General features: G+C 53.8%; 121 protein-coding genes, 1 rRNA gene, 1 other RNA gene, 3 pseudogenes and 1 other annotated feature (2 of these 127 only partly in view). Of the genes and pseudogenes, 12 read left to right on the top strand and 114 right to left on the bottom strand.

Going from position 1 to position 113,440, the window contains the following annotated elements; genetic code table 11:
• From pabA to JD108_RS00905, 32 genes are all read right to left on the bottom strand, one after another.
• Positions 1-323 carry the 5' portion of an aminodeoxychorismate/anthranilate synthase component II gene (pabA, locus tag JD108_RS01060; protein ID WP_198828203.1) on the bottom strand. Its footprint begins 262 nt before the window's first position, so the window shows 323 of its 585 coding nt (coding positions 1-323); it begins with the start codon at positions 321-323; its stop codon lies beyond the left edge, outside the window.
• Positions 320-1,834 (bottom strand): anthranilate synthase component I family protein, encoded by a 1,515-nt coding sequence (locus JD108_RS01055; protein WP_198829939.1) that lies wholly within the window; start codon positions 1,832-1,834, stop codon positions 320-322. Before JD108_RS01055 ends, pabA begins: the two co-directional genes overlap by 4 nt.
• A gap of 211 nt (positions 1,835-2,045) precedes the next feature.
• Positions 2,046-2,978, bottom strand: coding sequence for a cysteine synthase A (cysK, locus tag JD108_RS01050; protein ID WP_198828202.1), 933 nt, complete (start codon positions 2,976-2,978; stop codon positions 2,046-2,048).
• Between the two features lie 77 nt (positions 2,979-3,055).
• Positions 3,056-3,955 carry a peptidyl-prolyl cis-trans isomerase gene (locus tag JD108_RS01045; protein WP_198828201.1) on the bottom strand — a complete coding sequence of 300 codons (900 nt, stop codon included), beginning with the start codon at positions 3,953-3,955 and terminating at the stop codon, positions 3,056-3,058.
• An 18-nt stretch (positions 3,956-3,973) separates the two neighbouring features.
• Positions 3,974-4,846, bottom strand: coding sequence for an Hsp33 family molecular chaperone HslO (gene hslO, locus JD108_RS01040; RefSeq protein ID WP_198828200.1), 873 nt, complete (start codon positions 4,844-4,846; stop codon positions 3,974-3,976).
• A gap of 471 nt (positions 4,847-5,317) precedes the next feature.
• Entirely contained in the window at positions 5,318-6,262 is a 945-nt protein-coding gene (locus JD108_RS01035; protein WP_198828199.1) for a sigma-70 family RNA polymerase sigma factor, read from the bottom strand.
• A 741-nt stretch (positions 6,263-7,003) separates the two neighbouring features.
• Positions 7,004-7,240, bottom strand: coding sequence for a hypothetical protein (locus tag JD108_RS01030; RefSeq protein WP_198828198.1), 237 nt, complete (start codon positions 7,238-7,240; stop codon positions 7,004-7,006).
• A 4-nt stretch (positions 7,241-7,244) separates the two neighbouring features.
• On the bottom strand, positions 7,245-7,733 hold the full coding sequence (locus JD108_RS01025; RefSeq protein ID WP_198828197.1) for a hypothetical protein: 489 nt from the start codon (positions 7,731-7,733) through the stop codon (positions 7,245-7,247).
• Positions 7,734-8,060: 327 nt separating this feature from the next.
• A complete protein-coding gene (locus JD108_RS01020) occupies positions 8,061-8,624 on the bottom strand; it encodes a hypothetical protein (protein ID WP_198829938.1) in 564 nt (187 codons plus the stop codon).
• Between the two features lie 45 nt (positions 8,625-8,669).
• Positions 8,670-9,065, bottom strand: a complete 396-nt coding sequence (locus tag JD108_RS01015; RefSeq protein ID WP_228728258.1) for a hypothetical protein — start codon at positions 9,063-9,065, stop codon at positions 8,670-8,672.
• A gap of 17 nt (positions 9,066-9,082) precedes the next feature.
• Complete coding sequence (locus tag JD108_RS01010) at positions 9,083-9,235, bottom strand: dimerization/docking domain-containing protein (protein WP_198828195.1); 153 nt, start codon at positions 9,233-9,235, stop codon at positions 9,083-9,085.
• Positions 9,236-9,237: 2 nt separating this feature from the next.
• Entirely contained in the window at positions 9,238-9,645 is a 408-nt protein-coding gene (locus tag JD108_RS01005; RefSeq protein WP_198828194.1) for a hypothetical protein, read from the bottom strand.
• 240 nt (positions 9,646-9,885) lie between these two features.
• Positions 9,886-10,086 carry a hypothetical protein gene (locus JD108_RS01000; protein WP_198828193.1) on the bottom strand — a complete coding sequence of 67 codons (201 nt, stop codon included), beginning with the start codon at positions 10,084-10,086 and terminating at the stop codon, positions 9,886-9,888.
• Between the two features lie 61 nt (positions 10,087-10,147).
• Entirely contained in the window at positions 10,148-10,294 is a 147-nt protein-coding gene (locus tag JD108_RS00995) for a hypothetical protein (RefSeq protein WP_198828192.1), read from the bottom strand.
• A gap of 14 nt (positions 10,295-10,308) precedes the next feature.
• The gene (locus JD108_RS00990; RefSeq protein ID WP_198828191.1) at positions 10,309-11,151 is read right to left on the bottom strand and encodes a hypothetical protein; all 843 of its coding nucleotides are present in this window, start codon (positions 11,149-11,151) and stop codon (positions 10,309-10,311) included.
• Entirely contained in the window at positions 11,152-12,051 is a 900-nt protein-coding gene (locus JD108_RS00985) for a type II secretion system F family protein (RefSeq protein ID WP_198828190.1), read from the bottom strand.
• Positions 12,048-13,397 (bottom strand): ATPase, T2SS/T4P/T4SS family, encoded by a 1,350-nt coding sequence (locus JD108_RS00980; RefSeq protein WP_198828189.1) that lies wholly within the window; start codon positions 13,395-13,397, stop codon positions 12,048-12,050. Before JD108_RS00980 ends, JD108_RS00985 begins: the two co-directional genes overlap by 4 nt.
• Entirely contained in the window at positions 13,394-14,515 is a 1,122-nt protein-coding gene (locus JD108_RS00975) for a CpaE/TadZ family protein (RefSeq protein WP_198828188.1), read from the bottom strand. The genes JD108_RS00980 and JD108_RS00975 overlap by 4 nt, the downstream gene beginning before the upstream one ends.
• The gene (locus tag JD108_RS00970) at positions 14,512-15,303 is read right to left on the bottom strand and encodes a CpaB family protein (RefSeq protein WP_198828187.1); all 792 of its coding nucleotides are present in this window, start codon (positions 15,301-15,303) and stop codon (positions 14,512-14,514) included. The genes JD108_RS00975 and JD108_RS00970 overlap by 4 nt, the downstream gene beginning before the upstream one ends.
• 105 nt (positions 15,304-15,408) lie before the next feature.
• Positions 15,409-16,281 (bottom strand): CpaE/TadZ family protein, encoded by an 873-nt coding sequence (locus JD108_RS00965; RefSeq protein WP_198828186.1) that lies wholly within the window; start codon positions 16,279-16,281, stop codon positions 15,409-15,411.
• Between the two features lie 3 nt (positions 16,282-16,284).
• Positions 16,285-17,043, bottom strand: a complete 759-nt coding sequence (locus JD108_RS00960; protein ID WP_198828185.1) for a hypothetical protein — start codon at positions 17,041-17,043, stop codon at positions 16,285-16,287.
• 137 nt (positions 17,044-17,180) lie between these two features.
• Positions 17,181-17,459 (bottom strand): hypothetical protein, encoded by a 279-nt coding sequence (locus JD108_RS00955; protein WP_198828184.1) that lies wholly within the window; start codon positions 17,457-17,459, stop codon positions 17,181-17,183.
• Positions 17,460-17,568: 109 nt separating this feature from the next.
• Complete coding sequence (locus JD108_RS00950; RefSeq protein WP_198828183.1) at positions 17,569-18,186, bottom strand: DUF4046 domain-containing protein; 618 nt, start codon at positions 18,184-18,186, stop codon at positions 17,569-17,571.
• Between the two features lie 96 nt (positions 18,187-18,282).
• Positions 18,283-18,774 carry a hypothetical protein gene (locus tag JD108_RS00945; protein ID WP_198828182.1) on the bottom strand — a complete coding sequence of 164 codons (492 nt, stop codon included), beginning with the start codon at positions 18,772-18,774 and terminating at the stop codon, positions 18,283-18,285.
• Between the two features lie 29 nt (positions 18,775-18,803).
• The gene (locus tag JD108_RS00940) at positions 18,804-19,226 is read right to left on the bottom strand and encodes a TadE/TadG family type IV pilus assembly protein (RefSeq protein WP_198828181.1); all 423 of its coding nucleotides are present in this window, start codon (positions 19,224-19,226) and stop codon (positions 18,804-18,806) included.
• A gap of 6 nt (positions 19,227-19,232) precedes the next feature.
• Entirely contained in the window at positions 19,233-19,715 is a 483-nt protein-coding gene (locus JD108_RS00935) for an A24 family peptidase (RefSeq protein WP_198828180.1), read from the bottom strand.
• Positions 19,712-19,888 carry a Flp family type IVb pilin gene (locus tag JD108_RS00930; RefSeq protein WP_198828179.1) on the bottom strand — a complete coding sequence of 59 codons (177 nt, stop codon included), beginning with the start codon at positions 19,886-19,888 and terminating at the stop codon, positions 19,712-19,714. Before JD108_RS00930 ends, JD108_RS00935 begins: the two co-directional genes overlap by 4 nt.
• A 66-nt stretch (positions 19,889-19,954) precedes the next feature.
• The gene (locus JD108_RS00925; RefSeq protein ID WP_198828178.1) at positions 19,955-20,875 is read right to left on the bottom strand and encodes a type II secretion system F family protein; all 921 of its coding nucleotides are present in this window, start codon (positions 20,873-20,875) and stop codon (positions 19,955-19,957) included.
• Positions 20,876-20,880: 5 nt separating this feature from the next.
• Positions 20,881-21,777 carry a type II secretion system F family protein gene (locus tag JD108_RS00920; protein WP_198828177.1) on the bottom strand — a complete coding sequence of 299 codons (897 nt, stop codon included), beginning with the start codon at positions 21,775-21,777 and terminating at the stop codon, positions 20,881-20,883.
• 14 nt (positions 21,778-21,791) lie between these two features.
• A complete protein-coding gene (locus tag JD108_RS00915) occupies positions 21,792-23,279 on the bottom strand; it encodes a TadA family conjugal transfer-associated ATPase (protein ID WP_198828176.1) in 1,488 nt (495 codons plus the stop codon).
• A gap of 21 nt (positions 23,280-23,300) precedes the next feature.
• Entirely contained in the window at positions 23,301-24,899 is a 1,599-nt protein-coding gene (locus JD108_RS00910) for a CpaE/TadZ family protein (protein WP_228728256.1), read from the bottom strand.
• A complete protein-coding gene (locus tag JD108_RS00905) occupies positions 24,900-25,628 on the bottom strand; it encodes an RcpC/CpaB family pilus assembly protein (protein WP_198828175.1) in 729 nt (242 codons plus the stop codon). It abuts the gene before it with no gap.
• Between the two features lie 371 nt (positions 25,629-25,999).
• On the opposite strand from JD108_RS00905, the gene JD108_RS00900 reads away from it, so the two are divergent.
• A complete protein-coding gene (locus JD108_RS00900; protein WP_198828174.1) occupies positions 26,000-26,839 on the top strand; it encodes a hypothetical protein in 840 nt (279 codons plus the stop codon).
• A gap of 74 nt (positions 26,840-26,913) precedes the next feature.
• A complete protein-coding gene (locus tag JD108_RS00895; RefSeq protein ID WP_198828173.1) occupies positions 26,914-27,492 on the top strand; it encodes a hypothetical protein in 579 nt (192 codons plus the stop codon).
• Here the strand turns inward: JD108_RS00895 and JD108_RS00890 are convergent.
• The 12 genes and pseudogenes from JD108_RS00890 to JD108_RS00835 all read right to left on the bottom strand — a co-directional run.
• Positions 27,493-27,981 (bottom strand): annotated as a pseudogene (locus JD108_RS00890) (alcohol dehydrogenase); the annotation flags it as partial.
• 557 nt (positions 27,982-28,538) lie between these two features.
• Positions 28,539-29,036 carry a hypothetical protein gene (locus tag JD108_RS00885; RefSeq protein ID WP_198828172.1) on the bottom strand — a complete coding sequence of 166 codons (498 nt, stop codon included), beginning with the start codon at positions 29,034-29,036 and terminating at the stop codon, positions 28,539-28,541.
• Between the two features lie 54 nt (positions 29,037-29,090).
• Positions 29,091-29,936, bottom strand: a complete 846-nt coding sequence (locus JD108_RS00880) for a hypothetical protein (protein WP_198828171.1) — start codon at positions 29,934-29,936, stop codon at positions 29,091-29,093.
• 4 nt (positions 29,937-29,940) lie between these two features.
• Positions 29,941-30,531: a hypothetical protein gene (locus tag JD108_RS00875; RefSeq protein ID WP_198828170.1), complete on the bottom strand. Its 591-nt coding sequence runs from the start codon at positions 30,529-30,531 to the stop codon at positions 29,941-29,943.
• A 315-nt stretch (positions 30,532-30,846) separates the two neighbouring features.
• Entirely contained in the window at positions 30,847-31,125 is a 279-nt protein-coding gene (locus tag JD108_RS00870) for a hypothetical protein (protein WP_198828169.1), read from the bottom strand.
• 44 nt (positions 31,126-31,169) lie between these two features.
• Entirely contained in the window at positions 31,170-31,934 is a 765-nt protein-coding gene (locus JD108_RS00865) for a type III pantothenate kinase (RefSeq protein WP_198828168.1), read from the bottom strand.
• Between the two features lie 11 nt (positions 31,935-31,945).
• Entirely contained in the window at positions 31,946-32,791 is an 846-nt protein-coding gene (gene nadC / locus JD108_RS00860; RefSeq protein WP_198828167.1) for a carboxylating nicotinate-nucleotide diphosphorylase, read from the bottom strand.
• Entirely contained in the window at positions 32,781-34,403 is a 1,623-nt protein-coding gene (gene nadB / locus JD108_RS00855; RefSeq protein ID WP_198828166.1) for an L-aspartate oxidase, read from the bottom strand. Before nadB ends, nadC begins: the two co-directional genes overlap by 11 nt.
• A gap of 175 nt (positions 34,404-34,578) precedes the next feature.
• A complete protein-coding gene (locus JD108_RS00850; RefSeq protein ID WP_198828165.1) occupies positions 34,579-35,013 on the bottom strand; it encodes a Fur family transcriptional regulator in 435 nt (144 codons plus the stop codon).
• Between the two features lie 47 nt (positions 35,014-35,060).
• Complete coding sequence (locus JD108_RS00845) at positions 35,061-35,900, bottom strand: metal ABC transporter permease (protein WP_198828164.1); 840 nt, start codon at positions 35,898-35,900, stop codon at positions 35,061-35,063.
• 29 nt (positions 35,901-35,929) lie between these two features.
• Positions 35,930-36,700, bottom strand: coding sequence for a metal ABC transporter ATP-binding protein (locus tag JD108_RS00840; protein WP_198828163.1), 771 nt, complete (start codon positions 36,698-36,700; stop codon positions 35,930-35,932).
• Between the two features lie 281 nt (positions 36,701-36,981).
• On the bottom strand, positions 36,982-38,064 hold the full coding sequence (locus JD108_RS00835) for a metal ABC transporter solute-binding protein, Zn/Mn family (protein ID WP_198828162.1): 1,083 nt from the start codon (positions 38,062-38,064) through the stop codon (positions 36,982-36,984).
• A 175-nt stretch (positions 38,065-38,239) separates the two neighbouring features.
• On the opposite strand from JD108_RS00835, the gene JD108_RS00830 reads away from it, so the two are divergent.
• Entirely contained in the window at positions 38,240-38,731 is a 492-nt protein-coding gene (locus tag JD108_RS00830) for a PCYCGC motif-containing (lipo)protein (protein WP_198828161.1), read from the top strand.
• Positions 38,732-38,780: 49 nt separating this feature from the next.
• On the opposite strand, the gene JD108_RS00825 is transcribed toward JD108_RS00830, so the two are convergent.
• The 33 genes and pseudogenes from JD108_RS00825 to glmU all read right to left on the bottom strand — a co-directional run bounded on the left by JD108_RS00825 (position 38,781) and on the right by glmU (position 76,366).
• Positions 38,781-40,718, bottom strand: coding sequence for an acyltransferase family protein (locus JD108_RS00825; RefSeq protein WP_198828160.1), 1,938 nt, complete (start codon positions 40,716-40,718; stop codon positions 38,781-38,783).
• A gap of 475 nt (positions 40,719-41,193) precedes the next feature.
• Complete coding sequence (gene nadA / locus JD108_RS00820; protein ID WP_198828159.1) at positions 41,194-42,138, bottom strand: quinolinate synthase NadA; 945 nt, start codon at positions 42,136-42,138, stop codon at positions 41,194-41,196.
• 96 nt (positions 42,139-42,234) lie between these two features.
• Positions 42,235-43,098 carry an HAD family hydrolase gene (locus JD108_RS00815; protein WP_228728255.1) on the bottom strand — a complete coding sequence of 288 codons (864 nt, stop codon included), beginning with the start codon at positions 43,096-43,098 and terminating at the stop codon, positions 42,235-42,237.
• Positions 43,099-43,270: 172 nt separating this feature from the next.
• A complete protein-coding gene (gene ftsH / locus JD108_RS00810; RefSeq protein ID WP_198828158.1) occupies positions 43,271-45,304 on the bottom strand; it encodes an ATP-dependent zinc metalloprotease FtsH in 2,034 nt (677 codons plus the stop codon).
• Between the two features lie 69 nt (positions 45,305-45,373).
• Positions 45,374-45,913 (bottom strand): hypoxanthine phosphoribosyltransferase, encoded by a 540-nt coding sequence (gene hpt / locus JD108_RS00805; RefSeq protein ID WP_198828157.1) that lies wholly within the window; start codon positions 45,911-45,913, stop codon positions 45,374-45,376.
• Positions 45,910-47,337 carry a tRNA lysidine(34) synthetase TilS gene (tilS, locus tag JD108_RS00800; RefSeq protein WP_198828156.1) on the bottom strand — a complete coding sequence of 476 codons (1,428 nt, stop codon included), beginning with the start codon at positions 47,335-47,337 and terminating at the stop codon, positions 45,910-45,912. Before tilS ends, hpt begins: the two co-directional genes overlap by 4 nt.
• Positions 47,315-47,764, bottom strand: coding sequence for a threonine/serine exporter family protein (locus JD108_RS00795; protein WP_198828155.1), 450 nt, complete (start codon positions 47,762-47,764; stop codon positions 47,315-47,317). Before JD108_RS00795 ends, tilS begins: the two co-directional genes overlap by 23 nt.
• A gap of 7 nt (positions 47,765-47,771) precedes the next feature.
• Positions 47,772-48,521, bottom strand: a complete 750-nt coding sequence (locus tag JD108_RS00790) for a threonine/serine exporter family protein (RefSeq protein WP_198828154.1) — start codon at positions 48,519-48,521, stop codon at positions 47,772-47,774.
• Positions 48,522-48,536: 15 nt separating this feature from the next.
• Positions 48,537-49,469 (bottom strand): serine/threonine protein kinase, encoded by a 933-nt coding sequence (locus tag JD108_RS00785; protein ID WP_198828153.1) that lies wholly within the window; start codon positions 49,467-49,469, stop codon positions 48,537-48,539.
• Positions 49,459-50,214 carry a VWA domain-containing protein gene (locus JD108_RS00780; RefSeq protein WP_198828152.1) on the bottom strand — a complete coding sequence of 252 codons (756 nt, stop codon included), beginning with the start codon at positions 50,212-50,214 and terminating at the stop codon, positions 49,459-49,461. The genes JD108_RS00785 and JD108_RS00780 overlap by 11 nt, the downstream gene beginning before the upstream one ends.
• 151 nt (positions 50,215-50,365) lie before the next feature.
• Positions 50,366-51,325 (bottom strand): annotated as a pseudogene (gene ptsP / locus JD108_RS00775) (phosphoenolpyruvate--protein phosphotransferase); the annotation flags it as partial.
• A gap of 65 nt (positions 51,326-51,390) precedes the next feature.
• Positions 51,391-51,498, bottom strand: a pseudogene (locus JD108_RS22520) (HPr family phosphocarrier protein); the annotation flags it as partial.
• Positions 51,499-51,520: 22 nt separating this feature from the next.
• Positions 51,521-53,446, bottom strand: a complete 1,926-nt coding sequence (locus tag JD108_RS00765) for a PTS fructose transporter subunit IIABC (protein ID WP_198828151.1) — start codon at positions 53,444-53,446, stop codon at positions 51,521-51,523.
• Between the two features lie 12 nt (positions 53,447-53,458).
• Positions 53,459-54,376 (bottom strand): 1-phosphofructokinase, encoded by a 918-nt coding sequence (pfkB, locus tag JD108_RS00760; protein ID WP_198828150.1) that lies wholly within the window; start codon positions 54,374-54,376, stop codon positions 53,459-53,461.
• Positions 54,373-55,128 (bottom strand): DeoR/GlpR family DNA-binding transcription regulator, encoded by a 756-nt coding sequence (locus JD108_RS00755; RefSeq protein ID WP_198828149.1) that lies wholly within the window; start codon positions 55,126-55,128, stop codon positions 54,373-54,375. The genes pfkB and JD108_RS00755 overlap by 4 nt, the downstream gene beginning before the upstream one ends.
• 221 nt (positions 55,129-55,349) lie before the next feature.
• On the bottom strand, positions 55,350-57,821 hold the full coding sequence (gene spoIIE / locus JD108_RS00750; RefSeq protein ID WP_198828148.1) for a stage II sporulation protein E: 2,472 nt from the start codon (positions 57,819-57,821) through the stop codon (positions 55,350-55,352).
• Positions 57,822-58,177: 356 nt separating this feature from the next.
• The gene (locus tag JD108_RS00745; RefSeq protein WP_198828147.1) at positions 58,178-58,546 is read right to left on the bottom strand and encodes a S1 RNA-binding domain-containing protein; all 369 of its coding nucleotides are present in this window, start codon (positions 58,544-58,546) and stop codon (positions 58,178-58,180) included.
• A gap of 42 nt (positions 58,547-58,588) precedes the next feature.
• Entirely contained in the window at positions 58,589-58,903 is a 315-nt protein-coding gene (locus JD108_RS00740; protein ID WP_228728254.1) for an FtsB family cell division protein, read from the bottom strand.
• Positions 58,904-58,924: 21 nt separating this feature from the next.
• Positions 58,925-59,497: a spore cortex biosynthesis protein YabQ gene (yabQ, locus tag JD108_RS00735; RefSeq protein WP_198828146.1), complete on the bottom strand. Its 573-nt coding sequence runs from the start codon at positions 59,495-59,497 to the stop codon at positions 58,925-58,927.
• A complete protein-coding gene (gene yabP, locus JD108_RS00730; RefSeq protein WP_198828145.1) occupies positions 59,494-59,778 on the bottom strand; it encodes a sporulation protein YabP in 285 nt (94 codons plus the stop codon). Before yabP ends, yabQ begins: the two co-directional genes overlap by 4 nt.
• A gap of 209 nt (positions 59,779-59,987) precedes the next feature.
• Entirely contained in the window at positions 59,988-62,030 is a 2,043-nt protein-coding gene (locus JD108_RS00725) for a copper amine oxidase N-terminal domain-containing protein (RefSeq protein ID WP_198828144.1), read from the bottom strand.
• Positions 62,031-62,249: 219 nt separating this feature from the next.
• The gene (locus JD108_RS00720; RefSeq protein WP_198828143.1) at positions 62,250-62,924 is read right to left on the bottom strand and encodes a tetratricopeptide repeat protein; all 675 of its coding nucleotides are present in this window, start codon (positions 62,922-62,924) and stop codon (positions 62,250-62,252) included.
• A 150-nt stretch (positions 62,925-63,074) separates the two neighbouring features.
• Entirely contained in the window at positions 63,075-63,371 is a 297-nt protein-coding gene (locus tag JD108_RS00715) for an RNA-binding S4 domain-containing protein (RefSeq protein WP_198828142.1), read from the bottom strand.
• 14 nt (positions 63,372-63,385) lie between these two features.
• Positions 63,386-64,858, bottom strand: coding sequence for a bifunctional methyltransferase/pyrophosphohydrolase YabN (gene yabN / locus JD108_RS00710; protein ID WP_198828141.1), 1,473 nt, complete (start codon positions 64,856-64,858; stop codon positions 63,386-63,388).
• Between the two features lie 57 nt (positions 64,859-64,915).
• Positions 64,916-66,550 (bottom strand): putative polysaccharide biosynthesis protein, encoded by a 1,635-nt coding sequence (locus JD108_RS00705; RefSeq protein ID WP_198828140.1) that lies wholly within the window; start codon positions 66,548-66,550, stop codon positions 64,916-64,918.
• Between the two features lie 158 nt (positions 66,551-66,708).
• Complete coding sequence (gene spoVT / locus JD108_RS00700) at positions 66,709-67,251, bottom strand: stage V sporulation protein T (RefSeq protein ID WP_198828139.1); 543 nt, start codon at positions 67,249-67,251, stop codon at positions 66,709-66,711.
• A gap of 230 nt (positions 67,252-67,481) precedes the next feature.
• Positions 67,482-68,555: a peptidylprolyl isomerase gene (locus tag JD108_RS00695; protein WP_198829934.1), complete on the bottom strand. Its 1,074-nt coding sequence runs from the start codon at positions 68,553-68,555 to the stop codon at positions 67,482-67,484.
• 38 nt (positions 68,556-68,593) lie between these two features.
• Positions 68,594-72,142 carry a transcription-repair coupling factor gene (gene mfd / locus JD108_RS00690; protein WP_198828138.1) on the bottom strand — a complete coding sequence of 1,183 codons (3,549 nt, stop codon included), beginning with the start codon at positions 72,140-72,142 and terminating at the stop codon, positions 68,594-68,596.
• 171 nt (positions 72,143-72,313) lie between these two features.
• Positions 72,314-72,544 (bottom strand): anti-sigma-F factor Fin, encoded by a 231-nt coding sequence (locus JD108_RS00685; protein WP_198828137.1) that lies wholly within the window; start codon positions 72,542-72,544, stop codon positions 72,314-72,316.
• A gap of 59 nt (positions 72,545-72,603) precedes the next feature.
• The gene (gene pth / locus JD108_RS00680; RefSeq protein WP_198828136.1) at positions 72,604-73,176 is read right to left on the bottom strand and encodes an aminoacyl-tRNA hydrolase; all 573 of its coding nucleotides are present in this window, start codon (positions 73,174-73,176) and stop codon (positions 72,604-72,606) included.
• Between the two features lie 127 nt (positions 73,177-73,303).
• Complete coding sequence (locus tag JD108_RS00675; RefSeq protein ID WP_198828135.1) at positions 73,304-73,924, bottom strand: 50S ribosomal protein L25; 621 nt, start codon at positions 73,922-73,924, stop codon at positions 73,304-73,306.
• Positions 73,925-74,010: 86 nt separating this feature from the next.
• Positions 74,011-74,961, bottom strand: coding sequence for a ribose-phosphate diphosphokinase (locus JD108_RS00670; protein WP_198828134.1), 951 nt, complete (start codon positions 74,959-74,961; stop codon positions 74,011-74,013).
• A gap of 22 nt (positions 74,962-74,983) precedes the next feature.
• Complete coding sequence (gene glmU / locus JD108_RS00665; RefSeq protein ID WP_198828133.1) at positions 74,984-76,366, bottom strand: bifunctional UDP-N-acetylglucosamine diphosphorylase/glucosamine-1-phosphate N-acetyltransferase GlmU; 1,383 nt, start codon at positions 76,364-76,366, stop codon at positions 74,984-74,986.
• A 198-nt stretch (positions 76,367-76,564) separates the two neighbouring features.
• Here glmU and JD108_RS00660 point away from each other — a divergent pair, with 198 nt between their 5' ends.
• Entirely contained in the window at positions 76,565-77,587 is a 1,023-nt protein-coding gene (locus JD108_RS00660) for a CobW family GTP-binding protein (RefSeq protein ID WP_198828132.1), read from the top strand.
• Positions 77,588-77,633: 46 nt separating this feature from the next.
• Here JD108_RS00660 and spoVG read toward each other — a convergent pair whose 3' ends face one another.
• The 4 genes from spoVG to ispE form a co-directional block, all read right to left on the bottom strand.
• Positions 77,634-77,921: a septation regulator SpoVG gene (spoVG, locus tag JD108_RS00655; RefSeq protein WP_003390224.1), complete on the bottom strand. Its 288-nt coding sequence runs from the start codon at positions 77,919-77,921 to the stop codon at positions 77,634-77,636.
• A gap of 190 nt (positions 77,922-78,111) precedes the next feature.
• Positions 78,112-78,495 (bottom strand): RidA family protein, encoded by a 384-nt coding sequence (locus tag JD108_RS00650; RefSeq protein ID WP_198828131.1) that lies wholly within the window; start codon positions 78,493-78,495, stop codon positions 78,112-78,114.
• A gap of 15 nt (positions 78,496-78,510) precedes the next feature.
• Positions 78,511-79,332, bottom strand: a complete 822-nt coding sequence (gene purR, locus JD108_RS00645) for a pur operon repressor (RefSeq protein WP_198828130.1) — start codon at positions 79,330-79,332, stop codon at positions 78,511-78,513.
• 23 nt (positions 79,333-79,355) lie between these two features.
• A complete protein-coding gene (gene ispE / locus JD108_RS00640; RefSeq protein ID WP_198828129.1) occupies positions 79,356-80,267 on the bottom strand; it encodes a 4-(cytidine 5'-diphospho)-2-C-methyl-D-erythritol kinase in 912 nt (303 codons plus the stop codon).
• A gap of 297 nt (positions 80,268-80,564) precedes the next feature.
• Between ispE and JD108_RS00635 the strand changes: the two genes are divergently transcribed.
• Positions 80,565-80,759 carry a hypothetical protein gene (locus JD108_RS00635; RefSeq protein WP_198828128.1) on the top strand — a complete coding sequence of 65 codons (195 nt, stop codon included), beginning with the start codon at positions 80,565-80,567 and terminating at the stop codon, positions 80,757-80,759.
• A gap of 316 nt (positions 80,760-81,075) precedes the next feature.
• On the opposite strand, the gene JD108_RS00630 is transcribed toward JD108_RS00635, so the two are convergent.
• From JD108_RS00630 to metG, 8 genes are all read right to left on the bottom strand, one after another.
• Positions 81,076-81,267, bottom strand: coding sequence for a small, acid-soluble spore protein, alpha/beta type (locus JD108_RS00630; protein ID WP_198828127.1), 192 nt, complete (start codon positions 81,265-81,267; stop codon positions 81,076-81,078).
• 77 nt (positions 81,268-81,344) lie between these two features.
• Complete coding sequence (gene veg / locus JD108_RS00625; protein WP_003390218.1) at positions 81,345-81,617, bottom strand: biofilm formation stimulator Veg; 273 nt, start codon at positions 81,615-81,617, stop codon at positions 81,345-81,347.
• 212 nt (positions 81,618-81,829) lie between these two features.
• The gene (rsmA, locus tag JD108_RS00620; protein ID WP_198828126.1) at positions 81,830-82,723 is read right to left on the bottom strand and encodes a 16S rRNA (adenine(1518)-N(6)/adenine(1519)-N(6))-dimethyltransferase RsmA; all 894 of its coding nucleotides are present in this window, start codon (positions 82,721-82,723) and stop codon (positions 81,830-81,832) included.
• Entirely contained in the window at positions 82,720-83,295 is a 576-nt protein-coding gene (rnmV, locus tag JD108_RS00615; protein WP_198828125.1) for a ribonuclease M5, read from the bottom strand. Before rnmV ends, rsmA begins: the two co-directional genes overlap by 4 nt.
• Positions 83,296-83,503: 208 nt before the next feature.
• Complete coding sequence (locus tag JD108_RS00610; protein ID WP_198828124.1) at positions 83,504-84,595, bottom strand: resuscitation-promoting factor; 1,092 nt, start codon at positions 84,593-84,595, stop codon at positions 83,504-83,506.
• A 348-nt stretch (positions 84,596-84,943) separates the two neighbouring features.
• Complete coding sequence (locus tag JD108_RS00605; protein ID WP_198828123.1) at positions 84,944-85,609, bottom strand: hypothetical protein; 666 nt, start codon at positions 85,607-85,609, stop codon at positions 84,944-84,946.
• Positions 85,610-85,774: 165 nt separating this feature from the next.
• Positions 85,775-86,539, bottom strand: a complete 765-nt coding sequence (locus tag JD108_RS00600; RefSeq protein WP_198828122.1) for a TatD family hydrolase — start codon at positions 86,537-86,539, stop codon at positions 85,775-85,777.
• 19 nt (positions 86,540-86,558) lie between these two features.
• On the bottom strand, positions 86,559-88,607 hold the full coding sequence (gene metG, locus JD108_RS00595; protein WP_198828121.1) for a methionine--tRNA ligase: 2,049 nt from the start codon (positions 88,605-88,607) through the stop codon (positions 86,559-86,561).
• A gap of 40 nt (positions 88,608-88,647) precedes the next feature.
• Positions 88,648-88,897: a binding site (T-box leader), on the bottom strand.
• Positions 88,898-89,323: 426 nt separating this feature from the next.
• Between metG and JD108_RS00590 the strand changes: the two genes are divergently transcribed.
• Complete coding sequence (locus JD108_RS00590) at positions 89,324-89,575, top strand: AbrB/MazE/SpoVT family DNA-binding domain-containing protein (RefSeq protein WP_049742869.1); 252 nt, start codon at positions 89,324-89,326, stop codon at positions 89,573-89,575.
• A gap of 100 nt (positions 89,576-89,675) precedes the next feature.
• On the opposite strand, the gene rsmI is transcribed toward JD108_RS00590, so the two are convergent.
• The 11 genes from rsmI to JD108_RS00535 form a co-directional block, all read right to left on the bottom strand.
• Positions 89,676-90,560: a 16S rRNA (cytidine(1402)-2'-O)-methyltransferase gene (gene rsmI / locus JD108_RS00585; protein ID WP_198828120.1), complete on the bottom strand. Its 885-nt coding sequence runs from the start codon at positions 90,558-90,560 to the stop codon at positions 89,676-89,678.
• Entirely contained in the window at positions 90,532-90,840 is a 309-nt protein-coding gene (locus JD108_RS00580) for a GIY-YIG nuclease family protein (RefSeq protein ID WP_198828119.1), read from the bottom strand. Before JD108_RS00580 ends, rsmI begins: the two co-directional genes overlap by 29 nt.
• Positions 90,815-91,582 carry a tRNA1(Val) (adenine(37)-N6)-methyltransferase gene (locus JD108_RS00575; protein WP_198828118.1) on the bottom strand — a complete coding sequence of 256 codons (768 nt, stop codon included), beginning with the start codon at positions 91,580-91,582 and terminating at the stop codon, positions 90,815-90,817. The genes JD108_RS00580 and JD108_RS00575 overlap by 26 nt, the downstream gene beginning before the upstream one ends.
• Positions 91,583-91,706: 124 nt before the next feature.
• A complete protein-coding gene (gene yabA, locus JD108_RS00570; protein ID WP_198828117.1) occupies positions 91,707-92,075 on the bottom strand; it encodes a DNA replication initiation control protein YabA in 369 nt (122 codons plus the stop codon).
• Positions 92,076-92,119: 44 nt separating this feature from the next.
• Positions 92,120-92,932, bottom strand: a complete 813-nt coding sequence (locus JD108_RS00565; RefSeq protein WP_198828116.1) for a PSP1 domain-containing protein — start codon at positions 92,930-92,932, stop codon at positions 92,120-92,122.
• A 2-nt stretch (positions 92,933-92,934) separates the two neighbouring features.
• Positions 92,935-93,915 carry a DNA polymerase III subunit delta' gene (gene holB, locus JD108_RS00560; RefSeq protein WP_198828115.1) on the bottom strand — a complete coding sequence of 327 codons (981 nt, stop codon included), beginning with the start codon at positions 93,913-93,915 and terminating at the stop codon, positions 92,935-92,937.
• A 29-nt stretch (positions 93,916-93,944) separates the two neighbouring features.
• Positions 93,945-94,274 (bottom strand): cyclic-di-AMP receptor, encoded by a 330-nt coding sequence (locus tag JD108_RS00555; RefSeq protein WP_198828114.1) that lies wholly within the window; start codon positions 94,272-94,274, stop codon positions 93,945-93,947.
• A gap of 128 nt (positions 94,275-94,402) precedes the next feature.
• The gene (gene tmk, locus JD108_RS00550) at positions 94,403-95,044 is read right to left on the bottom strand and encodes a dTMP kinase (RefSeq protein ID WP_198828113.1); all 642 of its coding nucleotides are present in this window, start codon (positions 95,042-95,044) and stop codon (positions 94,403-94,405) included.
• A 23-nt stretch (positions 95,045-95,067) separates the two neighbouring features.
• The gene (locus JD108_RS00545) at positions 95,068-96,552 is read right to left on the bottom strand and encodes an aminotransferase class I/II-fold pyridoxal phosphate-dependent enzyme (RefSeq protein ID WP_407649388.1); all 1,485 of its coding nucleotides are present in this window, start codon (positions 96,550-96,552) and stop codon (positions 95,068-95,070) included.
• Between the two features lie 114 nt (positions 96,553-96,666).
• On the bottom strand, positions 96,667-96,849 hold the full coding sequence (locus tag JD108_RS00540) for a sigma factor G inhibitor Gin (RefSeq protein ID WP_198828111.1): 183 nt from the start codon (positions 96,847-96,849) through the stop codon (positions 96,667-96,669).
• 51 nt (positions 96,850-96,900) lie between these two features.
• Positions 96,901-97,938 carry a hypothetical protein gene (locus JD108_RS00535; protein ID WP_198828110.1) on the bottom strand — a complete coding sequence of 346 codons (1,038 nt, stop codon included), beginning with the start codon at positions 97,936-97,938 and terminating at the stop codon, positions 96,901-96,903.
• Between the two features lie 269 nt (positions 97,939-98,207).
• Here JD108_RS00535 and JD108_RS00530 point away from each other — a divergent pair, with 269 nt between their 5' ends.
• Positions 98,208-98,726: a hypothetical protein gene (locus JD108_RS00530; RefSeq protein ID WP_198828109.1), complete on the top strand. Its 519-nt coding sequence runs from the start codon at positions 98,208-98,210 to the stop codon at positions 98,724-98,726.
• Positions 98,727-98,732: 6 nt separating this feature from the next.
• On the opposite strand, the gene JD108_RS00525 is transcribed toward JD108_RS00530, so the two are convergent.
• From JD108_RS00525 to JD108_RS00485, 9 genes are all read right to left on the bottom strand, one after another.
• Positions 98,733-98,999: a pro-sigmaK processing inhibitor BofA family protein gene (locus JD108_RS00525; RefSeq protein WP_198828108.1), complete on the bottom strand. Its 267-nt coding sequence runs from the start codon at positions 98,997-98,999 to the stop codon at positions 98,733-98,735.
• Between the two features lie 12 nt (positions 99,000-99,011).
• A complete protein-coding gene (locus tag JD108_RS00520; protein ID WP_198828107.1) occupies positions 99,012-99,239 on the bottom strand; it encodes a DUF2508 family protein in 228 nt (75 codons plus the stop codon).
• A gap of 13 nt (positions 99,240-99,252) precedes the next feature.
• Entirely contained in the window at positions 99,253-100,227 is a 975-nt protein-coding gene (locus tag JD108_RS00515; RefSeq protein WP_198828106.1) for a CPBP family intramembrane glutamic endopeptidase, read from the bottom strand.
• Between the two features lie 166 nt (positions 100,228-100,393).
• Positions 100,394-100,990 carry a recombination mediator RecR gene (gene recR / locus JD108_RS00510; protein WP_198828105.1) on the bottom strand — a complete coding sequence of 199 codons (597 nt, stop codon included), beginning with the start codon at positions 100,988-100,990 and terminating at the stop codon, positions 100,394-100,396.
• Between the two features lie 34 nt (positions 100,991-101,024).
• Positions 101,025-101,336 (bottom strand): YbaB/EbfC family nucleoid-associated protein, encoded by a 312-nt coding sequence (locus JD108_RS00505; RefSeq protein WP_198828104.1) that lies wholly within the window; start codon positions 101,334-101,336, stop codon positions 101,025-101,027.
• Positions 101,337-101,378: 42 nt separating this feature from the next.
• On the bottom strand, positions 101,379-103,091 hold the full coding sequence (gene dnaX, locus JD108_RS00500) for a DNA polymerase III subunit gamma/tau (protein WP_198828103.1): 1,713 nt from the start codon (positions 103,089-103,091) through the stop codon (positions 101,379-101,381).
• A 166-nt stretch (positions 103,092-103,257) separates the two neighbouring features.
• Positions 103,258-104,682, bottom strand: coding sequence for a PAS domain-containing sensor histidine kinase (locus JD108_RS00495; protein WP_198828102.1), 1,425 nt, complete (start codon positions 104,680-104,682; stop codon positions 103,258-103,260).
• 241 nt (positions 104,683-104,923) lie between these two features.
• Positions 104,924-105,188: signal recognition particle sRNA large type (ffs, locus tag JD108_RS00490), an RNA gene on the bottom strand.
• A gap of 70 nt (positions 105,189-105,258) precedes the next feature.
• Positions 105,259-106,605, bottom strand: coding sequence for an HD-GYP domain-containing protein (locus JD108_RS00485; RefSeq protein ID WP_228728253.1), 1,347 nt, complete (start codon positions 106,603-106,605; stop codon positions 105,259-105,261).
• Between the two features lie 233 nt (positions 106,606-106,838).
• On the opposite strand from JD108_RS00485, the gene JD108_RS00480 reads away from it, so the two are divergent.
• A complete protein-coding gene (locus JD108_RS00480; RefSeq protein ID WP_198828100.1) occupies positions 106,839-107,735 on the top strand; it encodes an EamA family transporter in 897 nt (298 codons plus the stop codon).
• Between the two features lie 34 nt (positions 107,736-107,769).
• Here JD108_RS00480 and JD108_RS00475 read toward each other — a convergent pair whose 3' ends face one another.
• The 3 genes from JD108_RS00475 to JD108_RS00465 all read right to left on the bottom strand — a co-directional run bounded on the left by JD108_RS00475 (position 107,770) and on the right by JD108_RS00465 (position 111,157).
• On the bottom strand, positions 107,770-108,642 hold the full coding sequence (locus JD108_RS00475; RefSeq protein ID WP_198828099.1) for a DMT family transporter: 873 nt from the start codon (positions 108,640-108,642) through the stop codon (positions 107,770-107,772).
• 140 nt (positions 108,643-108,782) lie between these two features.
• Positions 108,783-110,003, bottom strand: a complete 1,221-nt coding sequence (gene hmpA, locus JD108_RS00470) for an NO-inducible flavohemoprotein (protein ID WP_198828098.1) — start codon at positions 110,001-110,003, stop codon at positions 108,783-108,785.
• Between the two features lie 134 nt (positions 110,004-110,137).
• Positions 110,138-111,157: a cation diffusion facilitator family transporter gene (locus JD108_RS00465; RefSeq protein ID WP_198828097.1), complete on the bottom strand. Its 1,020-nt coding sequence runs from the start codon at positions 111,155-111,157 to the stop codon at positions 110,138-110,140.
• A gap of 149 nt (positions 111,158-111,306) precedes the next feature.
• On the opposite strand from JD108_RS00465, the gene JD108_RS00460 reads away from it, so the two are divergent.
• From JD108_RS00460 to JD108_RS00445, 4 genes are all read left to right on the top strand, one after another.
• Positions 111,307-111,615, top strand: a complete 309-nt coding sequence (locus JD108_RS00460) for a DUF4870 domain-containing protein (RefSeq protein WP_198828096.1) — start codon at positions 111,307-111,309, stop codon at positions 111,613-111,615.
• Between the two features lie 111 nt (positions 111,616-111,726).
• Positions 111,727-112,053 (top strand): ArsR/SmtB family transcription factor, encoded by a 327-nt coding sequence (locus JD108_RS00455; RefSeq protein WP_198828095.1) that lies wholly within the window; start codon positions 111,727-111,729, stop codon positions 112,051-112,053.
• Positions 112,054-112,123: 70 nt separating this feature from the next.
• Positions 112,124-112,528: an ArsI/CadI family heavy metal resistance metalloenzyme gene (locus tag JD108_RS00450; RefSeq protein WP_198828094.1), complete on the top strand. Its 405-nt coding sequence runs from the start codon at positions 112,124-112,126 to the stop codon at positions 112,526-112,528.
• Between the two features lie 26 nt (positions 112,529-112,554).
• Positions 112,555-112,755, top strand: a complete 201-nt coding sequence (locus tag JD108_RS00445; RefSeq protein WP_198828093.1) for a hypothetical protein — start codon at positions 112,555-112,557, stop codon at positions 112,753-112,755.
• Between the two features lie 118 nt (positions 112,756-112,873).
• Here JD108_RS00445 and JD108_RS00440 read toward each other — a convergent pair whose 3' ends face one another.
• Positions 112,874-113,221, bottom strand: a complete 348-nt coding sequence (locus JD108_RS00440) for a hypothetical protein (protein ID WP_198828092.1) — start codon at positions 113,219-113,221, stop codon at positions 112,874-112,876.
• Positions 113,222-113,392: 171 nt separating this feature from the next.
• Positions 113,393-113,440, bottom strand: a 23S ribosomal RNA gene (locus JD108_RS00435); it runs 3,051 nt beyond the window's last position.

Raw genomic sequence — 113,440 nt, 5'->3', positions numbered from 1 at the left:
AATACCTCAGAGGTTTTGCCGTGCATCAGGCGCTCGGCGCGGATGACTTTCCCGCCAAACACCTGACCGATCGATTGATGGCCCAGACATACGCCGAGAATCGGAATTTTTCCGGCAAAGCGGCGAATCGCGTCCATGCTGATGCCCGCTTCGTTTGGCGTGCAAGGGCCCGGCGAGACCATCAAATAGTCAGGCGCCAGCCGTTCGATCTCCTCCAGGGTAATCTTGTCATTGCGGTACACCTGCAGCTCTTGGCCCAGCTCTCCAACGTACTGCACCAGGTTGTAAGTAAAGGAATCATAGTTGTCAATCATCAAAATCATACGCTCTTCTCCTCTCGACTCTTCTTTCTGTTCTCGCTCAACTCCAACGCTTTCCACAACGCTTCCGCTTTTTTCAGCGACTCGAGATACTCCGCCTGCGGCTGGGAATCGATGACGATCCCTGCACCTGCCTGTACATGGGCTGTGCCGTCCTTGACGACCATGGTCCGGATGGCGATGTTGACCTCCACATCTCCATGAAAGCCGAACCAGCCGATCGAGCCCGTGTATACGCCGCGTTTGACCGGCTCCAGCTCCTCGATGATTTCCATCGTGCGGACTTTGGGCGCTCCCGTGATCGTCCCGCCGGGAAAAGCGGCGGCTACCGCGTCGAAGGCATCCTTGTCCTCGGCCAGCTCCCCTTCCACATGGGAGACGATGTGCATGACATGGGAGTATTTTTCCACGACCATGAATTCGCTGACACGGACGCTCCCATAGCGGCATACTCGCCCGAGATCGTTGCGCTCCAGGTCCACCAGCATCACATGCTCGGCGCGCTCTTTTTCGTTCTCGATCAATTCGCGGACCAGCGCCTCGTCCTCGGCGTCATTCTTGCCGCGCGGCCGGGTACCCGCGATGGGACGGGTAGAGACTTTGCCGTCCTTTACCTTGATCAGCAGCTCCGGTGAGGCACTGACCAGCTGAAACTCGGGAAATTGGAGATACCCCATGTAGGGAGAGGGATTCAGCTTGCGAAGAACCCCGTATACCTCCGGACCCGACGTCTTCATCGGCTTGCTTTGCCGGACGGAGAGATTCACCTGGAACACGTCACCCTGGGAGATATAGGTCTGCACCCGGCGCACGGCTTCCTCAAACTGCTCCTGGGCAAAAGAGACCTCAGCCGGCGTAGCGGATTCCAAAGGGCGCTTGCGAAGCGCATCCCAGTCCGTGTCATCCGCGGCTGTCTCCAGCAGGCGGCTCAGCTCCTCCGCCTGTCTGCTCAGCCGATCGGCGGCATCGCGGTACGAATCTTCTGTCAATCCGCGGGAAGGCAGATGCGTCACGCAGAAGCATTCTCTTTTCGCATGATCAAAAACGAGAAGGTCTTGCATTATCATAACATAGAGATCGGGCAGCCGTAAGTCGTCATAGGCGATCTGCGGCAGACTGGGCTCAAAAAAACGGTTCATCTCATAGCTGAGGTAGCCCACCGCTCCGCCGTAAAAATCGGGGAAGTCCGGCAAGGCCGGTGTCCGGTACTGCGCCAGAAATCGGCGTAGCGCGTCCAGCGGATGCTGTCCATCAAGCATCTGGACATGTCCGTCTGGGAACGCTGCCTCTGTCTGGCCATCCTGACTGGTAATGACCGCCATCGGCTGATAGGCGAGGTAGGAATAGCGGCCGGCACGTCCGCTTTCCAACAGAACAGCTCCCTCCAGGGTAGGCTGCAAACGCTGCAAGAGCTCCCAGGGATCAAGGTGATCGGGCCAGGGCACCCGCACGGAGAGAGGGACGTACGGATAGGCTTCCGCATAGGTGGTCAATTCGGGATAGGTCGGCAGAATCAAAGGGTTCACACTCCGGTATTCACGTCAAATATAGTTGCTCTCTTAGCATATCACATCTGGCCGCTTCACCACATTCACAGAAAAATTTCCCGAGGCATCTGCCAGGCTGCCTGTAAGAAAAAAGACGCCAGCAACAGCCGGCGTCCGGTAACCTTGGGCCCTGTGTCACCCGATCGCGGGGGACAAGTCCTTTTTCTTCAACATGCACCTATTCTTCAAACTGATACAGCGGCGTAGAGAGGTAGCGTTCGCCATTGCTCGGAATGACGACAACCACTTTTTTCCCGGCGCCCAGCTTTTTCGCCACCTGGAGGGCAGCGAAGATCGCTGCGCCGGAAGAAATGCCGCCGAGGATTCCCTCCTGGCGAGCTACGGTGCGAGCCGTTTCGAAGGCATCGTCGTTTTCTACTTTGATAATTTCATCATAGATGTCCGTATCGAGAATATCCGGGACAAATCCGGCACCAATGCCCTGAATTTTGTGAGGGCCCGGTTTGCCGCCGGAGAGAACGGGCGAAGCCGCAGGCTCAACCGCAATAATCTGTACGCCGGGGAAATTCTCGCGCAGCACTTGACCCGCACCCGTTATGGTTCCGCCCGTACCCACGCCGGAGATAAAGGCATCGATGCCGCCGATCTCTTTGCCCTGCTCCAACAGCTCCTGACCAGTCGTCTCCCGGTGGATCTTCGGATTGGCCGGGTTTTTAAATTGCTGCGGCATGAAATAGGAGGGATTTTCCTGTACCAGCTCCTCCGCCTTGCGAATGGCGCCGCCCATGCCTTCCGTTCCAGGGGTCAGCACCAGCTCTGCTCCGTAGGCGCGCAGCAGATTGCGACGCTCCAGGCTCATCGTCTCCGGCATCACCAGAATCGCGCGGTATCCTTTTGCCGCCGCCACCATGGCCAGACCGATTCCCGTATTTCCGCTCGTAGGTTCAATGATCGTATCGCCCGGCTTCAGCTTTCCTTCCGCTTCAGCAGCCTCAATCATCGCCAAAGCAATCCGGTCCTTGACGCTGCTGCCCGGATTGAAAAACTCCAGTTTGAGATAAATGTCGGCCATATCCGCGCTGACCACGCGATTCAGCTTGACCAGAGGCGTATAACCGATCAATTCCGTAATCGAACCCGCAACACGCATGTTCCGTTCCCCCTCATAATAACCGAGTAAAATGGTAGGTTTTATTGGTCTAATTATACCAGTGAATGCCCACCTGGTCAATTAGACAATTGCCCAATCTGTACCCCGACTGATTCTTTCAGCCTGTCGAGAAAAGTGTCCAGCGACTCGACCTGGGCCAGTGCCATTTCCCGGCGTATGCTCTCTTTTGTCTGCTCAAAGGGGATTTGCTGCGCTTCCTGCCGGTCCGCGATCCGGTAGATGACGTATTTGCCATGGACCTCGACCGGCTCGCTGTGCTTATCTACGCCGAGCGAGGCGATCACCTCTTTGGCGGCGGGGGGCAGGCTCTCGTCCGCGAGAGAGACCCAGCCGGCATCGCCACCACCCGGCGCCGTCAGCGAATCAATCGAGCGCTCCTTGGCCAGTGTGCTAAAATTAGCCCCGCTGTTCAATTCCTTCATCACCTGCCGGGCTTCCGCATGGGAGGCCACGACAATCTGCCAGAGGCGCACTTTCACGGGATGGTTGTAGCGATCGGCGAATCGGTGATAGTACGCAAGCAGCTCCTCCTCGGGGATGACGATCTCCCGGATCGCCAGCTCCTGCAGCAGCAATTGGTAGGTGATCTCCTCTTCCAGCGCCTCCGGAGTCGTGCCGCCCTGTTGTTTCAGGGCTGCTCGAAAATCACTGTCCGTCTCGCTCCCGTAGGTCTCCCGAATCTGCTCCAGCTCGGTGCGAATCCGGGCGGGCTCGATCTGAATCCCCAGGCGCTTTGCTTCCTGAAAGACTACCTCCCGATTGATCATGTCGGATAGCACCTGCTGACCGTATTTTTCCTTGAGCTTGGCCACCCAGTCTGCTTCACTGATCGTCCGCTCTCCTACGACGGCGGTCGCTTGAAGCTTGTCCGCCGATTGGGTCCAAGCCCAGGTCACTGCCAGCAGCAGCAGAACCAATGCTCCAATGACAGCCCACAGCGTCTTCGTATTGCTCACGCCATCCCCTCCCCTCGCTTAGAGTTCGCTGCGGATTTCCTCCAGCTCCGGCTTTTCAAAAAGATAACGCTCATTGCAGAAATGGCAGTGGACTTCCGCTTCGCCCAGTTCTTCGATCATGCTGTCCATCTCTTCTTTGCCCAGGCTGATCAGCGCTTTTCGCACCTTGTCATGGGAACAAGAGCAGGTAAAGTGAATCTCGGTGCGGCTGAGGATTTTCGGCTCTTCCATGACTCTCTCCAGCACCTCTTCCGGTGTCAGTCCTTCGCCGATCAACCGGGACAGCTGAGGCAGCGAGGCCAGGTACTTTTCAATTTTCTCCACCACGTCATCCGGTGCACCCGGGAGCAGCTGCAGAATAAAGCCGCCTGCCGCAACCACGGAGCGATCCTCCGGGTTGACCAGCACACCGACGCCGACCGCGGACGGCGTCTGTTCCGAGGTTACGAAGTAGTAGGTAAAATCTTCGCCGATCTCCCCGGAGACGATCGGGGAACTGCCCTGATACGGCTCTTTCAGGCCCAGGTCTTTAACGACGTAGAGATAGCCGTCTGTACCGACAGCACGGGCCACGTCCAGCTTGCCTTTTTCGTTCAGCTCAAAATGAACATGCGGGTTGGTCACGTAGGCGATTCCTTCGCCGTGGGCATTAGCCTCGGCGACGATCTGTCCGATCGGACCGCCTCCCTTTACCTTGACAGACAGGCGCTCCTCGCCTTTCAGCATCGCTCCCATCATCAACGTCGCCGTCAGGGTGCGGCCTGCCGCCGCTGTCGCCGTATTCCACATGTCGTGACGGCGGCGCATCTCCTCCACCGCTGTCGTCGTCCGTGCCGCAAATGCACGGACATAACCGTTGTATCCGGTAGCTCTTATCAAATAATCGCTCATGAGGCGATCCTCCTTCTCTTCGATGAACTGAAAAAGTATGTAACACTCATTCTACCACAAGAAAGGCCCCCAACCTCAAGCCGGGGGCTGTAGGCTCGTTTCCGAAAGTGCAGCTGCTGCCTATCGTACCCGCTCTGTTCCCGCGCGGCAGCAGACGAGATGAGCACAAAGGCAGCAGCCAAGGGTTCTTGGCACGCAAAAAAACCCCTTCGGCGGGAAGGGGCGGTTTCGTATGTCATAAGCCTCGTATCAAACGCGGATCGCTTGGAAAAAGACATCGTCAATATGCTTGTTTTTGTACGGCTGTGGCTTGTTTTTGTACGGCTACGGCTTGTTTTTGAACCGTTCATGGCCTGTCGGTTCGTCAACGCATGAACAGCTTGTCGCGTATAACAACAGTGGCTGGTTATGCGCAACATCGGCTTCGCACCCGCACGTCAATGGCATCGCTCCAGCACGGTTCATACAGACTTATGTCAAATAGTCCTTCAGTACCCGAGACACACTCTGCGTGCGCAGCCGGTCTATCGTAGTCGCCTCAATCTGGCGAATCCGCTCGCGGGTCAAGCCAAACATCTTCCCGACTTCCTCCAGCGTGTACACCTGATCGTCATACAGCCCGTACCGCATCGCAATAATCTCCTGGGCGCGCGGACTGAGCCTATCCAGCGCCGCTTGCATCTGTGCACGCAGATCGACTTTTTCAATCCAGTCGTCCAGGGAGGTCTCCCCGTCATCGACGATCTCGGCGTAGCTCAGATACTCGTCGTCATGCTCCGCGAGCCCTGCATCCTCATCCGGGTGCGCATCAATCGACTCCATTTTCAGCATCAAGGCAAACTCGATGGCTTCCACCTTTTCCAGCGGCAGATCGAGCAAAGCGGCGATCTCCTGCCGATCGGGCGTCCGCCTCAGCAGATGAGCCAGCTGCAGCACCTGTTTTTGATACTGCCGGATTTGTTCATGCATATGAACGGGGATGCGAATCAGGGTCCCCTTGTCGTTGATCGCTCTCGTGATCGCCTGGGAGATCCACCAGTGCGAATAATGGTACAGTCTCACGCCACGGTCCACATCAAACTTGTCAATGGCCGTAAACAGACCGATCGTACCTTCTTGGATCAGATCCAAAAAGGGCATTCCCTTCCGTAGATGGCGCAAAGCGGTACTCACAACATACCGAAGATAGGCCCGCACCAGTTTTTCCCGGGCATCCAGATCCCCATCACGCTGATAGCGGATCAGGCATTCCATCTCTTCCTCTTTGTCCAACATGGGTGTTGCAGCGACGCCTTCCAGGAACAGCAGCGCGGACGTATCGGTGCGCAATGAGCGCGGCACGACGATGCTGAGCTGTTCTTCAACTTCCCGCCAGCGGCGGGGCGTTGACCGGAAACTAGAAGTACTCACAGTCATATGCAACCCTCACTTCTCTGAATGAAAATTCCACGATGAGGTTCAGCCAGTTGTGTCCTTCCGATGTTACATAATGCGTATTTCGACAAAGTAAGGTTAATTCCTCCTAGTTTACAGAATATTAACGAAAATACAGGCCGTGAATTGTTGGAAATGATGGAAATATCTCCGATTGTTTGCGGCAATAAAAATCCCTCATCCGTAGAAGATGAGGGAGAATTTTGTCGATTTTCGATTAGTTATTAGGTATTCGAATAAAATCGATAGGTAATGGAACGTTCCCGATACCAATAGTGGTATATAATGTGCTGCTAGTTGATCCTGCCTTATAGTCAGTTGCAATGACCGCCCCAGCATATCCGACTTGATCGCTAATCTTGACGTAATCCCATGAAAGGGGCTTAGCGTATTGGCTCCCCCATCTTGGTGGATAATAGCTACTGGGCGACCTTTCGTAAAGATACTGCCCGTTCATTTTTTCCCCTTCCGATTTTGCTACGAATTGGCCTTTTTCAATAGTTAATCGATTACTGTCCAATAACTCCCAACGGGCTTCATACCTTGTTGCTTTGCCATATTCCAGGGCGGCACCGTAACTAACTTTGTCAAACCATCCCCAAATTGTTTGTCTGAAATTGAGACCAGGATTTTCATTTCGGTCACGCTTATCATAATCGGTAGGATCTGTAGTCGCGTATATGACATAGCTGGAGGTAATTTCATTCCCGGATTTTACTTCTTTTAACTTTTGTACTGTCTCTTTCCGTTATCGTTAATGACTTCTGACTTAATATGAACTTTCAATCCAGAGTCTTTTTTCCCCGTCAACGCATCTTTTATTAATTCCTGTTCCGACTTCATCTCTGTTTCATACAAAATTATTTCTTCGGGTATTGTCTTTTCTTTTGCAAATATTGATGTTGATGCTGCCATTACTAATAAGGAACACGACAAAAGAAATGATATGAGTTTCTTCAAGATCTCATCTCCCAATGGTAATAGTACCCAAAATAATCTCTTCTACATGCTGGCCATTATCATCTTCCCAAGATATTTTAAATTTTAAGTCGCTAAAGATTGATGCCAACTCTTCCTCTGTCATACTCTTATGAAATATGGGCGTAACAAAATTAGGGATACTTTCGAAAATCTTAACAGTTTCGTGATTTTGTAATTTTATAAGGTCATGTCTCAGATTCCCTGCAGGGTTACCTCCCCGAATTTGAACCTCATAATGGGCAGATTTTAATTTTACCTGAGATTTTAACCTTATTTTCCCAACATACACAGCCTCAACATTTGGGTCATTATCTACAGGTTTGATTTCCAGACTTGCTTCCCAGTGATCACTGCTTCCCTGTAATGTGTGTACCCAATTTTGACTCTCACTACATCCCATTAGGAAGACAAGCGCGATTAATAGGAAGTGAATTGTTCCTTTTTTAATTTCAGAATACTTCCCTTTAACCATTCTGTTCAGTCCACCCTCACGGTACTCTGTAACTTCGCTGATGAAGAGACTAGAAAATACACCCTTAAACAGCGTTGATTACCCCACCAACCAATATATGGATATGGTCAATTATAGTATACAATTTTTGGAATTGCAATTATTTAACCATTATTTGTATAAACACGAAATCTCATCTTAGGCTCTCGGACCCCCTTAAAACAGGCAAAGCCCTAAGTCTCAAGCAGGACTTAGGGCAATTCTGATCACATACTATACGAAAATTAGCAGGATTATAGAAAAAATCCCTTTCCATCTTTGGGTTCTCACATACACCTGACATTTGCACTACCATTTCAACTCCTCCACGCTGACAACAGGAAAAGAGTGAGCCGGCAACATCGGCAAAAAGGGACGCTCGTTTACGTAGGCCACCACCACATGCGAAGGGCCTACCATCGCTTTGGGGGCCATGCGGAGCTGCTCCCCTTTTTCGGTGGTCACCGTAATTTCCAGGAGTCCGCCGCCGGGTCTGGCCGCGCCTGTGGTTACCTGTTCGAGCATCAGATTGGTTCCCGTGAAGCGAAGGAGCAAATGATGATCCTTGCGCCAAGATAAAAAATCGACATAATGGCGGGCAAAAGACAAGGAATCGGTGGTGACACTGTGACTGCCTGGGAGGTAGTCGTTCCCCTGACGCGTGTAGCCGCCATTCGCCAGCATGCGCTCGTCAAAACGGTCGAGCGCTTCCGCTTCTACCAGCTCGATCACACCCTCCGTCTTCAGCACGGGGTGGATGGCAAACGTAGCATGATGATTGGACTGCTCCAGCAGCATTTTTACTTCCGTTTTCTTTTGCATGGCCAAATCGGCGTCGACCACAAAGACACCGATCAGCAGAAAAAACAACAGCGACGAAATCGATAAGACGTTGATTCCCGTAGAAATCCCCTCCGACTACAAATCATAGTCCATACGGTTGACCGTACCATGACGCACAACCCGCATCTTCTTTTCAGCAGGGAGCCAGGAGACGAACATGGGAAACGGCAGCTCCGCTTGCAAGGAAAATTCATCTTCGTGACTCCACAAGACAGGGTCGGCAGCCCGGGTTCGCCGGACCGTGATTTGCAGATCAGCTTCGGAGAGGGAAAAGGATTTCTCCGCCAGCTCCCGATTGAGAAAAGACCTGACCTGCTCCTGTACCTCCTCATCCCCGCGCCCGCCGTGATTGCTTACATACTTGGCAGCGGCGGCACTGACCTCCAGCAGTTCATTGTGTGTCTGGATCACCGTATGGACCTGCAAGATCCCCATTGGAACCAACAACAGCACCATGACTTGAAGTAACACTGCGATGATCTGTCCCATTACCCGGTACCAAACCTCGTGACCTGTTCAAGCAGCTTGCCGAAAAACTGCATGCAGACCGCCATCAGATTGTCAGGACCCGTCAAAAGCAAGTTTACCGTTAGAGGCAGCACGACCACCATCAGTCCCAGGACTGCAAGAATTTTACTCATCTCTACCACCCCGGGTCAAAATATTCGGAAGGACGACTTCCCGTAAATCGAAACGAAGTCTCTCCCTTTGCAAACAAATGCATCCACTGGGAAAGGCGGGAGGGACGCACTTCCAAAGACAGGGTGACCATTTCATTGCGCTCCTTGCGTGCGCGCAAACCCTCTGCCCGCGGATTGCTTCCCGCAAATACATCCGAAGCGACATCCCATCCCAAATCCTGCATCTTCCCAAGGTAATAATCCGCCAGGAGCGGCTCCAGATAGCCAATATCCTGCATATCATCAAAGACATCCGCGTATATGCTCCTGGCGATCGCTCTCTCCATCGCGTACATCTCGAAAGCGGCGATCGCGGAAAAGAGAAGCAGCATAACCGACAAGCAGATGAGAAACACCTTTGCTTTCAACATGTTCATCCAGCAGCGATTGGGGCCATGGCCAAAGCGCCGCCCCGCTTCCCAGGAAGTATCCCGGAGCGGCAAGGCTAGGCGGCAAGCTGGCGGCAAGCTAATGAAAGATGGCCGTCGCTGCTTTATACACCCTTTCCTGTTGAGTTTCTTTCAATTGCTCTTGCGGGCTGCTCCCCCACAAAAATGCACACAGGCTCCCGACCATAATGAGGATGACGAGGAATACGTGATGATGAACCATTATCGGCTGGAATAAGACGTGCCGTTCTGCATCTTGAACTGCACGTTCTCTCCCCTCGTATCGTAGTTCAGCGATGTCACGGAGTTGTGAATGTTTTCCGCGGATTGAATGGCGGATGGACTCAATTCGTTGCCGTAAGAGCTCACACCAATTCCCAGGACCATTACGCAGGCAAGAAAGATAAAAAACATTTTCGACATGACGACACACTCCTTATCGATTTTTATTGGTTGATTTCACTATCACTTTGCTTGGTGCACCTCAGGGCAGTGCTTGATCAATCCAGCTGACAGCCCGGTCACGAAGTCCGCCGTCCTTGACGATGGAATCGTTCACGGACGATATGCTCGAAACGATAATTCCCAGTGTAAAAACGATGCACATCAAAATCGAGAATAGCTTGGTCATCGCCAATCCCTTCCTCAAGTAAGGTATTTATCCAAAATTTCGGTCAGCAGCTTGTACCACGGATACATTGCTACCAACAACCCCATGTAAAAAGCGGGGTATACAATGATGCTGTAGCCGATGCCGAGCGATTTGATTTTTTTCCGGTGCCGAAACATACGCCGATGGTCAACTGCCCACTCCAATCGCTGCATGGTGAGCGCCACCTGGCCGCCGCTCAGGCTTTCAACCGTCCGCATGCTGGAAACCAGCATTATGGCGTCATCGACACCCAGTTTGCGTTTGAAATTTTCCAATGACTTGTCTGGATCCTCATTCCACTCGGAAAGGCTGGGCACGTATTCTTTGAGCAGCCGCGTCGGCCGCGCCGCTTTTACCATCGCCGCGTAAACCGGCACCTGATTTTCCAGAAGATTCACATAGCGGTTGATAAAACGGGCGATGTCAGTGCTGAGCACTTCTTCCCGGTAATTGGCCCACATTTTCAGCCCGATATACGGCAAGAAAAAACTGAGCGTGGACGCGATCAACAGTGTTAGCAGCGGAAATGAATCGGAGCGATTGAACATCGACGCAAACAGCATCAAGAGGCAGACCGCTGTGCCGCAGACGCATTGGGCGAACACCCACTCCGGCTTGCCCCATCCAAACGGTCTGCCTGCCCGCTCCAACAATCTCTCCCAGGCGGGATCTTCCGAGGCGTTCACCGTCTTCGTCCAGAACTCTTTCCAAGGCAGGGTGACGAATAGCTTGGGTCGGCGCCCCAAACCCGCCCAGTGCTTCCCGAGTGCAAAGCAGCCGATGAAGACAAAGAGCGCTCCCAAAGTCAATGTGGCATACAAGTAAACCACTGGCACCTAGCGATACCTCCTCCCCCAGATAAATGCCAACAGGATGGAAATCGACCACACCATAACAGCCAGGGACAAAATAGCCTGTCCGTCATTGGTGAAAAAGTAGAGTCGGTAGGAGTCTTTTAACAAGGTCTGGTTGTACGGAATCAAGCAGATACAAATGATGATCACGACGATTAAACTGATCCAAATCGAGTGAATTTCGCTGTTGCGCTCTTCTTTTTCATCCTGCTGAACAAACATTTCACTGGTCAGACGGTTCAGTGCCGTCTGAATATCTTCGGTTTCCCCTTCCAGACCGCTCGTCACATAGGTGGCAAAATCAAACGCCCAATGGTGATTCAAGCGCTCGGCAAACTCCTGCAAGGCGATAGCTGAATTTCCTCCGTCGGCCAGCTTATTCGTCAGCAGCAGCAGCTCGGGGAGCAAATCTTTCGGGCACTCCTCCACCATTTCCCGAAAGGCCAAAACGATGTTTTTCCTGCTGGAGTAGTAACGGGAGAAGAGATCGACGAACAGGCAAAAAGACATGATCTTTCGATTGATCAGCACCGTATACCGGGCGTATAAGAGCAAAGTAGGCAATAGCAGCAGCAGCACGAAGAGAGACAGGGAGACGATGACATTCCCCAGGAGCAACCCTGACACGAAGCCGGCCGCACCGCCCGTCATCGAAAGGATGAGGAAGTATGCAGGCTCCCCTCCCGCGATCTGGCACCAGCGCTCGTATTGTTTGTACAGATAGCGGTTAGGTCTATGCTGAAGCATCCGCTCCCGCCACTTTGCGACCGCGCCGGTAAAAAACACTTTTGGCGAGGACCAGGTACGATGAGCGTACAAACCGAGCATGAAAAAACCGACCAGGAGACAGACAAACATGGGAATAAACAGAAACAGCTTCATAGTAGCCTGCCCGCATCTGTCAGCCGCAGATCCTTCAGAATCGCGAGGTCTGCTCTGCCGACGTGACACATGTATTCCACCAGATGACCGTCCAGCTTTTTTCCCGTCCACTCGTATTCGCCTGTCACCCTGTTCCGGGAGACGAGAGGGACCGATTCGACGCGGCTCATCACATCATTCCACTCGGTCACGTGGATGGCGTCAATGAAGCGATGGCCGTTGTTGCGGTAGGTGAGAGAATTGATAAAATTGACCGCGCGACTGATTCTCTCCTGAGTCAATTCAATGCTTCTCCCGCCGTATTGGTAGACCAGATCGGTTAAATCGTTCAGCGCCTTGTGCGGAAAGCGCTCATGCATGGCGGCCAAGGTAGCATCCGTTCCTCGCACTCCCGCGTTGATAAAGTGATAGGCCTCGATCGGTTCGCGGATCTCGCCGATCAGAATGGTATTGGCCGTCGAACGGTACATGTCCTTAAAGGAGTTGCCCAGTTCGATCCCGATTTCTTCTACGTTCTGCAATTCGATGACCTCCCCGTCCCAGACATCCCCAAACCGCATTTCGTGCTCGCTTTCAAAGATGGTAATGTACTCGGTCTGTGGATCCTTCAGCTTGAGCATGCATAACATCAGGGTGGTCTTCCCCGCAGCCATCGGACCGATCACCAGTGCATTTCCGCGGCCGTGGACCTGCTGCTCAATCAACAGCTGCACCTTTTCATCGAATGTCGGCATCTCCTGCTCCCGCAATGTATCCAATGAAAAGGAAGGAGTTGCAAAACGGCGCACAATGATGACCGGAACACGGGAGTAGGGATAGGTAAACATGGTGAGTCTCGCCTTTAACGATTCTAGGTAACTGCTCAGCCGCGGTTTTTTTTCATTGAAAGATAGACCGGCCGTGTTCGTCAGCTTTTGCTGGAGTGTCTCTACCTCTTGCCAGGAAGGGATATAGTCTAAAAACTTCTTTACCCCTTGCTCGATATACGCTACCTGCCTCCCTGCGGACAGCCTCACCTCCTCCACCCAGGGCGACAGATGGAGCACGGCGTCCAGGATGCCCCATCCATATGTGGAAAAAGCTAGCCCCTCATAGGCGTTTACATGGGGAAGGATCTCTTCTTTTACAGGACGTCGCAAAACCTCCTCAAAATAATGCTGCAGCCGAAGGATGATATGGCTGTGGCTCCTGCGGTCTCCCTGTTCGGCCAACGTCAAGATTTGCTGCATCTCCATCTTTTCTTCCCGCGTGGAGCCAAAGTGATTCAAATAGTCCCGGGCCGCCTGCTGAACATCCTGAATGGTACGGATATCGGCGGCGGTCCATTTCCTGAGCGTCTTGTTCATTGGTAGACGACCGCTCCTTTGACCGCTTTTTCGGCGTGCAAGATAGCTTGCAGCCCCATCACGTAAGGTTTGGGAGGAAGAAACTCCTCGACGAGAACACTGGATGTCCGATGGGACTGGCTTAGCCGCTCACCTGGTATATGCGGAACCACTCCGTACACGGAGATGCCCTCTCCAATGCGATGGGCCTGTCCTTTCTCCATGTGGCTCAGCATGACCTGGCATTCGATCCCGCGCACCTCCCAGTTCTTTATCCAGTCTTTTGCCGCCTCCATGCTGAACGGGTCCGAACGGACAAAAAGCAGATTGCGGTCCGCTGTATGCATGAATCTCTGCAGGGCCTCCGTCTCCGGGAAGCCGTATCCCCAATCCACGTAGATGTAGTCAAATTGTTCGCGCAGCGCAGCCATCAGATTGGAAACCTCTGTGCTTTTCCAATTGCTTGTCGCATTTGCATAGAAAAGATTCGAGACGTGGTTGTGCTGCTTGCAGACCTTTCGCCAGTCTCTCCGTTTGGCTGTTCGAATGTCCAATAAATCAGGCCGAAAGAGGCTGACTTGGTGCTGGCCCAGTTTGAAAAAACGAGTCAGATCCGGTTTGTGGACGTTCATATCCAGGACGAGAACCGCTTTTTCCGGGTGTTCTTTTGCCAGCAGGATCGGGTAGTTGATGCAAAACGTGGTGATGCCGGCTCCCCCATGGCTGATCAAGGCGTAGATCAACCCGCGTTTTTCCGCATTTTCCACGGGAATCTCTTCTTCCTGACAGTCAAAAATATGCCCGATGTCCCTTTGGATTTCCTTTTGCGAGAGGTGGGCCGACAGTACATACACGCCGGCAAGACCCGCCCCTTCTACGACTTCCTTAATCAAATGCTCGTTTTGATAGAGGGGAACAATGACAATGGGGGCCTCGGGCGGCAAAGACTGTTTCACTTTTGGCAGCCACTCCCAGGCGGGCATCTCAAACATTTCAGAAAAAACGACGGCCGCTTCTGGTTGATAGCGCTCAGCCAGCCGAAAGAAATCGCCGGCGGACTCAGAGACGAGCACTTGGCATTTGCTTGGCAAATACGTGTGAACCAAGGATTTGACGGGATAGCAAACGATCGTCTTCATCTCGTAGTCACCACCTCCGGACTTGATAGTTGACCAATTTGGACGACACCGTACAGGAAGGCTTCGCTGATTGCGGTAAACTGCTGGTCGCTGAGATTTAATCCGATAAAAGACGCCAGGGCTGTAGGCTGAGAGCGGTAGTCCTGATAGCGTTTTTCTCCGTTCAGCAGCGGTCTTTCCCGGGAACCGTTGAAGATGGCATCCATGTGATCGGGAGCGGGAAGGGGATTGGGCTTAATCGAATAAATTTCGCTCCCATTGCTGTCCCTGACGGTCGCTAATTGGGTTGTAAACAACAGGTCTGCCGTCCCATTGCTCTTATGAAAATGACTGGGCTTTGGCAAATGCTCCAGTTCGGCGGGTGATTTATACGTCACCCACACCTTGACGTAATCGCCCTTTCTCAATTCAGTGACAGGGTTGAAAAAGGTAAGCGGAAATTCATAGCGAGCCTTCCCTTTTTCCGGGAGAAGCTGGTCATCCGTCAGTTTTCGCTGGAGCAGCTGCTCGCCGGAATAGAGTATCTGTGTACTCCTTTTGCCAATTACCATTTCGAGATCGCTGATGGAGTCGGGCAAAATTTCGTCGACTTCTTCCTGTACCAGAACCACATCTGCCCGAGTGATCGGTTCGTAAGGCAATATCTCCTTGCCAGGCGCGACCTTCACCACCGGGGCGTACAGCCGCTCTAAAGCGAGCGCCTCAATGTAGCGGGTAGCGAAGTAAAAGCATGAGCCTGCCAAAAGAAAAGAAATGATGCTAATGATGAATAAGGTCTGTTTTTTCATAGCGCTCTTCCTTCTTCGTGATTGGAAAAACTGGGCTTATCGCCTCGTCCCATAGCGAAAGCCATCGTTTTTCTTATCCTTCCATCCTTGATCGCTTTCGCGAGCCTACACTTTTTGAAAGGATAAAAGCGAGGCAAGTCCGCTCTCTTCCTCCGGATACTGCTCCAAAAAGAGCTTGGCTTTCGAGTGGGCCGAAAACGTCTTTTCCCCGTCAAAAAGCGGGACGACCTGGTCCACATGAACGGGGTTCTCTTCATCCCAAAGAGAAAGAGTCCCTTCCACTTTTTTCATGATTGCGGAGCGGTTCCATTTTTCGCTCCATTTATTCGCAATGATTTTTATTCTAAAGTGATGATGTCGCCACCAGCCCGGCGGTTCTTCGGTGACGATCGTCCGGGTGAGTCTCGCTAAATCGGTATCGATCACGACCCATATTTCATCGACCAAACCCAGCAGCCTGTCTACCTGCTTGACTCGCCAGCTTGAAGAGAGATCCACCAAGACAATCGAACTCTCTTTGCTCAATCGAAACAGCCAGTCCGCATGATCGTTTTCTGTAATGGCTTGATTCATAGTCATGGGAGCTTCTACATGGATGCGAAGACAATTGTTTTGCACGAGGAGAATGGAGGTAGGTGCAGTCGAATGTGGTGTAGAATCCGTTACTCTCCGTTCGACGTCGAGAGCAAAGTAGGTATATGATATCGTTCCGGGCAGCTCGCCAAGGCTGACGGATATGCCCTTTCCTGCGAGGGCAAAGGCGATGTTGCCGGCTAAAAAGCTGGCCCCCGCCTGCGGATACAGACTGAGGATCGCGATGCTGCGCTGAGTCTGCCTCGGAGCATCTGCGGTCTCATCTGCGGTTGTCAGCTTTTCTTTTAACGCTTGGAGCAGTCTCTCCTCGTCCTGCGTACGTGAGATCTCTCTTTTCTCCAGTTCGCGGAACTGGCTTACAAACCGATTCACCTGCTGGAACATTTTCTAACCTGCCTGCGAGTCTTTTTCATTTTGCTTAGCCCACAGGTATTTCTTGAACTTTTCCAGCATTTCGGCGATGGTCAGCGTCTTGCGATGATAGTAGTAAATTTTGCGCAGCCTTTCCCGCTCCTGATGGGTCAGATGGGGCTTCACCTGTCTCACCATCTCCTGCAGCTGGGCCAGTTCAGCATTGTTGGGACGTCCTCTCCTCGGCGGCCTCGCAAAAAGCTGCTGCTGCTGTTTGCAAAACGCGTGAGGCTCTTCCAACAGCCACATGTCCACCAGCGTGCCGATATCGGCCACTGAGCGGATCCCCAGTTTCATCAGGTACTTATAGTAAGCCGGGAAGTTCTGCTCTCCTGTCTGCCCTCTTTGCCAGCGCCGAAAAAAGCCAGCCGGGGCGGTAAGCATCTTGGTCACATCGCGGACGAGCTGATCGCGGCTGCCGGATTGATACCGTCCGACCGTATCCTTTACGAGGGCAAACAGGACATCGTGATAGCCGGCCTGTCCCTCTCCACCGCCATTTGCCTGTCTGTACCAGTTCTCCACGGCTCTGTCAAAGTCACTGCGGCAATTGGCCAGCTGGATTTCATCCAAATGCTTGTAGAAGTAATCGAGCCCATAAGCAGATACGACTTCATCCTGATACGGACCGAAAACATACGCAATAAAAGTCTCTTTCAGCTCCAGTACAGAAATCAAACGACTTGTCTGTTCATAGCAGCGGTTCACCAGCTCTATTGCGCTCTTTGCCAACATTTGAGATTACCTCCAATATTTTACATATTTATACATCAGTAGACATTTTGCTACATCTTACACCCTTCGTCAAACCATTTTTTCCGGCAATAGGGGCGCCCGCCCTGTACGCATCCGTACGAGGCGGGCATGGGAGTCTACTCTACGAAAAAGAAGAGTTCCTCCCCGGTCGCGAGCAGAAGGGCGATCCTTCCCCCGCGCTCCATGACGGTTGGAGCATTCTCCATTACCACGATCCCGTCATTGAGGATGATTCTCTCTCCAAACTGAGTAACGGACTCAATTCGGAAAGTTCCCTGGGGCATTCGGTCCACTGACAAATGCCTGCCAGGCTTGTGCTTTTGGTAACGCACGAGGCGTCCCAAAAGAATTTCCACTCCTGTGGAGCGGTCTTGGTGAGCTTCAACTGTTGCCATTTGCAACTCCTCCTTTTCTCACCAATCTTTTACGGCCGTTTCATATGCTTATAAGCGAATGAAACTAACTCTACCGTAAAAAAAGACAGCGCACCGACGCAAATAAATTTCATCTATCCTCCCACAGGCTTGGGACCGCCAGCTCCGGATACATATCGGTGATCATGTCAAAGGGAGAAAAGTACAGGGTGTCTACGAGAATCTTCAGCTTGTATTTTCGCAGCAGAGCGTATGCCCGCTCGGTCTTGCCAAAAATCTTGGGCAAGTCCCGCAAATCGTCCACCTTCATCAATTCCCGGCACATGTACTGAAAGCAGACCTTGGCGCGCTCCTCCCCTTTGACGCTTTGAAAATACAAGGGGGGAAAATGGCGGCGAATACCCTGCAGCACCTCCTGGTACACCCACAAAATTTTTTGCTCCTCTGTCGGCTTCGGCAGGTACGGATACGCATAATCGACCAAATAGTAAACATCCTGTGGTTTTGCTTCGATCGGCGGCTCCACGTACTCCCGGATGAGATGGAGCTTCAGCTCCTTCACATCCTGCATGCTCAACAGCTCTCTGGCCTGTTCCGGCGTCCACATTTTTACTTGTTCGATTGCGTAGCGAATCACCAGCTGCACCTTTTGTTTGCGGTACTGCATATCCTCAAACTCGTACGGCGAAAAGCGCTTTTGCGTTCCTCCCAATATACGCTTGTACCGCTCGACGATTTTTGACGGCACGACTCACTCACTCCCACACCATTGGAATTTGAATTTGAACCCAAATTACCATAGGTGAATAGGACAAAAATAACAGGAATGACAGAATCAACCAAACTAAAAGTCATACACCCCTGACTGCGATACTCGGCTGAATCTTCCTTTGGCCTCCCCCCAGAAATGCGGCAGCTTTTGTTTCGCCTCAATTTCCACGTGATAGATGCCCTGGCCGTACAGCTGTTTCCTCTCTCCCCGCTGGTGGATGACCAAAACGGATTCCGCCTGCTTCTCAATGGCCGGACTATTGAAGCGCCACAAAAGCTCCGCCTCCTCCCGGGCCCCGCGGACAATATCCGCCTCATAGCGCAAGGCATCCTGTTTGGTTGCAAATAAACGCGTTTGTTTTTCACCGTTATGGTCCCAATACTCCCACGCCCCGGCGGCTCGGGCTCCCTTTGAGATGATGTCCGCCGTCTGCTGCACCCGCATGTTGGCGAGATTGACCTGGCCCAGCACCAACAAAATCGACAGCAATCCGCCCATGCAGATGAGAAAAAAGAGCGCGGTCATGGTCATCGTCCCGCGCTCCTCCGTCAGCTTTTTCCCCATCCGCTTATCGCTCCTCCTGCCTCTGTGCTTCAATAGCCTGACTCCTTTCTGGCGTTTTCGATCATGAGATGGTAACTTTCTTTCAGTTCATACGGAGCTCCTGAGGCCAGCCGTTTGAATTGCATCGTGGCTTCGGCCTCGAAATGATTCCCTTTTTTCCATCCCCCGTGCACATACAGGCGGATGCCGCTCTGCGTCATGCCGATCCCCTGCTGCAGTTCGGCTTCGCCCATGCGGATCGCGTGGTATTCGGCCAGGCCGTAATTGGGCTGAACGGCGGCGATTCGTCCGGCCTCATAGGCTGCGGCGAGCACCTTCTGCCGGTTGTACAGAATCGAGAACTGATCAAATGAAAAGATGAACAGCAGCCAGAGAAGCGGAAGAACCAGAATGAGCTCCAGGATCTGGCTGCCTCGCTCATCGCGGATGCAGACGAGCCATTTTCTCCGCATAGGTTCCTACCTCCAGAAAAACAACTGAACCAGGTACGCTCCCAAAAGAGGGACGGCATAGGGAAAGGAGAGCGCTGAATGTGCGGTTTGGGGGAGCCAAAATTGGCGATGCGCGATCCACCCCATAAACATGATCTTCAGATTCTGGCCGAGCCTTCTCCAAATTCGCGGCAAACAGAACATGACCAGGAGGCAGACTCCGATCGAGCAGAGAAAAAACAGATAGACGTCACCCCAACTGCTCCACGCTCCTACTGCCATGAGCAGCTTTTGATCCCCCATGCCCATTCCTCGAAGGGCAACCGGAAGAACCGTGAGCAAAAATCCCCCCGCCATCCCGGTCAAAGCTGCCCACCCCGTGCCCGCCAATGATTGGTAGATCAGCCCGGCGGCCATGACCGGAAAGGTGATGAGATTGGGGATGCGGCGGTACCGCCAGTCAAAAAAGGCCGCCAGTCCCAAGAACACAGGCAAGACCAGATCCGTCATTTGCTGATCATCGTCTCAATCTCTTTCAGTCTTTCATTCTCTGTCTCACCCAGGTTCTTCAGCGTAGGAACCAAGAGGATCAGGACGACCGCGATGATAATCACCATCTCCACAATCGTCACTCCGTCTTCTTCCTTTACAAAGCGAGCCAGGTAATTCGATGCCCATGTCATAGCCAAACACTCCTTTCAGTGGGTTATCTCTACCTTGTCAAAAGACAGAGGGCTCCGCAAAAAAACTTAGAGCCTGTCTTCGATCCCGATAAAGATCGGACCCATCACCAGAAACAGCAGGGGCACCCCCATCAGCACGACGATAAAAGGGAGCAGGCGAATGTTGAGCCGGTTCATGTGATCCGATGCCTCATCCTCCTGCTGACGCACTTGCTCCTCCACCTGCAGCGCCAGCATCTGCGAGATGCTCACCCCTTTGCTCATCGCTTCGTTGATTTCCATGGCGATGGCGGAAAGGGAGTCCACGCCCCATCGAAAAGCCATCTCTTCCAATGCCTTCCGCCAAGTGCCAAAGCGCTTTTCCTCCGTTTCCAGCCTGGCCAGCTCGCGCCCCAGCCTTCCGTCAAAACGGCGTGCCGTCTGCTTCACCGCTGCCTGTATAGGCATGCCCGCCTCCACCAGCGATTGCACGATACTGAAAAAGATCGGCACCTGCTCACGCATTTCCGCCTTAGCCTGCTTATCCAGCCACTCCAGCAGCAGGGTGGGTAGGAGAAAGAAAAAGACAGCTCCGATCAAAGGGAGCGAAAGCTTGGCACTCCATGCTTCTCCCGACGAAAGGCGAAGGGATGCCTGGATGATGACCGCAAGCAGAATGATCCCGCCGAGTGCCTTGGCAGCGGCCACCTCCGCCAGTGTATAGCGCAATCGCAGACGGTCGAGCACATCCGCCGTTTGCATCCGGTTGATTCCCGTCATCCGGCAGATGCGCTCCAGTGCATGCTCGTGTTTTTCCAGGTAACGTACCAGCTTCCAACGAGATGGAACCTGGCCAAATGAACGGTCCCAATGAGATTTGCGCTCTTGCTCAATCCGCCCCAGCAGAGTGGGAGGGGGATCGACAGTTACACGTCCCCGGCAAGCCGGAAGGCCCCAGAGCAAAACAGCGAGACCCGCCAGCATCGCCAGTGCGCCAAGTACGAGCAAGGTATTCACCCTCCTTTGTGGATCCCTTTTCGGGCAAGATGGCGGATCACTTCTCCGCCGATCAGGATAGAGCCCAGTGAGGCGAGAACAGCCAGCCGCCCGGACAGCGTCGCGATCAACGGTTCGAAATGATGGGGATTGTTTGCGTAGAGGGCCACGATGAAGACGAACGGCATCAGGCTGAGGAGGTTTACCTGCGCTGTGATCTGCGCCATGGCAGCTCGCTGTCTTCGCAGAGACTGCTTTCTCCTCAAAATGGTGGAGGCCGCTTGGTCCAGCGTCTTCGCCATATCCCCGCCCATCTCCCGCTGGATATGAACAATCGTCGCCAGATACCGCACGTCAGCCGATCCGGTCCGCTCATAAAACATGTGCATCACCCGCTCCAGCGGTACCTGTGCGCGCAACAGCTCCACTACCCTCGCGTATTCCGCTGTCACGGCTTCGTCCAGGTAAGGGCTTGCCGCCACCTGTTCAAATGCGTGCAGATAGGAGGGCGAGGTTCTCAGCGAGCTGGCCATTAAGCGGAGCGCTTTGACATTGTCCGCTTCGAATCGGTCTTTTCGCCTCGTTCCCAGCACGCTGACGGTCCGTTCTACGAAGAGAATGCCCGCCAGAAACGCCGGCAGGGCCAAGAGCCAGGACTGGAGCAGCTGCAGGGTGATCCCGAAAGAAACCAGTCCCAGGATAAAACTAAGGCCGATGTACGTATTGAGGCCGACGCCAGACCCGGTCTGCTGCAGCCTGTACTGCAGCTTTTCCCATGCGCTTTTCCGATCCCGCTGGAGCTGTTGGACGATCTCATGTGTCCCTTCCGGCCTCCGCTGAAAAACCGATTGCGGCAGCGCAGCCATGACAAAGCCGATCGCCAGGCCGCCCGCGATAAACATGCTCGCATCCACGAAAACGGCCCCCTCTACATCGGAATCGGGGTGGTAAAAAAGACGCGCTCCCACTCTTCCTGCCGGAGCCCTTTTTCTGCCCAGCGGCGCACCAGTTTTTCCGGACGGTAGCCGGTCCATTTAAACTGTCCCACCACCCGTCCATTCTTGACCCCCGTCGGTTCATAGACGTAGATGTCTTGCAGGTAGACACGGTCCGGATTGATTTGCCGCACGTTGCAGGCTTGCCGGATGCGCTCCTCATGGGATTGCCCGGTCCCGACGACCTCTGTGATGGCCACCACTTTGCGGCTGCCGTCCTCCTCGAACCGCTTCACCTGGACGATCAGATCCAGCGCCGACCCGATCATCAGGTTTCGCTCCGTGGTGCTGTAGGATTCCTCGGCTTTGGCGAACAGGATCGGCAGGGTGGAATCGATCAGGGCGCGCGGCGAGTTCGCGTGAGCGGTGCTCCAGCTGCCGGGATGATCAGTGTTCATCGCCCAGAGCATATCCACGATTTCTCCGCCTCGGGTCTCCCCGACGATGATGACATCCGGCCGCTTGCGCAAAGAGAGGCGCACGCAGTCTTTGATGGAAAAACCCCCTTTTCCCTCGTAGTTGGCCGGTTTGGCCAAAAAACGGCGGACAAAGGGATGCTGCAGCTTCATCTCCAGCACATCTTCGATCGTGATGATGCTGAGATGATGCGGCACATATTGAGAAATCAGGTTGAGCAGGTGGGTCTTCCCGGAGCCGGTACCCCCGCTGACAATGCCGGATGCCCGCGAGTACTCGATCGCCCACTTCAAGAAGGTAAGCATCGGTTCGCAGATCGATCCGTAAGCGAGGTAATCCTCCTCGGAAAGCAAATCGCGATGCTTGCGGATGGTCAGCATATGACCGTCGGGAGAGATCGAGCGATGCGTCGCCGCGACCCGGGAGCCGTCGGGCAACTGGGTGTTCAGCTCCGCTCTGGTTTCGTTAAACTCCCGTCCCATCGTCGCGGCGATTTGCTCCAGCAGGCGAAGCATCTCGTCTTCGTCCCGAAACATCGGGCTCTTTGGCACTTCCAGCCGTCCCGTGCTTTTTCGCTCGACGACCAGATGATCGTAGCGATGAAACATGATCTCGGTAATATCCGGGTCCTCCAGCAAAGGGTCGAGCGGTCCCCAGCCAGTCAGTGAGCGAATCAACCGCTCCACCTCCGCCTCCATCTGCACGGAGGAGAGAGGCGTGCTGGTTTCCAGAATCAGACGAATATCCCGCGACAGCTCTTGCAGGTAGGCGGGGTGCTCTTTTTCTTCCCATAAACGTCTGCCGTGCTTTTCCACGATCTGCGTGCGCACAGCCGCCTCTGCTTCAGGGGTGAGCCGCCGCTCTACTGGCGCGTGCTGCTTCATCAGCATGAGATCCTGCAGCGTCTGCGATTCCCGCGCCGCTTTTTTCGCTTCGGTCTGCAGGTCGATCCGCTCCCGGGCAGGTGTATGCATCCCCAGCAGTGTTTTTTTATGGAAACTCATGTTTATTTTCTTTCCTCCCCTCTAACTCTTCAGCCATTTCCACAGAGAAGTCCGTTCTTTTCCTTTTCTTTTGGGCGATCCTTCCGCTTCTTCGTCCACCGGAATCAGCGCCTTCCCCAGCGCTTCGATCGCATCCTTGGCGGCCAGCTTTCCGGGATGGAGCATGACCGGATTCCCTGTGTTGATCGATTTCTTTACCTCCTGGTCATCGGGAATCGCAAAGATTTTTTTGCTCGGATGGAGTTGAAAATAGGCACGGATCTCGTCCAGGGTAAACATCTCTTTGCGCTGCAGGCGGTTCATGCAGAGCTGAATCCGCTCCTCGGGGTAATCCGCTTCCCGCAAAAGCTTGAGGATTCGCTGAATGTTTTCAATGGAATCCACCACGGGATTGCCGACCATGATTACCTGTTCCGCAAAAAATAAGGCCTGGATGGTGGCATCAGTCGTATCCGGAGCGGTGTCGATCAGGATGAGGTCGTAGCGGCTGCGCTTGAGCGCATCGAGGATCAGATACAGGTGGTAGTCTTTGATTTCGAAGCTGTTGCGGATATCCCGGGGAGATGTCAGCACATGGAGTCCGCTTGCCTCATGGATCACGACATGTCGGTCTACCTCCTCCGGGGACAACTGCACGGCCTCGATGTAGGACTGCCATTCTTCCTGGCTCAACTGCTCGGGCTCTCTGCCGTGAGAGAGGAGCCAGTCCCGCAGCCTCCGATCGATATCTTGTACCCAGGTATAGATATTGGGGCTGCGCGGCAGGTTCAAGGCGGTGGCAAAGGTGCCCAGGTCCAGGTTAAAATCGACGGCCAGCACTTTTCTCGGGCTTACGCCGTCCTTTCTCTGTGCGAAATAAATAGCCAATTCGCGGGATAAAAAGGTTTTCCCCACACCGCCCTTTGGTCCGTATACGGTCATGAGCCGCTTTTTTGACGGAGAGAAGCCAAGCCCGGCCGAATACGGCGGCTCCGGCTTGGCTTCGGCAACCGCCGAGGTATGGGAGCTCTGCATCCCCTGCGGGCCGGCATGTGAGAGTCCGCCGCTGCTCCCATGGGCAGACAGTGCTTCACCGGTTGCGGTTGCCCCCATTGGGATCCCCATGCTGCCGTTGCCATGTCCGCCCATGCCGGTTCCGAAACTGCCGGCACCAGGTCCGCCCGCACCGATGATACCGGTTCCCGAGCTGTCTCCCATCATGCCTGCCCCTCCCGCTTGCCCCCTGCCCGCAGACAAGGGAGAGGAGAGCGATTGTACAGGCATGGAAGAAAGCTGCATCGCCAGCACCTCCAACTGCTCCGCCTGAACCGGTTTGCCCACTACCCACATGCCCAGATTCCGCCAAAACGGTTCCCACATCAGCTCTGCCGGCGTGCTGGCTGCAATAAACGACAGATGCGGATGTGCCAAACGGAGCTGCTGGCAGAGTACGCCTCTTTCGACCTCCTGTACGCTGCCGAGCAACACCAGGTCCGGCTTTCGCTCACCCAGTAAACGCCATGTCTCTTCAATCGTCGCGGCTTGTCCGCACACCTCCAGCCACTGGCTGTTGCTCAACTGTGCATAGAGGGATGGGCCGACAGCGAGATCACCGTCGACAATCAGCAATCTTTTTTTCACTTAACGCTCCTCCTCCGTCTCTCCCCAGCGTTTTTTCGTTTTGATCAGTGCCGCCGCGAAGCTGTGGTCACCCACTCCTGCCTCCTCCTCCCCCTCCATCACGGATGCTTTCCCCAGACGAATTTTTCCGTAGTGGAGAGCATGGGTAAGCAGGACAGCCTCTTTCAGCTGCAGCGAAAGGGTGACGGCCTGCAGCCTGGGGAGATCTCCTTCCCTTTCTCTTTGCACGCCAATCACCGGCATATTGCGCAAAAGCAGCCCGGTATGGGCGCCGCTGTCGTCCTCGAACGATGCGTATACGTGCACGCGCTCGCCTACGGCTACATGGGGATGAACCCCCGTCACGTTATCGACCGGGATGCTGATGCCTGTCATCGACTCACCCAGCTCCCGGCCCTCCGGCACCATCCCCTCCTGCTCGATATCACCCGGCAAGAGCGGCCTGCCTCCCTCCACCCGGCGGGATAGGGGCCGATCCAAAAAGCGCGGAGCCTCCTCCCATGGAATCAAGCCGAGCGCCTCCGCAGACTGTCCGCGCGCGAGCCCGCCCACCTGAATCTCGCCCCGCTCCAGATCGGTTGCCGCCAGCCTTTCTCCGCTGTCTTTGGCCACATGTCCCCTGAGCTTGATATAGGCAAAGCTTTGCGGCTGCAGAAAATGGTAAGCCCCCGCCGCCACGCAAGCAGCTAGCAACAGAACGGCCACCAATCGCAGTGGATGAATGGACATCACGCTGCCTCCTTTCCCCGTTTTTGACAGCTTACCTAGGAGGGGCGGGACAAAAAAAGCTGTCTGCTCACCCTCAGGCTTTATGGGAAGGTGAAAATAAAAAAGCCCTACTCCGTCCAAAGAAGGAGATGGGGCTTCATAAGTTGTCTTGGAAAGCATCTTAATTCTTGGTGGTAATTGGTCCAATTGTACCTCCCCATAAAATGGAACAACTGTAAAATAAGAGGGTAATCTCTCTTTGAAGAAAGAAGCATGGTAGCACGATGTTAAATGTCGTAACTTGTAAAAAAGAAATAATTTACAATAAATGTAAAGCAAATTATCATTTCGGGGTGTAGATAAAAATTTCCAAATGAAGGTGAGTGAGGAAGTTGAAAAAGGCCATTGCATTGTTGTTTTCTTTATCAACTTTAACTGTTCCCGGATTTGCTTATGCTACAGAGGCTACTGCACATCTCGAACAAAAGATTGAAACGAAGGAGTTCTCTCAGCAACAAATCGCGGAAATCGATCAGCTGGCCGATCGGGTTTGGGTTGAGACTGGCGGAGACATCGATAAAGTAAAGCAATTTTATGAGTCAAAAGGTGTAAAACATATAAAAAGAGAAACCAAAATGATGACGTCTAATAGCCTCGACTCGAGCATTGGTGTTCAAGGCGGTGTAACAAACCCCGCCTATACGATCACTATGGATTTTTATCGAACAAGTGCCTATTATGTGAAGGTCATCGCAAACGTAAGTATTTCAAGCGACTATACATGGGAAAGTACCCCTGGGAGTTTAGATAAGCTTGTTGTGGCTTGGGATAAGGACATACAATTTCGGTCCTCTGACACTTATAATTTTTTGACTTACCGGGGAAATAATAAGTCCAACTTTGCGGCCAACGAAATAATGACACTAGCGAAAGCTCAACCTGATGCTATCGCCTATTCCGTAAAGGATGGATTAATTAATCTTGGTACGCTAAACGGAAGTGATTTCGTTACAAAAGCGTATTGCAACATTACGCTCGGAGATCCCAAAAACGCTATTGGTACAGGACCTTGGACCACTTATTATGCAGACTATCTTCACACTTACGGAAGTACCTCCACTGCCCTTGGGTGGTCTATTGGATTCCCAAGTGGAATAACAGTTACGAATTCCTCAACGACAACAGAAAACTACAAAGAATATGGCAGTTATTTAAATCAATACGGACCGTAAAAACTGACATTCAGGTGTTCAATCTTCAATGATTGACACCTTTCTTACGTTCATCCAACAAGCGAGGTGTTCCCATGTTCAAAAAAACCGCAATCTTACTGCTGCTGTCTGTTATGGCGGCCTTTGCCATAAGCTCCTGCACTCCTTCCGACGATGCTGAGAATACACAGCGCGGAGCCTCCCACCTAGCCGAGGTCAACCGTTTGCTCCAGCAAGAACTGGAGAATCGCCTGGAGTCCCTTCAGTTTTTATCAGTCGACCTCCAATCTCTCGGCACGGGACCGGCAGACGAGAAGCAAATCCGCTTTTTACAGGGGAGGCTTTCGACCTCCAGACAACAATTGAACACATTGATCGACAACAGTTTCTTTTCTTTTGTCTCAGCCGATGGAAACTCTCATCGGTCTGTATCGTTGCAGCCTTATTTGTCGGAGCTATCCAGCGCGCTGGAGGTGATCGCCTCCCACGAGGAACCGATCACCTCTCGTCACATCCAAAAAATAAAGCAGGTATCCGATCAGGTGAAAGTGATCCAGAATGAACTGAGAACCATCGCCCAAGACCCGGATTTCTCCATTGACAATCATTACGACATTTCGGCGATGATCCAAAGCATCAATCGCATCAAAGAGACGGTAAAGGACTTCCGCTAACTAAGAGCGGTACGCATCCTCCAAAATCCGCCGATAATCATCCGCCGCAATGGTCCGCACATTGCTCGGCGTCGAGCCGTTTTTCATCGACAGCTCCACGATTCGCGGAAAATCCTCCTCGCGTACGCCGGGCAAATCCTTCAGCTTGGGGATGCCCAGGCTGCTCGTGAAGTTCTCGATGCCCTCAATCAGCTTCTCCACAGCCAGCTCGTCCGCGTCCGCATCCTGGGCAAACCCCATGTAGCGGGCCAATCTCGCGTGCATCTCCTTGTTTTCCGCGGCATTAAACCGCAGCACATGCGGCAAAAAGACCGCATTGGCTACGCCGTGGGGCGTGTCGTACAATCCGCCGAGCGCTTCAGCCAGACAATGGACCGCCGCTACATCAGCCGAGCCAAAACAGAGACCGGCGAGCAGGCTTCCCTCCAGCATCGCGTGACGGGCCGCCTCGTTCTGACCATCCGCATAGGCAACGGGCAGTTGCCCAACTGGGAGTGTATTTGGTTGAGGGGACGTTGGCAAGATGTTTTTTTAATTTATGCAGCCCCATAGGGGTTGCATAAATTAACTGCCATAACCTACATTTTTAGTCTGCCATAAACACCAGAGAATCCGCTGCTCGATGAATGACTTGACGATCTTTCTTGCCTGCGAATAGGAGCAATCAGCAATTCTGGATAGGTCTTTGACGGTGAGCGGAATACCTTTCTGCCCCCGCTCATTGTCTCCCTCAAGAAAGGTTCGTCCTTTCGCTGGCATAAGGTGTGATCTTCAACAAAAAACCAGCCTCGGCGAGTGACAGCTTCCTGAGCCGTCGCTTTGCCTTCTGGCTGGCTTTGATTTTAACGAATTTTGCGCTGCGGCCTGCTGGACGGAGAACCTTGACGATTTCGTCCGGACGTCAAAGCATTTTTTCCTCATAGAGTACCTCGCCCGTCTCTGAGTTATTAATTGACGCATTACATCTGTCACCATCACCTGAAGAGTTTCTATATATAGAGAGAAAGTAAGACAAAGAAATTGTAGTTAAGTTATATCTATTCTTATTACCTTAATAATGTACTTAATTCCTTAACACTATTCCGTAAAGAAGCTATATCTTTTTGCTCAAAGTTTTTGTAATTTAGTTTTGTAACTATTAGGTTGGCGACTTCAATATCATTTTCCAGGGCTTTCTCAAGATTACTATTACTCATGTTTAATGCCTCACTTAGAATATAATCTTTTAGATGTATTTCCATTTGACTAACTCTTGAATCTATTTGATCTAGGCTGATATTATGATCAGCAAAGATTAATGAAAGGTGCATTAGTCCACTTTTAGCATCTCTAACCTTGTAATATGTATATATTAGTTTATCTAGTTTATCTTTTTTTGAGGTAATTAGTAAGGCTTCACGCAAATCCTGATGGTATTCTGTTAATTGACGATATTGTGAAACAGAAAATTTTAATGTTGGATTATTGTCTTTTTTAGGTACTAAATATCCCCCCAAAAAAGCTACCAATATTAGAAAAACGAATAAAAAATATTGCTTTTTCATATTTTCCCCTCTCCAACAGTATCCAGGGCAGTAGAACTGCCCTGGAAGATTCATTTAATACCCGTAACTATAATGATTGAGTGTATTTAAATGATTAAAGGAATATGTTAATCCACTACTCTGAAGCTTCATAACATATTTTATCCTTGTTATAGCTTCAACTCGATGTTTAGAACCTCTGGACCAAGCATCATCCTGGTATTTGAATTCGGAGAAAAACCCCCTTGATCTATCTTTATATGCATTGGAGGATGATATAGTGCTTGGAAGGTCAGTGTTTCCATTTGTATTGTTTTTCCAAGAACTATAACTTGTAAACCATTGTGTAACGTATGCGGATGATCCGTAATCTCCTGAACTATTTGGAGAACTTGTACTAAGTGACTCTACTTCTGTCACAATTGAAAACACTGTATCTAACAGGAATGAAGCCCTTTCAAGTCCTATTAATTCCATTAATCCCGTTAGAGAGCCAAGGCTTACTTCGCTTAGTTGGTTTCTTGGACTAATCCTATAAATATGAGCGTAAGCATCACCTTCAGGAATTACAAATTGATTTCTGATATATTCTGGATATACTGTTCCTGGAACAGCACCATACTCTCTTTGTACTCCTAACGTATCTGTAAAGGACCTTACATATTCTACTCCTGTAGGTTGCTGATTCCAGTGAGGTGTAATTGCGTACGCAACAAGAACTGATGCACGCTCTCCTTTTGATGTAGTACCAACCGAAAATAATCTTCTAGTGCTATCATATGCGAAGCCTTCATAAGAATCTATATACATTGCATCTACATAACCATCGTTATTTAAATCGTTATCAAATGCCTTTGAATAATTTGGAAAACTACTGAAGAGAAGTCCAGCAACTAAGCTGAAAAGCGCAATTTTTTTCATGTTTTCACTCCTCAAATTTTTTCTCTTGCCAATCAATATATTCATCAAAAACTTCACCAAAGGCTAATGCAGCCGGGTCATCAGCCAATGCGTCATCTATCCCTATCGTAACCAAAGTTTTGTCTTCCTCGGGAATTGTTGTTACCGTAAATACAGCTGGAACTTCTCCTTCTTCTGTTTTTACGGTCCCTTCGAGAGATCCGTTATAGAAGTAACTTCCACTTCGAGTTTCTTCCACATAAATCAAGTCTTTGAACTCGTATTTATATTCATTTCCATCAATAAACAGGCTACCCTTTCCAGTTGCCTCATACTCTGTTGGTATGCCTTGACCTTTTATTTTGTGCTTTTTGATCTTCATTTTCAAATCGAACCGGTTAGAGCTTTCGTCAATACTAGAAAGTGACCTATTGTTTTTCTTAGGAACCATTTTAAAATGTTTTTTTATCCCCTTTTCAAATTGTTTGTCTGCAGGTGATGAGAAATACTCTACCTTAACATCCACATTTCTTTCTGCGGACGGTTTTGCACCAACCATTACCACAGATGACACTACTAGTAACATTAACGCAGATAGTGTAATCAACTTCCTCATAATAACCCTCCCATTTTTTGTTGAATATGAGTATATTATACAGTTAATATAATTTCAAACAAATTACTTTTTTAAAAAAATGTATCTTCTTCATTTTTTTAAACCTTACTATTAACACCGAGCGGGGAGGGAGGTTACTTCTCCGAGGGCTGCGCCTCCATTTTCCGCCGCCATTCTTTGTTATTTTTTCTCGTGATATGCCTATACTTAAACCAGTTCTCCGTCTGCATTAGCTATCATGATTGAAACAAGATTCATTCCCATTCGTTTTCACCTCAACAAAAAAGACACCGCGATGGGTGCCTTTCAAATGATTTATTTGTAATGCGATGTCGTGAGTATAACACCTGTCCCTTTTGACTCTTTAATCTTTCCTTTGATCTCAATCTTTATTTCTTGGGCAGTCTCAATGTCAACTTCAAACGTGTTGATTTCATTCGCTTTGATTGGCTTGTTGAGCAATTCTTTTTTATCATTCAATACTTGAATAGTTGCATGATCTGTCCCCGTTACCCCTAACTGCAGCACAAGTTTTTGGTATTTACCGGCTGGCTGTAGGGTTATATGATTACCGCCTACAGTTATCGTTTCCATGTAAAAGACTTCCTTATGGTCAACCGGGACTGATCAAAGCTTTTTCACTGATTCCGCTCATAAATCAACCGCAGCCCTTTGAGCGTCAGCTCCCGGTCTACGACATCGACACACTCCGCCTCGTGGCCAAATAGGGGAGCCAGTCCGCCCGTAGCCACGACGGTGGGATCCGTCCCGTATTCCGCCCTGATGCGGCGGACGATACCTTCCACCTGGCCGACGAAGCCGTAGAAGATGCCTGACTGCATGGCGGTGACGGTGTTGCGGCCCACCACGGAGGGCGGTTTTGCGATCTCGATCCGGGGGAGCTTGTCCGCCCGCTTGAACAGGGCTTCCGTCGCGATCCCGATCCCCGGGGCGATGGCTCCGCCCCAATACTGTCCCCGTTCGTCCACGTAGCAAAAGGTCGTCGCCGTGCCGAAATCGACGACGATCAGGGGCGTTCCGTACTCATGGATGGCCGCGACCGCATTGACGATCCGGTCGGTGCCTACCTCGCGCGGGTACTCGCATTTGATATTCAGCCCCGTCTTGATGCCGGGGCCGACTACCAGCGGCTTTTGCTTGATGTATTTTTCACACATCCGCTCAATCGTCAGGTTGATCGGCGGCACCACAGAGGAAATGCTGATGCCGTCCACATCGGACAGGGACAGGCCGACGCTGTCGAACAGATTGCGGACGAGCATGCCGTACTCGTCCTCTGTCTTGTTGCGGTCGGTCGCCACGCGGAAGTGGTGGCGCAGCTTGTCCCCCTCGTACAGCCCCATGACGATATTGGAATTGCCGATATCCATCGCAAGCAGCATACAGGCCACTCCTATCGCTTCCGGGTATTGAGGTCGAGGCTGATGTCCAGCGCTTTGACCGAGTGCGTCAGAGCCCCGACGGAGATGACATCGACGCCGGTCCGGGCGATTCCGCCGATCGTCTCCAGGGTCACGCCGCCGGAGGCTTCCACGACGGCCCGTCCGCCGATCAGGGCGACCGCTTCGGTCATCTCCGGAATCGCCATATTGTCCAGCATGATAATGTCCGCGCCGGCGTCCAGCGCCTCCTGCACCTGTGCCAGCGACTCGGCCTCCACCTCGATCTTCATCGTGTGGGGGATGGCCGCGCGGGCTGCGGCGACGGCTTCCGCTATCCCGCCCGCCCCCTTGATGTGGTTATCCTTGATCATCACGGCGTCGTAAAGCGCATACCGGTGGTTATGACCGCCGCCGACCCGCACCGCGTATTTTTCCAGCATGCGCAGGCCCGGCGTGGTTTTGCGCGTATCGACCACCCGCGCTTTGGTGCCCGCTACCGCGTCCGCGTACTCACGGGTTCTCGTCGCGATCCCGGAGAGGCGCTGCAGGAGATTGAGCGCCAGCCGCTCGCCGCTGAGAATCGAGCGGACCGACCCGCTCACCTCGGCGATTTGCTCTCCTTTTTCCACCCGGGCTCCTTCCTGTACACGAGCCATAAAGGACAGGGACGGGTCTACCGCCGCAAATACCTCCGCCGCCACCGGCAGCCCGGCGATAATTCCCGCTTCCTTGGCGTACAGAATGCCGACGCCCTCTTCCGTCTCGGGGATCGTGCTCATCGTCGTCACATCTCCGAAGCCGATGTCCTCCTGCAGCCAGTCTTCTATTTTTCGTTGCAGCTCACGCTTATTCCACATCGTACTGGTCACACTCCTCATGTACACCCTGATCGATCGTCTGGATGATATGCTTGCGCCAAATCAAATCGTCTTTATTGGGGAAATCGTTGCGGTAGTGGCCGCCGCGGCTCTCTTCCCGCAGCAGCGCTGCCCGTGTGGTCAAGACCGCCGCATTCAGCAGGTTGAGGAATTCAAACGCCTCCATCTCCTCATGCTCATAGGCGTAAAAGCGCTGCATGCGCTCCAGCTCCTCCAAGGCCTTGCGAAGCCCCTTTTCCTGCCGCTTTACCCCGACGTGGCGCAGCATCAGCTTTTGCAGCTTGACCCGCTGCTCCCGGGTATTGACGAAGCGGTGCACCCGGTTCTCCGCGCGAGCCTCCACCGGACGCACCTCGGGGGCCGGGGGCAGCTCGCGGATCCGCTTGACGATGCGGTGCCCGAAGACGACTGCCTCGGACAGCGAATTGCTGGCCAGCCTGTTTGCCCCGTGCACGCCGGTGCAGGATACTTCGCCGCAGGCAAACAGCCGCTTGGTCGAGGTCTCCCCGTTCAGATCGGTCTGGACCCCGCCCATGATGTAATGGCAGGCGGGAGCCACCGGAATCCAGTCCGTCACCATATCGAGGCCGTATTTCAGACAAAACTGATAAATCGTCGGAAAGCGGTGCTTGATCAGCTCCTCCGACTCATGCGTAATGTCGAGGTAGACGTATGCGGCATTGGTCCGCTCCATTTCGGAGACGATCGCCCGGGCGACGATGTCTCGCGGGGCCAGTTCTTTTTGCGGGTGGTATTTTTCCATGAAACGCTCGCCGCTCGTATTGCGCAGAATCGCCCCTTCGCCGCGGACTGCCTCTGAGATGAGAAAGCGCGGCGCTCCCGGATAGTACAGCGCCGTCGGATGAAACTGGATAAACTCGACGTCTTTGATCCTCGCCCCGGCCCGGTAGGCCAGCGCGATCCCGTCCGCCGTCGCGATCTCCGGATTGGTCGTGTAGCGGTACAGCTGGCCCGCTCCCCCTGTGGCCAGCACCGTTGCCTTGGCCTCCAGGAAAAAGCGCTCGCCGTCCGGCTTCATGACGATCACCCCGACACATTCGCCATCCTGGGTGAGCAGATCGATGGCAAAGTGATTTTCCAGCACCGTGATGTTCTTTTGTTCGCGCACCCGCGCAGACAAAGCCCGGACGATCTCCGCTCCGGTCGCATCGCCGTGGGCATGCAAAATACGGCGCTTGCTGTGAGCGCCTTCCTTGGTCAATTCATACCGCCCCTGGGCGTCCTTGTCGAATTCGGTGCCGTAGGCGATCAGCTCTTTCAACCGCTCCGGCCCTTCGTGCACCAGCACCTCCACGGCTTCATAAGAGCAGAGGCCTGCCCCCGCAATGAGCGTATCCTGACGGTGCAAGGCTGGCGAGTCCGACTTGGCCGTGACAGCGGCGATCCCCCCTTGTGCCCAGCGCGTATTGCTGTCATCCAACCCTCTTTTGCTGATCAGGACGACGTCTGTGTGTTCACTGGCTTGCAGGGCCGTGTACAATCCGGCGATGCCGGCCCCTATGACAGCTACTTCCGTTTTCCACCGGGGTAATGTTTGCAGATCAAAGTCAGTGATATAGCGGGGGATCATACCCATTGTCCCTTCTCTCTACCGATATCTATGTTTCACCCATTATATCAAATCCCCGCAGGGAGAAAAACGAGTACCATCCGCCAGCCGCAAATCGATAGAAAAACCCTTCCTGCCGCGGTGAAGAATGTGCAGAAAGGGCGCTCTATACGGAAAAGGATGAATGGCCGCCAAACTAAGAATGGGCAGACGCTGCTTGTGAACAGTCGGAGCAGGTGCCGTACACCTCGAATTTATGTCCCGTCACTTCAAAATCGGGCGGCAATGCGGACATGATGTTCATCGGACAGCCCGGCAGCGACGAGGTCTTGCCGCATTCCGTGCAGATGACGTGGTGATGGTGATGTCCGTCTACCGAACAGGCGAGCCTGTATTTTCCTTCCCCGTCCAGCTCGGTCTCCTCCAAAATGCCGAGCTCCACAAAGGTGGAGATGTTGCGATACACGGTGTCAAAGCTGAGATTGGGGTAGTCGTCCTTGATTCGCTCCATGATATCCTTGGCTGACAGGTATCGCTTCTCCGCCGCACAGATGCGGATCAGCTTTTCCCGTTTGCCTGTGTATTTGTATCCCTTTTCCTTCAATATCTGCAACGCTTCTTCTACCTTCATCGTTCATGCTCCTTCCCGCTATCATCGTAACATGGCTCTATGCGTGACTAGCGCAACAAGGTCTTGATCTTTTTGATTCCGAGTACAGTCAACAGGATCGTCACCGCTACCAGCACAATCGTGCCGCCGGAGGCCCAGTCCAGCAGATAGGCAAAATAGAGCCCGCTCAGGACAGAGATTTCGGCAAAGAGGATCGCGTAAAGAATCGTCTGGCGAAAGCTTTTGGCGATTTGCAGGCTGGCCGCTACCGGCAGTGTAATCAATGCCGAGATCAGCAGCACGCCCACGATCCGCATGGAGGCCGCGATCGTCAGCGCCACCAGGACCATAAACCAGAGATTGATCGAGCGGCGGGCGACTCCGGAGACGCGGGCGAACTCCTCATCAAAGGAAACGGCAAACAGCTCCTTGTAGATCAAAAACACGGTGCCGAGCACCACGGCCGCCACACCCAGGAGAGCATACAGGTCCTGGATGCTTACCGTCACGATTTTCCCGAACAGGTAGGCGTACAGGTCAGTGTTAAAGCCCTTGGCAATGCTGATCAGGACGGTAAACAAGCCCAGCCCTGTAGAGAGGATGATCGGTATCGCCAGATCCTGATACGATTTGTACACCTTTCGGAGGCGCTCGATAAACAGCGACCCCACTACCGAAAACAACATGCCGAAAAAAAGCGGATTCACGGCTTGAAACAGCGCCACCTTTTTGGACAGCAGCATCCCCGCCGCTACGCCCGAAAGCGTCACATGGGATAAGCCATCTGCCATCATCGACAGGCGGCGGACGATCAGAAAGGTACCGAGAATCGGACAGATCAGGCCGATGATTACCCCGGAGAACAGGGTATAGCGTAAAAAGTCATACTGCCACCAGTCAGCCAGCATGGGTATATTCCTTCTTTCCGTTCCATAGATCAATGATGGTGAGCCAGCATTTTGATGGAATCACCGTACATGTCCTGCAGGATTTTTTCATGGTTATGCGTAAAGTCATGAGCGGTGCCGTGGAAATGGAGCTTCCGCTGCAAGCAAGCTACTTTGTTGACCCACTGGGTCATGACGCCGACATCGTGGCTGACGATCATCATCGTCATGCCGCTGTCTTCTTTCAGCGAACGGAGCAGCTCATAAAACTGCTCAATCGACTCCTGATCGACCCCAACCGTCGGCTCATCGAGAATGAGCAGCTCCGGCTCGGCGACCAGAGCGCGGGCGATAAAGACGCGCTGCAGCTGGCCTCCCGACAGATTGCCGATCCGCTCATCCAGCTTTTCCGTAAGGCCGACGCGTTCCACCACATCCTCCACCTGCCGATGGTGCTTGGCTTGCAGGCGGCGGAACAAGCCGACTTTGCCGACCAGACCGGATGAGACGACCTCGCGCACGGTAGCGGGGAATCCGCCTGTGCCATGTGCCGCCTGCTGCGCGACGTAGCCGATTTTGCTCCAGTCCCGGAATTTGGACAAGGGCTGTCCAAACAGCTCCACTGTGCCTTTGGTAGCCGGAACGAGTCCCAGAAGCAGCTTCATCAGCGTCGATTTGCCCGATCCGTTTGGACCGACAATGCCGACGAAATCGCCGCGTTCGAGGGAAAAATTGATGTCCTCCAGCACGGTTTTGGTTTCATATTGAAAAGATACCGACGTAAGTTTGACGACAGTATCCGTCTGATGTGTCCGTTGCATGACGCCATCCTTCTTCCTTTAAATCGGATTTGTTCTGATTTAACAAATTCCATCGTACTACGATTCGTTAAAAATCTCAAGGAGTCAATATACCCGCATGGCAGGTTTGAACAAATGAGACGGAAATAGGCTCCGCTTACAGTGAGATTTTCCAATGGGCGGGCATCTTATAAGCCTGACTCTCGATCGAAAGCATGTACAAGAGGTCAAAATTTTTTCGTCATAAAAACCAAGCTGTCCCTGTGATGAAAATAACCAAGGGACAGCTTCGTTGCGTTTTCTTATTTCAGCACCGTGCGCAGCATCTCCAGATTCTCTTTCATAATCGAAAGATAATCTTTGCCCGCCTTTGCTTCTTCTTCTGTCAACCCCTCCAGCGGATTGAGCGTGCCCGTTTGCAATCCGGCTTCCTTGGCGATCACTTCCGCTACCTTTGGCGAGGCCAATGTCTCAAACAAGACGTGGGAAATCTGATGTTCCTTTACATACTCGACCAGTCTTTTCATATCTGCCGGCGACGGCTCATTGGCCGGGTTGATGCCGGAAATCGCCACCTGCTCCAATCCATAGCGGTGGGCCAGATAAGCAAAGGCACTGTGGGCCACCAGGAATTCCTTTTTGGACGATTGGCTCACCATATCGTGGAAATCTTTGTCCAACTGGTCCAGATCGGCTGCGAGCTGCTGGTAGTTTTTTTCGAAGATCTCGGCATGAGCCTTGTCTTTTTCAGCCAAGGCCGATTTGATTTTTTCCGCCTGGGCTTTCAACATAGTGGGATCGAGCCAGACGTGAGGGTCGGTATCGCCATGATGATGCTCCTCTCCATGTGCCTCCGCGCCCTCTTTATGCTCGTCATGTCCTGCCGCCTCTGTCCCTTCTTTATGCTCGTCGTGGCTCGCATCCGCGGCGCCTTCCTGATGGTCGGCATGAGCTTCCTTCGCCTCGCCTTCATGGCCGTGCTCGTGATCATGATGATCCGCAGCCTCCAACAGGGTGAGGCCTTCCGTGGTGTCCACGACCATCGTTTTGTTTTTGTCGAGGTTCTCGACCGCTTTCTCCAGCCACGCTTCAAAACCGCTGCCGTTATAGACAAAGATGTCAGCACCGGACAGAGCGACCATATCTTTTGCCGTCGGCTCAAAATCATGAGACTCTACGCCTGGCGGCACGATATTGATAACCTCGGCGTGTTCCCCGGCGATCCGCTTGGCAGCGTACTCCAGCGGATAGAGAGAGGTATACACTTTTATCGGAGCCGTCCCGTCGGTTTCTTGCGGGGCCGTCTGGGAGGTCTGCCCCGCTCCGCATCCAGCCAAGGCTGCAGCTGTCGCCAATCCGATCATGGCCAGCATCATTCTCTTCATTTCTCTTCCACTCCTCTTCCAATTCATAATGATTCCGATTTAATTTCTAACCGTTTTTCATTATAAGGGGAGTTGCCCAATAAGTAAATAGGATTAATTCCGATTTGGTCGTTTTTCTTCACAAAATCGGCTGCGTCATTGTGATATGATTACTCCTAAGGAGGTTTTGTCCAGGATGAAAAGGAAACCATTTCTCATGATCGGCCTGCTCGCCGCCCTTCTGGTCACGGGCTGCTCCTCTGCGGACAAGGCAGACGGCGGCCATGGCGGGCACCAGCAACACGCACCAAATGGGGATTTGCAGGAATTGACCGCTTCGGTGGATCTACTGCCCCGTTTTCTAGACAACCAGGACCCGCAAATTGTAGCCTCGTATAAAATTGCCGCGGCCAATCGCGAGCTCCTCAAAGTCATCCCTTGCTATTGCGGCTGCGGAGAAAGCGCCGGCCATCAGCACAACGGCAATTGCTTCATTAAAGAAGAGAAAGAGGACGGCTCCATCGTCTGGGACGATCACGGCACACGCTGCGGCGTCTGCATGGAAATCGCCGTCATCTCTGCCAAGCTGAAGCATGACGGCAAAACCGACCTGGAGATCCGCAATTTTATCGATGAAACGTATAAAGAAGGCTATGCGGAGCCGACACCGACTCCGATGCCCTCGTAATGGCAAAAAGCCCCCTTCCGGCTGTCCGTTGGAAGGGGGCTTATTCTCTTTAGTGGTCTTGCATTCGCGACAGGATGCCGCTCGTTAACAGATCCGCATAGGCCTTGGCTCCTTCGACGGTCAAGTGGACACCGTCTTTTGCGAAGTAGTGATCCTTGCCGGTGCTGGCGCCGTACCAATCGATCAGCGATATCGCCTTCGAACTGTCTGCCCTCTGCTTGAGTCCCGCATTTACTTCCCTTTCCCATGGCCTGGGGACGCGGGTATTCACCAGGATGATCTGCCGTTTCTCTCCCAGTGCCTCCAGGATCGCATCCATCTGTTTTACCGTGAAGGGGCCGTTGGAGCCCAACTCCAGCACGACCGTTTGGCCCAGCTTTCCTTCCGCTTTCAAGCGCTTTATGATTTCCAAAGCGTGTGACCACTGTCTGCCGATCTTTCCGTCGATCGTAATTCCCGGCAGCATTTCTTTCAGGGACGGCTCTGCCCCGAGCATCACCGAATCCCCGATCACGGTGATTCCCTTTCCGCTCCCGCGCACGGCCGTTCCGGCTGTGGCGGATGTTGAGCCGGTTGTTTGATGAGATGCGCCGGCGGGACCAGATGCGCCGGGCGTTCCGGCCGGTCCCGCAGGGTCGGTCGCTCCGTTTGCTCCCGGCGGCATTTCACCCGCACGGCTTGCTCCCTGATGCTGCTCCTGACGCGATGCTTGCTCTGTAGCCGGATGATTTCCTGACGGGTGATCCGGTCCATCGTCATCCGTATACGTACTGGCTGTGGCGATGGGGTAGAGCTGGCTCATGCCGGCAAAGACCAGGCCGATTACTGCCGCTGCGGCCGTAGTGAGCCAAGCGGCACGGCTTCTTCTCCCCTGGCCCGGTCTCACCCGCTCCCACAGCCGCTTCCATGTGCCGCGGCGAATCGGCTCCTCCACGAACCTCCAGGAGAGATCTGCGAGGATGACGCTTGCCGCCAGCTGCATCAGCGAGAGAGACAGATTCACCCCGCTCGTATTCACCGCTGGACTGGTGAGCACGATCACCGGATAATGCCAGAGGTAGATGCCGTAAGAGCGCAGGCCGATCCAGCGAAAGGGAGCGGCCCCCATGAATTTGCCCAGCCGAGTGGCGGGGTGGGCCAGCACAGCCACGACGATCGCCGTCACCAGCGATAGGATTACGAACCCGCCTTGATAGAGAAAAGGATCGTATTCATTGATCTTCCAAAACATCCCTAACAGAATGGCCATTCCTACAGCTCCAACCAGATCGAGACTCCACCGTCCCCGGGGGGATACGCGGTCTGACAGTTTGGCACTCGGCCATACCATCGCCAGTGCGGCCCCGATCAACAGCCCGAATGCCCGCGTATCCGTGCCGTAGTAGACGCGGCTCGGGTCCACACCCGGCTCGTATAGCAGCACCATCAGGCATGCGGATAGCAGCGCTGCTCCCGTGGTTACGGCAAACAGCATACCCCGCTTTCGGAAAAGGCGTATCCCGGCCATTAGCAGCAGCGGCCAGAGCAGATAAAACTGCTCCTCCACAGCCAGCGACCAGAAGTGGCCCAAGGGAGAAGGCGGTCCAAAACTCTCAAAATAAGAGACCTCGTGAAAGATTAGCCACCAATTACTCACGTACAACAAGCTGGCAAGCAGCTCCTCCCTGATCGCGATCAGCCGGGAGGGCTCCCTGATCAAAAGCCAAGCGATCACGGCTGCGAGCAGGACAAACATCGCCGGAAGCAACCGCCGCGCCCGCCTGAGCCAAAAATCAGCGAGATCGATCCGCCCGTTTCGTTTCCACTCCATGACAAGCAGATCGGTAATCAGATAACCGGACAATACAAAGAATACGCCGACACCCAGAAGTCCTCCCGGTATCCACTCAAATTGGAGATGATAGGCCACCACGGCCAAGACCGCCAATGCCCTAAGCCCATCCAGACCCGCCATATAGCGGCCCTTTCCCATGATCGGCTTAGGCATGCCCGCCACCTCCCCGAGCTGTTTGCACACATGCTGCTAATGCCTCTCGCTGCAGGTTATTCATTTTCTGTCTGCCTTCCCCTCAGGTTCACGTATTATGTATGTTCTCATTATAAAAAGCGCGGGAGCAAATGTGTTTACAAAATGTAAAAAAGCACGCATACACTTTTTCCCAAATTCGTGCGTTTCCTTACCTACGATGACGCCTTTTGGCGGAGATACGTTTCCTCCATTTGCACCCAAATTATTCTTTGCAAGAATCTGTGCGGAAAACAGGGGGAACCCATCCAAAAGTCACGAAATTTCACGCTTCAGCTACGGCGGTACCCCGTTTGTCTCCCAGATGGCCCTGCTCGCTCTCGTCCTCCGTGTATACCGGCGAAAAGACATGAGCCGGACGACCAGCACCTAAAAAAACCTGCCCCGATCCCGTATGGGAGAGAGAGGCAGGTTTTTCTCGATAGCCATTCGCTTGTTACGCAGGAGCGACCGCGAGCATCCGCTCCAGGGACGCGCGGGCCTTGTCAGCCACATCTTCGGGCACGTAAATCTCCGGCTTCATGTTTTCCAGCGCTTCCACGCATTTTTTCAGGTTGTTTACCTTCATATTCGGGCAGACCAGGTACTTGGAGGCAAAAATGAACGTTTTGTCCGGGCTGTCCTTTTCCAGCATGTAGCGCGTGCCGTCTTCCGTACCGATGATGAACTCCTTGTGAGAGGATTCACGGCAGTATTTCAGAATCCCTGTCGTGGAACCGACGAAATCGGCGAGCGCCACTACTTCCGGACGGCATTCGGGGTGAACGACGACCTCGGCATGGGGATACTGCGCTTTCAGGCTCATGATATCCTGCACGGACAGCTGGTCATGGGTGTTGCAATACCCTTCCCAGATGATCATTTTCTTGTCGGTAAACTGGGAGACATAATGCCCCAGGTTTTTGTCCGGCACCCAGATGATCTCGTCGCTGTCGATCGATTCAATCACGCGCTTCGCATTGGAAGACGTACAGCAGATATAGGTTTCCGCTTTCACATCCGCCGAAGTATTGATATAGGCGACGACCTTCGCATTTGGGTGCTGCGCTTTCAGCTTGCGGAGTCCCTCTACGTTGACCATGTCAGCCATGGGACAACCGGCTCGTTCATCCGGGATGATCACTTTCTTTTGGGGATTGAGAATTTTTGCACTTTCCCCCATAAAGTGAACGCCGCAGAACAGAATTACATCCGCATCTGTCTCTTTTGCCTTCTGAGCCAAACCAAAGGAATCTCCAATATAGTCAGCCACTTCCTGAATTTCTGGTCTCTGATAAAAGTGAGCCAGGATGATGGCATTGCGTTCTTTCTTCAACTGCATAAGCCGTTCGCGTAATTCAGCGTTCCGCTGGGCCTTTTTTTCTAACGCCAAGGCTTCCATCTGATATATCCCCCTACCTAGATGTCATAATTTAGGGCCATTGTAAGCCCATCCCACTTGCTTGTCAATGTATAGTCGCTGGAGAAGCTGCTTCTTTTACCCACCTGCGAGGATATGCTGTCGGATAAACTGCGCCACACCGTCCTCGTCGTGATGAGGCGCGATAAACCGGGCCAGCTCTTTGACCGCCGGAGCCGCATTGTCCATCACGACCGGAAAGCCTGCCTGCGACAGGGCTTCCCTATCATTCTCCGCGTCGCCGAACATCATCACCTGCTCCGGTGACAGCCCCCATTTTTTACAGAAATACGCAAGTCCTTCCCATTTGGAGACACCCTTCGGGATGACTTCGATGTTATGCCGGCCGGATGACGTGATTTCCGCTTCCCCGCTCCACTGCTCCAGCTTTTGCCGAACAGATAACAGCTCATCCGGGATGGGATGCCAGAAGAACAGCTTGACGACCCGCGTCTCGCCGGTCTTGATCCGCTCCATCAATTCTGCGAAGGGCGTAACGCGTGCCCACTCGTAAAAGGCGAATCGTCTCAGGGAAAGTCCTTCGATCGACGTATCGTCTTGGATTAACAGCTCAATGCGTTCCCTGTCTTCCTGAACCATCCAGCGATTGCTCTCTGTATCGTGGAGCTCATAATACAGAGGGATTTGCCTTAGTGTATGCAAAGCTTGCTGAATCATGTCCGCCGGCAAACTGGTTTCCTGAACCGTAGCCCCGTTTGCATCATGCACGGTTGCGCCGTTGCTGCATACATAGCCGTCAAAAGGAAAACCGTCGATTGGCAGGCAAGCAGACTTGTAGGTCCTTCCCGTCGAAATCACCAGCTTGCAGCCGCTCTCGCGAAGCAATCGACAAGCCTCCTTTGTGGCCTCCGTCATCTGTGACTGCTCATTCAGCAAGGTGCCATCCATATCAAACGCAGCCAGGCGCAGTTGGGAAAACAAGGCTATCTCCTCCTTCGCTTAAAAGAAAAGCGCAGGCTTTTATCCTCCTGCACCTTATTGCCAATTTGTTAGCGGGGCTTCCCCCTTCAATGTACCCCATTCGCCTGGGTTATTCAATATCGTAATGGCAAATCAGATACACTTGCAAAAAAGAGCACCCGAAGGCGCTCTTTTATTGTTTCTTCTCGTCGTTATTCGGATCAGCGTCAGTCGATTCCGTGTTCGCAGGCTCGGTCGTTTCATTAGCGTCAACCTTGCTCGCTTGCGTGCTTTCTGCTTCCTCACCTGCAGGAGCAGCCGCTTCACTCATCGTCGCTTCTTCCTTTTTTGACTGGATATTTACCACGACATCCTTGGTCGCCGGCTGAGGATCCAGCTTGCCATTTTCGATCAGCTGCTTGATCTGATCCGCATCAAGCGTCTCTACCTCAAGCAGGGTCTGCGCGATCAGCTCCAGTTGATCACGGTGCTTGATCAGCAATTCCTTACACCTGTCGTAGCACTCCGTGATGATGCTCTGCATTTCCTGGTCGATCTCATAGGCAATCTGTTCGGAGTAGTTGCGCTCGTGTCCGATATCGCGGCCGAGGAACACCTGGCCTTGATTGCGGCCAAACTGCATCGGCCCCAGACGGCTCATGCCGTACTCCGTGATCATGCTGCGGGCGATGGCTGTCGCGCGCTGGAAGTCGTTATGCGCACCGGTACTGATATCTCCCAGCACCAGCTCTTCCGCTACGCGTCCGCCAAGCAGGCCGGTAATCTTGTCGAGCAAATCGGTTTTGGTTGCAAAGAAACGGTCTTCCTTCGGCAGCATCACGGTGTATCCGCCCGCTTGACCGCGCGGGATGATGGTTACCTTATGTACCATTTCTGCATTTCTGAGGTGGTATCCGATGATCACATGACCAGCCTCATGGTAGGCGACCAGACGTCTTTCATCCTCGCTCACCACGCGAGACTTCTTGGCGGGACCGGCGATGACGCGGTCGATCGCTTCGTCCACCTCTGTCATGTTGATCTGTTTCTTGTTTTTACGGGCAGTGAGGAGCGCCGCTTCGTTCAGCAGGTTCTCCAGATCCGCTCCGGTGAAGCCCGAGGTACCGCGTGCGATGACATCCAGCTTCACGTCTTCGCCCAGCGGCTTGTTGCGGGCATGGACCTTCAGTACAGCTTCACGTCCCTTGATGTCAGGGCGGTCTACTGTGATTTGACGGTCAAAACGTCCTGGACGCAAGAGCGCCGGGTCCAAAATGTCTGGGCGGTTCGTCGCCGCGACGATAATAATTCCTTCATTGCCGCCGAAGCCATCCATTTCGACAAGCAATTGGTTCAGTGTTTGCTCGCGTTCGTCATGGCCGCCGCCGAGACCAGCTCCGCGCTGGCGACCTACTGCGTCAATCTCGTCGATAAAGATAATGCAAGGAGCGTTTTTCTTGGCGTTTTCAAACAAGTCACGCACGCGGGACGCACCCACCCCGACGAACATCTCCACGAAATCAGAACCGGAAATGCTGAAGAACGGTACCCCCGCTTCACCGGCAACCGCACGCGCCAGCAAGGTTTTACCGGTACCAGGAGGACCCACCAGCAGGACACCCTTCGGAATCCGAGCGCCCACTGCGGAGAATTTGCGCGGGTCTTTCAGGAATTCGACGACTTCCTCCAGCTCCGCCTTCTCTTCGTCCGCTCCTGCTACATCGTCGAAGGTAACGCGTTTTTTCTCTTCGTTATACAGCTTCGCACGGCTCTTCCCGAAGTTCATGACTCGGCTGCCGCCGCCCTGGGCTTGATTTAACAAAAAGAAAAACAGGATAAAGATGATGATGAACGGAATGATCGAGGTCAGGAATGTAAGCCAGATGCTGTTCCCCTCTTGCGGGGCAACCTCCACTCGCTTCATTTTTTGCGCGTCGATCTTCTCGTTGACCAGCTTGATAATATCCGATTCGTACAGCGGTACATTTGTTACAAACTTGGTTTCCTGTCCCGGACCTGCCGTTGCCAAAACGCCGTCCACCCGATAGGTGCCGCCCTCAGGGCGCAGCGTCAGCTCAGATACATTGTCGGTCAGCAGGTGTACCCGGAATTCCTGATATGTAAGTTTCCCAACCTTATCAGTACCGGAGAGGATAAAATTCACGATCCCGACCGTGACAAGAAAGATTAGTAGGTAGAACCCAGTATTTCGAAAAAAGCGATTCATTCCTTACCTCCTCTCACGAACAGACACTTTTCACATTTTACCATAAGAAACTGCCACTTCACAACAAACCTAGCTGGAGTATACTTCCGGCTTCAGCACGCCGATAAACGGCAAATTGCGATATTTCTCGGCGTAGTCAAGACCGTAGCCCACCACAAATTCGTCCGGAATGGTAAACCCGCTGTAGTCCGGCGAAATGTTTACCTTTCGGCGCTCGGGCTTGTTCAGAAGCGTCACGACTTTTACTGTCGCAGCCCTGCGATGGCGCAACAGCTCCATCAGCCGGCTCAGCGTCAGTCCGCTGTCCATGATATCCTCCACGACGAGAACATGCCGGCCTTCCACGGAGGCGTCGAGATCCTTCAGGATTTTGACCATTCCTGAAGACTCCATCCCGCTCCCGTAGCTGGATACAGCCATGAAGTCCATCTCGCAGGGAATGTCCATGTGACGAAGCAGATCGGCCATAAAGATAACCGCTCCCTTCAGCACGCAGATCACGAGCGGATTTTTATCCCGATATTCATCGCTCAGGAGCGCTCCCAGCTCCTTGACCTTTCCTGCAATCTGTTCTTCGGTGAGCAAAATCTCCTTGATGTCTTGATTCACTTTAAAACCTCCCGCCACTCTTCTCCAAACTCCACTTCCACATACAAAACCCGCTTCGTGCCCTGATCCACTGGCGCCACGGCAGATCGGCGGATGCCCGGAACCCAGATGACCTGCTCTCCTGCGGTCAGGATCGGCAATCTGTCCCTCCACCTCTGCGGAACCTTGGCGTCTATCAGCAGGTCCTTCAGCTTTTTGCTCCCTGCTGTTCCCCATAAGGGCATGCGGTCACCCGGCTTGCGACTGCGAATACATAAAGGCCCGGGAAGTCGATCGGCATCAAATACCGCTGTGTCATCGGGAAGCTTCTCCCAATCGATGGGGCCGTCTCGATAATACGTATGTACTGATGCTCCGCTTTCCGGAACAAGCGTGATTCCCGGAACCGCGAGCCTGTAGCAGAAACACTGACGATGTCGCGTCTGGCCATCCAGCCGAAAGCGGACCTGCCCGTATTCTCGGGCGGCGGATACACCGCCGGGAAGATTCATTTCGGCGGACGGACGACTTCCCTCTATCATGTGCAAAACGGCCTCCACATGAAGCGAAGACCATTCGATTTGCCTTGAGAGATAATTTAATATTAGAGTAATCATTCTCCTTTGTAAAGCAACGTCACAACTTTGAAACTTGTTCCTGTCGATGGTTATATCGCCTTTTTTTTGCCTGATCACAGACTCTTCCAGCTGTTCCCTGCTCAGTTTTTGCAGGTACGCTTCATCCTCCCGAACGGACGCGGACAGGGAAAGGATATGCTCGCCGTATCGTTCGTTGATCTGGCGAAGCAGCGGCATCACTTCGAGCCTGATCAGGTTGCGGGCGTATTTTCGCGAAAGGTTGCTGCTGTCCTCGCGGGGCGCCAGTCCATGCTCCCGGCAATAGCGTTCCAGCTCGGCCCGGCTGACCGGCAGCAGCGGCCGCACCAGCTCGATCTCGCCTTCCACCAGCCAGCGGCGGTCAGGCATGCCTGCCAGTCCGGACAAGCGCGTCCCCCGGATCAGCCGAAACAAAATCGTCTCGATCTGGTCATCGGCGTGGTGCGCTACCGCGATCCGCGAAGCTCCGACCTCGCGCGCCACCTGCTCGAAGATCGCATACCGGACGGCCCGGCTGGCCTCCTGCGGTCCCATCCCGGTCTGTTTCATCACCTCAGGAATGTCGCGCTCGTATAGATGAAAGGCGACGCCGAGCGAGGCACACAGCTCTTTTGCATAGCGAGCGTCCTCCCGCGCTTCCTCCCCGCGAAAGCCGTGGTTGAGATGTACGGCATGCAGGGTCCATCCGTATTGATAGTGTGAATTGAGAGCCCACAAGATATGCAAAAGAGCCGTGGAGTCGTTTCCCCCGGAAAGCCCGACGACGATGGAAGCGCCAGGCTCCAACAGTCGATGCTGTTCGATATTAGTGCGCACGCTTTCGAGCATGGCGAGCTCCCCTCCAGATGGTCAATACCGAAATGCCCAGAATCAGCCCCGAAGCGATCGCTCCGGCGACCATCGCGGTCTGCATCGCGAGCGTAATTCCATTCATATATTCTCCATTGACGAAGGCGAGCATCGCTTTGTAGGCCAGAGACCCCGGAACCAGCGGGATAATGCCGGCGACACTGAAATTGGTGGAGGGCACGCGCAGCCAGATGGACAAGATCTGGCTCAGGACAGAGACGGACGTGGCCGCTGCAAACGTGGACAAGATCACCTCCGCCCCGAAGTGAGGCAGAATAAAGTAAATCAGCCATCCGGTCACCCCCGCGAAGCCGCAAGCCAAAAGCGTTCGGACCGGCACGTTAAACAGCAATCCCCAGGCCATCGAGGACAAAAGACTAAGTCCTAATCCTTTTAACAAGAGCATCTGCTTTTCACCTCATGAACCACAGGGTAATCGCTGTCGCGACGGCAACCGAGAGAGCTGTCAAAAGAGCTTCGGCTCCGCGGGAGACGCCGGCGACCAAATCTCCGGCAATCAGGTCGCGGAGCGAATTGGTGATCGCAATCCCCGGAAACAGCGGGAGCATCGCACCGATGATCAGAATGCTGAAGTGCAGCTGCGGGAAGAGCGTCACGCACAGCAGCGCAAACAATCCCCCGAGCAAGGCGGACATGAATTCCGTAAAAAACTTCATCCGTAGGAACAATTCGAAAAATTGCAGACTGAGGTTGACGGTGAGACCCGCCAACACCGAAGGGATCAGATCCAGCCAGGACCCCCCGGCGAGCATGGAAAAAGAGCCACTGGCAATGCCAGCCGCTATATGCTGCAGCCATTTGGGATAGACCGGTTTTCCCTGATCGATCTGTTGAAACAAGCGATAGGCTTCGACAAGCGTAATGCTGCCGGAAACAAACCGGCGCGAAACGTCATTGGCCAGTGTGACCTTGTTCAGGTTAATCGTCCGGCTCGGCGTACGGACCATCCGTGTATGATCCTGTCCATTCGAACGAAAAGACAAAATAATGCTGGTCGGGGTCGCCGAGCTGTTCACCGAGTCCATACCGGCTGCCCTGGCGATCAACGACATCGTCTCTTCGGTTCGATACGTCTCCCCGCCGTTTTTCAACATAATTTCACCTGCGAGCAGGCACGTATCCATAACCAGATCTGCGGACACAGACTGTCACACCCTTCACATCATCCATGCATAATACAAGGTTCCGGCCAAAAGCAGCATGGATGCGACAAACAACCCGCCAATCCATATGCCTGAGGCTCCGGAGCCTGCCGCCTTTTTTGACCGTGAGCCAATCGCACGCTTTTGTACGATGGCCATCATCTCTTCCTTCATCTCGTCCGCCGAAGCATATTTGCCGTGAAAAGCCTTGACCAGCGGAATCCGATACGGATAAAGGCTGTCGTTGTTCCGTATTATATCACAGAGCAGGCCGGTATGACGTCTGTCCAATTGACAACTCTTCCAAACTTCCGGGCTGACAGCGAGGCGGACGGTCATCACCGCCAGGGAGAACAGGTCGTAGTCCACTCCTGCCCGCCGGTCGCCCGCGTGCCAGGCTGCCCGATCATACTCCTCGGTAAATTGCCGGACGGCATTGCCGATTTTGGTGACACCTCCAAAATCAATCAGTCTGGCTTGATTATCGGAGCGCGTCACCATCACATTCTCCGGTTTGAGATCGCCAAATACCCAGCCGTGCCGATGCAAGACCGAGAGCCGGGACAACAGCTGGATGACCAGAACAGGCACCCAATCGGAGCCTGCCTGCCGCACATACTGGTCCAGCTGCTCGCCGTCTACATACTCCATCGCGTAAAAGGTACAGCTGCGGCCATTGATTATCAGGTCATCCACGTCGCAGAGGAGCGGAGCCACGGCTGCCCGCGGGTCACGCTCCTGTTGCAGCTGCTTCAGCACGTTTACCTCCATGAGAATATCCATGCCTTCCGCACCGATCTTGACAGCGCGTTTGACCCCGTTCTGAGAGGCCAGGTAGACGGCCCCGTTTGCACCTCGTCCCAGCTCCCGCAGGACGTGATACGTCTGTTTGTTCCATCTGCCCTGAAATTGGCGGGGCAGGCTGGGAATCGCCCGATTAGAAGACATGGTCTCTCAGATCGCCCCTGTCTTCTTTCTCGTCATACCCGTAGCGATCTTGCAGGTTCGCAGGGAGCCGGACATGGTCAAACAGGGCAATCGCCTCTACGATGGCCGGGCCTGTAGGGGTAATCCCGCTCATCTGGAGATCAGAGCTGAGCTGATGAGCCTGCTCCACTTCTTCTGTCCACGGGATGCGGACATCCAGATGTGTTTGTTTCCCAGGAAATGAACAAACAGCCATTCGGCTTTTTCCCCGCCGCGAGCGAAGGCTGATGCTGAAATCATGAATGGCTTGCTGGACGGCTGAGAGCTTTGGTTTCATACTGCCGGAGGAGTCGACGAGCATGACGACGTCCAGCCGGCTGTTTTCGCCCAGCTCATCTACCATGCCCGCCACCTGGACCCGCTTTTCCGGCGCCAAGCCCTCCATGGCAGAATCGCCCAAAATCTCTTTCAATTCCTTGCTCACCACTTGATGGATAGTTCGCGTCATCGCTTGCCGCGTCAGCATTTGCACGGTTTGCGCCAGCTGCTGGGGATAGACGATGTCAAACAAGCCGCCCCCCGCTTCCGCCATCTCGCGAATTTCCTTCGTACCCTGCTCTCCCATGTCACCCTTCTCGATCACGCCGATGACATTTACCGTAATCCCCTGTTCACGGGCCAATGTGGCGGCCGCGACAGGACTCAATCCAGAGTTGGAGCAGCCGTCCGTCACTACCAGTATTTGTCGCAAGGTTGCTTCTTTCACGATTCATCTCCCCATTCTGCCTTCCTGTATTTGCTAACCAGTATCGACAGGCTGGGGAAGAAACATACCAAAAGGATTGCGGCAGGGACTTCCGGTCCACAGCGCAATCCCCTTTCGGTCTATGGCAAAATCCCTTTTTCTCGCTGCCCGCTTACAGCTTCTGAAGGACTTGTTCCTTTATATAGGCCCTGATTTCCTGACCGCTTTCGAGCGTCAGCGCATGCTGGGCTACTGCCTTCATCTCCGTGGTATCCAGCCTCTTCATTAGATGGCGCGTGCGGAGGATGGAGGCGGCGCTCATGCTGAACTCATCCAGGCCGAGGCCGAGCAGGATCGGAACGGCCAGCTCCTCGCCCGCCATTTCGCCGCACATCCCCACCCATTTGCCCGCCTGATGGGCAGCTTCGATCACCTGTCTGATCATCCGCAGCACGGCCGGGTGAAAGGGATCGTACAGATAGGAGACCTGCTCATTCATCCGGTCGGCAGCCATCATATACTGAATCAGATCGTTCGTCCCGATGCTGAAAAAGTCAACTTCCCGGGCCAGCTGATCCGCAATCATTGCCGCCGCCGGCACCTCGATCATGATGCCGACTTGCAATTCTTCATTATAAGGCAGATGTTTGCTGCGCAGTTCCGCTTTTGCTTCCTCAAGCAACTGGTTTGCTCTGCGCAACTCGCCAAGCGTGGCAATCATCGGATACATGATCTTGATGTTTCCATACGTGCTGGCCCGCAGCAATGCCCGCAGCTGTGTCTTGAACAGCTCGGGCCGGTCCAGGCAGAGACGAATCGCACGATAGCCGAGAAACGGGTTCAGCTCTTTGGGCAACGAGAGGTAGGCGAGCTCTTTGTCCCCGCCGATGTCCAGTGTTCGTATGACGACCGGTCTTTCTTCCATCGCCTCGGCGGCCGCCTTATAGGCTTCAAACTGCTCCTCTTCTGAGGGAAACTGGTCCCGTCCCATATAGAGAAATTCCGTTCGGAACAGGCCAATCGCCTCGGCCCCGCTGGCTGCGGCCTGGCCCGCTTCCTGCGGGTTGCCGATATTGGCTGCCAGCTCCACACGCTTTCCGTCTCTGGTGACAGTGGCCTCCTTGGCCAAGCGGCCCAGGCCGCACCCAGCGTCATCAGACCCATGATGCTCTTCCCGTTTACCTTTTTGCTCCCTTTGATGACGTGGATGTTGCAAGGATAGGATGTCGCCTTTTGAACGAACAGGGAAGCTGGACGCGCATGCAGTCCGCTTGGATTTTTGATGATGAAAGCTTTTGTTAGCATGATGTTTTCCACTCCTCGAAGTTTAGTTGACCGCTTCCTTTTTTAACAGGTTGACCATCAGTGCCGTGACGACCGTTCCTGTCAGGATCGCCACGATGTACATCCCCGCGTTGCCGATCACGGGGAGTACGAAGACCCCACCATGCGGCGCCGGCAGCGTACAGCCGAAGAACATCGACAAGCCGCCGGCTACAGCCGATCCCAGCATGGTGGAAGGAATGACGCGGGTCGGGTCTGCGGCGGCAAACGGAATCGCTCCTTCGGTAATAAAGGATGCTCCCAGCAGATAAGCCGTTTTCCCGGCCTGTTTCTCCTCCTGGGTGAACTTTTTCTTGAACAGCGTCGTGGCCAGCGCCAGTCCGAGCGGCGGGGTCATCCCGGCCGCCATGATCGCCGCATGCGGTCCGAGGTTGCCTTCCGCGATCATCGCGATCCCAAAGGTAAATGCCGCTTTGTTAAACGGCCCGCCCATATCAAAGGCCATCATGGCGCCCAATACCGCGCCGAGAATAATCGCATTGCCCTGGTTCATATTTTTCAGCCAGCCCGTGAGCGCCGTGTTGACAGCCGCCAGCGGTTCGGAGATGACGAATACCATGACGAGGCCTGTCAACAAGATCCCGAAGAGCGGATAGAGCAGAACCGGTTTCAGGCTGTCCAGGGAGGGGGGCAATTTGGACAAGGCCTTTTTTAGCCCCAGTACCAGATAACCGGCCAAAAATCCGGCGATCAGCCCGCCCAAAAATCCGGAGCCGCTCGAAGCCGCCAGCATCCCGCCCACCATTCCCGGGGCAAAACCGGGACGATCCGCGATGCTCATGGCAATAAAGCCGGCCAGCACCGGGATCATCAGCGCAAAGGCACTCCCGCTGCCGATGTCCATCAACGCTTTAGCGAGCGGGTGAAAACTCGGGTCATTTGGTTCAAATGCCTTGATGCCAAACATAAAGCTGAGCGCGATGATAATCCCGCCGCCGACGACGAACGGCAGCATATTGGAGACGCCGTTCATCAGATGCTTGTAAAAAGCAAACGGATGGGACCCGTCGCCCTCGGCAGATTCCCCCGCCTTTTGCGTCTGTCCGCCTTTGCCCTGGTACCTTTTTCCTTCCTGCTTCACCGCCCGGTTCAGCAGCGCCTCCGGCTGGCGGATCCCTTCGGCTACCGGGACCTCGATCACCACTTTGCCGACAAAGCGCTCCATTTCCACCTGTTTGTCGGCTGCCACGATCACCGCGCTGGCGGCCTCGATTTCCTCCGGCGTCAGCCGGTTTTTCACGCCGCTGGAGCCGTTGGTCTCCACTTTGAGGGTGATGCCCATTTCTTCCGCTTTTTTCTTGAGCGCGTCTGCAGCCATATAGGTGTGGGCAATGCCCGTCGGACAGGCTGTCACGGCGACGACCGTCGCGCCGGTTGGCGTTTCGGTTGGCGCTCCTTCATTTTCTTGGTTCCCGGCTTCTCCCTCTTCGGCCTGACGGATCTCCAGCTCTTTGGCAGTTATGATCCGAAGCAGCTCGGCCGCCGACTCCACTGTCATCAGCTGCCGGCGGAAAGATTCGTCCATCAGCATCTCGGAGAGCAGGGCCAGCGTCTCGAGATGAGCCTGATTCGCATGGTCCGTGGCGGCAATCATGAAAAACAGATGGGCCTTCTGGTTGTCCAGCGAGTCGAAGTCGATGCCCTCTCGGGAAAAGCCAAATGCGATGCTGGGCGTTTTCACTGCGGCCGATTTGGCATGCGGGATCGCGATCCCTTCGCCGATGCCGGTGGAACCCAGTGCCTCGCGGGCGAGAATCGCCTTTTTCAGCTCCTCCTTGCTGTGCAGGCGTCCCGTTTGATCCAGTTTGTCGATCAGTTCGTCCAGAGCGGCTTCCTTCGTCTGAGCCGCAAGGGAAAGAATGATCGTCTCCTCTCGCAGCAAATCGCCAATGCGGATGCGAGTTGACATATGCGTTCCCCCTTATCCTTCCACCTTTGTGATCGTAATCCTCGGAATAAGCTCGCCAATTTTCTCTCGTGTGCAAAAACCTTCCGACAGCGCGGTCGCACTGCCGGTCGCGATGGCGAAGCGAAAGGCCTCCTCGATCTCCTGTCCCTGCAGGAGCGCGTACAAGAATCCGGCCACCACGGAATCGCCTGCGCCGATCGAGTTAACCGGAGCCTGTCTCGGGATGTCGGCTGTATATACGCCGTGATCGCTGACGAGCACCGCGCCCTGCCCCGCCATGGAGACAATGACATGACGCGCGCCGGCCTCCCATGCTTTTTTTCCGTAGATGATCGCCTCCTGCGGCGTGGAGATGGCAACTCCGTACAGTTCCCCCAGCTCGTGGTGATTGGGCTTGATGAGAAAGGGGCGCTCCGGCAAGCTGTCAGCCAGTGCCTTTCCGCTCGCGTCCAGAAAAACCCGCACGCCCCTGGGACCGAGCCGCTTCAGGATGGACTGGTAGAAATGCTCTGGCACGCCAGGAGGCAAACTGCCGGCCAGCACCAGCACGTCATCGGCTGTCAGTTGATCCAGCTGACGGGAGAGCGCAGCCAGCGCTTCCGGCGGAATATGCGGCGGCACGCCGCTGATGTCGGTTTCACTCTGGGCTTTGATCTTGAGATTGATCCGGGACTCCTGTTCCAGCTGAATAAACTGATGAACGATCCCTTCCTGCTCCAGCTCTTGCCGGATAAACGCGCCCGTAAATCCGCCGGCAAACCCCAGCGCCCTGCTCTCCATGCCGAGGATGCCCAGCACCTTCGATACATTGATGCCCTTGCCTCCGGCCACTTTCCGTTCCTTTTTTGCCTGTTGAATCTCTCCTTCTCTCCAGGCGTCCAGCCAGATATGGTAGTCGATCGATGGATTCAACGTTACTGTGTAGATCATGCTTTCACCACTTTTAGTTGTGTCCGTATGGCGTAATAGCTGTTCTGTTCCGCATCCAAGCCGTCATCGGTAATCACGGTCACCTGGTCCAGCTCCCCCACCTTGGCAAAGGTAACCCGGGAGAACTTGGTCGAATCGCACAAGACATAGCGTGCGTCCGAATATTGAAGCGCCAGCTGCTTGACGTATGCCTCGTCCGGGTCCGGCGTCGTCAGTCCGTGCTCGCCGTCGACGCCGTTCATGCCGAGAAAGCATTTGTCGAAGCGGTACTGGCTAATCGTTTTTAAGGCATCGGGTCCAACCAACGACAATGTAGCCGCTTTCAATTCGCCCCCGAGCAGGATCGTCTTGATCTTTCTTTTGCTCAGCTCCAGGGCGATGTCGACGCCGTTGGTCACCACGACGATCTGGTCATGCGGGATAAAGGGCAGCATTTGGCTGGTCGTCGTGCCGGCATCGATAAAAATGGAATCATGCTCCTCGATTAGACTGGCCGCATACCGGGCAATTGCAATTTTTTGCTGGGCGTATTTTACGGATTTCTCCTGAATCGAAGGCTCTTCAATTTTGTTTTGCGGCCAAGCGGCTCCCCCGTGGACACGCTTTACCAACCGCTTTTCCTCCAGCTCGATCAAGTCTCGTCTGACCGTGGATTCCGATGCGCCGGTCTGCTCCACCAGTTCCTGGATGCGCGCGACTCCTTTTTCCTTAAGCATGCTCAAAATCAGTTGATGTCGTTCGGGCGTAAGCATGATGATCTCCTTTCACACTCAAGAGAGAAGAAAAAGAATAGGTCTTGATTGCTTCTGATTATAAACGATAAAACAGTCACAAACAATCAAAAATGGTCAAAATCAATCAGGTAATATTTAAAAATCCTTCATTTCCATTCAAGGCATATCTTTTTCGCTGCGGCCAAACTTCCAAACAAAAAGCAGCCTTTACGCATAAAGGCTGCCTCTCTCACCATATTTCAACTGACGATTCTCGGCCGCTCCAGCTTGGGCATTCCGTGCACCTGGATCGCCGACCATTGCGGAATAAATCTGTCGATTCTCGCTACCAGCACCGTCATATCGTCGACAATCTGCCCGGAATGCTGCCGGATGACCCGCTCCAACAAAAGATCAGCCACTTCCTGCGGATCGTCGGTCTCCAGCTCGGACAAAATCCGCTTCATCCACGCCTGACGGTTCTCGATATGCCGCGGTGCCTCGTAGATCCCATCGGACATCATGATCAACAGATCGCCCGGTTTGAGCGTGCGGGAGATCACGTCTACTTCGATCTCCTCCAGAATGCCGACGGGAAGGTTATTTGCCGTAATGGTAATGACATCTGTCCCCCGCTTGACGAAGCTGGGTGTCGATCCGATTTTTACGAACCGGGTATGGGCCGTCTGCAGGTCCACCAGCGCCAAATCTACGGTGGCAAACATCTCATCCGTCGACCGCAGGGCCAGCACCGAATTGACCGTCTTGATCGACAGCTTTTCGTCGAGACCGGAGCGCAGCAGCTGCTGCAGCATGTCGAGTGCCGACTGGCTCTCCAGATAGGCCCTCTCGCCATTTCCCATCCCGTCGCTGATCGCCAGCGCCATCTTGCCATTTCCCAGATCCATCGTGCGGAAGCTGTCACCGGAGAGCAGCTTTCCGTCCTTGGCCGCTCCGGCGACGCCGATCTCGATCTCAAAGGTCTTTGCCGAAGCCAGGCACATCGTGCAGGTCCCATCCTTTTGCGCCTCACAGTGACGCTCTTTGACCACGATATTTTCCCCCAAAATCTCCGTCAACATCGGCGCCACGATCTTGGCGCATTCATCCCGGCCATAGCAGCTGGGCTGGCTGATCTCGATATCGACCTTGCCCTCCTCCAGATTGTGGATCTCCACGCGCCGGACGGACAGGCCAAGACCCTCCAAGGCCTGCGACACTTGCTTTTCCTGCAGGCTCAGCTCCATCCCTTCCCGCTGGATCTCACGGGCGAAATCGCTCATCACCCGGGAGACGCCGGAGAGCTGATCGGCCACCAACCTGCGGCTTTCCTTCACTTGCTTTCGCAGGATATCAAAGGATTGCTGGCGATCATACTCCTGCTCCATGATCGTCATGACTTTTTCTGCCTTGATGCACTTTCGCTCCCAGTCGCGGGGCGGCGTCACCCCGCTTAGCGAGCCGGACTCCTGCACTTTCTCCGCCAGCCAGATCATCCCCTGATAGATGGCCTCTGTATCTCGCTCCCAGCACTGCTCCCTTTTCCAGCAGCGCTGGCAGGTAAATTCGGTCACCCGACTCAAAAAGGCATCGGTCTGCTGCTCCGGTTCATCCGCGTCGGCCGTCTGCGCAAAGCTGCGCGACAATTGGACGAACAGCTCGGAGAACTGCTGAATCTTTCCGGCTGTCACATCCCGCACCCGGCGCATGTACGCCTGATGGGATTGCAGATTTTCCGGCGTGCCGGGAATGAACCGGGAGACATTCTTCCACACGCTCGCAGGCGTCAGCAAAAACAGGACGATCGCCAGTCCGGTCTCGATCAGCGACAGATACAGGGTCTCTTCCGCCCCGCCGTAAATCGCGAGAATCGCCGTGCCGATGAGCAATCCCGCGGATACGCCCACTTTGCCGCCTTCCTTCAGCAATCCGGCCAGAAGACCGGAAAATGCCAGCAGATTGATCTGCATCAGCGCACTGACATTGGCCAGACTGAGGATCAAACCCGTGACGACCCCCACGGCCGCGCCAATCGTCCCTCCGCCGGTAAAGGCAAACAAGAGAAGCAGGTAGCGGGAGAGGACATTCTCCATCGACAATCCCTCGATCGACCAGTCGACAGTGCCGGTCATCAGGGAGGCCAGCAAGATGACAAGAGAGACGATCTCTTCATTTTTCAGCGGCTCATACGGCTTTGCCAGATGAATGATGGAGAGCGACTGGATGAAAATCAGCGTCAGGACGAAGCTGAGAATGGCCTCCACCGCCACCATGACGAGCGAATAGGTCGAGACTTGATTCGTGATGGTATCAAACAACAAATGGCTGGCAAAGACGGTGAACAACACCAGCAGCGGCGTACGCGAGAAATCCTTGCGCCGCAGACGCTCGCTCCACTTGCAGACAGCGAGTGCCAGCACCACGCTCATCACAGCCTGCAAGCCCATCGGAACCGTATGCGTAAAGGCACCGAGGATGAGGGCAAGTCCGCAAGCCACTACGGTATCCTTGCGCAGGTAGTACATCACCATGAAATACGGAACGATAAAAGGAGTCAGCTCCTCGAGGATCAAGGCTCGTCCCAGTAAAAACCCCATCAAAAACGGCAGCAGCTTCCATTTCTCCGCTGTCTCTGCGATGCGCTCTCCCCAGCTTCCCGTCGAGGCGTCCCACTGCTCGGAGACGCGGCGTGCCCAGACGTGGCCGGTATCGGTTATGTTCTTACTGATCATGACGTTACACCACCCCGTTACGTATCAATGTGGTTACCATTATACGAAGGGGGGGATGTAAATTTTGTCAAAAAACCAAAGTGTATTCCTAGAATCGTGCGACAAAATCATTGCCGTGTTTGGACAAAAAACGGCCCTTCCGCCCATTTGCCCGACGGAAGCGGCGCATTTTCCTTCCAAAGACAAAAAAAAACCGACGTCTTGGCGGTCTACGTCGGCTGACAGGTGATTCGCGCTTAGCGAAACGGGCTTGTCATATACATTCGTCATAATCTTAAAATGCCCTTCCTGTTTTTCTCGTCAAATTGCGCATTTCCATAAGAAAGAAAAATCAAAATACTCTAACTTTTCCGCTCTCAGCGGCTTCTTCCCCTCTTGTCCCTCTTCTTGCGCAGGGATGTCTGCCGGTCTTCACTCTCTTTGATAAACCGATTCAGCTTCTCTTCAAATCCTTCGGTCCGCTCCCGTTGATGAGGGCGAGACGGCCGCTCCCTTTCCTGGGCCTTTTTGATCGAGAGGCCGATCTTGCCGTCACGGATATTGAGCACGATGACGGTCACCTTGTCCCCGAGCTTCAAATGCTCGTGAATATCTTTCACATAAGTCGCTGCAATCTCACTGATGTGGACAAGCCCCGTTTCTCCTCCGGGCAACTCCACGAAAGCACCGAATTTCGTGATGCCTGTCACTTTCCCTTCCAGTTTGCTCCCGACTTCAACTCCCATGGACGTGAAAGGCCTCCCTCTGGTGAAGATATCCCCGATCTCTTATTTCTCCGGGATCACGTATATGCTTTCGCCCGGCTTTGTATAAAAGAATTGCTTCCTTGCCAGTTCGGCCACGTATTCCTGATCGTAGAGACGGCTCGCTTTATAGGTAAGCTCCGCCTGTTCCTTCTGGACGATAGCCATCTCCTGCTTCAGCGCATTGAGTTCTGCCTTCTTTTCCGCCAGAACCCCGCTTTGCAAATATAGGGTATAGCCAGTCCAGACAAACACGCAAAGAACAAAGAAGAGAACAAGGCGAATTCTTCGCTTTTGTCCTTTTCGATTATTCATTTGAGAGGGGGGGACGGTTTTCAATGTTTGCCACCTCGATAAGAGTTACTTCTGCTTCTTTCCTGAGAATAACCACTTCTTCCAAGAACCCCAGATTCCTGCCCAACTCTTGTATATTCTTTTCCCCAAATGCTGACCCCATCTGGCAAAAGGAGACGAGATCCACCGAAGCATCTTCCAGAAAAAACCGAGAATCGTCATGACGATTCCCGCCAAAAACGTAACCAGCATGACAATCAGCTGATACAAAAACAAGACGGGACGGATAATCAGGATGTTGATCAACCGTACTATGGTTCGATATAACCATCGCAAAAATTTTATCACGGCATGAAGGAATTGGACATACTTCTTACTACCTATGACAAAATACACCCACGCGCCGAACAGCATGCCCAGAAAAATGGGGAAACGGACAATTCCGTCGTTCACCTGGATGAGGATCCAGAATACCAGCCCCATACTGCCCACCCAGAACAAGATGTCCAGGATGAAGGCGAGCCAGGAGGGGATCCTTCCTCTTCTCGTCAATACGTGATACGTGTCAAATCCCATCCCCAGCAAAGCGCCGCATGCTGTCATGGCCATGACGGTCTGGAATTGAACGGAGATGCTCACTTGAATAACTTCCCGAAGAATCCTCTCGACCGGTCAGCGGCCTGCCCTTGCTCCAGGTAGGCCATGTCATGTACCAATCCCTCAATCGCCACTTCGCCCGTCTCCAAGCTCAGGTTTTTCATATGCAGATTCTGCCCCCGGATGGTTAAAAAACCGCCTTCTGTTTCCAGCAAAAATTCCTCGCTATCAAAGCTCTCGACGTTTTTTACTCCGGAAATCGCCAAGCTCCGCCGATTGATCATCACGACTTCGTGGCGCGGACGTTTCACATGGTCGTTCATCTCTTTGTCCTCCTCACGTACCCGTTCTTGTACCATAAATATGGAGGGGGATGTCCTTTTAGAACAATTTGTCCGGTTCGAAAAAGGTCGGGGCTCCCTTCCATTCAGGGAAAGAGAAAGGGAGCATCTCCCGGTTTTCACCGAGAAATGCTCCCTTGTCCTGGTTCGTGTATGTCCGTCTTTGCATCAGCTGACTTGTGGATGGATTCTTATTTGAATACCGCGTAGCTGCCGTTGTTGTAGGAGATCTTGTAGCCCAACTGCTCAAGCACAAAGCGGAGAGGCACAACCGGCACGTTGTTTCTCGCTTGGACGGCGGTCGGCAATGTGACATTCTTGCCGTTCAGCGTCGCGATATTGGAGCCGACGCGGAATTGGATCGTTTTGCCGTTGCCGACGATTCGCGCCGTCGTATTGGTGAATGTCGTCGAAACTCCCAGCCCGTCGCGGAAGAAAGAGGCGGGCATGAGCGTGTGTCCATTGACGGCAAACGGAGCCGCCGGCAAGGCAACGCGCTGTCCTCCCTTCATAAAGGAACCGACGCTGGCCTGGAAGGTGACCGCATTCGGCGGAACGACGTTGACCGGACGGGCAAACAACAGCCCCGGTTCTTCGGAAGAGTAGACTGCGATGCTGTAAACCCCTCCCGCCGCAGGTGTCGTGACGCCTGCCGACTCCAGCAGGTTAATGTTTACAGCCGTCTTCGCCGGGATGTCCTGGGACGGCATGATTATCAGGTTTTGTCCCCGTACCCCGACAAAGGCCGAGGCGGCCCCGTTGACAGTGACGGCCTGTGGAGCAATGTAGGCTGGCACGCGGAATCCAACCGGCATGACGATCTCGATGAAATCGCGGTTGCGGACCAGCGGCACGCCCAGCGACTTGATGCCGACCTGCATCCCTGTCACAGCCTGTGGAACGGTCTTGCTCAGCGCAAGCGTAGCCGTGCTGTTATCGACGGGCACGGGCGTTACCGGAGGAGTGGGCGTCAGCGGCGCTCCGGTGATCTCATAGGTGTTGGAGCGGTATTTTCGGCCCTCCACATCCACGGTGATCTGATAGCTGCCCGGCGCATTTGGATTCCTCAGGAAAGCATCGTACCCGAACTCGATGTTCAGCTTGTTGCTGTTGCCAAATCCGCTCGGCGTACGGAATGACACCTTGCTGCCATTCGCTCCCAGGTTGGCGACATGGTGCCCGTTTACCTTCACATCGAGATTGGACAGGACCGGCGGAACCATTTCGCTGCGCGGGAATTCGATCGTCACTAGCGCGTTGGCGTAGACTCTCTCTGTGAGGCTGACGTCAAAGCTGTAGCTGCTGCGCGCCCCGACTCCCTTGTCAGAGAGCCTCACGTCAAATTCTTTTGTCTTTGCCGATTTGACCTCAAAGGTCTTGGTTTCATAATCGCGGTTCTCATAGGAAACGGCGTAGGTATACTTGGTTCCCGGTGGCGGGTTTTTGATCCCTGCCGAGGAATCGAACTCCAACTTGATGTACTTGTCCCCGTCTACGCCTCTCGGTATTTCGATCCGGACGCGGGTGTTGCCGGTAATCGAGACCGCGGAGGCACGCGTGCCGTTAATCTTTACGTCTGAGGCGCTGATTTTACTGGGCAGCATGTCCCGGTGCGGGAAATCGACGTAAATGTATTTTCCTTGTCTCAGCTTATCCGATCCGCCCAAATCGAATCTTCCGATGGTAACCGAGGTCTCGGAGCCCTCCTCATAATCGCTCTGGCTGATCGTGATGTTTTTGGAGCTGCTGCCGCCGGACGAGCTGCGTCCGCCGATTTCGATCTCTTCCGTCCTGTTTCGTTCATTGGAGGTTTCGACCCCGATCGAGTAATCGCCGGACTTGGAGGGGTTGACGACGCGGTCGATGGTCACTATGAGCTCCGTATCCGCTTTGATGCGCTCATCCACCGTAATCTCCACATAGCGCGTGCTGATTTTCACATCATCAATCGAGAGGCGCTTGCTCTTGCCGTCCCTCAAATCCACGTCGGATGACTTTACTTTTTTCAGCGAATACTGGGAAGGAAAGCTGATGGTGATCGTATCCCCTCTGCGCAAATCCTCTTCAATTTCAAACTCGATTGTATATTCGGTTTCTTCATCCACATCGGTATCGTCCGCAGATACATCATAAATCGACAAGGCATACGCCTGCATCGGGCTCATGGCTAACGGTGCTGTCAGAACTGTGGCCGCCATCAGCGCAGCCAGTCCTTTTTTTGCGCTTTTGTGCATTACAAAGGCCTCCTTTTCCATGCAACTCCCTTCATCATAGGAAATGCATGGGGGAAAATCGTTACAAATAGGTAACGATTTCGTGCCCGAAAGACCGCTCCTCCTGCTCGCGTCAAATCCCCCGCTCACCATCGTTTTTTTCGAAAAAAAAAAAGACTGCCGGCCCAGGGCAGTCAGGTATGACAAATCGATGCAGGGACAGTTCGGCTTAACGCGTCTCTACCCTTTGCTTTTCGGCCACGACAGCAAGGCCCAGCGCCTCTCCGTCCGCCGCTTGTATTTGGGCAGCGCCCGGTATACGTCCAGCGCTTCCCGATAAGCCTCGCGGGCTTTTTCTGTCTGCCCCATCTGCATGTAGAGTTCGCCCAGCTTGTAGTACACCTCTGCCGAAGAGGTCTGCATCCCCGCCAGCTCCTGCAGATAGGCCAGTGCTTTTTCCGTCTGATTCTGCTTGGCATAGGCCTCGCCCAGCCGGAGATAAGGCTCGCCGTATTTTACCCGCGGGTTGATCTTCAGCGCTTTTTGCAGCAGCTCTTCCCCTTCTTCCAAGCGGCCGGTCTTCAAGAGGCTGATCCCGCGGTCGCTGATGACCTCCGCTGAGTCTTCCATGACCGGCGCCACTTCATCGAGGTAGGACAGAGCACCCGGATAGTCCCCTTTTTCCATCAGCAAGCGGGCCAGCTCTACCTTGGCACCAGTATCATGCTTGTTTACGCTCAGCTCGCGGCGCAATGCGGCGATTCGGCGATTGCGCCGAAACGGTTTGGTCACATCGGGCAGCAGGCGGACGAAGCGAAGATCCAGCACGTACAGAATAATCAGGAGGATCAGCAGCGCTACAAACGGGTTGCCCACGATCCACCACAACAGTGAAAACAACATGATTTTTCCCACAATCTCATCCCTTTGTCCGACAAATCCTTCTTTCCTCATCTAACTATACGGAGTGAGGAGAATCTTTGTCAAATACTGGCACCTAAAAAAGAAGGGCATCTGTTTTGCCAGACACCCCTCTTTTCCGGGAAATGGCAGCCCCCTTGCAGGCTACACTCCCTTGAGATATTCGTTTTCCTCTTTTTCATCGCGCGGCACCGGCACTTCGCCGATCACCGAGTAGAGCGAAGCCGCCTCTTCCTTGCGCGGATTTTCCTTGATGTCCTCCACTTTGACCGTAACGATCTTCTGGCCGAAGCGGATGGCGAGCGTATCGCCGATTTTCACGCTGCTGGACGCCTTTGCCGGACGATCGTTGATGTGCACCCGGCTCTGATCGCATACTTCTTTTGCCAATGTCCGCCGCTTGATCAGACGCGATACTTTGAGATACTTGTCCAGTCTCATCCTCTATCCTCTCCTCATCCGTGCCGCTTTGCCTCTTCCCACCATTGATCCATCTCTTCCAGATTGGTCTCATCGAAGCTGCGGCCTGCTTCCTGCAGCTTCTGCTCGATATAGGCAAAGCGTTTGGTAAATTTTCGATTTGTCAGGGCCAGGGCTTCCTCCGGATCGATCTTCAGGAAGCGGGCCAGATTGACGACCGCAAAGAGCAAATCCCCCAGTTCGCCGGCCCGTTCATCTTCTGCCGCCTCTCGCAGCTCCTGGTACTCCTCGTCGATCTTTTTGTAGACATCCTCGATGTTCTCCCAGTCAAAACCGACGTGAGCCGCTTTTTTCTGCAGCTTGTAGGCGTACATGAGAGCGGGCAAATCGCGGGGGATTCCCGCCAGCTTGGACTGCCGCTCGGGGTCGATCCCCTTGGCTGCCTTTTCCTGGGCCTTGATCTCCTGCCAGTTGGCCAGGGCTTCGCCTGCATCCTCCGCGCTTTTCTCGCCGAAGACATGCGGGTGACGGCGGATCAGCTTTTCACTTAGGCCCGCCACGACATCGTCGACGGTGAAATAGCCGTCTTCTGCCGCCATCTGCGAGTGGAGCATGATCTGCATGAGCAGGTCGCCCAGCTCCTCGCACATCGCATCCGGGTCCTCGTCGTCAATCGTCTCCAGGACCTCGTAGGTTTCTTCGATCAGATTTTTGCGGATGCTCTGGTGGGTTTGCTCCCGATCCCACGGGCACCCCTCCGGACTGCGCAATATGGCCACAATCTCTTTCAGATAGGAGAACTGCCGGTACCGGACGCGCTCTTCCTGGGCTGGCGGCACATAGACCAGCGTCAGGTTGCCGAAGTGATCCTGATGATCCAGTTCGTACAGAGGCGCCGTCGTAATCCGCTCCTGCCCGGTGACACCCACGGCAGTCGCCACGGTCACGGGATGTTCGTCCGGCAAGACCTCCATCAGCGTCAGCTTTACCTCGGAGGCGACCCGGGCATCATACACCTGGGCAATGATGGTATGCATCCCCGGATGCACCTGATCCGCTTTGAATGCCGTGCCGTCGAGGAGCGCAAATCCTTCGATGGGGTCGATCCGCAAACGGGCAAACAGCGGGTCTATGAAGCTTTGCCCGCCCCCGATCTCGATCTCGACTCCTCGCTTGGGTCCCTCCTGCAGCAGCAGCTGGACCGTCCGCTCGGCTACCAGCGGATGGCCCGGCACCGCGTAGACAATCGCCCGCTCCTGCAGGGCTTTGGCCAGCAGCGTATCTGTGATTTCGGCATAGACGTCGTCAAAGCTGTCGTGCCGCTCGTAGATCTCGTCAAAAGCCGTGTAGGAAATCTCCTGGGCCAATTGGGACACAACCGGATGTTCACGTGTACGCAAATACAAGTGACCCGTACCTGTCAGTGTGCGGTACAGTCCGTACGGCAACTGGTCCAGATCCCCCGCCCCCAGACCCAGGACGGTTATTTTGCCTTTTGTATCAGTCAAGCGCCATGCCTCCTTATTTCATTGCTTTTCGGGTCGCGGCATTCCTTTTCCCCTCACTTATGTACGGAGCAATTTCATCCGATGAAGGAAAGAGGCGATCCGCTCCCCCTTTGGCAGAAAGCGAATATCCGCTGCCGTCAAACCGCCCGTTTTCAGCAGGGCGACCAGATAGACAGCACCTCCGGCTCCTACCGATACCAGGCCAACCACCGTATGAAGCAGCCGCGTCGATGCGAGCGTACCTTGGAGCAGCAACAGCATGCCCCCTTCCACAATCAGTACGACGACGCCCATGATGCTGACGGATAAAAACGGCTTCCAGGCAATCTGCTTCAGTCCCAGACGGGCACCGGTGTATTTCTGCACGGCCAGTACGTTCAGCCCCATCGCGATCAGATAAGACAGCACTGTCGCGACTGCAGCACCGGAGATTCCCCAGACGGGCACCAGCGCCAGATTGAGGATCAGCTTAAACAAAACGCCGATAAACAGATTGCGGGCCGGTCTCATCACGCGTCCCAGCCCCTGCAAAATGCCCGCGCTGGCAATGCTCAGTGTGGCAAACAGAATCGTGAAGGATTGGATAGCCAGTGCCTGGGTTCCTTTATCATCCCCATAGAGCATGACATTGACCGGCTCGGCGAGGAGCGCGAGGCCGAAGGAAGCAGGCAGCCCGAGCAAAAAGGTAAGCCGGATCGCCACTTCTGTCCTGCCTTCAATCACACGCTGCTGCCGCTGCGCGACCGCCTCGCTGATCGCCGGGACGAGCGCGAGCGACAGCGAAGTCGCAAAGAACGTACCGAATTGGATCAGAGGCTGACTGCGGTCAAATGCCCCTTTGAACAATTTGGCCGCTTCCTCATCCATCCCGCTCCACTGCAGCATGTTGACGACGGTCATCGAGTCGACCAAGGGAATCAGGGGAAGCACCAATGCGCCCATACAGATGGGCAGCGCGTAAAACAGCAAGCTGCGCAGCACTTGGCGATTGGACCAGGTGGACGATGTGGCCGCCTCCCCCTCTTCACCCTGCAGCTGCTGCGACTGCTTGGTTTTTTTCCAATACCAGAGGAGCACCAGAATCGCGGTCACCGCTCCCGGAAAGGCGGCAAATACCGCGCCGGTCCCCGCCAAATAGGCGTCCTGATAGGCACTCATCGCCCACCAGGCGGCAATCAGGATAAAGACCACCCGAATGAGCTGCTCCATGACCTGCGAGACACCGGTCGGCATCATGTTTTGATGGCCTTGAAAATAGCCGCGCAGGATGGCCACCATCGGCACGAGCAAAAGCGACCAGGCTACAGCCCGCAGCGGCATGGCCAACTGCTCGTCGCCCATGGACCGGGCAATCACGGTGGCCCCACCGTAGAGGAACAGAAAGAAAAAGAGCCCGAGCACCGCGAGGGTCATGCTCGCTACGCGAAACGCCTTGCGTGCTCCGGCCGCATCACCCACCGCAATCCGCTCGGAGATGATTTTGGAAATCGCGATAGGAAAGCCCGCTGTGGCCAAAATCAGCAGGGTTGAATAAAGCGGGTAAACCTGCATATATACGTACAGGCCGATGTCACCAGCGATATTTTGGTACGGGATTCGGTAGACCGCACCGAGGAGCTTGGAGACAAGACCGGCCGCCCCCAGAATGGCGGCGCCTTTCACAAATTGTACGGATGCCTTTTCCCTAGCCATGTGTGTGAAATATCTCCTCTCCAACCACAAACTGCGTACATTATACCACAACCGAAAGGGCACCCAAAAACAAGCGATGCTCATCTCCGTAGGCATCCCCCCACTTTTTTTAAAAGAAAAAAAACAGCCCCTCCAATCGAGGCTGTTTCGCTCAAATCCTATTGCTCCATCTGTTTGGCGAGGAAGCCTGCTGCTGTCTCTGCCATCTTTGTTTCCAAGTCGCCCATTTTTGTCGATTCATTTTTGGTCACAAGAATCACGGAGCCGATCGGATCGCCGCCAGCGACGATCGGGGCGACGACAAACGAGCCGTACGTTTCGTTTAGATCGCGACAGATCTCATAGGTTCCCGTATTTTTCTCCAGTCGCGTCTTTCTCTCCTCCAGGCTTTTCTCCACGATGCTGCCGATCGATTTTTCCATGTACTCCTTCTTGGATGCTCCCGATACGGCGATGATGGTGTCGCGATCCGAGATCAGAACGATATGATTCAGGCTCTCGTAGAGAGAGTCGGCATATTCCTTGGCGAAATCACCCAGCTCCCCAATTGGAGAATACTTTTTCAGGATGACTTCCCCATCGCGGTCTACAAAAATCTCCAGTGGGTCGCCTTCACGAATGCGCAGCGTACGACGGATTTCCTTTGGAATCACGACCCGGCCGAGGTCGTCAATGCGACGAACAATACCTGTTGCTTTCATGTCATGTTGCCTCGCTTTCCTGAGAAGTGGGTTGTGAATGGGTTGGTGGTTACCTGTATTTTTTCCTCAGATTCTCATTTTCACTACGGATTGTCGGCAGCAACATTTTCCAACTGTTTCTGTTACTCTCCCCCGGGCGGTAGCGAGTGACTATAGTATTCACTCCCGCTTCAAATATATGCGAGAAAACGAAAAAACAGGGAACGGCTGTCCCTGTTTTTCCTCCGTCATTATGAAGCTGGTTTGGTTTCCGGAATGTTGTATTTCGTGATGAGCTTGTCCAGCTCTACCTTATTAAAATGATCGTATTTCTGCTCCAGCGCCTGATTTTCCAGCTGCGCTTTCATTTCTTCAAACGTTTTTTCTTTGCGGCTTTCCACGCGCATGATGTGATAGCCGTACTCCGTCTTGACAGGCTCGCTGATTTCATTCAGCGCGAGCTTCATAGCTGCATCCTGGAATTCGGGCACCCACTGGCTGACGTCCGCATCCGCGTACAGACCGCCGGATTCCTTGCTCCCCGGATCATCCGTGTTTTCTGTCGCCAGTTTCGCAAAGTCTTCCCCTTTTTTCAGGCGGGCTACGAGGTCGTTGGCTACTTTCAGCGCTTCCTCAGGCTTGTTGTTGTGCTTTTCAAACGAAACCAGAATGTGGCGAACGGAGGCGACGGTAATCGATGCTTTATCCAAGCCCTCGTATGTCTTTTTCAGCTCCGCGTCGTTAATGTCCTTTTTCAGGACCGCCATCGACTTGTTGATCAACACCATCTGCTCGATGATCGTTTGTTGATCCAACTCCTGGTTTTTCAACAGTTGCTCAAATTTGGACGGGTCCTTGCCAAGCAAGCCCATGTACTGTCCCTTGATGTTTTCAAAGGTTTTCTCGGCCAGCTCCTGAGATTCCTTCTGGGTCGCCTCATCTGCTGCGCGGGCGGCCAGGATCTTGGTAGCGGTGTACTCCCGTGCAAAGATTTTCAGCGACTCCTGGTCAATGCTTTCGATCATCGCTCCTTGCATGGGGTTCAAGAAATTGATGACGCGCAGGAATGTCTCGAACTCTTGCGCCGTCAAACTGCCGTCCTGGTATTCCACCAGAACCGTTTTGGGATCGACCGTATACGGCAGATTCAGTTTTTTAAATTGGTCCAACACATCATCAGGCTGCGTGGCCTGTTCGCCGTTTTGCGCGGGCTGGGTCTGGTCAGCAGGCTTAGCCGCGGAGTCCTTACCCGCCGCTCCGCCGCAACCGGTCAAAAGGGACACGGCCAGCACTGCTGAAGACAACAAAGCAACAGATCGTTTCATCATTTGTGGATCTCCCTTCTCGGAAACCCGTGGCTTTCTCAAGACACGGGCCTCTCCGTACTGGTGTCTTTGCGCACCATGTGAAATTGGCGAAGCAGCTTTTCCACCAGCTGCACGCCCTCGTCTTCCCGTAACCCCTTTACTTTAACAGTTATCACGATCTGTTGTCCACCTGACAAGCCGACCCGCCTGCTCCAATTGCTGGCAAGCGCAAACAGCGCGCCCCCGTCGATATTGTTGTTTTGGCTGGGATGCAAGAAGAGTTTGATCTCGTCCGGATTCTTCTGGCTGATCTCGGTGATCTTATGCTCCAGCGCATAGACCCGCAGACGCGAAATCGTCAGCAGATTCTCCACCGGCTTGGTCAAAGGCCCGAAGCGGTCAAGCAGCTCCTCCGCGAGATCGTCCACATCCTCCAGCGTCGAGACCGCGACGAACTTTTTGTACATCTCGATCTTTTGCCGGCTGTCCGTAATGTAGGTAGACGGGAGGTACGCATCCAGCTGCAGGTTGATTTCCACAGGAGGTGCCGCTTCCTGCTTCACTTCGCCCTTCAGCTCGTCGATCGCGTCCTTCAGCATCTGGCTGTACAAATCAAAACCGACCGAGTTGATGAAGCCGTGCTGCTCCGCCCCCAGCAGATTGCCCGCCCCGCGAATGGACAAATCGCGCATGGCAATTTTGAAACCGGAGCCCAATTCTGTAAATTCCTTGATGGCCTGCAGACGCTTTTCCGCTACCTCTGTCAGCACTTTATCCCGCTGATAGGTAAAGTACGCGTAAGCAATCCGGTTGGAACGCCCGACGCGCCCCCGCAGCTGATAGAGCTGGGACAGCCCCATCTTGTCCGCATTGTGAATGATCAGCGTGTTGACGTTGGGGATGTCCACCCCTGTCTCGATGATGGTCGTGCTGACCAGGACATCGTAGTTGCCTTCCAAAAAGTCCAGGATGACGCTCTCCAGTTCGCTCTCGTTCATTTGGCCGTGCGCCACCGCGATGCGCGCGTCCGGCACCAGCATGGAGATCTGTTCCGCCATCTGCTCGATTCCCTGCACCTGGTTGTACAGGAAAAAGACCTGGCCGCCTCGGGCCATTTCCCGCTCGATCGCCTCGCGCACCAAGGCCGGGCTGTACTCCATCACATAGGTCTGCACCGGGAAGCGGTTTTCCGGCGGCGTTTCGATGACCGACAAATCGCGGACGCCGATCATCGACATATGCAGGGTACGCGGGATCGGCGTCGCCGTCAAGGTGAGCACGTCCACATTGGTTTTCAATTGCTTTAGCTTTTCCTTGTGGCTGACCCCGAATCGCTGCTCCTCGTCGACGATCAACAGGCCGAGATCGCGGAATTGAATATCCTTGGAGAGCAGACGGTGCGTTCCGATTACGACATCGACAATCCCGTCCTTCAGCCCCTTCATCGTGGCATTCTGCTCCTTGCGGGAACGGAAGCGGCTGAGTACCTCTACTCGGATCGGATAATCGGCGAAGCGCTCCCGGAAAGTTTCGTAGTGCTGCTGGGCAAGGATCGTCGTCGGAACCAGCACCGCTACCTGCTTGCCCTCCATGACCGCCTTGAACGCCGCGCGAATGGCCACCTCTGTCTTGCCGTAGCCGACGTCGCCGCAGACGAGCCGGTCCATCGGGCGTCTCTTCTCCATGTCTTGCTTCACTTCCGCGATCGCGCGGAGCTGGTCAGGCGTTTCCTGGTACGGGAACATCGCTTCGAACTCCCGCTGCTCCTCCGTATCTCGGGAGAAAGCATGGCCGACAGCCGCCTCCCTCGCTGCGTACAGCTTGATCAGGTCCTCGGCGATGTCTTTTACGGAGGACTGGACTTTGTTTTTGACGCGCTTCCACTCGCTGCCGCCGAGGCTGTACACCTTGGGCTGGCTTTCCTCGCTGGCCACGTATTTCTGGACGTGATCGATCTGCTCGATCGGCACAAACAGGCTGTCCCCGCCGGCGTATTGAATATGCAAGTAATCTTTGTGAATTCCGAGTATTTCCTTGGTTTCTATCCCTAAATACTTTCCGATTCCGTGGTTGATATGGACGACGTAATCACCCGGCTTCAGCTCCAGGTAGTTCTTGATCCGCTCGGCGTTTGTCATCGTCTGCTGCACTTTGCGGGCCTTGCGCTGCTTGGCGGTAAAGACCTCGCCCTCCGTGATGACGACTAGCTTGTTCAGCGGCAGTTCGAAGCCTGTTTGCAGATTGCCCAGGATGATTGTGGGCCGCCCCGGGGGCACTGTCGACGCCTCTTCGGTTAAGAGATCCGCCTCCATCTCGTAGTCGTGCAGGACGCGCTCCAATCTTTTTGCTCGTTCCAGATCGGCCGCGACAAAAACGATCTGGTCCTGCGCTTTTTTCCAGCGAGCCAGCTCCGTTTTCAGCACATTCATCTGGCCGTGAAAATTTTGCATCGTGCGGCAGGTGAGATTGACGATATTCTGCGGCTGCGTTTTGGGGGACTGGCGCAGAAATAGCGACAGATAGACGATCTGCCGCTGTTTGGAAGAGATGATCTCCTCATACGGGCGGGACAGGCTCAGATTTGCCATGTACTCTCCTTGCATAATCCGTCCGGTCAGCCATTCTCCCTCTTCCTTTTGAAGCTGTGCAGCCGTGTCCAAGACGCGAGACGGTTCATCGACGATCAGAACCGTGTCTTGCGGCATATAGGACAAAAGCGTATCCTGCTCAGGGTAGATCACGGAAATATAGGAGTACAGATGAGGAAAACGCTGTCCCTGCTTCATCCGCTCCACGTCGCCGCCGATATTTTCGACGACTTTTTCTTTGGCGGCCGCATCCTTCAGTTTGGCTACGGTCTCGCCGAGCTTTTGCTCCAGACGAACTGATGATTCCTGCAGCAGCGCGGTAGACGCGAACATCTCCTTGGCGGGTCCGATCGTGTAGCTTTGGATCGATTCCAGGGAACGCTGCGTCGCCATGTCAAAGCTGCGGATCGAGTCGATTTCTACATCAAACAGTTCAATGCGGACCGGCCATTCGGCGTCAATCGGATACAGGTCCACGATGCCGCCACGAACGCTCAGCTCGCCTTTCCTTTCCACCATATCCACTCGCTCGTATCCGAGTTCGATACATCGCAGCAGAAACGCGTCTATATCCAGCTCTTGCCCGACCGACAGCTCGATTTGCGATTCCTTCCAGACGTGCGGAGGAATCGCCAGACGGCGCAAACCGGCATAAGGCACAACCAAAAAACCCGTAAAGCCTTTGGCCAAACGGTTGCACACGTGAATGCGCTGCGCCAGAATGTCGGGACTGGCAACAGCCAGCTCCGACCCAATCAGTTCGTTCCCGGGATAAAGCAGCACATCTTCCGCAGGGACAAGCTCGATGAGGTCCTCATATACCTTCTGCGCCTGGAACATGTTATGGGTAATGACGCAGATCGGACGATTGCTCATCTGCCTTAGGGCAACCATCAAAGCTTGCCGTGCGGAGCCCGCCAGACCGGAGACGAGCTGTTCGCTCAGTCCGGTCTCCAATCCGGCTACAATCGTGCCGATATGGGCATCCTGTTTCATCGGGTTAATGATGACTTGCATTCACTGGTCCCCTCTCAGGTTTTTCTGTGTTGAACAAACGTATACTCCGCCTCTATGCGCAAAAGCCGGATCGGCAGTGATGATAGCGCTGCCAGTCGACCATGCGAAAAGAAGCCTTAGCTTAAGCAAGCCAAGGCCTTGTATCTGCAAGCCTTCGAAAGCACTGCCCGTTTATTGCAACGGGTTCCCTATCAATGAGAGCTCCGGGTACAATTGCAGCCCGTCGCGGCAATAACCGCACGTGATGCTGACCACGGTGTCTCCCCCTAGTTCTCTGGATATTATAAGAGCACGTTCCTCTTCGGTCAAGGAGTTCAACCCCAGCTGTTCCTCCGATACCTGGGTTTCGTCAAACTCCGCGATCCTCATGCCGCAGCAGCGGCATTCATAGCGAATGCTCATCCCTACAAACCTCCCAGCCATTCCTAGGCTTAGTATGACCGGGAGAGTGGCAAAACATACTAAGGTTTGGCGGTCGTGTTGTACTGATTCATCACTTTTACAAACGGCTCTCGCGTCCACATCGCAGCCGCAGCTGCAGCCAGCTCGGCGGCTTCATCGATCAGCGGACGCTCTGTCGCAGAAAAAGGGTGAAGCACATAATCGCTGACGCTCCGGCCCGGCTCCGGACGGCCGATCCCGATTTTGATCCGCTTAAACTCCTGGGTCCCCATATGCTGAATCAGCGATTTGATGCCATTATGGCCGCCTGCGCTTCCTTTTTCCCTGAGGCGGAGTTGTCCAGGGGGCAGATCGAGATCATCGTAGATGACCACGATGTCCTCCGGCCCTAGTTTGTAAAACTTCAAGATTTCGGCTACGGATTCGCCAGACAGGTTCATGTAGGTCTGCGGCTTCACGAGGAGTACCTTCTCTTCCTCGATCCGTCCTTCGCCGACCAACGCACGGAATTTGTTCTGCTGAACAGGTATGTTCCATTTGTCTTTAATTTTATCTATGGCTAAAAAACCAGCATTATGTCTAGTATCTTCATATTTTTTGCCGGGATTGCCCAGTCCGATGATTACTTTCACGCCTGCTCCCTCCTCATTCTCCCCTACATTCTACCGCAAAATAGAGAAGGAAACAAAGAAACCCTGACACAGAAAAAATGCCCTGACGGCAACATCAGGGCATTTTTGCAATGAACAGAAGCCGACGCTAGACCTTTTGTGCATCGTCCGTTTGCGCGGCGGCATTTTCCGCCGTCGCTTCCGCCGCCTGCTCGGCCTCGATCGACTCATCCGATTTGGCTTTTACCGGCAGAACGCTGATGACGACTTCCATCTCGTCCAGACCGAGGTCGATATTTGGCGGAACTTCCAGATCCTTGACCAGCACCACGTCCCCGATCTGCAGACCGTCTACATTCACGGTAAACGACTCGGGAATATTTCCAGGGAGGCAGGAGATCTCTACACTGTGGCGGACCAGCGTGGCCACTCCCAGCTCCGGGTCTCCCGTCATGAGAATCGGAACACTCGTATGAACTTTTTCATTCATATTGATCTTTTTAAAATCAGCGTGCAGGATATTCCCCATCACCGGATGGCGCTGCAGCTCGTAGACCATTACCATGTGCTCGTTTCCATTGATCACCAGGGAAAAGGGCTTGTTCGTCGTCTGCTGACGGAGAGCCTGATCCAACTGGCGTCCTTCTACCTGAATCGGAAGATTTTCAATGTCGGAACCGTAAATGACGGCGGGAATCCAGCCTCTTCGTCTCAATCCTTTGTTCGTCGTCTCTCCCTTGCGGCGAATGCTCGCCTGTATCGCTTCCATAAAAAAACCTCCTCTGGCAGCTAGAAGTTTCTTCCTACCTTCTAGCTTGTCCAGTGGAGGTCTTCTCCATCCCTGAAGATGGCCGTTTAGTCAAACAGCTTGCTGACCGACAGTTCTTCATGCACGCGGATAATGGCTTCCCCAATAATCGGCGCAACCGACAGCACCTTGATTTTGTCAATGAGCTGTTCCTGCGTCAGCGGAATGGTATTGGTCACGACGAGTTCGCTGATTTTCGAGTTGGCGATCCGTTCAATGGCAGGGCCAGAGAGGACCGGATGTGTGCAGCATGCGTAGACATCACGAGCACCTGCCTCAATCAGGGCGCTGGCTGCGAGCGTGATCGTGCCCGCTGTGTCAATGATGTCATCGATGATAATGGCTGTTTTCCCGTCGATGTTTCCGACGATATTCATCACTTCCGCGACGTTTGGCTCCGGGCGGCGTTTGTCGATAATCGCGATCGGCGCTTCCAGACGTTCGGCCAGTCTGCGGGCGCGCGTCACGCCACCGTGGTCAGGGGAGACGACGACGATGTCTTTCAGCCCCTTCTCGGAGAAGTATTTGCCCAAAATCGGTACTCCCAGCAGATGATCGACCGGGATGTCAAAGAATCCCTGGATCTGGGTCGCATGCAAATCCATCGTGATGACGCGGTGCGCACCGGCCGTCTCGATCAGATTGGCAACCAGTTTGGCCGTAATCGGATCGCGGGCGCGCGCTTTGCGGTCCTGGCGAGCATACCCGTAGTAGGGGATGACGACGTTGATGCTTTTGGCCGAAGCGCGCTTCAGTGCATCCACCATGACCAAAAGCTCCATCAGATGTTCGTTTACCGGTGCCGAGGTGGGTTGGATGACAAAGACATCACAGCCCCGCACGCTTTCGTTCAATTTGATCTGACATTCGCCATCGCTGAAGCGTACGGCTTCCGAATTGCCCAGCGGGACGCCGATGTGCTCGGCAATCTCCTTCGCCAGCTGAGGGTTTGCATTGCACGTAAATACCTTCAGTTTGGGGTCGCGGTAATTAGCCATTATCTTTCAAGAACCTCCCGTGTTATTCCTTTTTGCCTTTTCGCGGCATTTTTTTTGCATATCCTGGTTTGTTCACCTGACGTTCGCGGGCAATGGCCAGCGCGTCATCCGGCACATCCAGATTGATCGTGGAGCCGGCTGCTACATATGCGTTCTTCCCGACAGTTACCGGGGCCACCAGATTGGTATTGCAACCAATAAAAGCGCCATCCTTCACGACGGTTTTATGCTTGACCGCACCATCGTAGTTTACCGTGATAGTGCCGCAACCGATGTTGACATCTTCGCCAATTTCCGCGTCACCCAGATAGCTGTGGTGGGGCACCTTGGACCCCTTGCCAATTTTCGCATTTTTCAATTCCACAAAATCGCCAATTTTTGCGTTCGGACCGATCTCCGTCCCCGGACGCACATAGGCAAACGGGCCGATAGTCGTCTGACTGTCCACCTGTGCATCAATGAGTACCGAGTAAGAGATGGTCACACCGTCTGCCACGCGCGTATTGCGCAGATCTGCCTGCGGCCCGATGACGCAATCGCTGCCGATGGTTGTCCCTCTCCGCAGGTAGGTGCCCGGCTGGATCACGGTATCCGGCCCAATCTCGACATCTGCCTCAATATACGTGGACAGCGGATCGATAATCGATACGCCGTTTTTCATATGGCGAACGGCAATGCGCTTGCGCATATAAGCTTCCGCTTCTGACAACTGTGCACGGTCGTTGACACCCATGGTTTCATCCGGATCCCTTGCTTCGAAGGCGACTACCTTCTCACCGGCATCCCGAAGAATACCAATGCAATCTGTCACATAGTATTCTCCTTGTACGTTATCATTTTTCACCTGGGCCAGTGTATTCCACAATTTTTGGTTGTCAAAACAGTATATGCCTGTATTAATCTCTTTGATCGCCCGTACCTCTTCAGAGGCGTCCTTATGTTCGACGATTTTTACAACTTCGCCAGCAGCGTTGCGGACCATCCGGCCATATCCGGTCGGGTCGGGCAACACCGCTGTCAGCACAGTCGCTGCCGCCTGCTGCTCCTCATGAAAACGCAACAGCTCCGTCAATGTCTCCTCGGACAAGAGGGGGACATCGCCGTACAAAATAAACGTCGTTCCTTCTTTTCCCTGTAAAAGCGGCGCCGCCTGCTGCACGGCATGAGCTGTACCCAGCTGTTCACTTTGCAGGGCGTACTTCACCCGATCGCCCAGTGCAGCCTGAACCGTGTCGGCACCATGTCCGACGACGACCACGACATCCTCCACCCGCATGGACGCCAGCGTATCCACGACATGCTGGACCATCGGCTTTCCGCAAACGGGATGCAGGACTTTGTACAGCTTTGACTTCATCCGTGTTCCTTGACCTGCTGCTAGTACTACGGCATGGATATTCGACATGTCAACCCTCCAGCGTAGAAGTTCCACAATGACTATATCTTAATCATATGGGGATTTCAAGATAATCGGCGCATGATCCTCTAATCGTAACAGACAAGCAAATGGACTTTCGGCACGGTTTGACGCTGCCAGAAGCCTGTTTTATGATGGAATTGGCAAAGCTGCCAAAATATTTAGGTAAGAAGGAGGACGGATGCGATGAAGGCCGGCGTCTATATCTTGACGGGCTATCTGGGCAGCGGAAAAACGACCCTGCTGCAGAAGCTGCTCGCCTATTTGCGCAAACGGGACGGGCAGGTGGTTGTTCTGATGAACGAAATGGGCGAAGAAGACATTGACGGCGAACAGCTGCAAGGCTTCGGCTTTCCCGTGAAGAAACTCCTCGATGGATGCATCTGCTGCTCGATCCAAGGTGAGTTGACAGAGGGGCTGAAGGAGATTCTCTCCAGTTTTACGCCCGACCATATCCTGATCGAAACGACCGGGGTGGCTGACCCGGTGGATGTCGTGGACGCGCTGGCACATCCGGAACTCTACGACAATCTGGACCTCAAAGGGATTGTCAGCGTAGTGGACGCTTCCCGTTTTCGCGATCTGAACTCCCGCTTTTCATCCAAAGGCTCGCTGGTCAAGACCATCCGCAATCAGGTCAAATACGCCGATTTGCTTCTATTAAATAAAAGCGATCTGGTCTCTGCCGACGCCTTGGAAAAAGTGAAAGCCAAGGTGTCCGAGCTGAATCCCTACGCCCCGGTCCACGTCACCATCCACGGGGAGATGGAGCTCGATCAGCTGCTTTGGGTAAAGCGGATTGGGGAAAAGGCAGCACTGGAGAGAGAATCAGGACGGACGGGCGGTCCCGCCGTGCAAAAAAGCATCGGCAAGCTGTCCGTTTTGGGAAAAGTGAAGCAGTCTCTCGGGCTGGATCGTTCCGAACCCTCTTTGTACAATAGTATTGAAACATTTTCCTACCATTTTACTGGGCCGGTCGATGGAGAAAAATTCGAGGATTTTCTTTGGGATCTGCCGAAAAACGTCTACCGCGCCAAAGGCTATGTGCTCTTCAAGGGGCGGGATGAACTGATCTCTTTTCAGCATACGGATAATCAGGTTCATTTGTTTCCCTTTGAAAATTTTGGGCCAAAAATGGTCGCGGTGTTTATAGGAGAAGGATTGGACAAGGAAAAAATCATTGCAGATTTGCAAGCCTGCTATGCATGAACAAGGCACCCCGTCCTATGACAGGGTGCCTGTTTTTTCAAAATGGTTATGCGCCTGCTTCGATGGTGCTCTCTTCTTCCTGACCTACACGCTCATATTCGCTTAGTACTGCTGCCTGAATCTTTTCGCGCGTCGCCGAGGAAATCGGATGAGCAATATCGCGGAATTCCCCATCGGGGGTGCGCTTGCTCGGCATTGCTACGAACATGCCATTGTTTCCGTCGATTACACGGATATCATGAACCACAAATTCGTGGTCGATGGTAATGGATGCAATGGCTTTCATACGACCATCCGTATTCACGCGGCGAAGTCTAACATCTGTTACTTCCATCATGTTCACTCCCTTTATCTATAAAAAAAGCGTTTAGGAGTATTTCCACGCACTGGGTAAATATTCCTGCTCCGTTTACCGAAATTTTGCAAAAAAATCTATAATTTTCTCCAGCATACTCCAATTATTACTAAAAGACAAGCCCGGCACGCGGGTGGTGCCGGGCTTTGGTTCCGGAAACGTTGATTTTTTACTCGCCCAAATAGGCGATGACTTCGATTTCCACCTGTACATCGCGAGGCAGTCGGGCGACTTCCACAGTCGAACGGGCGGGCTTATGATCTCCGAAATAGTGGCCGTACACTTCATTCAAGCGACCAAAGTCGTCCATGTTTTTGATAAACACGGTAGCCTTTACGACGTCCGACAGGGTCAAGCCTGCTTCTGCCAGCACCCCTTTGATGTTGGCAAATACCTGATGAGTCTGCGCGACGATGTCCCCTTCGACCAACGTGCCGTCCGGACGGAGCGGAATCTGGCCGGAGGCGTACAAAAAGGAACCTGCCTTGACGGCTTGACTATACGGTCCGATTGCTGCCGGAGCTTGATTGGTGGATACGAATGAAATTCCCATAACCTTGACTCCCTTCTATTTTTGAAAGTAACTGCCCAGTTCGATTTCGATCTGCTTGCCTTTGATGTCGACCTCCTGAAGCTTGGCCAGGGAGACGTATTCATCTACCAGCCGCTCGGAGACATCGGCGGTTTCCACCAGCACGCCGCATCCGATGACGGTCGCGCGGAATTCCTGCAAGAGATCGATCATCCCCCGCACGGTGCCGCCCGCCTTCATGAAGTCGTCGACGATCAGGACGCGCGATTGTTCCGGCAGGGCCCGACGAGCGAGCGACATCGTTTGAATGCGCTTGCTGGAACCGGATACATAGTTGATGCTGACGACCGATCCCTCTGTCACTTTGTTGTCCCGCCTTACGATCACGACCGGGACATTCAGATAGAGGGCTGTCGCATACGCAAGCGGAATTCCTTTTGTCTCGACGGTCATGACCACTTCTACGTTCTTGTCCGCGAAAGCCGAAGCAAACAGCTTGCCGATCTTTGACATGGTGATGGGATTTCCCAAAATATCGGACATGTACAAGTACCCGCCAGGCAAGAGGCGTTCCGGATTGCCCAGGTGGGTAATTAATTCTTTCATGAAGTCTAGCGCGTCTTCTGTCTTGACCTTGGGAATGAACTTCACTCCCCCGGCCGCCCCCGCCACCGTAGTCAATACGCCCACGCCCTGACTCTCAAACGCCTCTTTGATGATCGACAGATCTTCACTGATGGAAGATTTCGCGGCTCCGTATTGCTCAGCAAACACGGTGAGTGGAATCAGCGTGTGGGGCTGGGCAAGCAAGTGCTGCGTCATATCGACGAGGCGGGCACTTCTGCGCAATTTCTTCATGTTTCTTCCTCCAAAACCGAATATTATGGTGCTAATGTATCACTTCCATACGTATTATGGCAAGCTTTTCCCCGCTCGGCGACTCCCAACATGCGGGCGACAAAGACATCTTTGACAAAACCCCGCAAGGCATTATAAATGCGATGAACCTTTGCCTCTTTTTGGACCAGGGCAAAAACAGTGGGGCCGCTGCCGGACATCAGCACGCCGTCTGCACCGGAGGACTCCATCAATTCCTTGATCTGACGGACCTGCGGGTGCATCTGGAGCGTGACCTCCTCCAGCACATTGCCGAGGGATGAGCACATCAGCGAAAAATTCTGTTCGTGTATCGCTGTCAGCATCTTTTCTGTAGCCGGATGATGTTGAATTTCCTTTACGCGCAAGTTGCCGTACACATCCGCTGTCGACACGCCAATCGGCGGCTTGGCCAGTATGATCCAGCACGGCGGCGGCGGCGGCAGATGATCGATCTGCTCCCCCCTGCCCGTAGCCAGTGCGGTTCCGCCATACACACAAAAGGGCACGTCCGAGCCAATTTCCGCCCCGATCTGGGCCAGCTCGTCCAGTCCCAGGCCTAGATTCCAAAGCTGATTTAATCCTCTCAATGCGGCGGCGGCATCGCTGCTTCCCCCTGCAAGCCCGGCCGCTACCGGAATCTGCTTGTCTATGTAGATTCGTACTCCATGCGGTACTTGATAGCGTTCCTTGAGCAGCACCGCCGCTTTATAGGCGTGGTTTCTGCTGTCGTCGGGTACAAAGCTGGCTGAACAATCCAGCGAAATAGAGCCGTCATCGCGCAAGGTCAGATCAACCCGGTCCGCCAGGTCTACTGTGGTCATCACCATTTCTACTTCGTGATAGCCGTCAGGACGTTTGGCCAGTACATCAAGCGTTAAATTAATTTTGGCGGGCGCTTTGACCGAGATACGCACGTTGTTCACCTCTGCCTACGATCTGATGATTTCCTAGTCTCTTATTGTAGCACAGGGGGATTCTGCCATGCCAGTAGCGGGGAAACGAGGCTGTGATGAGAAAAATCATGGTTCTCCATGGTTTAAAAGATTATAAAGAAGTAACAATGGCAGTCTGGTGAGGATTCAGAAGGTCATTGTTACCGACTTATGGCAGTTTATATCTGTATCCTTTTGGTTGATAATTCCGTCTGAAATAACAAGAAAATAAATACGGGTATCAAAGCGTCCATTAACAAGAAAGTGGTGACATGATCAATGAGTGCGATCGCTATTGGGTTTACCTTTATGATTGCTGCGAGCTTATTGTGGATGATTTTTAGCACGATTAAAAATAACAAACTGCCAAAAAAGACGGATTATACTCCTTTTGATGACATGATGTCGGGACGCGTTGACAAAGGTCCGATTGAATCATTTATGAATCAGAACGAGAATGAAAAAGAGCATTGAAAAGATTCTACCTCATTTTTTATCCATCATTGCTTCACCCGGATTTTTTTTGAAAAGCAACGGTCCCGTGAAGAAGCATGTTTCCCTGCGTTGCGACTGTGGAGCCCAGCCCAGCGGAGGGGCGATTCGCGGGAAAAGGGGCGCAACGTGGGATGACCTCGGAGCGTTTCTGCTTTTGCGCACCCCCGCGAATCGTCCCGGAGTGGACAGGATAAGCGCCCTTGCGGGCGGAGCCCGGAGCTTAGCAGGGAAACATGCTTCTTCTCACTGCGGCATCGGATAAAAAAAGAAAGCCGGGTTTCCCCGGCCTTCCTTGTCAACGAGTATTCGTGGTATTTTGCTTCGCTAACGCTTCCTCGGCAATCTGAATGGCGCGTTTGACCAGATTCCCTGCGTCACGCGTCGTGATGGCACCCCATCCCTCGGTTTTCACGGTATCGTAAAACCCTAGTTCCTTGGCAAGCTCCATCTTGAACTCATCAGACATGATGCCTCGTCTGCGACCCATAAACACCCTCCCTTTCTCGTTGACAAACCTAGTATGCACGGGAAGGGACAAAAAAAACAGTAGAGCCTGGGTCGGCTCTACTGTTGTACAAATGTAATGCGAATGTGCTCGTTCTCTCTGCAGACAGTCAACTCAACTGTTTCCGTCAAAATGTCAGCATAGCTGTATGAAACCCGTTCAAACAATTGATCGTCGTCAAGCTTGACTACAAAAACTGACGGGTATGTTTCTTCGAGGATGCCCGTCCGCTCGACGGTCTTGCGTCGACCGCCATTGGCCTTAAGTAGGATGCGTTCGCCAATGTGCCCGTCTAAACTGCGTTTAATGTCAAGTAACGCGTTTCTTGCCATTGTTCCATCCACCTCGCTTGATTCCATTGTAACAGCATATGCTTATTTTGTCAAACAAATAAAAAATTATAGCAATCCGTCCGAGTTTTTGTCAACGACCTTTTTTTCGATAATGGCGGGGATATTTGTCGATTTTCATTCATTTTTTAAAATGGCGGCAAAAAACCCCAGGTTTGCGTATTTCACGCAACTATCCTGGGGCTCCATCTGGTTTATTTTGTTAACAATTGGCGTCGAACTGCCTCGTTTGCGAGCTGGGCAAATTCTTCGATCGACAAGGTTTCCCCCCGTCTGCTGGGTTCGATGCCGAGATCGGCTAGCATCTGTATTACCTCTTCTTTTCTTGTCTTGTCAAACAGCCCACTCATCAGGTTGTTCAGGAGGGTCTTTCGGCGCTGGGCAAAACAGGCCCGAACGACCCGAAAGAACAGGCCTTCCTCTTCTACCTCTACCGGAGGGACGTCCCGTATCTTCAGGCGAATCACTGCAGAGTCTACATTGGGGCGAGGGATAAAGACACTGGCTGGCACCACCATCGCCACTTCCGTCTCCGCATAAAATTGGGCAGCCACGCTCAATGATCCGTAATCCTTGGTGCCCGGTTTGGCGGCAATTCTCTCCGCCACCTCTTTTTGAATCATGACCACAATATTTTCCAGAGGCAATCTCTCTTCCAAGAGCTTCATCAGAATAGGCGTCGTCACATAGTACGGGAGGTTGGCGACAACGCTGACCTTCTCGTAGCCCTTTAGCTTGTCCCGAAAGAGGGCGGCCAGATCCAGTTCCAGCACATCGCCGTGCACCACCTCTACGTTGTCGTAGGGCGCCAGCGTGTCGCCCAGGATGGGCAGCAGCCGTTGGTCGATCTCAATGGCGATGACACGCCCTGCGGCGCGGCAGAGCTGTTCCGTCAGTGCGCCAATCCCCGGACCGATCTCGATGACGGCTCTGGATTTATCCAGATGGGCGGCATCTACGATATTGTGCAGGATATTGGTGTCAATCAAAAAGTTTTGGCCCAGGCTCTTTTTAAAGGAGAAGCCGTATTTCTCCAAAACCTCTCTGGTTCTGGTTGGGGTGGCAATATCTTTTCCTGAGGCATTCATCTGGCCTGACCCTCCTTACGATCCTCTGCATCTGCTGATTGTATCGCTTCCATCGCTTCGAGAAACTCTTCCCGCGTGATCTGAAACGCATTGAGGCGAGCCAGCATCTGCTTGGCATTGGCGTAACCGACGCCGAGACGCTCCCCCAGCTTGATTCGCCGCTCTTTGGAGCCCGCTCCCGATGTAAGCCCGTACTGAAGCATATCATCTGCGGTAATTTCCCCCGGGCTTTCCGCCATTTCGCTCCTCACATCCCGAAGCGCACGGACAATCGTCTCAGGGGATGCGTTTTCCACGCCGATGTCGCCCTTTCGAGTACCGTCTGCTTGCGTGATAAAGGCGTGCTTGCAGCCCGGCACAGCCCGACTGATGATCTTTCGAATCCGCTCTCCCTGATAGTCCGGATCTGTAAAGATGATGACGCCTCGCTTGCTCTGCGCGAGGCGAATCCGCTCAATCGTTTTGTCGTTAATCGCCGATCCGCCTGTTTCGATCGTATCGGCATCGACGGCTCGCTTGATCGCGGCTGTATCATCTCGCCCCTCGACGACAATGACTTCCTTAATCTTCATGCTGGTGCTCCCGCTTTCATAAAATGTCTATTGACGGTAGTAGTTTGTGAAACGTTTTTGGCCTTCTTCCGTCTTACTTAATAACACAGCTTAACACATTCTCCCATGAGAAAACCACTGTCCTGTCTCCGGCCCGCTCCCTGCGCTGACGCAGTCAATCATGCGATCCCGGAACAGAAAAAAGAGACAGAGGCAATGAGCCCCTGTCCTACGGTTTTTCCGGTCCGATAATATAGACGGTACGGTTTCGCTTTCGGCCAAACTGAACCGCGTCTGCATCGGTACTCACGAATACATCGATCTTAGAGCCGCGTATGGCTCCTCCTGTATCTTCTGCTCGACGGTAGCCTATCCCGTCGATAAATACCCACCATCCGAGCGGAATGACCTTTGGATCGACCGCGATGGTGTGCCCTGCCTTTGCCTTTACTCCCGTCGCCGTCCGCCCGTATCCAGGCGATCCTGGAGGCTTCCCGCCGCCAGACGGTGAGTAGGCCGTTAAAGTAACCCCGTTCAAGACCTTTTTGGGCCGGAACACTTTCCCACCACGGGAGACCATTCCCGCCGCGGATGCTACGACTCGATTCGACTGATCGTCGATCTGAACAGCCACTGCTGTCCCTACCGCTACGATGCGATCTTTTTTTGGTGTGATGACATCTCGCTTGATCAGTTCACGGGAGACTTCCTTGCCGTTCTCCGTGACCAATTTATAATGCGCGAGGGCTTTCCCTTCCTGACCTTCTTGGATGACACGCGTTTTCCCTTTTGCGAGAACGGGATCGTTTTTGCGCATTTCCTGAAAAGCGACCCGCTCCTCGAGCTGCACTACTTTTTCCTCTACACGCGTGATGACAATGCTGGTCTCTTTGGAAAGAGCCTCTGCAAGAGCCGGTTCTACCCGATCCTGCTGTCTGACTGCGATGCCCGCATCCTGAAGTGCGCCTGCTACGTCGCGCTTCAAGGTATGCACTACTTTTGTCTGCCCGTCCACCTGGACTGGTATCGCCCAGCTGGTATGTAAGGTAATGGTTGCTCCATTTTTTATTTTCGTGTTTGCGTCTGGTTGTAGTTGATCTTTTTCCGTTACCGTAATGTGACGTTCGGCCAAAAACTGTTCGACGGTGGAGGCTTTGGTCGCGACCTGTTTCGTGGTCCCATCCATCGTGAACATAACCTGTTTTGGCTGGGTGGCTTGGGCAGAGAAATAGCCAATCATGGGAACCAGCACCAGAGCGAGACCGCCAAAAACGGCGATGGCTCGTTTCTTTTGCCTATCCCACATCGTGCGTAACTCCATTTCCCACACTCCTTTTTCTTGGAAAAGCATAGGCATGCTTTTCGCGTCTAGCCAGGCAAGGGTTGATGAAATCGCACCAATATTTTGGAAATTGGCCTTTCTGAACAAGGTCGGTTTTGATTGTATGCTACTTTTTTCTCTTTGTCAAATTCCCTCTGCCTGAGGATTTCGATTGTCTACCAGCCTAGCATCAACCGATTGACGAATGGAAGCGGGTTTCTGTCGAGGGTGCCTGTCGATTTGATAGGAATCTTTCGACACACGTACCTTCATGATATGCAGGGATGTCCTTTAAAAGAACGAGTTTTTTTTGCGGTGGATAAAAATGGGTCCCAGAGGCTGCGCCCACTACTCTTTCTCCTTTTGTTGCAAGGAGATGATTTTTCGAATCAACTCTTTCTTGATTTTCCCCCCGTATTCTTTTTGCAAAAAGAATACATCCTCATTCTCTTCCAATACCTCCTTCTTGATGGTATAAACCACTCGATCATCCCTGATCCTCACCTTTCCCTGAACGCCGCCGAGGGGAGAGTAGGTGTCAGATTTTTGGTTTTTGCGCAAGAAAACAAGGTAGGCATTCCCTTTCTTCATGACAGGCGAATCCACTACGGTTTGTTCCACGATTTTCGCTTGGTGTTGTCCGGTACTCGGTTTGTTTATCGCTACTTTTCCGTAATCTACCGGTCCTCCCACTTCCGCGATGACCATCTCCTGTAACGCACGGTCCCCTTTATACAACTCCGTAATGGCTGCCTTGGATACGGTTTGAGCAGCCGTTTCACGCACCATCTCCACCGATTGATCGATGATTTTGATTTCAGCTACCACGTCTGCATCTGCATACATCTCTTCTATGCTTGAATACATGGAGTCCATCAACGCTCGGGTCGAAACTGTTGGATATTCTGATTCGCTTGCGTACAGATCATCATGATTTGAAGTTGCTCCGTAAAAGGCAAGGAATGCCACAGCAATCGCCACGAGCACGATGGTCATTGCCGTTTTGATCTTCATATTATCTGCCCCCTCCCACTGGCTGATGGTTTGTCGGGAACATGCGGATTGGCACGAAAGAAAGAAAAAGTGCACCCGCGTTGATACATTGGGTTTCCGAAATCGCCAATGTCTCTTGTTGCGGATGCACTTTATCGGACAAGCCTGATCTTTATTCGTTAGTCATTACAACCGGAACAGCCTTCGAGCATTCTCGCTCGTCACCTGCGCCATCTCTTCGTAGGACAGCCCTCGGATCGCAGCCATCTCTTCGCATACGTAGCGGACATAGCCCGACTCATTGCGCTTCCCGCGGAAGGGATGCGGCGTCAGGTACGGACAGTCTGTCTCGATCAGCAGACGGTCGAGCGGCACCTTGGCTGCCACTTCTTTGGGCTGCTTGGCGTTTTTAAAGGTCAGCGGCCCGCCGAAGGAAATGTAGAAGTTCATGTCCAGCGCCAGCTTGGCGGTCTCCCAGCTGCCGGAAAAGCAGTGCATGATGCCGCCCACCTCGGCTGCTTTTTCTTCCCGCAAAATGTTGATCACATCCTGATGGGCATCGCGGTTGTGGATGATGATCGGCATGCCCAGCTTGCGGGCCAGGCGGATTTGCTTGCGGAATACCTCGGCCTGCACATCGCGCGGCGAGGTGTCCCAGTAGTAGTCCAAGCCCATCTCGCCGAGGCCGACTACTTTGGGGTGGCGGCTCAACTCCTCCAGCCACTCCAGGTGCTCATCCGTCATATCTTTAGCATCCTGCGGGTGCCAGCCGACGACTGCGTAGATAAAGTCATGGCTCTCCGCAAGCTGCAGGCAGGTCGGAATCGTTTCTGCGTTAAACCCGATGTTGACGATGGTACTGACGCCATTTTCCCGAGCGCGAGCGATTACCTCATCGCGGTCTTCGTCAAACGCCGGGGCGTTGAGGTGCGCGTGCGTTTCGAATAACAACTGTGCGTCCTCCCTTTCCTTATTTCACAATGGCCCCGTTCGGCATGCTCGGATCTACGGTTGCCAGCGTCAGCTGATCGCCCGCAGAAGCGGCCAGGATCATGCCCTGGGAGAGCTCGCCGCGCAGTTTCACCGGCTTCAGATTGGCGACGACGATTACTTTTTGGCCGACCAAATCCTCCGGAGCGTAGTATTTGGCGATGCCCGACACCACCTGGCGCTTTTCATAGCCCAGATCCAGTTGAAGAATCAACAGTTTATCCGCATTGGGGTGCTTGGCGCATTCGACGACCTGCGCGACACGCAGCTCAACCTTCCCAAAATCATCGATGCCGATCTCTTCTTTTGCGTCCTCTGGTTTTTCTGTTGCAGCAGTCTCCGCTACCTTGTCGGCTGCAGCTGCTTTTTCATTTGCAGTGTCCACGGATGCTCCTCCTTTTAATGCCTCTTGCTTCTTCTTGTTTTCTTCGGCCTGACGGCGCGCTTCCGCCGTAGACTCATCGATAAAGGCCAGCTCAGCCGCCACGTCCAGACGCGGGAATAACAGCTCCTTGCGCGTCACCTTGCTTCCTGCCGGCAGACCGCCCCACACACCGGCCGATTCCCAGGTGCAGGCTTCCGGATTGTCCAGGATGCCCAGCTGATCCCAGATTTTCGCCGGAGTCTTGGTCATGAAGGGCTGAATCAGGATCGAGGAGATGCGGATGCTCTCCATCAGATTGTACATCACCGTAGCCAGGCGCCCCTTGGTCTCGTCGGATTTCGCCAGATTCCACGGCATGGTCTCGTCGATGTATTTATTGGTGCGGCCCACCAATTCCCAGATGTGGGCGAGCGCATTGCTAAAGCGCATCTCGTCCAGATGCTCTTCTACGAGGGCTTTGGTCTTGGTCGCCAGTTCGATCAGACTGTCGTCTGGCTCTCCCTTTTCCTGCGGGGCCGGCACAGCGCCGTCAAAATACTTCTCGATCATGATCGTCGTGCGGCTCAGCAGATTGCCGATGTCATTGGCCAGATCGTAGTTGAGACGCTGAATGAAGCTCTCCGGCGTAAATACTCCGTCCTGGCCGAACTGAATCTCACGGAGCAGGAAGTAGCGCACACTGTCCGATCCGTAGCGGTCGATCAGCAGCTTGGGATCGATCACGTTTCCTTTGGATTTCGACATCTTGCCATCCGGCATCAGCAGCCAGCCATGGCCAAACACCTTTTTCGGCAGGGGCAGATCGAGTGCCATCAACAAAATCGGCCAGTAAATCGTATGGAAACGGAGGATGTCTTTGCCGACCAGATGCACATCGGCTGGCCAGTAGCGCTGGTATTTGCTGTCGTCTTCGGACAGGTAGCCGAGCGCGGTGATGTAATTCGCCAGCGCGTCGATCCAGACGTAGATCACATGCGCCGGATCGCTTGGCACCTGGATCCCCCAGTCGAAGGTGCTGCGGGAGACACTGAGATCCTGCAGACCGGGCTTCAGGAAGTTGTTGATCATCTCATTGCGACGGGTCTCCGGCTGAATAAACTCCGGATTCGCCTCGATGTGCTGGAGCAATTTGTCCTGATATTTGGACAGGCGGAAGAAGTAGTTTTGCTCTTTGACCTTCTTGACTTCGCGTCCGCAGTCGGGACAGAAATAACCTTTGTCGGTCTTGCACTGCGTCTCCGTCCAGAAAGCCTCGTCCGGCACACAGTAAAAGCCCTCATACTCTCCCAGATAGATATCTCCCTGATCGAGCAGGCGCTGAAAGATTTTTTGCACCACTACCTTATGGCGGGGCTGTGTGGTGCGGATAAAGTCATCGTAGGAGATGTCCAGCTTTTCCCACAGGTCCCGAATCCAGTCGACGATCGGATCGATGAACTCCAGGGGCTGCTTGCCGTCTTCAGCAGCTCTCTCCTGCAGCTTTTGTCCGTGCTCATCCGTTCCGGTGAGGTAGTAGACATCATAGCCGCGCAAGCGTTTGTAGCGGGCCATGGCATCCGCCGCAATCGTGGTATACGCATTTCCGATGTGCAGCTTGTTGCTGGGGTAATAAATCGGCGTGGTAATGTAATAGGTCGGTTTCATACCAGGGTAACCTCCTTCAAAAAATAAAAAACCCGCCCCGGATTGGGACGAGTTTGTTCTCGTGGTACCACCCAAATACTCCGCTTTCTCACGAAAAACGGACTTGGCGAGTCATCTCTGGTGACTCCGCCTGTAACGCAGGCACGCGTCACGAACTACGCTAAGCCATTCGGCTGTTCATCCGTGAAACTCGGGGCCCATCTTCAGCTTGGTCTCTTATACCGGTTTGCAGCTACCCCGGCTCTCTGCGATAAGCGAAACAAGCCTACTCTTCCCGTCATGGTCGATTACATATGATCCTTGGTTGCTTCCTATTCTATTGTACACAATAGGGTTTGTTTGTAAACCTTTCCTTCGGCGGAAACCTAGATCCGATAGATTGGTGTGTTTTGTCGAACAACAATTTGAGCCCATCATATTTTGTCGAATAAAATCTACATATTCGACATGAAGTGACTAAATCGACACTGAGAAATCCCAGTTATTTTTTTACATACATCCTGCCACATGTAAAAAATTACATATGTAAACGGTGCTATTAATTGATTTTGAATGTAAAAAACAAATTTGTCTTCAAGGAAATGTAAAAAGCATGTTGACACCTTTGGGAATCGCTGGTATGATGAAAACACCGGAAATTGTCGAATATTGACGATTATAAATTCGATTCAAACAATATACGACATTTTAAACATCTTTGAGAGGAGAGGCTGTACATGATGAAATCGACAGGAATTGTTAGAAAAGTGGACGAGCTGGGTCGCGTGGTGATTCCGATCGAACTGCGCCGTACGTTGGGTATTGCTGAAAAGGATGCGCTGGAGATTTACGTGGACGGCGAGCGCATTATTCTGAAAAAGTACGAGCCTGCCTGCATCTTCTGTGGAAATGCGGATCGTGTCTCCCATTTTAAAGGAAAAATCGTTTGCCAAGACTGTCTGACGGAAATGCCAGTCGTCAAACGCTAATTGTTATCTCGCCATGATATGGCTGCATTTGCTTGCATAATAAAGAGGCTGGTCTTTTGAACCAGCCTCTCTTTTTTTTTGCTTTCGACGATGACTGCGATTACTGCGGGTATTCGCGGTGGTACTCGTTGTACACATCGCGTTTGGACACACCCCGGTCGTCTGCGGCCAGCTTGATCGCTTCTTTTTTGCTGAAGCCCTGATCGCAGTACCTGTCGACATGCTCGACGATGGTGACGTGCATCCACCACTGTTCTTCATCGGGATTTTTTTCGCTGTCCTGCGTGAAGCCTTCGACAATGAGACAGTATTCACCGCGCGGCTCATTTTCCTTGAGGTGCTGAATTAGCTCGTCCAGCCTGCCTCGAGCGAATTCCTCATACCGCTTGGTCAACTCCCTAGCGAGGACGGCTCTCCTGTCCCCCCACTCTTCGCGGATCGCCTCCAGGGTCTTCGCGATACGGTGAGGCGCTTCGTAGAACAGCAGGGTCTCGGGATAATAACGCAGCCGCTCCAACTCCTTGCGGCGATCTTTGTTTTCCCGCGGCAAGAATCCGCAAAAGACGAAGCGGTCGGTCGGCAGGCCGGAAGCGATCAGCGCGGTCAAAGCGGCGTTGGCCCCGGGGATGGGCACCACCGGAAAACCTGCAGCTACCGCGTCCCGCACCAGATCCGCACCGGGATCCGAGATCGCGGGCAGTCCCGCATCACTCACCAAAGCGATTTGCCTGCCCTCCTCCAGCCACTGCAAGAGCCCGCTCCCGCTCGCTTCTTTATTGTGCTCGTGGTAGCTCACGGTGCGCTTGTCGATCTGAAAATGATTGAGGAGCTTTCGCGTTTGCCGCGTATCCTCACAAGCGATCACGTCAACAGAACGGAGGGTCTCCAGGCAGCGGACGGAGATGTCATCCAGATTGCCGATCGGTGTCGCGACCAGATAGAGCACACCCGTTTTTTCACTTAGAAAACTTCTCTGGATGTTCATCCGTATCATCCTTCCCCTGCACAATCAGATTTTCTTTTTGCAAGCGAGTCAGCCGTTTGATCGCTTCCTCCCGGCGCAGCCCCCAGGATCGGTCCGTCCCTTCCTCTACATAGAGGAGCTCCACCGGTCCCCGCCCTCTCGTGTACTTGGCTCCTTTGCCTTCGTTGTGTTCGCGCAGTCTGCGCTCCATCTCGGTGGTATAGCCTGTGTAGTACGTGCCGTCCGCACAGCGCAGGATATAGACAAAATGAGCCTTATGCGAGGGAATCCCGTCTTCCAAAATAGATCTCCTGCAGTTCTTCACAGTATTCCTCCCCGTTTTCGTAGACAATCAGCGGGGGCTGAATCCGCAGCTCCGGCTTGCCATTGCGGATTCCTTCGATCAATACCATATTGGGCTCGGCATCGCGTCTTGGATATACCAGCCGCATCCGTTTCGGTTCGATATGGTACGTTCGCATCAGGGTGACGATGTCGATCAGCCGTGTCGAGCGGTGCACGAGGGCGAGCTTTCCTCCGTTTTTCAACAGCTGGCTGCCCACGCGGATGACGTCCTCCAGCGAAAGGAGAATCTCGTGGCGGGCGATGGCAAAGTGTTCGCTCAGATTCTGCTCACCGCTGGCTGCCGGCATGTACGGCGGATTGCAGGTAATGAGATCAAATTTTCCGTAACCGAAGAGCCCTACCGCTTCCTTCACGTCCCCCAGATGCATGGTGAGCCGCTCCTGCAGCCCGTTCAATTGCACATTGCGGCTGGCCATATCATAAAGGCGCGGCTGAATCTCGATGCCCTCAAAAACAGCTTCGGGCGAGCGTGTCGTCATGATCAGCGGAATCGCTCCGTTTCCGGTGCACATGTCCAGCACGCGTCCCCGCTTGGGTACGGAGGCAAATCGCGCCAGCAGCACGGCATCCATCGAAAAACAAAATACTTCATGGCTTTGGATAATTTTCATTTCGTGAGTCAACAGATCGTCAATTCGCTCCGACTCGTAGAGCGGCACATTTTTCTCTGCTTCCATGCTAGGTTCTTGCTCCTTTGGCGGCAGTGGCGTCGCCCGCCCAATCTTCTAGGTCTGAAAAAGCGACCTGCAGGAATGATCAGGTCGCTTGGTTTGCCGATTCAGTTGCTTCATGTCTGCTTCCTTACTTTTGCACGCTGCTGAGGAAAGAGAGGCAGAACAAGCAATCTCCCTCTTTACGCAAGCTGCCGAAGTGCACATTGCAAATATGGAAGCCTTCCGCGTAGAGTCGCGCCAGATTATCATACCCTTCTCCGACTACCTTTTTCTTGGCGTCATCTACTTTAACCTGCTCCGACCGTTTTTGTTTCGGCGGAGAGGCAGTCGCTTTTTTGTCCAGTCGGTTGCGAAGGTGCTGGTTTTCAACGAGTAATTGGGCGTTCTCCTCCATCAAGACCACGATGACGTCCTTTAACTCACCAATTTCTTGATACAGTTCGCCAATTCGTTCTTCAATACTGGCCATCTTGACGAAGATTTCCCGTTTGTCCACTTGCTCACCTCATCCTGGCTCCCCGTACTTTGTCTATCTGTCGCTTACAGGTGGGGCTGGCCCACAATGACTTCATCCGTCGTAAATTCCATGATCCGTCTGTTTTCGGAAAGCTCTACCTGCATCGAGTGGTCCAGAATGTTCAAGGATACCACGCGCCCCGCGCCGAGCGGCGTCGTGACGACTGCCCCAATGTCCGGCATCTCATCCCGAGTGCTTTCGTAGTTGTCATTTTCGTACTTCAGACAGCACATCAGGCGTCCGCACAAGCCGGAGATCTTCGCCGGGTTGAGCGAGAGATTCTGATCTTTTGCCATCTTGATCGAGACCGGCTCGAAATCGCCTAGAAAGGTAGAGCAGCAGAGAAGCCGTCCACAAGGCCCGATACCCCCGAGCATTTTGGCTTCATCGCGTACACCAATCTGGCGCAGCTCAATCCGCGTGCGGAAGACGGAAGCCAGATCCTTCACCAGCTCGCGAAAGTCGACGCGGCCGTCCGCTGTGAAGTAAAAAATGATCTTGTTGCGGTCAAATGTGTATTCGACGTCGACAAGCTTCATATCCAGCTTGTGTTCCTTGATTTTGGTCTGACAGACGGCAAACGCGTTTTTGGCGGCCTGCTTGTTTTCTTCGACCTGCCTTGCGTCCTTTTCGTCGGCCATCCGAATGACTTTCTTCAACGGCAATACGACATCCGAGTCGGCTACCTGCTTGCGGCCGATTACGACCTTGCCGTACTCCACCCCTCTCGCCGTCTCTACGATCACGGATGAATCCCGCTCGATGGGCAGCTGGTCGGGGTCAAAGTAATATATTTTGCCCGCTTTTTTAAAACGGACACCTACAACCTCGTACAAGGTTATCCCTCCTGGATTTGAAGAACCAACCGCTCAAGGGCCAACTGTGGGTTGGCATTTCGCTCTATCCGATTTTTCGTTTCCATGACCAGATCGATTCCGTGCAAGAGCTCAGTTTTTGTCCAAATCAAGGCTTGTCCTTGCAACACATCCTGTTGGTCATTGTTGATGAGATGGGCATGTCTGTCTGCTTGCACATACAGGATATCGCGCAGCCAAAGGATGAGCAAATCCAAGAAGAGGGGTAGTTCCTCCTTTATTTTGTCGCTCTTTTGAAGCATATCGTGAATGGTATAAAGAACCGTGGAGTTGTGTTGCTTACATTCCTGCACCAATTGTATCATTACATTTCTCAGCTGTGCAAACCATTCTGCTTGGCTGAGCGCACGAGCTTCTTCCAGATTTGACGTTATGTGGGACACGATCCTCGCCAGTCCTGGTGATATTCCTTCCGCCGTCAATTTTTCCGCGATCGATTCCGGCGAAAGCGGGGAAAACTGTACAATTTGGCAGCGCGACAGAATCGTCGGCAGCATCGCGTGGCTCTGCTCCGTCAGCAGTACCGCTACCACACCCTCCGGTGGCTCTTCGAGGAATTTTAGCAGGCTGTTGGCCGCCTGCACCGTCATCTTGTCGACATGCTCAATGATGTACACTTTGTGGAAGGACTCCACCGCACGCATCGCCATCTCCTTTTGCAGATGACGAATCTGGTCAATCTTGATGGAAGCCCCGTCCGGCGTGATCAGCAGCACGTCGGGGTGATTTCCCGCTTCAATTCTCCTGCATGCAAGACAGGCCCCGCAGGCGTCCGCTTCTTTTTCCGTACAAAAGAGGGACTTCGCCAGATGCAGGGCCATCTGTTTTTTCCCTGCGCCCCTCGGACCGGCAAACAGATAAGCGTGAGCCAGCCGGTCATTGCGCAGACTATGATAGAGCAGCTCCGCCGCACGCGGCTGCTGCGATAGTGTTGTCCATGTCATGGCATGTCACCTAGAGAGTAGCTTGTTTTTTAGAATGAATGGAACTGTTGAACATCCAGAACAAAAACGGCAGCTCCGCCCACCTGAACCTCTAGCGGATACGGCATGAAAGAGTCAACGGCGTTGCTCAATGGTGAGACAGGAGTGACCATCTGTTTTCGTGATTTGCAGTTCTGCTGAATAATTTCAATGACTTCAGGCAGGTTTTCGTCATTGGTACCGATTAAAAATGTCGTATTGCCAGCGCGCAAAAAGCTTCCCGTACTCGCCAATTTTGTCGCCCGGAAACCTTTTTTCACTAACTGCTGTGACAGACGACCACTGTCTTTATCCTGAACGACAGCAACCACCATCTTCATACGGCGCTCACCCTTTCCGCGAAGTTTTTGTTCTACCTGTCTTCCTCCTATTATATGAGGAAGCCCGGTACTGTGTAACGATATTCTTCTTACACATAGTATACAGCATGTTCACATCCGTTCGGTACTTAAACCTGCAGACGAGTCTCCAATTCTCTGAGCGCCTCCTGGTACACCTGATCGACCGGTCTCTCGGCATCGATCACGACGAATCGGTGAGCAAATCTCTCGCGGACGACCCGGTATCCCTCTCTGACTTTTTCGTGGAAGTCCAGGGCTTCGAGATCCAGCCGGTTGATCTCCCGGCCTTTGGTCGCATTGATCCGGGCCAGCCCCACCTCTGGACGGACGTCAAAGTACAGGGTCAGATCCGGCATGCAATTCTCCACGGCAAATTGATTGATCGCAAACACCTCGTCGATGCCGATTCCTCTGGCGTACCCCTGATAGGCGAGGCTGCTGTCGATAAAGCGGTCGCACAGCACTACCATGCCCGCCTTCAGTGCAGGCAGCACCTTTTCCGCCAGATGCTGTCTTCTCGCCGCGGCATAGAGCAAGGCTTCCGTACGCTTGTCCATATTGACGTAGGCGGGATTGAGGATGATGTCGCGGATTTTTTCCGCGATCTCGATGCCCCCCGGCTCCCGCGTCAGCACGACGTTCCACCCTTTTTTGCACAGCTCCTCGTACAGGCGGGTTGCGACCGTTGATTTTCCAGCCCCATCTGCTCCTTCTACCGTGATGAACCTGCCTGTTTGTCTCGTTGTCACCGCGAATGCTCCTTCCAAGATCTCTATCTTCGAATGTATTTGACGACCTGTATGGTTTGCAGGCTGGCATCCCGCACCCCTTGAAACCTGACCCGGCTTTTCCGCAGCTCTGTCAATTGCTGCAGAAAAGGCGCATCAATCCGCTCGCCTGGCGCAAGCAGCGGTATTCCCGGCGGATAGGGGATGATCATTTCGCCTGCGATATGGCCCTCGGCCTGTTCCAGCGGGATGCTGATTCGTTCCGCGTCCATCGCTTCATGTATCGGCATGGCCTGTTCCCGTAAAAAACTGGACGAGACCATCCCGGCCTGCGCAAAGCGCCTGGACGATTGCGCAGACTGGCAGGGCAGAGACTCCAGCACTCGCATCAGCTGATGGAGATCTTCCGCTCTCGTCCCGGACGATGCCGCCAGGAGCACATGGGAGGTGTCCGCCAGCTCCGGATAGATGCTGCTTTCCTCCAGCAGCTGCTGCAGCCCGTAGCCGTCCAGATCATCCGTGCGCAAAATCAGCATCAGTTTCAGCGGATCCATCGTCGTATAGACACTGCTTGGCCCCAGTTCGGCCAGCTCCAGCCAGGCGAGGGAACGAATGCGCTCCCGCAGCCTCTCCAGTTGGGGAAGCAGCTCGCTCCATTCCTGACCGGCCTCATGGACCAGATGGCGTCTGGCCAGATCGAGGGAGGCCATCAGGAGGTAGGAGGGGCTGGACGATTGCAAGATCGCCAGACTTCGGGCCAGCCGCTCCCGATCGATCCGCGGCCCCTGTATATGAAGCATGGAGGACATCGTCAGCGCGGCGGTCATCTTGTGCGTCGATTGGACGGCCGCATCGACGCCGCACTGCATCGCCGATAGCGGAAAAGCGGAGTGGAAACCGTAGTGAGAGCCATGCGCCTCATCCACGAGCAGCGGTATCCCGAACCGGTGAACCACCGCCGCCATTTTGGCCAGGTCGATCCCCATGCCGTAATAAGTCGGGTTGGTGATAAACACAGCTTTTGCGTCCGGATGGACCTGCAATGCCCGCTCCACATCTTCTCGCCGTATCCCCGCCGCCACGCCGCTGTCCGGATCGACGGCAGGCACGATATAGACAGGATGAGCGCGTGCCAGCATCATCCCGTGAAAAACAGATTTATGGCAGTTTCGCTGCACCAGAATTTTGTCCCCCGGACGGCACACACTCATGATCAGGGCCATGTTGCCCACCGTACTGCCCCCGATGAGAAAGCGCGTCTCCTCCGCACCGAATGCTTCCGCAGCCAGCGCCTGCGCTTCGGCAATCACGCCCGCGGGATCATGCAGATCGTCCATGCCGGAGATCTCGGTTACATCCAGCGGCAAGACGTCGGAAAACCGGTGGATGCCGGCCGAATCAAAGCTGCGCCCCATTTTGTGGCCCGGCACATGAAACGGATGCGGATGGGTCTGGGCATGTCTATCCAAATGTTCGTACAAGGGAGCGCGCCGCTGCCTCTCCCCATAGCCAGGGCTCTTTTCCCGCACGGTGTTCACGTCCTTTTTTTCAGCTTGTTTCATTGTAGCATGATTGATCGCAGGAAGTCTGCCCCAACGAAAAAAGGCACTGGACATAGCGCCAATGCCTTTGGTGAACGTAAACTACGCGTCATTTGTGAGCCAGATTCGCCTCATTTGATGGATAAAGAATGGATATTTTTCGTCTTGTACGTCAGTCTGCACCATTTCCTGTTCGCAATGGCGGCAGATAAACTGCTCACAGATGGCGATCCCGTCCAGCCGTTCTTCCTCACAGACGATGCATCGCTGAGCAATCCTTTCCATGGTTAACGCCTGCCCTTTTCTCAATCTACCAACCATTATACCCCATTATAATCAGTTCCATTCCCAAACGTTCGTGTTTTCGCCGATCGTGCGGTAGATGATCTGGCAGCAGGCTGTTTCTTCGAGCGGAAAGCATGAACAAGCATCGAGGATGATCGGCTTCGCCATTCCTTTGACCAGCTCGGGCAGGCGTATCTCCTGGATCAACGGATCGGGCGTTCCGATGATCAAAAGGTCAGACTGATCCAAAGCCGGCAGCCAGTGTGTATGCACCCTCCAGGTTCGGGGGAGCTGCTCCGTACCAGCCATGGGATCGGGTGAAAAGAGGCGGATTTCGGTATCTTTGTCCCACAGTCCAGCCGCCGGCAAGCCGCTCCAAAAGTCAGGACGCCCCCATAGCGTGATGCGATGCACGTCCACGTTTTCGGCGAGCTGCTGCAGTTGGCGGCGGATCCAGCGGTAAAACGGACCGTGCTGCTTGCGCATCGGATGGAGCCAGCCCTGTCCGATTCGTTTGTCCATGCCAATCGCCCGCGCTACCACTCGCCCTCGGACGCCCATGCGGTCACAGCGGTCACTCATCCGCATATAGAAGCGTTCTTTCCATGACAGATACAGCGATAATTGGCGTACCGCTTCATCCACCTCTCTTCTGCGGCAGGCCAGCGAGATGATCCCCCTCCTAGCCGCATGCCTGCACAACGCTCGCAGCCAGAATCCGCCCGGATCACCGCCGATCAGCACCTTCCGCTTGTCGGCAAAGCGGTAGAGGCGGACCACCTCCCACTTCGGGTGCGGATAGGCAGCCGTTAATTCATCCGCTGCACCATAGGGGATGCACTCTCCGTAAACGAGCAATAGACGGGGCTCGTCCCCCGCCTCGCCTGTCGCTTTGAAAAGGGGCAGCGGTTCGCTTGGACGCTCCGTCAGAACGACCCCTTTTGCTATGCCGATTTCACTTGCAGCCTCTTCCCTTGCATCGTCTGCGGGGAGGACGCGGATTCCAAGCTCTGCCCACTCATCGAGCAGCGTTTCGGAATGCTTCGCGCCGGGAACAGTCAAGAGTGTGAGGATGCTCTCGGATGACAACCCATCTCCCCCTCCTTTTTGCTCGTCCGGTCACAAGAGTCCGGTCGTCTTCTATGGGCATCCGCGTGAAAGGAATGCCCCGCCAGTTCCGTCTTCCTCCTGCCGGGAGGCTGTGCCATAATGGAACTAGCTTGGATAGACAGGTGCGCTTTGCTTTTTTGCTTACTGTTCCCGCTCGCTTGCCGCCCTATCCAAGAGGCCCGGAGAGGAGCCGCGCGGCATCTGGATCCGTGTGCCTTTGGAAATGAGTGCTCGAATGGATGTGACGTATGAATACTCAGACCATTTACAGCTATAAGCTGGTTCGCCGCTTTCGCTGGCGGCTCGCCGGACTTTTTCTGCAGCTGCTGCTCTTTCTGCTGTTTTTTCTCATCTCCGTCCGCTGGCTGGCTACGCCTCTCTCCTCGCTGATCGTGTCGCTCGCCGTGTTGCCGGGGATTAGCGTGCTCCATCTCTGTCTGTTTCGCATCTACACCTCGCTGCGCGGACACTCCCCCCAGACTACTCCGGACATGCTGTTCTCACCGTGGTGGGGCGCCGGCTATCGCTTCCCTGTTCCGCTGGCCAGCTTCCGCGGGGCGGAAACGACCGTTCTGGCGGGAACCTTGTTTCTTGCAGCCGCTTTGTACGTGTGGCTGCCCGCCCCTTATGGCCTCACCCTGTTGGCTGGTGCGATGATCGCCGCCCTGCCCCGCGCGATCGCCATACTGATTTCCCTGCGGGTGCCGAAGCAATGCCGCGTCAAATACGAGAGGCGCAGCGTCGCCTTTCTGTTGACGGATGGCTAAGCCTGCTTACAAGATCCACAGCTTGATGATGATCAAGGCGGCCAGTCCCGGCAAGCGTAGCAGACCGGTCAAGAGGGCCGTCACCGGGTTGATGGGTATGTGAAAGTCGGCCAGCTCTCCAATCAGGTTGGCAAAAAAGAGCAATACGGCGCCAATCACCAGCTGCATGACGCCAAAACCAATCCAGCGAATCGGCCCCCAGCCTGATTTGCTGGCCGCGATCAAGATGAGCAGCCCCGCCACTAAGAGGGCAATCATCCACCCTGTGGTCATACCTTTCCCTCCCTACGCTTGATGGTGCTCCCGCTCTCGCTTTAGCTGCGAGAGCAGAAACATATAGCGTTTTTCCGTCAGCTCCAGATAGTAGATAGCGTCTTCCAGCCTGTGATCCGGTTCGCTGATTTCCATCAAATGCTGGGCCTGCTGCCAGTCCAGTCTGGCGCTGTTGACAGCCTCCTCAAGCATTCCGTCTTCCCAGGCGACTGATGGTTTTGCCTGCTTCCAAAAGCCCAACTTAAAGTCCCCCCTATTGGAAGTAATAAAGCACTCCGACGATGTTGTTCAGTGCGTGCAGGATCACTGCCCCCCATATGGATTGGAAGTGATGGCGCAGGTACCCGAGAAAGACCCCCATCACGAACAGCGGAGCAAACAAGGCCACATCCACATGCATCAAGGCAAACCAGAGACTGCTGAGGAAAATCCCGAGAACGGCACCTGCTCGGCGGACGAGATAGGTTTGCACCACCCCACGGAACAGCAGCTCCTCCGCGAGGGGAACCAGTCCGCCGATGACCAAAAGCGACGCCAAAATCGCCCAGCTATCCTGTCCCTTGGCATGGACGATCTCCCGCTCAATCAGTTTTTCCCGCTCGGAGTCTAGGGAAAGCCCCAGCCACTCCGCGAAGGGCCGAGTGACCGCAGTATCAAGCAGAAGCATCACCGCAAGAAACAGGAGGATCAGGACGACGACCATCAGCCCCAAGCGACGGGGACGACATACTCCCAGCTCTCTCAGGCGCCCGCGAAACATCAGCGGCACCAAGACCAGAATAAACAGCTGCAAAGAGGCCGACTCCAGAAAGCTGCCCGCGGATCCTGCGGCAAACAGGTTCGCCGGCAGAACCAAACCATACAGAAGGAGCGTGCAGGTCTGAAAGACGTGCACCCAGGCGATCACATGCAGGACATCGACACCGGCAACTTCCGGCGAAAACCAGAGCCAGTCCCGCTGTCGCCGTGTCCGCACACGCTGAACGGCGTAGACGGCCGACAGCAGAACGCTGATTCCGCTCACGCATAAGATCAGAATGACCAGCCACGGAGCCGGTTCTTCTGCCGTGGTCGCCACCCACAAGCCGTTTTCTCCCCGCTGAAAGCGAATCATGAAAAACTCTGCGGCAAAGATGATCCAATACCCCATAAACAAGAGAACAGCCCAGATTCTCGTGCGATCTCTCTCTGTCTTGCCCGAGAGCGAAAGCCCCGGTCCATTCAGCATTGTCTCACTCTCCCCCTACCAATCTATGTCTCGTCCCACTCAAAAATACACTTTTTCCACGCGCTAGCCGCGCGGGCAAATTTACGGCGTGTACAGGGTATACCTGAAAGTAAAAAAAAGACAGGTGCCCCTGTCTTTCTCTATTCAACCGGCGATGCCGGCCTTCCTATAGCTCCCGTCTTCCTTCCAAGGCTTTGGTCAGCGTAACCTCGTCTGCATATTCGAGATCGCCGCCCACGGGCAATCCGTGCGCAATCCGCGTCACCCGTATGCCAAACGGCTTGATCAGGCGGGAAATGTACATGGCTGTCGCCTCTCCCTCGATGTTGGGATTGGTCGCCAGGATCACTTCCTTCACCTGTTCGTCGCCCAGCCGCTTCAACAGATCCGGGATGCGTATATCCTCGGGGCCAATTCCTTCGATCGGAGAAATCGCCCCGTGGAGCACATGGTAGTACCCCTCGAATTCGCGGGTTTTTTCCATCGCCACTACGTCTTTCGGCTCTTGCACGACACAGATGACGGAGCCGTCCCGCCGTTTGTCGCGGCAGATGTGGCAAGGGTCCAGATCCGTAATGTTGTTGCAGACCGAACAGTAATGAAGCTGACGCTTGGCATTGACCAATGCCTTGGCGAGGTCCAGCACATCATCTTCTTTCATGTTCAGTACGAAAAACGCCAAGCGACCCGCCGTTTTCGGACCGATGCCAGGCAGTTTCATAAAACCTTCGATTAGTTTGGAGACCGGTTCGGGATAAAACATCGCTTCTACTCCTTCTCAGGGCTGCCGCTTGCGATTAGAACAATCCCGGAATGTTCATCCCTCCGGTAAAGCGTCCCATTTCTTTGCCTACCAATTCATCCACTTTGCGGAGCGCGTCGTTGACGGCTGTCAACACCAGATCCTGCAGCATTTCGACGTCATCGGCATCGACGACTTCCGGCTTGATGGCAATCTCAATGATTTCCTTGTGCCCGTTCGCTTTCACCATGACGGCACCGCCGCCGGCAGAGCTTTCCACAACTTTTTCCTTCAGGCCTTCTTGGGCTTTTTGCATTTCTTCCTGCATTTTCTTTACCTGACGCATCATTTGTTGCATGTTTTTCACGTGATTGTCCTCCTTAACGGATGTATAGGGATTATGCGGTATTTATTCTTTCACTTCCACCAGGCCTTCGCCGACCAGCCGGATGGCTTCGGCCACAAACGGATCCTGCTCCTCCTCTTTGGGAGCGTCTCCCTGTGCAGCCTGCTGGTGAACCGATTGCCACTCCTCCTCCATAACGGACAGGAGCTGCAGCGGCCTGCCGACCACTCCGGAAATCGCCCGTTCGATGACGCTTTTCAGCTCGGGCTCCATGGTTTTATCGCAGTGGATCGGGCTGGTAAAGGTCACGACGACAGCGTCATTGCCGACAGCCGCCGGTTGCCCGTTGACCAGCCAGGCTTGGTGCTGAATTTTTACCTTTTTCACATCGGCGAGGATCTGACTCCATTGTCCGCGGACTTGGCGGGTCAGGCCCTCATCGATCGCCATCGCCGCTTCGCGGACTTTGTTCATGGGCGTCCGCGACCCGTTTCCTGCGGAAGCAGGCCGGCGCGCTTCCGGCTTTCGCGGCTCTTCCGCCTTCGTCGGAGCGGCTGCCAGGCCCTGTCCCTGGGCGAGCTGGCTCAGTTTTTCCTCCAGCATCCGAATCCGGTTGACGAGCGCGGACAGATCTTCTCCGGCCACGCTGCCTTGGACGGGGGCGGACTGCGCTTGCTGGGTGTTCCCTCTCCCCGGCTGCTGGCATAGCTTCACCAAGGTCAGCTCCACCAGTACCCGGGCGTACGTGGACCATTTCAACTGGGTCAGCGCCTGGTTGCACGTCTCGATCGCGGTATAGAGATCGGGGATGTCATACAGGGTCGCTACCTCAGCGAACTGATCGTCGATCATCGTCCGCTCCACGATCTCCTCCAGATGCGGGGCTGTCTTGAGCAGCAGCATATCCCGGTAGTAGTAGAGAAAATCGTGCAAAAACTGCTCCGGATCTTTCCCCTGGACCATCACCCGGTCAAACTGCTCCATCACCTGAGTGACGTCTTGCTTGGCGATGGATCGGGCCAGGGTGGAAAAATACGACTGGGAGACCGTCCCGGTGATCTGCATGATTGCAGCCGCCGTCACCTGATCCCTGCTGTAGCTGATTGCCTGGTCCAGCAGGCTGAGCGCGTCACGCATCCCGCCTTCCGCCATTTTGGCGACCAGCGTCAGCGCTTGCTCCTCGACTTGGACCTGCTGCTCCTGGCAGATATAGCTGAGCCGCTTGACCATCTCTCGCAGCGAGATGCGATGGAAGTCAAAGCGCTGGCAGCGAGAGATGATCGTCGCGGGCAGCTTATGCGGTTCGGTCGTCGCCAGAATAAACAGGACGTGGGAAGGCGGCTCCTCCAGCGTTTTGAGGAGGGCATTGAAGGCTTCCGTCGTCAGCATATGCACTTCGTCGATAATATACACCTTGTATTTGACATCGCTCGGGGCAAATTTCACCTTGTCGCGAATATCCCGTATTTCCTCGACACCCCGGTTGGACGCTGCGTCAATTTCCAGCACATCAGTTACGGAGCCGTCCGTGATGGCCTTGCAGGTATCACATCGATTGCATGGCTCCCCATCCTGCGGCTGCTCGCAGTTGACAGCCTTGGCCATGATTTTGGCCGCACTGGTTTTGCCCGTGCCTCGGGGACCGTTGAACAGATAAGCGTGAGACAGTCTTTGCTCGCGCAAGGCATTGCGCAGAGTGACGGTCACATGCTCTTGTCCTACCACGTCTTGAAAGGTTTGCGGTCGGTAAACGCGATACAGCGCGGTGTAAGCCATGTTCTTGTGACACTCCAATCTGCAAAGTCCTGATCTCATCTATTATACAATATCGGTGGGGTTCGTACAAAGAAAACGCCCCGTACTGCAAAGCGGGACGTGTGATGATATAGCCTCGATTGCCGTCCTCCCCAGGTGTCAAGCCGGAGGGCAGGGGGATCGCGGTTTATAAGTAGGGGAGCAGGATATGAAAGGTAGTGCCGTACCCTTTGGTGGATACGCGAATCTGTCCGCCGATGTCGTGTATGATCTTCTGGCAGACGGACAGCCCGAGCCCTGTCCCCTCTTCCTTTGTCGTGAAAAACGGATCAAAGATCTTGTCAATAATGTACAGAGGGATGCCGGGTCCGGTATCCTTGATATCGATGCTGACCTTGTCTCCCTCCGGATCGACGTGATGGGAAATATGTAACGTGCCCTGCTCGCCCATGGCCTCGATCCCGTTCTTGCAGATATTGATAAACACTTGCTTTAACAGTTCCGTATCGCCGACGACCAGCGGCAGTTGTCCCCGCGAGGAAAATTGGACCTCGATGCCGTACAGCAGGGCCTGCGACTCCACGATCGGCAAAATTTCCTCGAAGACGGTATTCAGATCGACGATCGCGTATTGGACATCGCGCGGCTTGCTGAGCAGCAGAAATTCGCTGACGAGCGAATTGATGCGATTGATTTCGGTCAGCATGATTTCTGTGTAGGTTCGTTCGCGGTCCATTCCGTTTTCGCTGAATGACTGCAGGAACATTTGCAAAAAACCTTTGATCGAGGTGAGCGGATTGCGGATTTCGTGAGCGGTTCCCGCGGCGATTTGGCCGATCATCGCCAGCCTTTCGTTCCGCTCGATTTTTTGTTCAAGCGAACGCAAATTCGTAATATCCTTAAACAGTAAGAAGGCTCCTATCGTCTTCCCTGACTCATCCTGAAGCGTGCTTGCGTCTACGATCAATTCATAGCGCTGATTGTCATTGGTCCATGAAGTCGCCATATTGTACAGCTTGACTCCGTCCAAAAGCTCCCGTCTGATCAACCGGTGCTCTTCCGGGATACCGGCAAACACTTGGTCAACATGTTTGTTGACGACGTCGAGGCGGCTTTTGCCCAAGAGTTTGCAAGCGACATGGCTGGCTTCGACAATCCAGCCCCTCTCGTCCAGGACGAACAGTCCCAAACTGCTGTCATGTGTCAATTTGGCGAGCAGCCGCTGCGCCAGATGCTGATGGGTCTCCCTCTCCATCTGAAGCAGCTGGATGAGGTACAGGGGGTGATCGCCAGCCTGCACCATGATCATGGCCGAGGCTTTCCCCGTCCTCCCTTTGCTGTCTCGCCACTCCACTTCGAGTGACTGGTCTGCTTCCCGGTTCAGCAGCTCCTGATACAATTGCTCCATCGTCCCCTGATACGGCAAAAGGAGGCGAAATGATTGATTAATCAGATCTTCACGCCGATAGCCGGTTTCGCACAGCAGCCTCTCGTTCGCCTCCACGATCGTCCCGGATTCGTCTACCAGAAAAAGGGCGGCCGGCAGCTGTTGCACAAACTGTTGCAATCTATTGGACGAGCCGACGAGATGTAACGAAATGGACCCCCCCACAGCTTGTCCCTCCTGACCTTCGCGTTTTTAGCGCTTTTCCGTATCTTAACAATTCGTCGGAAAAATGGGAAAAACCTGCTTTGGCAGTCATTTTTTGCTGGAAATGTTTTCGCTAGAGATCGTCAGAATGCAACAAAAAGAGTCATGGGAGAGCGGTTTCCCGGCTGCTTTGAGACCATAAAAAAACGGTACGATCCGTGGTGGATTCATACCGTTTTGTTATCCAGATTGTATGGAAGTACCGTGCACCTACCTTCGATCGTTCCCATCCAAGCGTTACTTATGGCCGCAGCTCAGAACAGGCAACCCTGCGGCACACGTGATGATCCACTTATGGCTGCTTCCTTCCGGACCTGACCAGGTTCATGGGTTCACGTTGCACAGGACCCGCTCCTCAACACCGCCGCCATAAGGCAGCCTCACATGAGAAGACCTCTGATAGGAATTCAACCCTGCTATTGCGGATTGCAGGTTACAGGGCACCGCAACCTCCCCGTCTAGCACGGTAAAGATAGCATACCAAAGATAAACTTTGATCGCAAGGCAAAAAGCCATCCAAAGGAGGGAATCTCCCCCTTATCCTCTCGCGGCGACGGCCTCCTCGCCCTTTCTCTGGTGTACCCGCTGCATGTGAACATGACAGGCTCCCGACGAAAAGGCGCGGTGAAAAGCATAGACAATCGCGGGATCAAACTGCGTTCCGGAGCATCTCAGGATCTCGGCATGAGCCTCTTCCAGCGTCATCGCTTGCCGGTACGAGCGAGTCGACGTCATCGCATCAAACGTATCGGCTACGGCCAGGATTCTTCCCATAAGCGGGATCCTTTCTCCGCTCAGCCCGTCCGGGTATCCCCTGCCATCCCAACGCTCATGGTGGTGGCGGACGCCCGGGCTCACATGGGAGAGGCTCTCAATCTGGTTGACAATGTTGGCCCCGATCGAAGCGTGCAGCTTGATCAGTTCGTATTCCTCGTCTGTCAGCTTTCCTTCCTTCAACAGCACGCGGTCGGGAATGGCGACTTTGCCGATATCGTGCATCAGACCTGCAAATCGCAGGTCGTCCCGGGAAAAGTCCCCTTTTTCTATCAGGTGATCGTAAATAATCAGCGCGTATTCCGTTACCCGTTCGCTATGGCCGGCTGTATAGGGGTCCTTCATCTCTACGGCGAGATAGAAGCTGCGCACGATTTGCTCCAGACCCGCCTGCATGTATTTGCGCTCCCGCTGAATCAGCACTTGCAGCTGGGAAGCCATCTGATTGAATTTATCCTCCAGGTGAGCAATTTCGGCCATCCCGTGCTTTTCCACTCGAATCGTGAAATCACCCTGCTGCAGCGCTTCCGTAGCCTCGATCAAAGAGCGGATCGGCCTGTCAAACCAGCGGGCTACCTGGTGGGCAACGATGGCCGCAAACAGGATCACGAGAATCGTGACGATGAACAATACCTCTTTCAACGGATCGAGGTCGTTCTCAATCTCTTTGACTGGCAATAGTTCGACATATGTACTCCCGGTGTACGGGGAGATGTGGGAAAACAGATACATGTCGCCTGCGGAGGTGGAGTACAGCAGGACCTCCTTTCCCCCGCTCTCGTGGACTAACTGCAGGAGGGAAGCATAGTCCTGATCCCTGATGATCCATTTGAGCGTACTCGTATTTCGCGGATACAGCAGCACCTTCTCTTTGGAAAAGATCATAACCAAGGTCGGGGAGACCGGATTATCCACCTGCCGCGACCACTCGCCGAAAGCCTCCAGCGTCGTCTGTCGATCATCCAGCTGCTGCAAATGCTCCGTAATATTGGCGGCGTATTGCTCAAACAACGCTTCTTCTGCTGCATGATAATTGACCAGACTGACGAGCAAGATGGGGACGAGGCACAAGAAAAGCAAAGCCACAAATATTCGATCTTTTACTTTCATCAACATTTGCCTTCCCCTTCTCGGTCAGTATTGAGTCATTGGAAAAAAGTCGCTTCTATCCGTTAGTACCAAAAATAAAGCGACACTTCATTACGTTCCACGTCCATCTCATCCATAAACCTCTTTTTTCAATTTCGAGCAAATTCCCCGCATGATTTTCCTTTCAATAGACAAATGCCACCGTTCGTATTATCCTAGCAAGGAACAAACTCATGGTAAGGAGTTACAATTACATGCGATACCTTCTGCTTGTCTTCCTGGGTGCGTGCAGCTACGGCATTTTGTCCACCATCGTGAAACTGGCCTATGGACAAGGATATTCACCAGGTGAAGTCGTAGGCGGGCAGATGTTTTTTGGATTTTTGCTGACCTGGCTTCCTGCTCTCTTCGTCCTTCGTCAGAGACCGTCCCTGAAGCGAATGCTCCTGCTTTTGGCCGTCGGTCTTCCTGTCGGCTCCACGGGTTTGCTTTACTACAATTCGCTGCAGCACATTCCAGCTTCCATCGCCATTGTCCTGTTGTTTCAGTTCACCTGGATGAGCGTTTTGCTGGAGACGTTGCTTACGAGGAAAAGACCCGCAGCCATTACCCTGTATTCGCTGATTCTGCTGTTTGCGGGGACCATCCTCGCAGGAGGGATCCTCGACAAGGGAATTGGCAACTTTTCGTTTGCTGGCATCGCTTTTGGTCTCTCCTCTGCTGTCTCCTACACGCTGTTTATCTTTTTCAGCGGCAAGGCGGCTCCGGAAGTCAACTCCTGGCTGCGCACCTCGCTGATGTCAACCGGGTCCATGCTCCTCGTTTTCCTGATCTACCCGCCGTCTTTTTTGGTCAGCGGCGTTCTTTGGGACGGCTTGTTCGGCTATGTATTTTTGCTTGCCGCATTTGGCGTATTTGTCCCTACCGTCTGTTTTAATTTCGGAGTCCCGCACACAGGTCCGGGGATGGCCGGCATCCTGGGAGCTGCGGAACTGCCGATGGCCGTCTTTTCTTCCTACATCATCCTGCAGGAGTCCGTCAGCCTGCTGCAGTGGCTCGGCGTCATCATCATCCTGCTGGGCATCATCCTGCCGGAATGGGTGCGCTTCCGAGGCACGAAGACGACAAAAACTCCCTCTCCCCTGTCTTGATTCAGGGAGAGGGAGTTTTTGCAAGCGGAGAGCATCAGCGATCGGACAGCTCCGTAACATAAATGCCGGCCAGCATTAGGACGACCCCTGTGACGACCATGGCGGTCAAGGGTTCCCCCCACAACAGCCAGGAGAAGAGAAAGGCAAACACAGCCTCCAGCGACAGCAGGATGCTCACGTGGACAGGCGGTGAGAACTGCTGGGCGCGGATCTGGACGACATAAGCCAAAAGCGTCCCGATCAGGCAGTCGAACCAGAAAGCGAACCATCCGTACGCGCTGAGTGGTTGCGGAATCGGCTCGATCATCAAGGCAATCGCCATATCGATCAATCCGACGACCATAAGCTGGATCATCACAAAGGAAAGCGTATCGACTTCCCCAAGCTTTTCGTAGACACGGTCGACCATCAGAATATGCAGGGCAAAAAAGACGGCACAGAGGAAAACGAGCACATCGCCAAAGGAGAGGCCCGTCCAATCGCCGTCCCCCGACAAACAGAGGAGGCCGACAAATGCGAGCAGACAGCCGAGGACGGCCCCTTTTTTGACAGGCATCCTTCGCCAGAGAAAATAAAAAAAGGGCACCAGGATTACGTTTGTCCCCGTAATGACCCCCGCTTTTCCCGGCGTGGTCCGCTCAATTCCGAGAATTTGCAGCGTGAAGGCGGCGCAGAGGGCGAGGCCACAGAGCGCTCCCTGAATCCACGCTTCGCGGCTGAGGTTTTTCAGACGCTTCCAGACAAACGGCAGCAGTATCAGCGCAGCGATCAGAAAGCGTGAACCGGTAAAGGCAAACGGAGTCATCTCCGTCAAAAGGGCTTTGGTCAGAATAAACGTATAGCCCCAGGCCAGGGCGATCAAGAAAAGAGAAAGATCTGCCCAGAGAAGTTGTTTTTTGCAAGGCAAACTATCACGCTCCCTATCCTTTCTCATTATAAAGGACGAAGGGAGTGCGCGCTGTATTTATCTCGTTGGGCGAATGGAAACTTGCTGAAGGTACAAAAAAATCCCTCCGTTGGAAACAGAGGGATGGAGCCCCGACAGCATTATTCTTCCAGACTGCCCATCGGGCCAAAGAATTCATAATGGATCCGCTCTGCGGGCACACCCCATTCGCGCAGAGAGCGGTAGATACCTTTCATAAACGGGACAGGGCCGCAGAAGTAGAAGTCCGCCTGGTTGCCCGGCAGCACCGATTGCAGCCAGGGCAAATCGACAAAGCCTTCCTTGTCGTAGCAGCCGCGAGCCCGTTCTTCTGCGGTTGGCTCCGAATAGAGCACGTAGGCCCGGGCGTGCGGATGGCGCTTCACGAGGTCTTCCACCTGCTGCTTCATCGCGTGGGTGCTACTGTTCCTGGCAGCGTGAATATATGTGACGGGCCGATTCGGCTGCCGTTCAACGATGGTTTTCAGCATGCTGAACATCGGCGTCAGACCGACTCCGCCACTGATCAGGACCACCGGAGTGTCCGCGGCAGTATCGAGAACAAAATCGCCGGCGGGTGCGCTCACAGGCAGGACATCGCCTTCCCTGACATGATCGTGGAGATAGCAGGAGACGATTCCGGCCGGCTTGCCATCTTCGCCCGCTTCCCGCTTCACACTGATGCGGTAGTAATCCTGACCCGGACTGTCCGACAAGCTGTACTGCCTGAGATGTGTGTTGGCTTCGCCCGGGATATCCATTTTGACGGTGATGTACTGACCGGGCACGAAGGACGGGAGCTTGCCTCCATCCTGCGGCTTCAGGTAGAACGAGGTAATAACGTCACTTTCCCTTTCTTTTTTCACGACGACAAAGGGACGGAAATCACGCCAGCCGCCCTCTGCCCGCTCGGCCTCGCGGTACATTTCCTCCTCCACATTGATAAAGACGTCCGCGATCACTCCGTATGCTTCCGCCCAGGCATCGATGATCTCATCGGTCGCCGCCTCACCCAGTACGTCCTTGATCGCGGCTAGCAAATTTTCGCCGACGATTGGATAATGTTCCGGCTTGATGCCGAGGCTCCGGTGCTTGTGCGCGATTTGTCTGACTGCGGGCAAGATCGTCTCCAGCCGGTCGATATGAGCAGCGGCGGCATATACGGCATTGGCGAGAGCCGTTTGCTGGCGTCCTTGTTTTTGGTTGGCGTGATTAAATATGTTCAACAGTTCCGGATGCTTGGCAAACATGGTTTGGTAAAAGCGAGTGGTGATCGCTTTGCCGTGCACTTCCAGCACAGGTACTGTCGATTTGATGATGGCAATCGTGTTCTGGCTAAGCATGCCAGCCCCTCCTTTATACGCGAGATCGAGTTCAGCCTCTCTACATCTCCCAGTATAAAGAGGGGCGCAGGCGAGCTGCTGTGACCCGAGTCACACCAATCATGGAGGGTTTGTGAACATGATGAGAGAATCGGTCAGCGGCTTTGGCTCTTCTCTGTCAGTTGCTCGGTCTGTTGCTCTGTCCGCTCTTCTGTCTGCTCCGGTTTCCAATCAGGGACGCCATTGTCCTCGATAATGCCGAGCGTCACGTCGCTGATGTCCGGATCTTCCAGTATTCGATCCCTTACCCGAAACTTGATGTCATCGGCAACCGCCAGCGTCAGTCCCTTTTCCAGCTCCAGATAGGCCTCCACGTGGTAGAAGCGGCCCTCCTGCATAATGCGCATCCGGTTGATATCCGTCACAGCCGGGTCGGCCAGAATCGATTGGGCTACCCGCTCTTCTACTTCACGGGGAGCCGCTACGCCGATCAAGCCGACCATGTTGTCATACCCGACTTTAAACGCCACGCCTACCATCAAAAAACCGATGAGAATGGTGGCAATCCCGTCCATCAGACGAATTGGCGTCAGCTGGGAGACGATGACAGCGAGCAAGGCCAGCAAAGCACCCAAGGTGGCGACCAGATCCTCATAAAAAACGAGGCGAGTGGGCGGCGCTGCGCGTCCGACGTTTTGAAAGGCGACTTTGACGATGCCCATCCCGGCTGCTTCTGTTCTGGTTTCCCTGCCGATTTCTTTCATCGCTTTGATCAGCACATAGCCGTCTACGATCAGGGCGAGCAGCAGTACGCCGAGATTGAGTAAAAAATGGCTGGCCTGGACCGGATGAGCCAGCAAATGAAAGCCTTCCCGAATCGTCTCATAGGCCATGATCGTCACGACGATCACCGCCACCATGCAAAAGATGTTGATGACGCGGCCAAACCCGGAAGGAAAGCGGCGGGTCGGCTTTTTTTCCGCCAGCACGCTTCCACCGTAGACAAAACCCTGATTCACCGCATCGGCGACCGAATGCATTGCGGAAGCAAACATCGCCCCGCTGCCGCTGACCGCTGCAGCGATGCCTTTCACGATCGCAAGGCCTGTGTTTCCCAGAGCCGCAGTGGCGGAGGAGGTATTACCTTTTTTCATCAACGCCCACAACGATTCCAATGCTCTTCCCCTCCCTGAAGCAGGTGATGCAAATCTCCCTCCGTCTGGAGAATGATCTGTAGATCAAGCGGATGACCGTTACAGAACCGGGTCATGTACAGTACAATAAACATACAGCGTTATTATTTGTTCATATAGGAGGATCTATCATGGATCACAAAGGCGTAAAAGCCATTACACACGCGAGCACATTTTTTGCCCCCATTCTGGTTCCGCTGTTGGTATGGCTGCTGGTGGCAGATCGCGAGGTGAAGAGCATGGCCCTGCAAGCCCTGCTGTTCCACGTGATTATGAGTGTTTTGATAGGAATTTCCGCGTTTCTCTCCTTTTTCCTGGTCGGCATTCCGTTTTTCATCGTTTTCAGCCTCGTAGCGCTTTATTACCCGATCAAGGGAATTGTCTATTCCCTGCAAGGACGCCCCTTTTCCTATCCCGTTATCGGCAGGCTCGTCGGCTAACGGGGGGAGAAGTGCCCAATATCAAAAAAATTTGATTTTAGGGATTGCCAATATTACCCTGTGTGCTATATGATAGCTTATATCAAAAAATGTTGATGAAAGGAATGGATCATGAAAGAAGACACGGCAGTACCTGCAGCGGAAACAGATTTTGCACTGTATGAAGCCAAATTCAAAGCCTTGGCCGACAAAAAGCGCCTGCAGATCATGCATGAGCTGACCCAGCATGGCCGGGTATGCGTCTGTGACTTGGCCGAAGCCATGGACATGGCGCAATCAAAGCTGTCGTATCATCTAAAAATTTTGCTTGAGGCTGAGTTGATCCAGAAAGAGTCAGATGGCGTCTGGAACTACTACCGGTTGAACCATATAGAAGTAAACCGGCTGTTGTCCGAAGAGCTGTGCTGTGTGTTTCGAAGCAGCAGCGGATGCTGCTGATTTCTTTTCACCATTTCATCAATTTTTTTTGATATATACATCAACTTTTTTTGATTAAGGAGGAAAATGTATGAAAAATGTCCACTTAGGTCTCAACTGCACGTCCCTGGAAAACTCCCTCGCCTTTTACACCAAGCTGTTCGGGGTGCAGCCTGTTAAGGCAAAGCCGGACTATGCAAAGTTTCAAGTCGATGCCGTTCGTCTCTTATTTACCCTGAATGCCGCTGCCGACGTACAAGGCAATCAGGTAAACCATTTTGGTTTTCAGGTCGACCAGCAGGAGGACCTCGCTTCTCATCGTCGGCGTTTGATCGAAGCCGGCCTCTCCATCGCCGCTGAGGAGGCGGACACCACTTGCTGCTATGCGGTGCAGGATAAGTTCTGGGTCGTCGATCCGGATGGCAACGAGTGGGAGTTCTTTTACACGAAAGAGGATGCGGACGTTCATTCTTTGAAAGCCAGAACTTGCTGTTGAGACCAAATTATAAGGAGCGAATTGCGATGGATCATATCTATGCAGCGGAAATGTATGTCATGCAAAAACAACGAGAGTTGGAGAAAATCACCCGTCATGGGTGGAAATTCCTGGCGGCTCCTGACCGATCTGTGACCGGTGCTGCCGAGCGGACAGGGAATCCAGCCACCAGCAGAAAGGCTGCCGCGTCTTCGCTGCAGCAAGCCAACTGCTGTCCATGCACGTAAGAGAACGCTCCACACCGATTTTCCCGTTCCGGTCCTTGCCGGTTCTTACAGGCGCATCTTGCGGGCCCTTGCCGTACCCTACAGGCCCTTGCTGTTTTTTATGGGCCCTAGCTGTTCCTTACCAGTCCCACTTCCCCTTGACTATACCCAGCTTTTCCATCAACCAGGCGAAAACTGATACCTGAACAGGCTGAAGGGATTGCTCCGTACAACCGGATTCCGGCCGGTAGTCGTGCTCTAGCGCTTTTTTTAAGGTCGTTTCCGCTAGATTATTGGTCTTTTCCGCCTGTTCAAAGCAAGGTGGCGAGATGTACGTGCGATGCGTATGCTCCAGAATCATTCGGGTGCCGTCTGGCGGTGCGGCCGTCACCTGAATGGTGAGCAGGGCGGCTATGATGACGGCCAAAGCTACTATCCCGCTCAGGATCAGGCGTGTAGTCCGATTTTTACGGTTTGTCTGTATCATGATTGGTCACTCACACACTTTCTCATCGTATTTTTTCGGAAGAATCGGTCACTGGGCGAGGTTCCAGTAAATTATAAAACGTTTTTGAACGAAATACAAAAAGCCATCCTTTCGGATGGCTTCCTTCGCGCCTTGAAAACTGGATATGCATGCTTTGCTAAGCGATTGGTTGTGGATAAGTCCTCGACCGATTAGTATTCGTCAGCTCCACGCGTTGCC

This window comes from Brevibacillus composti, from assembly GCF_016406105.1.
Lineage (GTDB): Bacteria > Bacillota > Bacilli > Brevibacillales > Brevibacillaceae > Brevibacillus > Brevibacillus composti.
This window is presented reverse-complemented; position numbering and strand designations above follow the sequence as displayed.

What these genes read in the sequence shown, in the direction of transcription:
- JD108_RS00715 (WP_198828142.1), bottom strand. Translation starts at nt 63,371, where the DNA reads ATGAGACTGGACAAGTATCTCAAAGTATCGCGTCTGATCAAGCGGCGG.
- JD108_RS00485 (WP_228728253.1), bottom strand. Translation starts at nt 106,605, where the DNA reads ATGAAAGTAAAAGATCGAATATTTGTGGCTTTGCTTTTCTTGTGCCTC.
- rsmI (WP_198828120.1), bottom strand. Translation starts at nt 90,560, where the DNA reads ATGAACATCCAGAGAAGTTTTCTAAGTGAAAAAACGGGTGTGCTCTAT.
- JD108_RS00940 (WP_198828181.1), bottom strand. Translation starts at nt 19,226, where the DNA reads ATGCGGAGAAAATGGCTCGTCTGCATCCGCGATGAGCGAGGCAGCCAG.
- purR (WP_198828130.1), bottom strand. Translation starts at nt 79,332, where the DNA reads ATGAAGAAATTGCGCAGAAGTGCCCGCCTCGTCGATATGACGCAGCAC.
- nadA (WP_198828159.1), bottom strand. Translation starts at nt 42,138, where the DNA reads ATGGAAGCCTTGGCGTTAGAAAAAAAGGCCCAGCGGAACGCTGAATTA.
- JD108_RS00445 (WP_198828093.1), top strand. Translation starts at nt 112,555, where the DNA reads ATGGATCATATCTATGCAGCGGAAATGTATGTCATGCAAAAACAACGA.
- JD108_RS00905 (WP_198828175.1), bottom strand. Translation starts at nt 25,628, where the DNA reads ATGTCCATTCATCCACTGCGATTGGTGGCCGTTCTGTTGCTAGCTGCT.
- JD108_RS00705 (WP_198828140.1), bottom strand. Translation starts at nt 66,550, where the DNA reads ATGGCTAGGGAAAAGGCATCCGTACAATTTGTGAAAGGCGCCGCCATT.
- nadC (WP_198828167.1), bottom strand. Translation starts at nt 32,791, where the DNA reads ATGTGGAATAAGCGTGAGCTGCAACGAAAAATAGAAGACTGGCTGCAG.
- JD108_RS00850 (WP_198828165.1), bottom strand. Translation starts at nt 35,013, where the DNA reads ATGAAGGTAGAAGAAGCGTTGCAGATATTGAAGGAAAAGGGATACAAA.
- dnaX (WP_198828103.1), bottom strand. Translation starts at nt 103,091, where the DNA reads ATGGCTTACACCGCGCTGTATCGCGTTTACCGACCGCAAACCTTTCAA.
- JD108_RS00980 (WP_198828189.1), bottom strand. Translation starts at nt 13,397, where the DNA reads ATGAACAAGACGCTCAGGAAATGGACCGCCGCCGATATCCGTACCATT.
- JD108_RS00440 (WP_198828092.1), bottom strand. Translation starts at nt 113,221, where the DNA reads ATGATACAGACAAACCGTAAAAATCGGACTACACGCCTGATCCTGAGC.
- JD108_RS00865 (WP_198828168.1), bottom strand. Translation starts at nt 31,934, where the DNA reads ATGCTGCTTGCGATGGATATCGGCAATTCCAATATCGTCATGGGGCTG.
- JD108_RS00985 (WP_198828190.1), bottom strand. Translation starts at nt 12,051, where the DNA reads ATGAAGCTGTTTCTGTTTATTCCCATGTTTGTCTGTCTCCTGGTCGGT.
- JD108_RS00895 (WP_198828173.1), top strand. Translation starts at nt 26,914, where the DNA reads ATGTTCAAAAAAACCGCAATCTTACTGCTGCTGTCTGTTATGGCGGCC.
- mfd (WP_198828138.1), bottom strand. Translation starts at nt 72,142, where the DNA reads ATGCAAGTCATCATTAACCCGATGAAACAGGATGCCCATATCGGCACG.
- JD108_RS00970 (WP_198828187.1), bottom strand. Translation starts at nt 15,303, where the DNA reads ATGAAAAAACAGACCTTATTCATCATTAGCATCATTTCTTTTCTTTTG.
- hmpA (WP_198828098.1), bottom strand. Translation starts at nt 110,003, where the DNA reads ATGCTTAGCCAGAACACGATTGCCATCATCAAATCGACAGTACCTGTG.
- JD108_RS00995 (WP_198828192.1), bottom strand. Translation starts at nt 10,294, where the DNA reads ATGACCAAGCTATTCTCGATTTTGATGTGCATCGTTTTTACACTGGGA.
- JD108_RS00785 (WP_198828153.1), bottom strand. Translation starts at nt 49,469, where the DNA reads ATGTCTTCTAATCGGGCGATTCCCAGCCTGCCCCGCCAATTTCAGGGC.
- JD108_RS00590 (WP_049742869.1), top strand. Translation starts at nt 89,324, where the DNA reads ATGATGAAATCGACAGGAATTGTTAGAAAAGTGGACGAGCTGGGTCGC.
- JD108_RS00460 (WP_198828096.1), top strand. Translation starts at nt 111,307, where the DNA reads ATGGATCACAAAGGCGTAAAAGCCATTACACACGCGAGCACATTTTTT.
- JD108_RS00885 (WP_198828172.1), bottom strand. Translation starts at nt 29,036, where the DNA reads ATGAAAAAGCAATATTTTTTATTCGTTTTTCTAATATTGGTAGCTTTT.
- JD108_RS00695 (WP_198829934.1), bottom strand. Translation starts at nt 68,555, where the DNA reads ATGAAACGATCTGTTGCTTTGTTGTCTTCAGCAGTGCTGGCCGTGTCC.
- JD108_RS00480 (WP_198828100.1), top strand. Translation starts at nt 106,839, where the DNA reads ATGCGATACCTTCTGCTTGTCTTCCTGGGTGCGTGCAGCTACGGCATT.
- JD108_RS00515 (WP_198828106.1), bottom strand. Translation starts at nt 100,227, where the DNA reads ATGCTGAATGGACCGGGGCTTTCGCTCTCGGGCAAGACAGAGAGAGAT.
- JD108_RS00660 (WP_198828132.1), top strand. Translation starts at nt 76,565, where the DNA reads ATGAAGGCCGGCGTCTATATCTTGACGGGCTATCTGGGCAGCGGAAAA.
- JD108_RS00875 (WP_198828170.1), bottom strand. Translation starts at nt 30,531, where the DNA reads ATGAGGAAGTTGATTACACTATCTGCGTTAATGTTACTAGTAGTGTCA.
- metG (WP_198828121.1), bottom strand. Translation starts at nt 88,607, where the DNA reads ATGAAACCGACCTATTACATTACCACGCCGATTTATTACCCCAGCAAC.
- JD108_RS00555 (WP_198828114.1), bottom strand. Translation starts at nt 94,274, where the DNA reads ATGAAGATGGTGGTTGCTGTCGTTCAGGATAAAGACAGTGGTCGTCTG.
- JD108_RS00870 (WP_198828169.1), bottom strand. Translation starts at nt 31,125, where the DNA reads ATGGAAACGATAACTGTAGGCGGTAATCATATAACCCTACAGCCAGCC.
- JD108_RS00765 (WP_198828151.1), bottom strand. Translation starts at nt 53,446, where the DNA reads ATGTCAACTCGCATCCGCATTGGCGATTTGCTGCGAGAGGAGACGATC.
- JD108_RS01000 (WP_198828193.1), bottom strand. Translation starts at nt 10,086, where the DNA reads ATGTCGAAAATGTTTTTTATCTTTCTTGCCTGCGTAATGGTCCTGGGA.
- JD108_RS00525 (WP_198828108.1), bottom strand. Translation starts at nt 98,999, where the DNA reads ATGACCACAGGGTGGATGATTGCCCTCTTAGTGGCGGGGCTGCTCATC.
- JD108_RS00795 (WP_198828155.1), bottom strand. Translation starts at nt 47,764, where the DNA reads ATGCTCTTGTTAAAAGGATTAGGACTTAGTCTTTTGTCCTCGATGGCC.
- recR (WP_198828105.1), bottom strand. Translation starts at nt 100,990, where the DNA reads ATGTTTTATCCCGAACCGGTCTCCAAACTAATCGAAGGTTTTATGAAA.
- JD108_RS00540 (WP_198828111.1), bottom strand. Translation starts at nt 96,849, where the DNA reads ATGGAAAGGATTGCTCAGCGATGCATCGTCTGTGAGGAAGAACGGCTG.
- veg (WP_003390218.1), bottom strand. Translation starts at nt 81,617, where the DNA reads ATGGCAAGAAACGCGTTACTTGACATTAAACGCAGTTTAGACGGGCAC.
- spoVT (WP_198828139.1), bottom strand. Translation starts at nt 67,251, where the DNA reads ATGAAAGCAACAGGTATTGTTCGTCGCATTGACGACCTCGGCCGGGTC.
- ftsH (WP_198828158.1), bottom strand. Translation starts at nt 45,304, where the DNA reads ATGAATCGCTTTTTTCGAAATACTGGGTTCTACCTACTAATCTTTCTT.
- spoVG (WP_003390224.1), bottom strand. Translation starts at nt 77,921, where the DNA reads ATGGAAGTAACAGATGTTAGACTTCGCCGCGTGAATACGGATGGTCGT.
- JD108_RS00880 (WP_198828171.1), bottom strand. Translation starts at nt 29,936, where the DNA reads ATGAAAAAAATTGCGCTTTTCAGCTTAGTTGCTGGACTTCTCTTCAGT.
- JD108_RS00575 (WP_198828118.1), bottom strand. Translation starts at nt 91,582, where the DNA reads ATGGAAGCAGAGAAAAATGTGCCGCTCTACGAGTCGGAGCGAATTGAC.
- yabP (WP_198828145.1), bottom strand. Translation starts at nt 59,778, where the DNA reads ATGAACGACCATGTGAAACGTCCGCGCCACGAAGTCGTGATGATCAAT.
- holB (WP_198828115.1), bottom strand. Translation starts at nt 93,915, where the DNA reads ATGACATGGACAACACTATCGCAGCAGCCGCGTGCGGCGGAGCTGCTC.
- JD108_RS00675 (WP_198828135.1), bottom strand. Translation starts at nt 73,924, where the DNA reads ATGGAAGCGATACAGGCGAGCATTCGCCGCAAGGGAGAGACGACGAAC.
- JD108_RS01010 (WP_198828195.1), bottom strand. Translation starts at nt 9,235, where the DNA reads ATGAGTAAAATTCTTGCAGTCCTGGGACTGATGGTGGTCGTGCTGCCT.
- JD108_RS00755 (WP_198828149.1), bottom strand. Translation starts at nt 55,128, where the DNA reads ATGCTTACGCCCGAACGACATCAACTGATTTTGAGCATGCTTAAGGAA.
- JD108_RS00685 (WP_198828137.1), bottom strand. Translation starts at nt 72,544, where the DNA reads ATGAGCATTCGCTATGAATGCCGCTGCTGCGGCATGAGGATCGCGGAG.
- JD108_RS00845 (WP_198828164.1), bottom strand. Translation starts at nt 35,900, where the DNA reads ATGCTGGCTGACTGGTGGCAGTATGACTTTTTACGCTATACCCTGTTC.
- JD108_RS01025 (WP_198828197.1), bottom strand. Translation starts at nt 7,733, where the DNA reads ATGGTTAAAGGGAAGTATTCTGAAATTAAAAAAGGAACAATTCACTTC.
- JD108_RS00725 (WP_198828144.1), bottom strand. Translation starts at nt 62,030, where the DNA reads ATGCACAAAAGCGCAAAAAAAGGACTGGCTGCGCTGATGGCGGCCACA.
- JD108_RS00960 (WP_198828185.1), bottom strand. Translation starts at nt 17,043, where the DNA reads ATGTTGGCAAAGAGCGCAATAGAGCTGGTGAACCGCTGCTATGAACAG.
- JD108_RS00830 (WP_198828161.1), top strand. Translation starts at nt 38,240, where the DNA reads ATGAAAAGGAAACCATTTCTCATGATCGGCCTGCTCGCCGCCCTTCTG.
- JD108_RS00965 (WP_198828186.1), bottom strand. Translation starts at nt 16,281, where the DNA reads ATGTTCCAGCAGGTGAATCGGTTTGTAAGCCAGTTCCGCGAACTGGAG.
- JD108_RS00455 (WP_198828095.1), top strand. Translation starts at nt 111,727, where the DNA reads ATGAAAGAAGACACGGCAGTACCTGCAGCGGAAACAGATTTTGCACTG.
- JD108_RS01005 (WP_198828194.1), bottom strand. Translation starts at nt 9,645, where the DNA reads ATGTTGAAAGCAAAGGTGTTTCTCATCTGCTTGTCGGTTATGCTGCTT.
- JD108_RS00955 (WP_198828184.1), bottom strand. Translation starts at nt 17,459, where the DNA reads ATGGCAACAGTTGAAGCTCACCAAGACCGCTCCACAGGAGTGGAAATT.
- rsmA (WP_198828126.1), bottom strand. Translation starts at nt 82,723, where the DNA reads ATGAATGCCTCAGGAAAAGATATTGCCACCCCAACCAGAACCAGAGAG.
- cysK (WP_198828202.1), bottom strand. Translation starts at nt 2,978, where the DNA reads ATGCGTGTTGCGGGTTCGATTACGGAATTGATCGGTTATACGCCTCTG.
- rnmV (WP_198828125.1), bottom strand. Translation starts at nt 83,295, where the DNA reads ATGAAGATTAAGGAAGTCATTGTCGTCGAGGGGCGAGATGATACAGCC.
- JD108_RS00745 (WP_198828147.1), bottom strand. Translation starts at nt 58,546, where the DNA reads ATGGGAGTTGAAGTCGGGAGCAAACTGGAAGGGAAAGTGACAGGCATC.
- spoIIE (WP_198828148.1), bottom strand. Translation starts at nt 57,821, where the DNA reads ATGATCAGTAAGAACATAACCGATACCGGCCACGTCTGGGCACGCCGC.
- JD108_RS00530 (WP_198828109.1), top strand. Translation starts at nt 98,208, where the DNA reads ATGAATACTCAGACCATTTACAGCTATAAGCTGGTTCGCCGCTTTCGC.
- hslO (WP_198828200.1), bottom strand. Translation starts at nt 4,846, where the DNA reads ATGAGCGATTATTTGATAAGAGCTACCGGATACAACGGTTATGTCCGT.
- JD108_RS00835 (WP_198828162.1), bottom strand. Translation starts at nt 38,064, where the DNA reads ATGAAGAGAATGATGCTGGCCATGATCGGATTGGCGACAGCTGCAGCC.
- JD108_RS00450 (WP_198828094.1), top strand. Translation starts at nt 112,124, where the DNA reads ATGAAAAATGTCCACTTAGGTCTCAACTGCACGTCCCTGGAAAACTCC.
- JD108_RS00825 (WP_198828160.1), bottom strand. Translation starts at nt 40,718, where the DNA reads ATGCCTAAGCCGATCATGGGAAAGGGCCGCTATATGGCGGGTCTGGAT.
- JD108_RS00605 (WP_198828123.1), bottom strand. Translation starts at nt 85,609, where the DNA reads ATGAAGATCAAAACGGCAATGACCATCGTGCTCGTGGCGATTGCTGTG.
- JD108_RS00670 (WP_198828134.1), bottom strand. Translation starts at nt 74,961, where the DNA reads ATGGCTAATTACCGCGACCCCAAACTGAAGGTATTTACGTGCAATGCA.
- JD108_RS00915 (WP_198828176.1), bottom strand. Translation starts at nt 23,279, where the DNA reads ATGAGTTTCCATAAAAAAACACTGCTGGGGATGCATACACCTGCCCGG.
- JD108_RS00650 (WP_198828131.1), bottom strand. Translation starts at nt 78,495, where the DNA reads ATGGGAATTTCATTCGTATCCACCAATCAAGCTCCGGCAGCAATCGGA.
- JD108_RS00945 (WP_198828182.1), bottom strand. Translation starts at nt 18,774, where the DNA reads ATGGGGAAAAAGCTGACGGAGGAGCGCGGGACGATGACCATGACCGCG.
- tilS (WP_198828156.1), bottom strand. Translation starts at nt 47,337, where the DNA reads ATGCTCGAAAGCGTGCGCACTAATATCGAACAGCATCGACTGTTGGAG.
- JD108_RS00930 (WP_198828179.1), bottom strand. Translation starts at nt 19,888, where the DNA reads ATGACATGGGCATCGAATTACCTGGCTCGCTTTGTAAAGGAAGAAGAC.
- JD108_RS00610 (WP_198828124.1), bottom strand. Translation starts at nt 84,595, where the DNA reads ATGGAGTTACGCACGATGTGGGATAGGCAAAAGAAACGAGCCATCGCC.
- JD108_RS00630 (WP_198828127.1), bottom strand. Translation starts at nt 81,267, where the DNA reads ATGGGTCGCAGACGAGGCATCATGTCTGATGAGTTCAAGATGGAGCTT.
- JD108_RS00840 (WP_198828163.1), bottom strand. Translation starts at nt 36,700, where the DNA reads ATGCAACGGACACATCAGACGGATACTGTCGTCAAACTTACGTCGGTA.
- glmU (WP_198828133.1), bottom strand. Translation starts at nt 76,366, where the DNA reads ATGTCGAATATCCATGCCGTAGTACTAGCAGCAGGTCAAGGAACACGG.
- nadB (WP_198828166.1), bottom strand. Translation starts at nt 34,403, where the DNA reads ATGATCCCCCGCTATATCACTGACTTTGATCTGCAAACATTACCCCGG.
- pfkB (WP_198828150.1), bottom strand. Translation starts at nt 54,376, where the DNA reads ATGATCTACACAGTAACGTTGAATCCATCGATCGACTACCATATCTGG.
- JD108_RS00935 (WP_198828180.1), bottom strand. Translation starts at nt 19,715, where the DNA reads ATGACGGATCTGGTCTTGCCTGTGTTCTTGGGACTGGCGGCCTTTTTT.
- JD108_RS00635 (WP_198828128.1), top strand. Translation starts at nt 80,565, where the DNA reads ATGAGTGCGATCGCTATTGGGTTTACCTTTATGATTGCTGCGAGCTTA.
- JD108_RS01035 (WP_198828199.1), bottom strand. Translation starts at nt 6,262, where the DNA reads ATGACTGTGAGTACTTCTAGTTTCCGGTCAACGCCCCGCCGCTGGCGG.
- JD108_RS00975 (WP_198828188.1), bottom strand. Translation starts at nt 14,515, where the DNA reads ATGAAGACGATCGTTTGCTATCCCGTCAAATCCTTGGTTCACACGTAT.